We start from the raw sequence: 113097 nt of genomic DNA, 5'->3' as shown, positions 1-113097 counted from the left end.
CCCTGATCGACTGCCAGCCGAGCTTCCGCCCCCTTGACGAGGGAATGATGCTTGCCGGAAGGAAATCCGGCCACGACGGCGGTCACCAAACCTTCAGCATGGATGGGCAGCATCGACGGCGAGACACAGACCGCGAGCACACCGAGAGCGCGGCCCTCGACGATCAGTGCCTCCACGTCTGCGCGGGTCGCTTCCGGTTTGAGCAGCGTGTGGTCGACCATGCGGGCCAGTTCGGCGCGGGTGAGAGACATGAAAGCAAGCCAACCACAGCCCGACGGCCGAGGAGGACTCGCTTGGGACGCAAGTTCCTGCCTGCGGCTTTCGTAAGGCACTGACCAGACTCGACATCGACTCGTGCGCTGCGAGCGCACTGGTGGACACTGCCGTCCGGACCACCTGAGACAATCGAGAAATGAGCTCCGTTGCTGTCGCCGACGACCGTCGCTACGTCCTGTCACTCGGATGCCCCGACCGCACGGGCATCGTCGCCAAGATCTCGACATTCCTCGCCGACGTCGGTGGCTGGATCGTCGAGGCCGCGTACCACGCTGATCCCGACACCGACTGGTTCTTCACTCGGCAAGCAGTCCGCGCGTCTTCGGTCGATATGAGCATCGACGAATTACGGGCTCGCTTCGAGGCCGTCGCCGCCGAGATCGGCCCGGAAACCGAATGGACGCTCCATGATTCGGGCGAACGCAAGCGTGTAGTCATTCTGGTCAGCAAGGAAGCGCACTGCTTGCACGACCTGCTGGGGCGCGCCGCCGGAGGCGAACTTCCCGCCGAGATCTCCGCAGTGATCGGCAATCACAAGTCTCTCGAGTCGGTGGCGACCGCGCACGGCGTTCGGTTCCACCACGTCGAATTCGCCAAGGACCCCGCTGAGCGCGGCCCTGCCTTCGACGAAGTCCGTGACCTCGTCGACTCCTACGAACCACATGCCGTCGTACTAGCCCGGTTCATGCAGGTACTACCCGAGGAACTGTGTGCTCATTGGTCGGGCCGTGCCCTCAACATCCATCACAGCTTCTTGCCGTCGTTCGTCGGTGCGCGTCCGTATCACCAGGCATTTGCGCGCGGCGTGAAGCTGATCGGGGCAACGTGCCATTATGTGACCGCCGAACTCGACGCAGGCCCGATCCTGGAGCAGGACGTCATCCGCGTCGACCACTCCGACGAGGTCGCGGACATGGTCCGACAGGGCCGCGACATCGAAAAACTGGTTCTGTCCCGCGGACTGCGCTGGCACCTCGAGGACCGAGTCCTCGTTCACGGCAAGAAGACCGTCGTCTTCAGTTGACGCCGGGGGGATCAGAGAAGCCGCAGGCGCAGTACTTCCTCGTTGAACTCGTCGATCGCCTCGACGGAACTCATATGACCGATCCGCGGTATCTCGATCAGCCTGCTGAGGTGATCGTGGCTCTCCAACGCCTGCGCCAGTTTGCGCGCTTGCACCGGTGGAGTCAGCCGATCCGCGCTACCGACCAGCACACTCGTCGGCACGCTCATGTTGGCCAAAGCTTCGTGAATATCGAGTTCGGTCAGCGCAGCTCCCCAGATCCCGCGCGTCCGAGGTTGGCACTCGAGCACGATCTTTTCGCAGAACGCGACCTCGGCAGGTGTCGCCCCGGGGGCCATCGAGACGTACTTGATGGCCTGGCGCATCACCGGTGACGGCCGAAGTGGCACCGCAGACCCGAGTACCGCGCGTGACAGTGGCAACGGGACTCGACGAAAACGCTCCGGAAGTGGGATTACCGTTGTTTCGCGAACGAGGCTGTCGGTGGCAGTGCTTGCGAGCAGTACCGCGCTGACAAGTCGGTCGACCTGTTTCGGGTAGCGGCCCGCCCACGCCATGATCGACATGCCGCCCATACTGTGCCCGACCAGAACGGCCTTGTTGTCCTCGGTGACAGTGGCGGCCAAGACGTCCGCGAGGTCGTCGGCCAGGACGTCGGGTCCGAGCAACCTGGTGCCGACGTCGCTGCGACCGTGGCCACGTTGGTCGTACACGATGACCGAGTAGTTTTCGGCGAACGCGTTGATCTGCGGGATCCAGTAGTCCGCCGAGCATGTCCATCCGTGACTGAACACGATCGGTGGGCCGTCCGGGTCGCCGTAGACGCGCACGTGGAGTTCTGCGCCGTCGTCGGTGACGACAGGGACGATGCGGGGGACGAATGTCGGCGTCCGCAGTAACGCGTCCGGGGCAGTGTCGGTGGTCCTTGTGATCGATGTGCGGACTCGCCTCCGCACGAGGTAGGCGCCGATTCCTGCCGCGGCAGCCAATCCTCCGATGCCGAGGACGACACCTTCTACAGCTTTACGTGAAACCACGAAGCAGACTCCTTCGATGTTCTGTGACAGGACTGATGGGTACGACGCGGCCGAGGGCTTCGCGTCGTATCGAATCTGTACGGGTCACACGCGTGCGCCGACGGCCCGAACCGCTGCAGCAACGCCAGTGGTGCAGCTACCAGCGCGGTCCGCGCTGAATGCTGTCTACCTTCGGCCGTACGTCGATCAGGTAGACGCACACTGCGACCACACCGATCAGGCCGATGAAGTTGATGGCTCCGAAAACGAAGATGACCAGCAACGCCACGATCAGAATGGCTAGCCACACGGGCTTGGTCAGCTTGTCCACCGCGGTGAAGGCGTCCGGCCGCTGCCTGACGGCGTGAAATACCGCGTAGGCAGCACCACCGAGCGCGATGAGGCGAAGGAGGAGAAGTATCCACGAAGTGAGACTGTCGACGGCTGGCACGAGACCCATACTACGCAAAACGCCCCCCACACCGCTCGATGCAGGGGGCGTTCAGGTTGAAAATCAGTTAGTGGACTTCTTTGCAGGCGCCTTCTTGGCGGGTGCAGCGGTCTGCTTGGCTGCGGTGGCAGGCGTAGGTGTCGAGGCAGACTCTGCCTTCTTCGCCGGAGCCGCCTTCTTCAAGGGAGCATCCACGTTGCCGCGAGTCTTGGACTCGACCTTCCCAGCGGTTCCACTGACCTTCTGCGAGGCGTCGGTGGCAGCTTCCTTGGCGTTGTCGCCGGCCTCGTCGATATCGTCGGCCAGTTCGTCGGCGGTGTCGCGGACCTTGTCCGAGGCAATGCCTGCGAGTGCAGCTGCACGTTCACCGACGGCGCGCGTCTGCGAGGCGACGGTTCCCAGAGCCTGCTCGGTGAGATCGACGACGTCGTTGGCTGCGGCGTTCGCACGATCGAGGCCGTCTTCGACAGCCGGTGTGCGACGGATGCGCTCGACGGCCTCTTCGCCGCGCTCGGCGAGAGAGGTGTAAAGATCCGATGCGACCTTCAGGTATGCCTCGGCCACCTTGCGCAGCTCGTCCTGGGTGAAACGCTCACGCAGGTCAGCGATTTCGTCGGGCAGTTCGGCGGGCAGCTTCGCGAGACGCTCACGAAGGCCCTCTACGCCCTCGGTCACATCTTCGGACAGGTCGGCAATCCGGGCCCGTGCGGTATCGACACGCTCGGTGACCTCGGTGCCGCGGGACTCGGCGCGCGAACGAACCTGCGCTACGACGTCCGCGACGGCCTGGACCACTGCGTCGCCTGCGCCTACTGCGGCGTACAGCGGGGTCTGGATATCGAAGTTCTTGGGATCAGTCATGAGAAGACTCCTGTGTGGGTGATTCTGGATCTGTTGACACATCTGGTTCGGTCGGCCACTCTGGTTCGGTCGGCGACGACGGTTCGATAGACGCTGCGTCGCTCGCCTTACGCGCTTGTTCGTTCTCACGACGAAACGAGTCGTAGATTTCGATCAGCACATGTTTTTGCCGTTCGGTGATCTCGGTGTCGCCGAGCAGCGTGTCTCGAACCGGACCGTGTGGACGTTCTTCCAAGAACCCGGCCCGTACGTACAGAGCTTCCGAGGACACGCGCAGACCCTTGGCTATCTGCGCGAGCACGTCGGCGGAGGGTTTACGAAGTCCGCGTTCGATCTGACTCAAATACGGATTACTCACCCCCGCCCTCGACGCGAGTTGCCGCATGGACACCTGTGCAGCCTCGCGTTGCGAACGGATATAACTGCCGATGTCCGATGCTGCTGTGGTCACGACACTGGCGACAAGATCACTCGCCTCCGCCACGACCTCCGTAGCTTCGGAGACCTTGGCGACTATCCCCTGATTGTCGGTCTGATCATCATTGCTGGGGGTCATGTTCAATACTCGTTCCTGCATCGAAACTTGTGGTCTCGGCGTCAGGAACGACCATACCCAAGGGTGCTTGCTATTGCAAGCACTCTGCTAGCACTGGTGCTCAGGAGCCCAATTTGCAGATTCACCGCATCAGAAAATCAGATTCGACACCGAGTAGATGGCCAAACCTGCCAACGCCCCGACAACGGTTCCGTTGATCCGGATGAACTGGAGATCCCGACCCACCTGCAACTCGATCTTCGAACTGGCTTCCTCCGCATCCCAGCGAGCGACGGTATCGGTAATGATCGTGGTGATCTCGTCTGCGTAGTTCGCGGCAAGGTAGCGCGCTCCGCCGAGCAGCCAGCCATCGACCTTGCCGCGAAGTTCGTCATCGTCACGTAGACGCACACCCCAGCCGGCCGCGTTCTCGCTGATCTTGCGTCGCAATGTGCTCGACGGGTCGTCCACCGACTCCATGATCAGCCGCTTGGCGACCTTCCAGGTGGCGGATGCGAGCCCCGTGACCTCCGCGCGACCCATGATCTGCGACTTGAGCGATTCGGCCTTTTTTATCGTCGCCGGATCATGCTGGAGATCGTGCGCATAGTCGACGAGGAACTTGTTGGCTGCCAGCCTCAGTTCGTGCTCCGGCGTCGACCTCACTTTCCAGGTGAACTCGACGAGTTCCTTGTAAATCTTCTCCCCCAGCAGGGTGTCGACGAACTTCGGCGACCAGGTCGGAGAATCACGACTTACGACGCGTTCGATCGTCTCCTGACTTCCCAGCGCCCAATGGTGAGCACGCTCGGCGAGCATGTCGATCAAAGGCAGTTGACGATTCTCCTTGATGAGTTCGCCCAACACCCGACCGATCGGCGGACCCCATTCCGGGTCGGCGAGCCTTCGCACGATGGTGTTGTCGATCACCTGCGTGATGTCGTCGTCGTTCAGCACTTCGACGACCCCGCGCAGCACCGTCGCCGATTCGGCCGCAACCCTGTCCGCGTTCGCCGGCTGCGCCAACCAGGTCCCGAGGCGGAGCGGAATATGTGCCGACCCGATCTTTTCCGACACGACATCGGGCGCCAGGAAATTACTTCCGACGAACGAGCCGAGGCTTGCACCGAGCTGGTCTTTCTTCTTCTTGATGATGGCCGTGTGTGGGATCGGAATACCCAACGGGTGCTTGAAGAGTGCGGTCACCGCGAACCAGTCCGCCAGCGCACCGACCATTCCTGCCTCGGCCGCCGCTCGGACGTAGCCGACCCACTCGCCTGCTCCTCGCGACTCCTGCCATCTGCAGAACATGTAGACCACGGTGGCGAATACGAGGAACCCAGTTGCGAGGCCCTTCATCTTGCGAAGGTCGCGACGCTTGGTCGCATCGTCGAAGTTCATCAGCTGCACCTCGCCATTGTGCCTGCGTTCGGGGAGAGCGGTCGTCTCGGATGCACAGATCCGCACACACAACTCGGTGCGGCAGTCATCGATACAACAGGACGCCTAAGCTGAGGTGGGAAAGAAAACGACGGGATACGGCGGATACACGTGGCGAGAAATGCGACGACAGCGGCAAAAGTGAGCAGACCGAAAGCGACGGAAGACGACACACTCGAAGCAGAAGTCGACACCGAGACAACAGAGACCGAGGCGGCGACGAAGCCAGCGAAGCCCGACGGCAGAAAACGTCGGTGGCGAGATCACAAGATCGCCCGACGTGAAGAACTCGTAGACGGCACGTTGGCCGCAATTCGCTTGCGTGGCCGCGAGATCGGCATGGACGAGATCGCGTCGGAGATCGGGATCTCGAAGACGGTTCTCTATCGCTACTTCACCGACAAGAACGATCTGACCAACGCGACGATGACTCGTTACGTCGAGACGACACTGGCCCCGCGGATCTACACGGCCATCTCGGAAGAACTCGACGAATATCAACTCACCCGGGCTGTCATCGCCGCATACGTCGAGACTGTCGCCACCGACCCAGAGGTCTACCTCTATGTGATGGCCAACAATGCCGGCACCAATCGTGACGTTGTCGCCGAGTCGGAGCGCATGATCGCCGAGTTGCTGGCCACCGTCCTCGGTGAACGACTGAGTACTCGCGAAATGGACTCCGGCGGGTCGGTACCCTGGGCGTTTGCAATCGTCGGCGCCGTCCAACTGGCTACACACTGGTGGATCTCCAACAAGTCGATGTCAGCCGAGGACCTCATCGACTACCTCTGCATGATGACGTGGGGTGGAATCCACGGTGTCGCGCAGGCCGACGGATCGCCGGCCAAGTTCAAATCGCAGCCGCACCCCCTCGTCGACGAGGATCGTCCCTGAGCAGAATGCGTAGGGGGCAGGTACTCGAACCAAGCAACATAGGTTAGCGTTGCCTATGCGCTTACGGAGACTCTCGACATTCGCACCGGTGATCGCGGCCCTCGCGGTTGTGACCATGACAGCCTGTGGCACCGACTCGGGCAGCGAAGCTGCGGTCGACGGCCCCACCGTCGATACGATGTTCGGCGAGGTCACCGTACCGGCCGCTCCACAACGCGTCGTCGCACTCGGATGGTCGGACGCCGAGACAGCGCTCGCACTCGGGGTACAGCCCATCGGTGCAAGCGACTGGCTCGCGGTCGGTGGTGACGGACTCGGACCATGGGTCGAGGAAAGCTACGACACCGCGCCGACGATCCTCGGTACCTACGAGATCGACGTCGAATCGGTGGCCGCACTCGAGCCCGACTTGATTCTGTGGACTCGCAGTACCAACGACCAGGCCGTCTACGAGGATCTTTCCGACATCGCCCCGACCGTCGGTGCACCCGTTGGCACCGACATCGCCTACGGAACAACGTGGGACGGACAAACCCAACTGATCGCAGATGCGCTCGGCAAATCCGAGGACGGTCGCCAACTCGTCGACGAGACCAACACGAAGTTCGACGCAGCCGTCGCGGCGAATCCGCAGTTCGCCGAGAAGACCGTTGCCGTCGGTACGCTCTACAGCGGCCAACTCGGCGCGTACGTCGACGGGGACGTTCGCGTGGACTTCATGAAAAGGCTCGGTTTCGTCAACAAGCCCGAAATTCAGGCCCTCGCCGAGCCGAACAAGTTCGCAATCACGCTCTCCGCCGAGAACACAGCTGCCCTCGACGCCGATCTGACCGTCATGTTCCCGATCGGGACCGGCGCTGAGTCGATCATCAACGACGCTGCCATCCAAGCTCTGCCCTCAGCTCGCGACGGCCGACTCGTCGTCCTCGAGGACCAGAACCTGAACAATGCCTTCTCTTCAGCCTCAGCGGCAGGCACCCAGTACGCCCTCGACAACGCGGTACCGCTCTTCCATAAGGGCTGATCAGACTCTCCCCGGGGGGCTGATCACACTCTCCCCGGGGGGAAGCCACCTTCGGCGATCGGCCCCCAGTTCTCGATCGTGATGCGTATCAACGATTTTCCCTGCTTCCGCATCGCATCGCGATACTCGTCCCAGTCGGAATGTTCACCGGCGACGCTACGGAAGTACTCGACGAGCGGTTCCACCGAATCCGGGAGATCGATGATCTCGGCTGTGCCGTCGATTTGAACGTACGCATCGTTCCACTCGTCCGAGTGCATCAGCGCGGTCACCGACGGGTTGCGACGAATATTGTAGACCTTCGCGCGCTCCGGGTACGTCGCTATGACGATGCGGCCTTCGGAATCGAGTCCGGACGTCACCGGGGAGACCTGCACTCCGCCATCGCGTTTGTGGGTGATGAGGGTCAGGTGGTGTCGAGGAGAAACGAAGTCCAGCATCTTGGAACGGTCGACGGATTGTGCTGACGCAAGTTTCGGAGCCATGAATACCAGGGTAGATCTCCACCGCGGACTAGGGTCGGTTCATGGCCAAGTCATCCGAGAAGTCGGCGTCACCGGAAAACGTGGAATCGAAGGACGAGAAGCTCTCGTTGTGGTCTACCCCGCCCAGCAAGATCCTCCGCGCAACCGATTCGACACGTATCGAGGACATCGACTTCGATGAGACGCCCGGATTCGAGGGCACGAAAGCCGAAGGCCAGGCTCTCCTCCTCGAGCGCGGTAAACATCTCTCCGCCCTTCAAGAAAAGTTGTACGCCAACGGACGTGCCGGAGATCTGCGCTCGATTCTTCTGGTACTGCAGGGAATGGACACTGCGGGCAAAGGCGGGATGGTCCGCAATGTCATCGGGATGGTCGATCCACAGGGCGTCGATCTCGCCTCTTTCGGGGTTCCCACCAAGGAAGAGAAGCAGCACCATTACTTGTGGCGAATTCGTAAGGCCCTACCCCGCGGCGGGAAGATTGGGGTCTTCGATCGGTCGCACTACGAGGATGTGTTGGTCGTAGCGGTCCACGACCTGGTTCCGCGCCAGGTGTGGGAACCACGATTCGACGAGATCAACGCCTTCGAGAAGGACCTCGCCGAACAGGGCACGCTCATCATCAAGGTCGCCTTGTTCGTCTCGCCGGAAGAGCAGCGAGCTCGGCTCCAAGAGCGGCTGGACCGACCCGACAAGCACTGGAAGTACAACCCCGGCGACGTGACCGAACGCGGATTCCTACCGCAATATCGCATCGCCTACCAACGCGCCATAGATCGAACGAATACCGATTACGCACCGTGGTTCGTCATCCCGGCCGACCGGAAGTGGTACAGCCGACTCGCCGTTACGGAGTTGCTGATCGATGCACTCGAACAGCTCGAACTCGACTGGCCCGCTGCCGATTTCGACGTCGAGCTGGAGAAGAGGCGGCTGGCTGAAAGCTAGCGCCGAACCGTCAGAGCAGTCTTGGGGTAGTGCGGTGGAGTCGGTGGTCGTGCTTGACCACTCCTCCCACCAGGCCCATGGCCCCTGCAATTGCCACCACGCAGACACTGCCTGCCAACACTGCCAGAGCGTCGTAGCCAGAACCCACTGCGACCAGGAACAGGCCCATCGCGGTAACGGCAAGCAATGCCAGTCCGTAACCAACCCAGCCTGTGAACGTATTTAGTTTCATCTCGGGTCCCTTCGTCGAAGAGAACTGTCCGACCCGACTTCGACGCTACGCCCGCGTGGTACGCCTTTCGCATACATTTACGGATACGAAAGGCGCACGAGAACTCAGAATGTTTTGGCGTCGATCACGAACCGGTAGCGGACGTCGCTCTTCAACACACGCTCGTACGCCTCGTTGATCTTGTCCGCGGCGATGGTCTCGATTTCGGCACCGATGTGGTGTTCAGCGCAGAAATTCAACATTTCCTGCGTCTGCGCAATGCCACCGACCATCGAACCCGCGAGGCTACGACGGTTGGCCGCAAGGGTGAATCCGCGCACCTTGATGGGCTCGGACGGAAGCCCCAGGATGACGAGCGAGCCGTTCATCGCGAGCAGTGACATGTGCTTGTCCATGTCGATCTCTGCCGACACGGTATTGATGATCAGGTCGAATTCACCACGAAGCTTCTTGAACGTCGCTGAGTCGGAAGTGGCGTAGTAGTGGTGCGCACCGAGTCGCTTGCCGTCCTCTTCCTTGCTGAGCGACTGACTGAGCACGGTTACCTCGGCGCCGAGTGCATTGGCGATCTTGACACCGACATGTCCCAGTCCGCCCATACCGATGATGGCGACCTTCGTGCCGGGCCCGGCTCCCCAATGCTTGAGCGGGGAGTACAGCGTGATGCCTGCGCACAGGAGAGGCGCCGCGACGTCGAGCTCGATTCCCTCCGGAATGGAAAGAACGAACCCTTCGGTGACGACGATGTGCGTGGAGTATCCGCCCTGGGTGATGGTGCCGTCGGCCTGCTTGGAGTTGTAGGTCGCCGTCACACCCTTGCTGCAGTACTGCTCTTCGTCGGCAAGGCAGGCCTCGCACTCGCCGCAGGAATCCACGAAGCACCCGACGCCGACGCGGTCGCCGACCTTGTGCTTACTGACGTCGGAACCCACCTCGGAGACGATGCCCGCGATTTCGTGTCCCGGAACGACGGGGTAGGTGGTACCGCCCCACTCGTTCCGGGCGGTGTGGATATCGGAATGGCAGATACCGGCGAACTTGACCTCGATGAGGACATCGTTGGGTCCGAGCTCACGACGCTCGATGGTGACCTTCTCGAGCGGAGCATCAGGGGCCGTCGCGGTATATGCAGTAGCTGAAGTCATAGCTACATTGCTACCTACCCTTCGGTAGGCATGCAAAGCGGACACTCCCGCCAGCAGGGTATTCCCAGCAGGCGGGAGTGATTCACAACAATTCGGACCGGGTGCTCTAACCGTTGCGGGCGATATTGAGACCCAACCAGCCGACATACGTGCCAAGTCCGACCAGGCCGATCTTACGAGTCTTGGGATACGCAATTGCAGCACCGACAGCTAGTTCGGTAGCTCCGTTGCGGCTGATCCAGGTCCTGGTGTCCCGAGGGAAAGGACGCTTGGTGATTCCTTCGAACGCCTCGGGAACGACGAAATGCGCGGCACCCGTCGCTGCCAATACAATTCCGAACACCTTCGGAACGAGTCCGCCGGACTTCTTCGACTTGCTCACTCTGCTGTCCCCTGTTCTGCGCGTCGGCGCACCCGTCGCGCCGCTGCCACCAAGTTACGCAACGACGGTTCCAGTTGCCAATACTGGCGTGTCTTGAGGCCACCGTCGGGATTGGCCCACAACCGATCGATGTCGATCGTCGCGGCTGCCTGTGTCAGTAGCTCGTCGAGTTCGTCGATGTCGGGGATACGCGCCGAACGACTTTCGTACACGCCGGGACCGACTCCATGGCTGAGGACGTTCTCCTGCACAGCACCGAGAACCCAGTCGATGGATCGGGTTGCCACGATCGCAGTGACATCGGCATCGAGGTTCTCGATCGCGTCGACCACCGACGCACGAGTCGAGTACCCAAGATGAGTATGAATCTGGGTCTCGGGCTGTGCACCCGACGTCGCCAGCCGAAACGCCTCGACCGACCAACGGAGGTATTCTTTTCGGCCCTTCTCACGCGAGGGCAGCAGTTCACGCAACGCCGGCTCGTCGACCTGGATGATCCCGATCCCAGCTTTCTCGAGATCGGCGATCTCGTCGCGAACGGTGAGGGCAACTTGGTCGGCCACCTCGTGCAGTGGGAGGTCCCTCCGCACGTACGAACGGGCGAGCATCGTGACGGGGCCGGTCAGGATTGCTTTGACCGGCTTGTGCGTCAACGACTGCGCGAACGCTGTCCACTCGACACTCATCGGTTTCGGCCGGGCCACGTCTCCGTACAGGATGGGCGGACGCACGCATCGTGATCCGTACGTCTGGACCCACCCATTGGTCGTCGTGGCAAACCCTTCGAGCGCTTCGGCGAAGAACTGAATCATGTCGTTGCGTTCCACCTCGCCGTTCACCAGAACGTCGAGCCCGATGTCCTCCTGCAACCGGATTACCTGCTCGATCTCTTCTTCGACGCGTGCGCGATAGTCGACGGTTTCGATACGGCCTTGTCCCAGTTCGTATCTCGCCTGTCTCATTGCCGAAGTTTGCGGGAACGAACCGAGGGTGGTGGCGGGCACGAGTGGAAGGTTCAGCTTCTCGCGCTGCGCGATCTTCCGCTCGGAGTACGGCTGCCGAACCCGCATGTCGGGCGTGACGTTGTAAACACGGTGCCGCACCGCGTGCTTCTGCTTGAAGTGCACCTCGGTCGGCTTCTTGCGCCATTTGTCCGACGGCCCGTCGGTGAGCGCCTTTGCCAAGGCAACGACCTCGCCGACTTTTTGCTTCGCGAACGCGAGTCGGTCGGCGACGTTGCCGTCGATGTCGTACTCGCTCAGCACGTCGTACGGAACGTGCAGAAGAGTCGACGACGTCGAGACGACGAGTTCTTGACACACCTCTTTCAGCCGCTCGAGGTAGTCGAGTACGACGATGCGGTCGGCACGCCACACGCTGCGGCCGTCGATGACTCCCGCGTAGAGGCGTTTGCGTTTCATTCCTGCAATGGCGGCGAGCTCTTCCGGCTCGAGTCTGCCGGCGACGAGGTCAAGCCCGATTGCCTCCACCTTGGTGGCTGCGAGAATCGGCAGCGCAGATCCGAGAGACCCGTACTGACCTGTCACGAGAAGTCGGGGACGCAACGCCGTCGTCGACAGAGCGGTGTACGCGCGGTCGAGTGCTGCCAGTTCCCCGGCTGTCCGCTCGGCTGTGAATGCGGGCTCGTCGAGTTGGATGCAGGTGGCACCTCGCAGGGCAAGCAACTCGAAGAGGGCACTGTACTGCGCAAGCAGGTCCCCCAGCCGATCGAGCGGGGAGAATCCTTCCGCTGCTGAAGATCCGGCCTTGGACAACAAGAGCAGCGATACCGGGCCGAGCACAACGGGGCGCAGTTCGATACCACGAGCCTTCGCCCGGTCGAACTCGTCGAGCAGGCTCTCCGCGTGCAGCGAAAACGGCGTCGACTCGTCGATCTCGGGTTGGCGGTAGAAGTAATTGGAGTCGAAATACCGCACCAGCTCAAGCGGCGGGAGGTCCGGCTTGCCGCGAGCAACGGTGAAGTAGAAATCGAGCGGATGCATCTCCCCTTCGAGCGGGGCGAAGCGCGTCGGAACCGCCCCGAAAAGCAATGCATCGTCGAGGACGTGATCGTAGAAGGAGAAGGTGTTTCCGGGGACTTGCGTCAACCCGGTTGCATGGAGTTCGTCCCAGGTGTCTTCCTGAAGGGAACGACCGACGGACTGGAGTGCGGCGCGGGCGGAAGGCGTCGACTTGCCGTTCCAGTAGGTCTCGAGTGCGCGCTTCAATTCTCGCCGCGGGCCGATTCTCGGGTACCCCAGGATGCTCGAACCGAATTCGGCTGCGCTACTCGCCACGAAAGGGTTCCTTTCAGTGAGGGTGCAACGGCAGATACGAGTGGTAATACGTTGCCGAGGACGTATTACCACTCGTCTGCGAAGCGCCTACCTATTTTGCGAAACGACCGTTCTCGTACTGGTAGAAACCTGCTCCGGTCTTCTTGCCGACCAGCCCTGCCTCGACCATACGTAGCAGAAGCGGCGGGGCGGAGAACAACGGTTCCTTGAACTCTTCGTACATCGAGTCGGCAATCGACTTGACGGTGTCGAGTCCGACGAGGTCGGCCAATGCCAAGGGCCCCATGGGATGTGCGAGGCCGAGCACTGTCGCTTTGTCCACGTCTTCTTTGGTGGCGAACCCGGACTCGACCATTCGAATGGCCGAGAGCAGGTATGGCACCAGCAGAGCGTTGACCACGAAACCCGAACGGTCCGCAGACCGGACGACCTGTTTGCCGAGTACTTCACTGGCGAATTTCTCCGCACGCTCGGCGACAGCCTGGCTTGTCTTGAGAGTGGTGACGAGCTCGACGAGCGGGAGCACCGGCACCGGGTTGAAGAAATGCATGCCGACGACACGATCCGGTGATGTGGTCGCGATCCCCAGCTTCATGATGGGGATCGACGACGTGTTGGACGCGAGTACTGCATTCGGGTCCGTCACCACCGAATCGAGCTCGGCGAAAATGTCGGCTTTGATCTTCTCGTCCTCGAGAACTGCTTCGACAACGAGCTGACGGTCGGCGAAGTCACTGAAGTCGGACGTGAACCGCAACCGCCAGGCTGCCTGCTCACGTTCTCGCTCGGTGATTTTGCCGCTGCTGACACCGCGGTCCAACGACCGCAGGATGCGTGCGCGTCCTGCGGCCGTCAGCTCACGTGTCTGTTCGTAGACCAGCACATCGACGTGTGCGCGTGCGCACACCTCGGCGATTCCGGCGCCCATCTGTCCGATGCCGATAACGCCGACTCGCTGAATTTTCTCGCTGGTCACGTCAGCTCCTTGGCCTCACTGGTCGTTCGAGTCGGACGTGGCGATCAGTGGAACTGGCCCTCTTCGGTGGAGCCCTTCAGCGCTGCGGTGGAGGTGTTCGGGTCGACCGTGGTGGCGATGGTGTCGAAGTAGCCTGCGCCGACCTCACGCTGATGCTTGACGGCGGTGAAGCCGCGCTCTTCGGCAGCCTTGAACTCGCGCTCCTGCAGGTCGACGAACGCCGTCATGCCCTCGCGGGCGTAGCCGTGCGCCAGGTCGAACATGCCGTAGTTGAGCGAGTGGAATCCGGCAAGGGTGATGAACTGGAACTTGAAGCCCATCGCGCCGAGTTCCTTCTGGAACTTGGCGATGGTCGCGTCGTCCAGGTGCGCCTTCCAGTTGAACGAAGGCGAGCAGTTGTAGGCCAGCATCTGGTCCGGGAATTCGCTGCGAACCGACTCGGAGAAGCGCTTGGCAACTTCGAGATCCGGAACGCCGGTCTCCATCCAAATGAGGTCTGCGTACGGTGCGTAAGCCTTCGCACGAGCGATGCACGGCTCGATACCGTTCTTGACGCCGTAGAAGCCTTCTGCGGTGCGGGTTCCGTCGAGGAACTCCACGTCGCGCTCGTCCACATCGGACGTGATGAGGGTTGCGGCCTCGGCGTCGGTGCGGGCGATGATGACCGAGGGGACATCGGCGACGTCGGACGCGAGGCGAGCCGAGGTCAGGGTGCGGATGTGCTGCTGGGTCGGGATGAGCACCTTGCCACCGAGGTGGCCGCACTTCTTCTCCGATGCGAGCTGATCCTCCCAGTGCACACCTGCGGCACCGGCAGCGATCATGGCCTTCTGCAGCTCGTAAGCGTTCAGCGCGCCACCGAATCCGGCTTCGGCGTCGGCGACCACTGGCGCGAGCCAGTTGCTGACCGAGGTGTCACCTTCGACCTTGGCGATCTCGTCGGCGCGCAGCAGGGCGTTGTTGATGCGACGAACGACGGTCGGCACCGAGTTGGCCGGGTAGAGGCTCTGGTCCGGGTACGTGTGGCCAGAGAGGTTGGCGTCGCCGGCAACCTGCCAGCCGGAGAGGTAGATGGCTTTCAGGCCGGCGCGAACCTGCTGCACGGCCTGGTTGCCGGTGAGTGCACCGAGCGAGTTGATGTAGTCCTCGTTGGTGACGAGGTCCCACAGGATCTCGGAACCGCGGCGGGCAAGTGTTGCTTCCTCTACCACGGTGCCCTGCAGCTTGGAAACCTGTTCTGCGGTGAAATTACGCGTCACGCCCTTCCAGCGAGGGTTGGTGTCCCAATCCTGCTGGATCTCGGCGGTGGTCTTCGGGGTGCCGGTGGTCGACATCGGAGCTCCAGTCTCTTCTCATCTTCTCGGCCTGCGTCGAAAGGAATTCTTCACATCGTTGCCAGGCCCTTCGGGTGTACTCCAAAACAATGGCACACCCAAAAATGCCCGTCCACCTGTTGCTAGTGCCAATCTTGGCTAGCTTTTCAACACTCGTTGCTAAGTTTGCGAAGTTCCAGCCAACGCGAACCCTCACCGAAAGGACAGGTTGGTTACCGGCCAGTAGACCGAAACCGCAGGCTACGAACGCAATTTAAGAAACTACCTAGGAGCGCCTTACCGGACGTTCGTACTGTTTGACTGAAGGCGTCTGAATCGAAACAGTGACGAAGCCGAGCTGTTACGAATGTGATTGTAATCACAGTGAGCGCAAAGGCGGGTTCGAGCTTTCCCCACCTGAAATCAGCTTCGCACGCGATCCCGAGCAGCCGGCTGTGAGAAAGAGGATGCGATCACTCTGCTCGACTCGGGGGCTCGACGCGTGCTGGACACCACACCCAGTACACCTAGTAACGCAATGAGGACGCCACCGACGATGGCGAACATGTCGGTCACCAACAGATCAGCGGGGAACGCGAGAATCAGCGGCGAGAACGCGAGCGCCACTCCCAGAACTACGTGCGCCCAGTGGCTGGATCTCGACGCACTGGACATCGCCCAGAGAGCCGTGCCCGCCGACAGCATGCCGAGAATGAGGATGGCACCGGACACCCCTGTGTTTCCGTCGACGGGAAGCCAAATGGTCGACGTCACGAGTACCACTCCGGCGATCAGGACGATGGTGTCGCGTACAACTTCGTTCGATTGGTCCGACATCTGGAGACTCCCTCTTGTTCGCGGCTGAATCCTTGTTCGAAGGCTGAAATCAACTCTCATTCCGGTATACGCCGTCATGAACGCTTCGGCGTCGTAGCATCACCGAATTGTGACCCTCGCGCGAGAAAGGTGAACGCTGTTAAGTGCTGTCTTCGCAGGCGTAACCTGGGCGCATGTCCAAAACGTTCGTCGGCGTGCGGCTGCGGCAGCTTCGGTCCGAGCGCAAGATGAGCCAGGTCGCGCTGGCCGGTCAGCTCGAGATCTCGGCGAGCTACCTCAACCAGATCGAACACGACGTCCGCCCACTGACAGTGCCCGTACTGCTTCGCATTTCCGAGGTTTTCGGTGTCGATACCTCCTTCTTCTCCTCGGAGGACGACACCAGACTCGTCGCCGAGCTTCGAGAGGTTGCACTGGATCAGGACATGGGCATCGCTGCCGACGCTCACGAGATCGCGCAGATGGTCTCATCTCATCCGCAGTTGGCCCGGGCGATGGTGAACATGCACCGCCGGTACCGCAATACGACGGCTCAGCTCGCGGCCGCTACCGACGAGCGATTCAGCGACGGCAGTGGCAGCGGTTCGATCAGTAAACCGTACGAGGAAGTCCGCGACTACTTCTACCAACGGCAGAACTATTTGCACGAGTTGGATACCGCCGCAGAGGAGTTGACGTCACGGATCCGATTCCACCGCGCCGACGTCGGCGGAGAGATCGCCCGCCGTCTCGAGACTGTTCACGAAGTTCAGATCGTCCATCGAATCGATCTCGGCGAGAATGTCCTGCACCGGTTCGATCCGCGTACTCGGGTCCTGGAAATTTCCACGCACCTCTCGGGTGGGCAGAAGGTCTTCAAGTACGCCGCAGAATTGGCCTACCTCGAATGCGCCGATCTTTTGGACAAAATGGTCGAGGAGGGCGGTTTCACGAGCGATCAATCGAAGAAGCTCGCGATCCTCGGGTTCGCCAATTATTTCGCTGCTGCCACAGTTCTTCCATATCGCCAGTTCCATGATGTGGCAGAGGATTTTCGCTACGACATCGAGCGATTGTCGGCCTTCTTCTCGGTCAGCTACGAAACTGTCTGCCACCGCCTTTCGACGCTTCAACGGCCCAAGCTTCGTGGCGTTCCTTTATCTTTCGTCCGTGTCGACCGTGCCGGAAATATGTCCAAGAGACAGTCGGCGACCGGCTTTCACTTTTCTTCCAGCGGCGGTACCTGCCCGCTGTGGAATGTGTACGAGACCTTCGCCTACCCGGGCAAGATCATGACGCAGATCGCCGAGATGCCGGACGGGCGTAGCTACCTGTGGATTGCCCGCACGGTCGAGCGACGGGCTGCGCGCTACGGCCAGCCGACCAAGACGTTCGCCATCGGTTTGGGGTGCGAGCTTCGGCATGCAACTCGGTTGGTCTACGCCGATGGGCTCGATCTACATGGTTCGGCTGTGGCCACCCCGATCGGCGCGGGTTGCCGAGTGTGCGAGCGGTCGAACTGCCCGCAACGTGCGTTCCCTCCGCTCGGTAAGGACCTCGAAGTCGATGAGCATCAGAGCTCGGTTTCGCCGTATCGCGTTCGATGACGATCACCGGTTGGGTCCTTTCTCGGGGCTCACTTCCCCCTGCGCAGCATCGCCCCCGCCGCAGCGAAAGCCGCGACCCGGCGGACGAGAGTCGGCGGAGCCGCAGGTTTGCCGTCCCACAGTCGGTACAGCGTGGACATGCTCAGGACCAGCCTTTCCGGTGAGCACCACTTCGCGAAGGGCACGAATTCCGGGGAAGCCATCATGTTGCGGGCAGCATGCACCGATTCGACTCCCGCATCGAAATGTTGGCGTCCGGCCGCGTCCACCCACGCCCAATAGGCGCGGAGCTTACGCACCTCGTCGAGGCCGCAGATCGGTCCGTGACCCGGAACGTAGACCGCCGCATCGAGCGCAATCAGATGATCGAGTGCATCCATCCAGTTCGTGAGCGGGCCGTGCCAGAGTATCGGGGTCGAACCGATGAACAGCAGATCGCCTGCGAACACCACACCTGCGTCCGGTACGTGGGCAATCAGATCTCCCGCTGTGTGTGCCGGACCGAGGTATCTCAGCTGCACCTGACGTGCCCCGACGTCGATCCGTTCGGTCACTTCGAACGTGTGATCCGGCAGCCTCGGCAGCTTTCGTGGGAACCGCGCTCCTCCACGAACTGTGTTCATGTAAGTTCCGACGTCGCCGATCGGTCCGAGGACCGGACCGGCCAACCTACCGAGCCTCGCGAACGCCGTCACGGCTGCGGGCGGCAATTCCTCCTTCATTGCTTCGAAGGAGGCAACGCTGGTGGTTATTCGTGCCTCGGCGGGCACCGTGTCGTTTCCCCACCAGTGGTCGCCGTCAGAATGTGTGTTGAGTACCTCGGTGATCGGCGCATCGGTCACCAACAGTGTCGTCGCCGATGCAACACGCTTCGCCCATCCGGTGTCCCACACAGTGTCGACCACCATCGACGCCGCACCCCGGTCGACGATCAGCCCGGTGTTCGTCTGACCCCAACTGCCCGGCGGACGCAGGAACGCCCACACCCCGTCAGCGATCTGTTCCAGTCCTTCACCGGCGCTCATGGGTCCGCACGTTACCTTCGGTGAGCTGCCGTAGTCGAGCATTTCCGCGGCCGGTCAACTGCCGTCGATCTCTTCGTTTTCGAAGCGGGCATTACGTTTGCGCATGTACCAGATCACTGCTCCCACAGCGCCGCCGCCGACAATCGCGCCGACGAGCCCACCCGCCCATGAACTGGCCTGCGAGTACACGCCCGGCTGCAAGGTCATCAGCACGCTGACGTATCCGACTGCGAAGAGCACTCCCACCACGATCGCGCGAACACGAACCAGCTTCGACGCCGTGTAGAGATTGACTCCGCGCGCGGCCGAGTAGCCCGCGGTGGCGAAGTTGATCAGTGTCGAGACGACGAGGATGCCCAGACCGATCCAGGCTCCGGTTGTGCCCGCCACCCACGGCAGCACCGCGGCGCTGATCAGCGACGTCCACGCGAAGAGCTGAAAGCCGATGGCAGAGGCCTCGTTCCACACATCGCGCTGGCGTTCGTCGTGGTAGAACTCATCGTCGAGATCGCCGACGAACCGCATCGCCTTGATGAACGGACCTGCCGTGATGGATGTACTCATGGTCATCGCTCCTCATGTATCCGGTTGTGCTTCAAGCTTTTCGCCTGTCGCGAAAAGGGTTTCGACGGTGGTGTTCAATGCTGCGGCCAGCTCGAGCGCCAAATAGACGCTTGGGGCATAGTCGCCTCCTTCGACGGAGACGATGCTCTGTCTACTGACTCCGCATGCTCTACCCAGCTCTGCCTGAGTGAGCCGGGCCGCTTTTCGGTGTTCACGCACCGCATTGGTCCTGAGTGCGTCGGCCATAACGAAAGTCAAGCGGACTTGTCATCCGATGTCAACCCTACTTGTCATTCTGGTCGGCAAGCCACATCCGGGTCCACGGGGTCGGACATCGCCGAACCCCTCCACTCGGACGAATCAATAGGGGCCGAGAAGTTAACAACGGCGTAATGGACGAAATAATGCCGTCATCGGGCAACATATTCGCGCAATACTTCCCCTTTACTGTCTGCAATCGCGAATACAACTCCGTATACAAGCGAAAGGGCGTCAAAGATGCCTGCAGTTTCCTCGAGCACAATGGCCACACGTGTACTGGTCGCTCCGGTCGCTCTGGCCATGGTCGGTTTGGCGCTCACCGCCTGCGGGAGCAAAGCCAGTGATACCACCTCAGCGGACGGCGCAGCAGCAGCCGAATCCTGCGTGGACACATCCGGCGACACCATCAAGGTCGGCTCGCTCAACTCGCTCTCCGGAACAATGGCGATCAGTGAAGTGACGGTGCGTGATTCGATCGCCATGGCCGTCGAAGAGATCAACGCAGCAGGCGGAGTCGACGGCAAGCAGATACAGGTCGTCGCCGAGGACGGCGCGTCCGAGCCCACAGTATTTGCCGAAAAAGCCGAGAAGTTGATCAGCAGTGACTGTGTCGCAGCTGTTTTCGGTGGTTGGACATCGTCGAGCCGCAAGGCGATGTTGCCGGTGTTCGAGGACAACGACGCGCTGCTCTACTATCCCGTCCAGTACGAGGGCCTCGAATCCTCGGACAACATCTTCTACACCGGTGCAACCACGAATCAGCAGATCGTCCCCGCACTCGACTATCTCAAGGAAAAGGGCGTCAAGTCTCTGTATCTGGTCGGTAGTGACTATGTATTCCCGCAGACCGCCAACCGTGAGATCAAGGCTTACGCGGTGGCCAACGGCATCGAGATCAAGGGTGAGGACTACACCCCGCTCGGTTCGACGGACTTCTCCACGATCGTGAACAAGGTCCGCTCCGCCGACGCAGATGCCGTGTTCAACACCCTCAACGGCGATTCCAATGTCGCCTTCTTCCGCGAGTACACCAACGCGGGCCTCAAAGCTGCTGACATGCCGGTCCTCTCGGTATCCATCGCCGAGGAAGAAGTTGCCGGTATCGGCGCACAGAACATCGAGGGCCAATTGACGGCGTGGAACTACTACCAGACTGTCGACAGCCAGGAGAACAAGAAGTTCGTCGCCGACTACAAGGCGAAATACGGCGCGGACAAGCCCACCTCCGACCCGATGGAAGCCGCCTACACCTCGGTGTATCTGTGGAAGAACACCGTGGAGAAGGCAAACTCCTTCGCCGTCGCTGACATTCAAGCCGCAGCGGACGGCGTCAGCTTTGCCGCCCCCGAGGGCGAGGTCGTCATCGACGGCGCCAACCACCACATCTCGAAGACTGCACGTATCGGCGAAGTTCGCCCCGACGGCCTGATCTACACCGTCTGGGAATCCCCGGCGCCGATCGCACCCGATCCGTTCCTCGAGACCTACGAGTGGGCGTCCGACCTCAACTAATTCCCGGGCACTTCGCGCAGATGAGTGGAAATGCAGCTAGCGAAAGCATGTCCACTCATCTGTGCGGAGCTGCACTGAAAAGGAGCGCTCATGGATGTCGTAGTCGGGCAGCTTTTCACCGGCTTGAGTATCGGTTCGATTCTTCTGCTTGCCGCATTGGGACTCTCGCTGACCTTCGGTCAGATGGGTGTCATCAACATGGCCCATGGTGAGTTCATCATGGCCGGTTCGTACACCGCGTACGTCGTACAGCAACTCGTCTCCACCGGTGGTGCATCGCTGTTCATCTCGCTGATCGTCGGGTTCTTCGTCGGCGGCGCCATGGGCGTCCTGCTCGAGGTGACTCTGATCCGCCGCATGTACCACCGCCCGCTCGACACGCTGCTGGTGACATTCGGTGTCGGCCTCATCCTGCAGCAATGTGCGCGCGATATTTTCGGCGCCCCCGCCGTCAACGTAGTCTCACCGAGCTGGTTGTCCGGTGGCATCGACATCCTCGGCGCTGTCGTTCCCAAGACCCGCATCTTCATCCTGGTTCTCGCCGTGATCTGTGTTCTCACTTTGTCGTTCGCGCTCGCGAAGACACCGATGGGTCGACGCATCCGCGCGGTCGTGCAGAACCGGGACCTTGCCGAGACGTCGGGCATCTCGAGCCGTCGGACCGACATTTCGACGTTCTTCATCGGGTCCGGCCTGGCCGGTGTCGCCGGTGTGGCGTTGACGCTCATCGGTTCGACGAGCTCCACTGTCGGGCAGAGCTACCTGATCGACGCATTCCTGGTGGTGGTCGTCGGCGGACTCGGGCAGATCAAGGGAGCGGTGATCGCAGCGTTCGCGCTCGGCATCCTCAATTCGTTCATCGAGTACAACACGACTGCCTCGATCGCCAAGGTCATCGTGTTCGTGCTGATCGTGTTCTTCCTTCAGGCCCGCCCACAGGGTCTGTTCGCGGTCAAGACAAGGAGTTTGGTATGAGCACCTTCGTCCAGAAGCGCGGCGCGTGGCTGGGATTCGCCCTCGCCGCCGTCCTCCTGTTCGCGGTCGCACCGGCCGTGCTCAGCGAGTTCCGACTCAACCTTCTCGGCAAGTTCATCTGCTACGCCATCGTTGCGGTCGGTATCGGATTGGCCTGGGGCCGTGGCGGAATGCTCACACTCGGGCAGGGCGTGTTCTTCGGGCTCGGCGCTTACATCATGGCCATGCATCTGAAGATCTCCGACGCCGAACTCCGCGGCGACGCGGTGCCGGATTTCATGTCGATCGCCGGGATTCGCGAACTGCCGTCGTATTGGGTTCCGTTCACTTCGCCGTTGGTGACGATTCTCGGAATTCTGTTCATCCCGGCTCTCGTCGCGCTCGTTCTCGGCCTCGGTGTCTTCAAACGACGTGTCAAGGGTGCGTACTTCGCGATCCTCAGCCAGGCGCTCGCAGCTGCATTCGCAATTCTGCTGGTGGGTCAGCAGACCACGGGCGGGTCGAACGGGCTCAACAGATTCCGGACGTTCTTCGGGTTCAATCTCAATGATCCGGCCAACAAGCAGATGCTGTTCTTCATCGCGGCGGGTGTACTGCTGGCGGTCGTCGCCATCACTCGACAGCTCATGTATTCCCGCTATGGGGAACTGCTCGTCGCGGTCCGCGATCAGGAAGAACGAGTGCGCTTCCTGGGATACGACCCCGCCAATGTGAAGATCGTCGCCTATGTGAGTGCCGCATTCTTCGCCGGCCTCGCTGGGGCGCTCTTCGTGCCGATCGTCGGCATCGTCTCCCCCAATGATGTCGGCATCGTTCCTTCCATTGCGTTCCTCATCGGAGTGGCGATCGGCGGACGCAGCACGCTGCTGGGACCGGTCCTCGGCGCACTCGGTGTGGCCTGGGCGCAGACAACTCTGTCGGAACAATTTCCGTCGGGTTGGACCTACGCCCAAGGACTGCTGTTCATCGTCGTGGTCGGGTTCTTCCCTGCAGGCGTCGCAGGCCTGTTCGCTCTTCGGCGTCGTAAGAAAACTGCAGACGACCCCGGTGCCGTGGTCGATGTCGAAGAGAAGGAGCTCGTCACATGATTCGCCTCGACGAACATCAGCCGACGTTCGGTGGCAACGCCGGAATGTCGAGCCAGTACCTCGAAGTACGCGGTCTCACCGTGAGCTTCGACGGATTCAAGGCCAACACCAACGTCGACCTGACGCTCATGCAGGGCGATCTGCGATTCCTCATCGGACCCAACGGTGCAGGCAAGACCACCCTGATCGACGCCATCACCGGACTCGTACCCGCAACCGGGTCGATCACCAAGTCCGGCGTCGAACTGCTCGGCAAGAAGGTGCACCAGATAGCCAGACTCGGCGTCGGGCGAACGTTCCAGACTGCCAGTATCTTCGAACAGCTCACCGTTTCGCAGAACCTCGACATCGCAGCCGGGGCGGGACGTTCGATCGTGACTATGCTGCGCCGCCGCAATGCCGTCTCACCCGAGATCGAGGAGGCGCTCGAGACCATCGGTCTGACCGAGGAGCGAAACAAGCCGGCGGGCATCCTTGCCCACGGTCAGAAGCAGTGGTTGGAAATCGGAATGCTGTTGGTACAGAACGCCGATGTGCTGCTTCTCGACGAGCCGGTTGCCGGGATGAGCCATGACGAACGCGAGCAGACCGGCGAATTGCTTCGCCGGATCGGCGGCGAACGGACCGTCGTCGTCGTCGAGCACGACATGGACTTCATGCGAGCCTTCGCGACGTCGGTGACAGTTCTTGCCGCTGGGCGCATCCTGTCCGAAGGCACCGTCGCCGAGGTGCAGGCCGACCCCAAGGTTCAAGAGGTCTACCTCGGTACCGCTGCCGCGGGCGGCGAACTCGATCTCATTGCACAGGACAGCGCCGACGCCGCACCAGGAGGCAAGCATGCTTGAACTCATCGATGTGCGCACCGGTTACGGCCGCAGCGAGGTCGTCCATGGAGTCTCACTCACCGTCCCCGCCGACGGCGTCGCCGCGGTCATGGGCCACAACGGTGCAGGCAAGACGACGCTGCTCCGAGCCGCCGTCGGCCTGCTCGCAGTCAACTCGGGCAAGGTCCTCTTCGATGGTGAGGACGTCAGCTCGCTACGCCCCAGCGCTCGCGTCGCACGCGGTCTTGCCTATGTCCCGCAGGGCCAGCAATCGTTCGGCCAGTTGACCACGGCCGAGAACCTACAGGTCGTCGCCGACGGACGCACGCGGGGTAAGGCTTTGATCGGTGAGGCCCTCGACCTGTTCCCCGCGTTGAAGGAACTGCTCACCAGGCGCGCGGGTCTTCTGTCCGGCGGTCAACGTCAGCAGTTGGCGATAGCCCGTGCACTCATCACCGAGCCGAAGATGCTCATCCTCGACGAACCGACCGAGGGCATTCAGCCATCCGTCGTCGCCGAGATCGAACGAACGATTCTCGATCTCACCCGCCGCGGCGGGCTCGGAGTGTTGCTGGTGGAACAACACATCGGCTTTGCGCTCGAATCTGCCCAGAACTACTACATTCTCGAGGCGGGGCGCATCACGTCCACCGGTGCGGGCGGTAGCGATTCCGAAGCCGATGTCCGCGCAGCCATGGCGATCTGACCGGTACTTCCATGCCGCGCAGGGACCTTCGCGAGAAGGTGTATCTGTCGCTGCGTCGTGACCTCATGTCGGGAGCGATTCCGGCGACCGAAAGACTCGGCGAGGAACGCCTGGCCGAGCTGTACGGCGTCTCGCGCACACCTGTGCGTGAGGCGCTCGCACGGCTGCTCGCGGACGGCCTGGTCCTCCGCGGTCACGACGGGTTGCACGCGTATCGACCACACGTGGACGATCTCGCCGGGCTCTACGAGCTCCGACAGACGCTGGAAATTCGCGGCATCGTCCGCGCCATCGACGACGTGACGCTTCATCACGACGCACCGGCGATCGTCACCGAGCTCGAGCTCTGGAGACAGGCACGAGAGGCCCCTCCCACAGACATCACCGACGTCGTGTCGATGGACGAGCAATTTCACACGACCCTGTTGAGCGCGTCCGGAAATCCTGCCTTGACCGTGGCTCTGCGCGCCGTCAACGCGAAGGTTCGGCCCGTACGGATGGTGGGGTCGGTGAGCCTGCAGGACATCCGAGCTCAGGTCGACGAGCACATCACGATCGCCGAAGCGGTCCTCGAAGGAAAGCTCGACGAGGCGAGGACCTCGTTACTCGCGCACCTTGGCTCCCATGAGAAGGCGGTCATCGTCCGTGCCGAGCAAGCGGCATCCATGGCGGGGGCGCTGCGGATCTGATGCAGCGCGTTCAGGTACGAATCAAACATTGCGAGCGTTCACTCTCTAAGTTATGGTTACAGCAACCATAGTGATGGAGGTCACATGAACGAGAGCTTGCCTTACGACACAGTGCTGGCCGGGGGGACGGTCTACGACGGCAGCGGCACGCCGGGGGTAGTTCGCAACGTAGGCATCTCGGACGGCGTCGTGCGCGCGATCACGATCGAGCCTCTCGCCGTCGGTCCGAGCACCGAGGTCGTCGACGCGACCGGCCAGTGGGTCATGCCTGGATTCGTCGACGTACACACCCACTACGACGCGGAGGTCCTGGTGGGACCAGGACTCACCGAGTCGGTTCGACACGGGGTCACCACGGTCCTGCTGGGAAACTGCTCGTTGTCGACGTTGTACTCGACTCCCGTCGACATCGCCGACCTCTTCAGTCGCGTCGAGGCGTTGCCGCGCGAGCACGTACTGAAGGCCGTCGATGCACACAAGACGTGGACGAACCCGAACGAGTACATCGACGCGCTCGAGAGACTCCCCCTCGGGCCCAACATCGCGTCGCTGGTGGGACATTCCGACCTGCGTGCCCACGTGATGGGGTTGGATCGAGCGACCGACCGCAGCCAGAAACCGACACGCGAAGAATTCTCGGCAATGGCCGTTGCGCTGAATACCGCCCTGGACGCCGGGCTTCTCGGCATGTCCACCATGACCAACCCCTGGGACAAGCTCGACGGCGATCGATACCGCTCGCGTTCACTGCCGTCTTCGTACGCGCGTTGGAAGGAATTCCGCGCACTGCACAAGATTCTGCGCCGACGCGGCCGCCTGCTTCAGAGCATCCCCAACCTCAACACCAAATACGACATGCTCTTCTTCCTCGGCAGTGCAACGGGACTGGGCCGAACTCCACTCAAAATCTCGCTTCTTGCTGCCGCCGACGCCAAAGCATCCCCCTGGATTCACCACATCTTCGGGCCGCTCGCACAACTGGTGAACGGGCCCGGGCGCGGACAGTTCCGCTGGCAACACCTGCCCACCACGTTCGACGTCTACTCCGATGGGATCGACCTCGTCGTCTTCGAGGAGTTCGGATCCGGCCGTGCAGCTCTACATCTGCGAGAGGAGTTGGGCCGCAACGACTTATTGTCCGATGAGGCCTACCGTCGCTGGTTCCGCGCCGACTTCGAGAAGAAGTTCAGCTCACGGGTATGGCACCGAGACTTCGCCGATGCCCAGATCACCGAATGCCCGGATGCCTCGGTCGTCGGTAAGAACATCGCCGAGGTCGCGGCCGAACGTGGTATCCACGTTGTCGATGCATTCCTCGATCTCGTCGTCGAGCATGGCCGCAAACTGCGCTGGCACACCACGATCGCCAATCACCGACGCAAGCAGATGGACAAGCTCATCACGAGGCCGGGCGTCACCGTCGGGTTCTCCGACGCCGGGGCGCACCTACGGAACATGGCCTTCTACAACTTCGGGATCCGGTTGCTGCATCGCGTGCACGGCGCCCGCGAAGATCGTCGGCCGTTCATGTCCGTGGAAAATGCAGTCCACAAGCTCAGTGGCGAGCTCGCCGACTTCTACGGCGTCGACGCAGGACATCTGCGAGTGGGCGACCGCGCCGATGTGGTCGTCATCGATCCGGCTGGTCTCGACGACGAGGTCCTCGCCTATCGCGAGGAGACGATGCCCGAGTTCGGTGGGTTGAGCCGGATGGTCAACCGAAACGATCACGCCGTCACCGCGACGCTGATCGCCGGACGGATCGTCTATCGTGAGGGTGAATTCGCGCCATGGTTCGGCGTATCCGAACGCGCTGGTAGTTTCTTGCGCGCCGGCACCACCACCGCCCCGCATCCACGAGAGCGAGTATGAGCAGAACCCAGCAGGAACGACGTACCGAAACGATCGGGAAGCTACTCGATGCGACGATCGGGTCACTGTGTGAAAACGGTTACGCTGCAACGACGGTGAGCGAGATCACCTCCCGCGCAGGGGTGTCCTCGGGCGCGTTGTTTCGGCATTTCCCTACACGCCTCGACATTGTCGTCGCTGCTGCGGACGAAGTGCGGCGACGACAGTTCGACGAGTTTCGAATCGGTCTCGCGGGCTTCGGCACGGCGTCCGTCGAGCACTGTCTGATTCTGCTCCGTGCGGCATGCCGAGCCCCGATAAACGGCGCCTGGTACGAGCTTCTCATTGCGGCACGGAGCGATGACGAGTTGCGAGAACGATTGATTTCCTTCACTGTTCGCTACCACGAGCAGATTTCCGCGCTTGCTCGCACGCTTCCGATCGCAGGCACCATCCCACCCGCGCAACTCGACACGGTCATTTTCACCGTGGTGCATCTACTCGACGGCGAAGCGCTCTCGGCGATCGTGCATCCGCAGCCCGATCAAGAGGAGTTGCGATTGCAGCTCATCGCCGGGCTACTTCGAGGCGAGTCCATCTACAACCGGATCGAGGCCGTGTGAGGACCTGGACAGTCGATTCTCTCGGAGCTCGTATCGCGGTGTACGAGTATGGAGATCCGCTGGCGGCCTCGACCGTGCTTCTCGTTCACGGCTATCCCGACGATCATCGCATCTTCGAGCCGATGATCGGTGTGCTCGGGCAGCGCGTGCGGATCGTTGCCTACGACACCCGCGGCGGCGGGGACACCACCGTCGACGATCCGGACTCTGTCGGGAACTACGCCCTGGCTCGCTTGACCGAGGATACGTTCGCCGTGGTGGATTCGATCCCCCACCGGAGTGGACCCCTGCACGTGTTCGCACACGACTGGGGTTCGGTCCAGATGTGGGAAACAATGGCCACACCTCGTGCTGCTTCGACTTTCGCATCGTTCGTATCGGTGTCCGGGCCGAGCCTGGACCACCTCCGCGAGGTATCTCGCGCCCGCGCAGTTTCGCTCCCACAGTGGGCATCGATGGCGACGCAACTCGTGCGGTCCTGGTACATCTGGAGTTTCCACATCCCGGTTCTTCGCAGGTTCGTACCATCGATGATGGTCTCGCTGGGCAGCGAGGACGCCCCGGAACCGAAGCGCCGGAACCAACAACGCGGAATTGCGCTGTATCGCGCGAACATTCTCCGCCGTCTACTCTCCGGGCCCGACCCGAAATGCGAGGTGCCCACCACTGTCGTCGTTCCACTCCACGACCGGTTTCTCTCCGCCGACCTTGCCGACGGACTCGAGCGCTGGATACCCGACCTACAGGTCATTGAAGTCGACGCCGAGCATTGGTGGCCGTACACCCACCCGGAAGAGGCGGCCAGGCTGTTGCTTTCGCAGGATGGAGAGCGGCCCGCCGAGAAGTGATACCGACCGACGTGTCCGTTTTGCTGATACGTTGAAATCGGACATGCACCGAACGCTGGGAGAGCTATCTTGACCGCCGCACCGGACCGCACGCGAATTCAATTTCCCGACATCAGCTCCCGCGCGTGGGAGCACCCGTCCGACCGGGCGGCACTGGTCACCCTGCGAACGCTCAAGGGATTCGATACTGTCCTACGCACTCTGTCGGGCCTGTTGCAGGAGCGGCAACATCGATTGATGTATCTGGCGACGTCGGTGCGCGTCGACTCTCGGCAATTCACCGATCTCGACGATCTCCGCGCTGATTGCGTGCAGATTCTCGGGGCCGACGAGACCCCGGAGCTGTATGTTCTGCAGTCACCGATGGTCAACGCGTTCACCATCGGCATGGATCGCCCGTTCATCGTGCTCACGACCGGCCTGCTCGACATCACGACCTACGAGGAGCAGCGTTTCATCGTCGGCCACGAGCTCGGCCACGCACTGTCCGGTCATGCCGTGTATCGCACCATCCTGATGCACCTCATGCGACTGGCGGGCACAATCGGATGGATTCCGGTCGGCGGGTGGGCTCTGCGTGCCATCATCGCCGGTTTGATGGAATGGCAACGCAAGTCCGAGCTGTCCGGGGATCGCGCCGGATTGCTGTGTGGCCAGGACGTTCACAGCGCGCTGCGCGTTCAACTGAAACTTGCAGGCGGAGCCAGGATCTCCGAGATCGACATCGATGCATTTCTGGCACAGGCCGCCGAGTACGAGGCCAGCGGGGATTTGCGCGACGGCGTGCTGAAACTACTCAACATCGAACTACTCTCGCACCCGTTCTCGGTACTGCGCGCGGCCGAATTGAAGAAGTGGGTGGACAGCGGCGAATACGCGGCGGTGCTCCGCGGTGATTACCCTCGAAGGTCGCAGGATGACGGCGCCAAGGTCGGCGACGAGTTCCGGAGTGCAGCCAAAACCTACAAGCAGAATTTCGACACTTCGGAGGATCCACTGATCCGTACGATCCGCGATCTCGGCAGCGGGTTGACCGGTGCCGTAGACGCTGTGGGCAACGGAATCGGCGACGTCGCATCCGACATCAAGAACCGGTTCGATCACTGGCGACAGTCCTGAAACGGTTTCACGCCTGGTACACGGAAAGATCCGCAGGTAGCGTCGACGGCGTGAGCTCACCGCGTATCGCCTCCGGAACGTTCAAGGATCTCGGCCCGCTCAACTGGGTGTTGTGGCGCGTCCTGTCGAAGGCTGCGGGCGCGCCCAACGCACATCTCTTCAGTACCTTGGGACGCACCCGCGGCCTCTTCCGGGGCTGGTTGTTCTACAGCGGGAAGCTGATGCCCGGCGGCCGGATCTCACGCAAGGAAACGGAAGTGGTGATCAACCGCGTCGCACACGTACGTGACTGCGGGTACGAGATGGACCATCACCGCCGAATCGGCCGGCGCGTCGGAGTGACCGAAACTCTTCTTGCACAAGTGAAAGAAGGGCCGGCAGCGGTCGGTCTCGGCGATCGCTATCGAGCGATACTCACCGCGACCGACGAACTACTGGCCACCAAGAACCTGTCGAACGAAACATGGTCAGCCTTGGCACGCGAGTTCGACGAACGCCAGCTGATCGAATTTCTGTTGTTGGTCGGGCAGTACGACAGCTTGGCGACGACTATCGAAACTCTACGAATAGAACGCGACTTCTGAAAAGAGATTTCGCTGTAGCTAGCTCTTGTTCGACCCGAACCTGTCGCCGGCGGCTCGCCCAATCCTGTTGAGCGGCGCCAAAATATCTTGATACCGTGGCCCCACCACGCGAGGGATCAGATCGAACAGACGCGCATCCGGGCCGATGAGGATCCGCGGCTTGTTGCGTTCGACTCCGCCGAGGATCACCTTGGCGGCACGTGTGGGCGAGGTAACGGCGATCTGCTCGAAGCGTCGCACGACGTCCTCGCGGTCTCCCAGATCTGCCATTCCTCGCGCGTTGGCAACGATGTTCGTCTTGATTCCGCCGGGATGGACACAGCTGACACCGACGGGATGGCGGGCGACTTTCATTTCCTGGCGCAGCGCCTCGGTGAATCCGCGCACCGCGAACTTTGCCGAGTTGTATGCGCTCTGACCGGGGATGCCCATCAATCCGAACACGCTCGACACGTTCACCAGGTGACCGTCGCCGGACTCGATGAGTGCCGGCAGAAATGCTTTGGAGCCGTTGACAACTCCCCAGAAATCGATGTTCATGACCCACTCGAAATCGTCCCAGGTCATATCCAGAACATCCGCGCCGAGCGCGACACCTGCGTTGTTGACCACGAGGTTGACGCGTCCGAATTCGCTGACGACCGCATCGGCATGAAAATACATTGCCGCGCGGTCGGAGACGTCCAACTGGTAGGACACTGTTCGTGCACCGATCTTCTCGCACAACACGACCGTATCCGTCAACGCTTCGCCGTCGATGTCCGAGAGCGCCAGCCTGGCTCCGCGGTGCGCGAGGTCGAGGGCGAGCGCGCGGCCGATCCCCGATCCGGCCCCGGTAACGACGGCAACCTTGTTGTCGAAACTCCTCATCGATGCACTTCTTTCGCCTCGGTCGTATCGTCCTGGCCGCGAGAAACACCGGTCGGCAACAGGAACCCCCATGCAACCGGCGCGAATCGCCCGATCCGCAGCCCATCCTGCCACGCGATGACGAGTCCGGACAGGGCATGAAAAAGCTCGTTCGTCTTATGCGCACACAAGACGAACGAGCTTCGAACTGCTTCGAGGGTCAGAAGTTGATCATGTGTCCTGCGAGGCCGTGAATGGCCTCCTGGAGTGCCTCGGACAACGTCGGATGTGTATGGACGTTGCGAGCGAGTTCGTGGACGGTCAGATCCCACTTCTGGGCAAGGGTCAGTTCCGGCAGTAGCTCGGACACGTCGGGGCCGATGAGGTGTCCACCGAGAAGTTCGCCGTGCTCGGTGTCCGCGATCAGCTTGACGAAACCGGTAGCGTCGCCCAGCCCGTGTGCTTTGCCGTTGGCGGCGAACGGGAAGTTCGCGACCTTGATGCCGGAGCCACGTGCCTGTGCTTCTTCACGTGCCTGCTCTTCGGTGAGTCCGAAGCTGGCGACCTGAGGCTGGCAGAACGTCGCACGCGGCATCATGCGGTAGTCCTCGATCGGCAGCGTCTCCGCGCCGGCGATGGTCTCCGCCGCCACGACGGCCTGAGCCTCGGCCACGTGAGCGAGCTGCAGCTTGGCGGTGACGTCCCCGATTGCGTAGATGTGCGGGACGTTGGTCTTCATCGTGCTGGTGATGCCGATGGCACCGCGATCAGTGAGCTCGACACCGGTCTTCTCGAGACCGAACCCTTCGACGCGAGGGGCGAAGCCTACGGACTGCATCACCTTGTCGACGGTGACGGTTTCGACGTCGCCGGACTTGTTGTTCTTGAACTTGACGGTCACCTTGGAGCCGTTGTCGTCGATGCTCTGTACAGCGGCACCGGTGACGATGCGGACGCCGAGCTTCTTGTACTGCTTCTCGATTTCCTTGGAGATGTCGGCGTCCTCGTTGGGGAGCGCGCGATCGAGGTACTCGACGATGGTGACGTCGACACCGTAGTTCTTCATGATGTAGCCGAACTCCATGCCGATGGCGCCTGCACCGACGATGAGCATCGAACCCGGGAGCTCACGGGTCATGATCTGCTCTTCGTAGGTGACGACGTTCTCGCTCAGCGCTGTTCCCGGCAGCAGTTTGGTGGTGCTGCCGGTGGAGATGATGGCGTTGTCGAACGTGATCGTCTCGGTGCCGCCCTTGGTCAACTCCACCTCGATGGTGTTCGCATCGGTGAAGGTGCCCTGGCCGTCGAACTCGGGGATCTTGTTCTTCTTCATCAAGAAGTGAATTCCCTTGACGCGCCCTTCCGCGACCTTGCGGCTGCGGTCGAAGGCTGCGCCGAAGTCGAAGCTGGCTTCGCCCGAGATGCCGAACAGTTTGGCCTCTTTTGTGAAGAGGTGCGCAAGTTCGGCATTGCGGAGAAGCGCCTTCGAGGGGATGCAGCCCACGTTGAGGCAGACACCGCCCCAGTACTTCTTCTCGATGATGGCAGTGCTCAGTCCGAGTTGTGCCGCGCGGATAGCAGCGACGTACCCACCGGGACCGGCTCCGAGGACAACGACGTCATAGTGTGAGGTCACGATTCCCCAGCTTAGTCGCGTACGGATTCCCTGTCTCGAGACGGTCCGGTTACCTGCCGGTAGCCGCGTGTGTGGCCTGTGCGACCCGCCGGAAGTTTCCACCGAACACGGCGTCGACGGCCTTGTCGTCGAAACCACGACTACGCAGCACCGTGGGCAGGGTGAGCGTTCCTTCCGGCGGAACCCACTGCAGCGGCCCCCAGCGCGTGTACATCTCCGAGAACGCCTCGGGGTGAATTCTGAGCTCGTGATTGAAATCTTCGTGGTCGAACGAATAGTCCGAGCCGATACCCACGTGCTCGATGCCGAGCAACTCCACGCCGTATTCGATGTGGTCCGCCATCGCCTGCACCCGTTTGTCGTCGTCCTCGGGCGCATTGACGCCGAGGAAGATGCCGACACCGTTGATCCCCACAACCCCTGAAGTGCGTGCGCATTCGAGCGCCTGCTCATCGGTAATGTTCCGCGGATGCTGCCACAAAGCGGCGAAATTGGAGTGACTGTAGATCATCGGGTGCTCGGTGCAACGTGCCACGTCGAGCCCGGTCGCAGTGCGAGCCGTCGACGAGCATCCCCACACGATTCATCTCGCGAACCACATCCCTCCCGTACGCCGTCAGACCCGTGTCTTCGACGTCGAGGCATCCCCCTCCGGCCGCATTGGCGTGGTTGTAGGTCGGAAGCATGGAACGCACACCGAGGCTGTGGAAGTAGCGGACATTGTCGAGATCGCCCTCGAGTGGAACGGAATCCTCCAGGTCGAACGCCAGGGTGATCAGCTCGGCGTCTTCGGGTTCGTCCACCGCATCGACCATGCGAAAACGTCCGTCGGCGAGTGCTTTACGACGGAAATCCTGCGCCAGCGCAGTCACGACAGCTTTGGAATGCGGCGAGAAGCCGACGTTGACGGACACGTACGACCCGAGCGGGTACCGAGCCAACTCCGTGATGTCCGCAGTGGGCACAAGCGGCAGACAGCAGTGCTGTTCCCACAGATTCATCTCCGGCGATCCTTCCTCGAACACCACCACCCGACACGAAAGTGAGCACCGGCACGTGACCGGTCACCTTCGGAGCGACAGTACCTACGAGGGTACAAATAGGGCATGAGCAACACCTCTGATCCGTACCTGTGGCTCGAAGAGGTCACCGACGGGCGCGCATTGGACTGGGTACGCACCCGCAACGCCGCCACCACCGCCGCGTTGGCCGGCCCCGAATTCGACGACATCGAAGCACGCGTGCGCGAGGTCCTCGACACCGACGCACGAATTCCGTATGCGCGTCGGCGCGGTGAGTACCTGTACAACTTCTGGCGCGACGCCGAGCACATCAGAGGACTGTGGCGTCGGACCACGATGACGGAATACCGCAAGGCCTCTCCCGAGTGGGACATCCTGCTCGACCTGGACGCCGTTGCCGAGGCCGAAGGCGAGAACTGGGTGTGGAGCGGTGCGCAGGTGCTGCGTCCCGATCAGCACCTCGCGTTGGTCACGATGTCCCGCGGCGGCGCCGACGCGTCGATCGTCCGTGAATTCGACTTGCGGACGCGCACGTTCCGCGACCATTCGGAAGGCGGATTCTTCGTTGCCGAGGCCAAGACCGACATCGGGTACATCGACGCCGACACCGTCTATGTAGGAACCGACTTCGGTGCCGGTTCGCTCACCGACTCTGGATATCCGCGTATCGCCAAGCGGTGGACCCGCGGTACCCCGCTGGCCGAGGCCGAAACCGTGTACGAGGGAACGACGACCGACATCTCGATTTCGGCGTGGCACGACCGGACTCCCGACTTCGAACGTGACTTCGTGCAACGCGCGACGGACTTCTTCAACGCCGAGTTGTATCTGCTGGACGGCACAACCCTGACGCTGATCGATACGCCGACCGATGCAACGACTTCGGTCCACAAGCAGTGGCTACTGGTCCGCACGATGACCGAGTGGACGATCGGCGACAAGACGTATCCGTCGGGCGCGCTACTGGCCGCGAACTTCGAGAGCTTCCTCGCCGGGGACCGCGAGATGACCGTACTGTTCTCGCCCGACGCACACCGCTCCCTGCATCAGTTCGCCTGGACCGAGAATCACTTGCTCGTCGTCACGCTCGTAGACGTGCGCAGCGAGTTCCGAGTGCTCACTCCGGGGCCCGGTGCCTGGGATGATCAGCCGTTGCTCGGCCTACCGGATTCGACCTCCACCGAGATCGTCGGCACCGATGCGGAGGAGAACGGTGACGAGTTCTTTCTATCGTCGAGTGGTTATCTGACACCTGCCACGCTGCTGTTCGGCACGATCGGCGGCGACCTCGAGGTCCTCAAACAGGCGCCGTCCTTCTTCGACACCGATTCGATGGCCGTCACTCAGTATTTCGCGACCTCGCTCGACGGCACTGCCGTGCCCTACTTCGTCGTCCGCAAGGAAGGCATCGGCCCCGGTCCGACGATGCTCTACGGCTACGGAGGTTTCGAGATCTCGATGACGCCGTCGTACAGCGGTGCAACCGGTCTGGCTTGGCTCGAGCAGGGCGGCACCTACGTAGTGGCCAACATTCGAGGCGGCGGCGAATACGGCCCAGAATGGCATACCCAGGTGCTGCGCGCCGGCCGGCACAAGGTCCACGAGGATTTTGCGGCTGTGGCACAGGATCTGGTGCAGCGCGAGATCACCACACCCAGCCAGCTCGGCGCTCAGGGCGGAAGCAACGGCGGACTCCTGATCGGAATCATGCTGACCAAGTACCCCGAATTGTTCGGCGCGCTGGTCTGCCAGGTACCGCTGCTGGACATGAAGCGATATCACCTACTGCTGGCGGGGGCATCGTGGGTGGCGGAATACGGCGACCCGGACGACCCCGACGAGTGGTCATTCATCTCCGAATACTCGCCGTACCAGAACATCGTGGCCCCGAACGAGAAACGCTATCCGTCGATCCTCATTGCGACCTCGACACGCGACGACCGGGTGCATCCCGGTCATGCCCGCAAAATGGCCGCGCGGCTCGAAGAACTGGACCAGCCCGTCACCTACTTCGAGAACATCGAAGGCGGGCACGGCGGCGCTGCGGACAACGCTCAGCTGGCCTTCAAGACGGCGCTGTCCTTCCGATTCCTGTGGAAGGCACTGCAGCCGTAGCGTCGAGAATTCGACAAGAACTTGTCAGCGATGAATCCACGAGCTCACGAGGTCCGCGACGGCCGTCGGATTTCGAATCCAGCCGTTGTGGCCGAGTGACTGGGCGACGTGCTCGGCGGTGACGTCGGCGTTGCCGAGCTTGTCGACCAGATTCTTCATCGACCCCGGCGGTGCCACCTCGTCCCCTTCGATCGTGATCGTCAGGACCGGTAGCTTCAGTCGGCCCATCCGCTCCTCGTAGTTCATGTCGGCGCCGGCCGGCTCGATCAGTCCGGTCCGGGCGAATCTGGACCAGTCGTCGATCAGCACACGCGACTGCCGCCCGAAACCACCGACACCGACGCGATCCCCTGGCCAGAAGCCCGCAATGCTGCTCGTCAATGCCATGGCTGCGGCGCCGAACAACAGTGGGACACCGCGCACGGTTCCGAAGCCACGGTGGTACGGCGACCCCGAGGCAACCAAGATCAGCCCGGCCAGTCGACCACGGATTCGAGCCGCATACATCGACCCGAGTTGGCCGCCCATGCTGTGCCCCAAAAGATAGGGAGTGGCGGCCGGAAACTCCTCGCGCACCACCTCGAAGATGGCAGGAAAGTCCACCGATACCAGTTCCTGATAACCGTATTTGCTGGCGGAACTGGGTTTGGGCACGCTGTCGCCTTGTCCGCGGAGATCACCGACAGCGGCATGGAAACCGCGGGCGACGAGGGCTTCGGCGAATAGGCGGTAGTAGCCGCCCGGAATTCCGAGCCCCGGCATGATCACTATTACCGGGGCATCGTCTGGCCCGTCGGCCGGAAACAGCGATACCGGCACTGTCGAGCCGTCGGGCATTTGAATAGGAACGGTGTGCACCGACCCAGACTAGGGCGTGCGTCCCTGGACAGACCGATGGCCGGCACCCATCAGTTGAGGGTGCCGGCCATCGGTCTAAGGAATTTAAGCGGGAGGAGTTGCTGAGCTACCTGATGCTGCTCCGAGAAGCTTGGCCAGCAAACCGAAAATTCCAGCAAGTTCGGCGGATCCCATATGAAACTCCTTCGGTCGAGGACAAAAACCCAGAGGTTCCGTGACGGTCGTCACAAAATGATCTCTGTGCGGATAGTTGTACCGCACTAGGTCACGTTTCGCACACGAACGAACAAACGTTTCTCCATCACGCTCGCGCAGGTCACAAAACGACTGCTGCACGCGTGCCACCGCAGCCGCCCCCGACTGCGACCACGGCATACACCGTTGAGAAAATCAGGCAGCGCTACCGGATGTCAGTACGCCCACGATCTGGTCCACGATCGACTCGACGAGCCCGTCGAGTACGCCCGAGAAGATGTCGGTGATGAACCCTGCTGCTGAACCCATGGAAACTCCTGTACTTGTCATTCGGAACAGCCGTAGAAAGTACGACCTGATTACGTTCATACCGCACTCGGCAAGGTGGCGCAGCATTCAGGCGTGAAGTCGAATTCTCACGCCCTCATCGGTACCCATGCAACGTTTCTTTTACTCGAGACAGCGCGAAAACCATTCGAAAGAAACGGCTTTGGACGTCGATTCGGTGAGGGGTTTGTTATCGCGCGGTGTCGCACATTCGCATAGCAGACGTCCGAATATCGTAAAAATGCGGCGCACGCGAGAGACTCCCGATCCGCACAATTGCATCCGACTTCAGGGTGAAGATGGGTGGACTTCCCGATGTACGAGTGGGCCACCACCCCGCAGACTTGTCGGTATGACTTCCACCAACCCACCCAAAGAATTCGTCCGCTCCGACTCTCAGAAGATGGTCGCAGGTGTATGCGGCGGCATCGGAGAGTACTTCGGCATCGACGCCAACCTCGTCCGAGTCCTGACGGTGCTCGGCACCGTCGTCTCGGGCGGAACCGTCGCGCTGATCTACCTCGCCGCGTGGATGCTCATGCCGGGCAGATGATCAGTCCTGACTGCCTGCGGGCAGCTCAGGTAACCGCAACCACCTGAAACGCCTCCGCGAGCCGACCTTCGGGCAGCCCTGCCTGAGAAGCGGCGGCGCCCGCAAACCCACGCAGCAGTGCGTCGAGCTCGTAGATATGCTCGGTTTGACTGCGATGTGCCCGCAACGCAGCGACCTTACGATCGAACGTTGCTGTGATGTCTACGGCCGTGTTGTTATGTGGACCGCCCATGATCCACAGCTGGTGCGCCGACCATGCCTGCAGACCTTCGTCTGCGAGCAGCTCCGGGTGCGCGTACGGGTTTCTGGCATCGGGGTACACGGCGGCGAAGGCGGCCTCGCCTGCCGCCCGGTGATCCGGGTGCGAGGCACCCACTCTTCCCCAATCGAACTCCGGTGATTGGATCAGCACCCGCTGGGGGCGGACCCTCCGGATAGCCCGGCTGAACCCCTTGCGCAGCTCCATCGTCGGGTACAACGCGCCGTCGGCGAACCGGAGGAACTCCACGTCGTGCACACCGAGCGCAGCCGCGGCGGCCTGCTGCTCGGCCTCGCGCATCGCCGCCATCGCCCCGCGCGGGATGTCCTCGAATCCGCCGGCGTCACCCGAGGTGGCCAGACAGTAACCAACCGCGATTCCGCGCTCGGTCCAGCGGGCGATCGTGCCGGCCGCACCGAAGTCGACATCGTCGGGATGGGCGGCCAGCACCAGGACTCGCTCGATGTCACTGTCGGAGACGGTGTCTGTGCTGACGGAAAGGGAATCGGGTGTCATCAGTTGGCCAGCATACGGCGCAGGACGTACGGCAGATCCCTGTGTGCTGCAAGTACGCCGCTTCTGCGGATTCGCTTATCTACGGGTTCGCTTATCTACGTCGAGGAATGGTGTCGACCTTGTCCCAGCCACGACGGCGTTCACGGGAACCTTCGTGCGCATCGCGGCTGCGGTAGATGATGTACGGCCGAAAGATGTATCCCAACGGGGCGGTGAATACGTGCACCAACCGGGTGAAAGGCCATACCGCGAAAAGACTGATGGCGGCGAGCGCATGGAATTGGAAACTGAACGGGGCATGCGCCATCAATTCGGGCTGCGGGTCGAAGAAGAAGATGCCACGGAACCAGACGGACACACCTTCGCGGTAGTTGTAGTCCCCGACGACGCCGGTCCCGGTGTTGACCAGGCCTCCCAGTATCACCAGGGTGAGCATGAGATACATCAGCTTGTCCATCCTGGTCGTCGCCCCCATAACGGCCTTGGTGAAGCGGCGACGATAGAGCAGACCTGCCAAGCCGACGAGGGTGAAGACACCGGCCACGATGCCCACCGTGACCGCCATGAAGTGGTAGACGTTCTCCGAGATTCCGACGGCCTCGGTCCAGCTTTCGGGAATTCCGAGGCCCATCACATGTCCGAGGAATACGGCCAGAATGCCGAAATGGAACATCGGATTCGCCCAGCGCAGAATGCGGCTTTCGTACATCTGACTCGATCTGGAAGTCCAGCCGAATTTGTCGTAGCGATAGCGCCAGATGTGGCCGAGAACAAAAATGGTCAGGCAGACGTAAGGGAAGATCAACCACAGGAACACATCCCGGACATTGTCCATCATGCACCTCCAGGCATCGGTAACAAATCGGGCGAACCATAGGGATCGAGACCCACCTGCTCGTCTTCCGGACCTTCGGCGATCAAACGCTCGACAGCTTCGTGATCCTTTCCTTTGAGCGGGGGCAGCGTGGCGCATACTGCTTCCATCGCCCCGCTCCACGGCGAGTCGATGTCGCGTAGATGCAGGCGGAGCAACTCGAGGCCGGCGCGGTTGTCCAATATCATCTTCAGGCCGGCGCGCTGATCGGTCGTAGCGGCGAATTCCAATACGACACAGAGATGATCAGGTAGTTGATCATCGGCGAGCATCAGCCCCGCCTTGGTGTACACCTGCTTGATACGCAGCAACGCGAGCCCACGTTTTCGAGTCTCTCCGTTCGAGAAGTAGGTCAAGAACAGGCAGCCGCGCCTGCGATTGTCGAAGGTGTCGACGTAACCGGCTTCGGACTCAGGTAGCGGCCGAGTGCGGAGGTGATCGATCGTTTCCTGCAGTCCCTTACCGAGTTTCGCGGGCAGGGTGGCAGCGACTCGGCCGAGGAGGTCGAGATTAGACATCAAGTGCGCGTCCGGGTAGTCCATCAGCATCGAGGCGGACTGCCACGTGCGGGTGAGTTCGTCGGTCGAGTATCTGAGCTTGGGGACACGTGGGGTCATGACCGGTGCTCCGTATCGGCCGAGTCGGATGACCCGGCAGCCTCGGGGAAAAGCCCATCGGGGGTGCCCAGTCCATTCCAATCCATCAGGTTGATCCGCACACCCGCCGGGCGTCCCGGCCCGGTCGGTGTACCGACGCCTGGATCGGCACCCATGCCGAGGTCTCCACCGAAAGAACCGTCCATCCCGCCCATCCCGGGCCCACCCTCGACGTCGAGGGAACACTCGGTGGCGATGTTCTCGAGTTTGTGGGCGTCTTCGTAGTGGGCCGCCGGTACGACGTAGCGCTCGTCGTACTTTGCGATGGCGAGCAGACGGTACATGTCCATCATTTCTTGCCCGGTCATTCCGACGGACTCCGGGATGGATTCGTCTACCTCCCAACCCATATTGATATCGCGCATGAACGAACGCATCGCGGCAAGCTTGCGGAGCACCTTGTCCACCGGAGCGGTATCCCCTGCCGTGAACAACCCGGCGAGATACTCGATAGGGATCCGCAGTGAGTCGATGGCAGCGAACAGGTTTCCCTTGCGTTCGGCGTCTTCACCGGTCTCGCGGACTGCGTCCACAACGGGAGACAACGGGGGTATGTACCAGACCATCGGCATCGTTCGAAATTCCGGATGCAACGGAAGTGCGACCTCGTATTCGTTGATCAACGCCCAGATAGGTGACCGTTGCGCACTTTCGATCCAGTCGTCCGGGATGTCGGCACGCTGCGCCTGCCGAACAACTTCCGGATCGTTCGGATCGAGAAAGACGTTGCGTTGAGCTTGCAACAAATCGTGTTCATCCGTCACCGAGGCCGCGTCGAGTACCCGGTCGGCGTCGTACAACATCAGTCCGAGGTACCGCAGCCGTCCCACACACGTTTCGGAACAGATTGTGGGCTGACCGATCTCGATACGTGGATAACAGAACGTACACTTTTCGACTTTGCCGGTCTTGTGGTTGAAGTACATCTTCTTGTACGGGCAGCCACTGACGCATTGCCGCCAGCCACGGCAGCGATCCTGATCGACGAGGACGATGCCGTCCTCTACTCGCTTGTATATCGCCCCGGTGGGACACGACGCCACACAGGACGGATTCAGGCAGTGTTCACAAATACGTGGCAGGTAGAACATGAATGCCTGCTCGTACTCGAATTTGATCTTGTTGCCGATCTTCTCCAGTATCGGATCGTTGTGCCCGTGCTCGACCGACCCGGCAAGGTCGTCGTCCCAGTTCGAGGACCAGGTGACTTTCGTATTCTCGCCGGTGAGCAAGGATTTCGGTCTTGCCACAGGCATATGGTCCTGAGCCGGAGCGGTGGTGAGGTTCTCGTAGTCGTAGGTCCACGGCTCGTAATAGTCGTTGATGCCGGGCAGGTTGGGGTTGGCGAAGATGGTGGCGAGGTTCTTCAGGCGACCGCCCGCCTTGAACTTCAGCCGGCCACGCTTGTCGAGCGTCCAGCCACCTTTCCACTTCTCCTGATCTTCGTAGGTCCGCGGATATCCTTGACCGGGCCGCGTCTCCACATTGTTGAACCAGACGTGTTCTGCGCCGGAACGATTGGTCCACACCTGCTTGCACGTGACCGAGCACGTGTGGCACCCGATGCACTTGTCCAGATTCATGACCATCGCCATCTGAGCCATTACTCGCATCAGTACTTCACCTCCTGATTACGACGGCGGATCACGGTGACTTCGTCGCGTTGATTGCCGGTAGGTCCCATGTAGTTGAAGGCGTATGTCTGTTGGGCGTATCCGCCGATCATGTGCGTGGGTTTGATCATGAGCCTGGTGAGCGAGTTGTGATTGCCGCCGCGCTGGCCGGTCGTCTCGGAAATCGGTGTGTCGATGAGGCGGTCCTGCGAGTGATACATGAAGACAGTGCCTTCGGGCATCCGATGCGAGATGATGGCACGTGCGTCGACCACGCCGTTGCGGTTGACGGCTTCGATCCACTCGTTGTCTCGCACACCGATCTTCTCCGCATCTTGCGGGCTCATCCAGATTCCAGGCCCGCCGCGGAACAGCGAGAGCATGAGCAAATTGTCTTGATATTCGGAGTGAATCGACCACTTGTTGTGCGGCGTCAAGTAGCGAACCGAGACCCCGTGATCAGGAGTTGCTCCGATCTCCGGTTCGTCGAAGAGCGCGGTCATGTTCAGCGGTGGCCGGAAGGTGGGCAGCCCTTCTCCCAACTCGGTCATCCAGTCGTGATCGAGGTAGAAGTGCTGACGACCGGTCAGCGTGTGCCACGGCTTTTCCCGTTCGACATTGATCGTGAACGGCGAGTATCTACGGCCGCCGGTCTCGGATCCGGACCATTCGGGTGAGGTGATCACCGGAACCGGGCCGTGTTGGGTATCGGAGAACGTGATGCGCTTGCCCTCGTTTTCGGAGGCCAGGTCGTGCAGCATTCTGCCGGTACGCTTTTCGAGTGTCTTGAAGCCCTGAGTGGCGAGCCTTCCATTGGTGGTGCCGGACAGGGCCAGGATCATCTCGCAGGCCTGGATGTCACGGAGAATATCGGGACGGCCGTCGGCCGGACCACCGCGCACGACACCGTTCTTTTCTTTGAGATCAGCGATTTCTCGGCTCAGATCGAAGGTGACTCCCTTGGTGGTCGCGCCCAGGGTGTCCAGCAACGGCCCGACGGCGCGCATCTTGTCACCGATCGCCGTGTAGTCCCGCTCGACTTCGATAATCTTGGGCATCGTGACGCCGGGCTCCGGTTCGCATTCTCCATACTTCCAGTCCCGAACCCTGCCGTGTGGTGCTGCCATCGCATCAGGCGTGTCGTGGGTCAGGGGTGCAGCAACCACATCGGTCTGCGTTCCGAGGTGATTCACCGCTAGCTTGCTGAATACCTGAGAAATCTGTTGCCACGCATCCCAATCCGTACGTGACTGCCATGGTGGCGAAATTGCGGGATTGAACGAGTTGACGAACGGATGCATATCCGTCGTCGACAGGTCGTGTTTTTCGTACCAGGTGGCGGCCGGCAGCACGATGTCCGACAAAAGCGTCGAACTCGTCATCCGGAAATCGAGGGTCGTCAGAAGATCGAGCTTGCCGATGGGTGCCTCATCGTGCCAGCGAACGTCCTGCGGTCGGAAGCGCTGCGCAGTCTCCTGGGCGCTGACGGTGTGTGACGTGCCGAGGAGGTGATTGAGAAAGTACTCGTTTCCTTTGGCCGAGGAACCGAACAGGTTCGACCGCCACAACGACAGAACCCGCGGAAAGTTCTCCGGCGCATCAGGATCCTCGGCTGCGAACTTCAGCCGTCCGGCCTTCAGCTCCTCGACGACATAGTCCTTGGCCGACTGCCCCTTCTGCTTGGCCTGCGCTCCGATCACCAAGGGATTTCGATCGAACGTGGGGTAGGACGGCATCCAGCCCAGACGCGCGGACTGTGCGATCACGTCGGCAGTTGTCTTGCCTGCCAGTTGGCCTTTGCCGGTCTGCGCCGTCAGCGTGTCGGCACCGAACTGGTCGTAGCGGAACTGGTCGGTATGCAGATACCAGTAGGCGGTCTGCACCATGTTTCGAGGCGGTCGTACCCAGTCCAGGGCATTGGCCAACTGGTTGTACCCGGTCAGCGGACGGACCTTTTCCTGGCCGACGTAATGCGCCCAGCCGCCACCGTTCACGCCCTGGCATCCCGTGATCGTCGTCATCGTCAGAAAGGTCCGATAGATGGTGTCGGAATGGAACCAATGATTGGTGCCCGCACCCATCAGAATCATCGATCGGCCCTTGGAGTCCTCGGCATTCTGGGCGAACTCGCGGCCGATCCGTTCGGCAGCGTCCGCAGAGACTCCGGTGATCGCGGCCTGCCACGCGGGTGTGTAGGGGGATTCTGCGTCGTCGTAGCCGCTGGGCCAGCTCCCTGGTAGTCCGGGTCTACCGACGCCGTACTGGGCGAGCATCAGGTCGAAAACCGTGGTGACGAGCCTCCCTGCAACGCGGCGTACTGGTACGCCGCGTCGAATCACGCCGACCTTGCCCTGGCCGGCATCGAAGCGCGGCATATCGATCGGGACGTACTGATCAGCACCGTCGATCAGCGACAGTGTCGGATCGATGTCGCCGAGATCGAGGTTCCACTTGCCCTCACCGGTTTCACCGTAGCGATGGCCCAGCGTGCCAGGAGGCACGACGAGTTGGTTGGTCCTGGCGTCGACCATGACCGTTTTGAACTCGGAGTTCTCCTGCTCACTCGCTATCTCGTCGGTGAGGTCCGATGCGGTCAAGAACTTTCCGGCGGTGTAGGTGACCTCGCCGTCCGGATCGTGTGTTTCGTCGAGAGTGACGAGAAACGGCAGATCCGTGAATTTCTTGACGTAACCGGTGAAATAGGGAGTCTGCCGGTCGACGTAGAACTCCTTGAGGATCACGTGACCCATGGCCATCGCCAGAGCGCCATCGGTACCAGGCTCGGCAGGGAGCCACTCGTCGGCGAACTTGGTGCTGTCGGCGAAGTCCGGTGAGACGACGATGACTTTCTGTCCGCGGTAGCGGGCTTCGATCATCCAGTGCGCGTCCGGTGTCCGGGTGACCGGCACATTGGTACCCCAGATGATCAGGTAGCTCGAATCCCACCAGTCCCCGGATTCGGGGACGTCCGTTTGATCCCCGAACATCTGCGGGGAAGCGACCGGCATGTCCGCGTACCAGTCGTAGAAGCTCAGCATCGATCCCCCGATGAGGTTCACGAAGCGGGCACCGGAAGCGTGCGAGACCATCGACATCGCGGGAATGGGAGAAAACCCGGCGACACGGTCGGGACCCCATTTTCGGATCGTATGCACGTGCGCCGCCGCCACTATCTCGATTGCCTCGTCCCAGGTGGCACGCACCAAGCCACCCTTGCCTCGTGCGCGCTTGTAGCGTGCGGCGCGCTCAGGATCCTCGGTCACGTCGGCCCAGGCAAGTACTGGATCCTCCAACCGGGACTTCGCTTCCCGGTACATCTCGAGCAGTACCCCACGAATGTAGGGGTACCGGGTTCGCGTCGGCGAGTAGGTGTACCAGGAGAAGGAGGCACCGCGAGGACACCCGCGCGGCTCGTATTCGGGCTTGTCCGGCCCGGCAGTGGGATAGTCGACGGCCTGGGTCTCCCACGTGATGATGCCGTCCTTGACGTAGACGTTCCAGGAGCACGATCCGGTGCAATTCACCCCGTGGGTCGACCGGACAACTTTGTCGTGACTCCAACGATCCCGGTAGAAGGAATCGCCCGAACGTCCGCCGATCGCGAGCAGCGTCCGCCCATCGGCAGACACAGGCTGGTTGCTCCGAAAGAATCGACGAGTCTTGATCAAAGCATCTGTCAATCCACTGTTCATGGTGGCACTCATAAAAAGTCCTCCCGAGATTGGAGTAGCTACGCAAGATGAGCCGAAATCGTCAGGGGTGAACCACCAATCGGTCGACGAGATGCCAGATCATCGCCACGAAGACGATCGTCCACGCACCCAACGCAACCCAGGACACGACGTCGCCGATAACTTCCATCATGGGTAAGTCATCCGCCTGACCCAGGTAGTGCGAGGCGACGCCGTACATCCCGAGTGGGAAGATGATGCTCCACAGAGTCGCGTCGTAGACCAGCGGAACTCGATTCTTGACATGCCGCCACCACGCCGCGGCGAACAAAACTGGGATGAGCCAAGTTCCGAAGGACCAGAACATCACCGCAGTGCCACCGATTAGGCCGCGGGTGGCGTCGACCATCGGGGCATCGGCCATTTGCACGATGCGGGCGCCTGCGAGGACGGTGATCGCGGTTGCGCCCATCGCAACCCAGTAGACGGGGGTGAGGTCGACCGGGTTCAAGGGATAGAGCAGCAGCCTCGCCGCGACCAGAATCGCTACGCCCGCATAGAGGAAAGCGCCGACAGACCAGGAGAACACGGCCATCAGTGCGAGTTCGTCCCTGCCGGTTGTGACCACTGGCTCGAGGGCAGCAGCGAGCACGGCAACGGATTGGCAGGCGACCACCCAGATGAACCAGGTGCCGTTCGCGCCCGCGAGAGCCGGGCGACTCGACGGATTCAGTATCGCCGTCGAGGGCACCACGTATCCGAGCACGAACCAACTCAGCGCCCCGAGGGCCAGGATCCCCAGAGCCACGGTGTGCGCTCCCCCGGCCGCGAAGCGGGTGCCCAGGACGTCGGTGGCGGCGACGAAGGTGAAGAATCCGAATCCGCGCCGCGGGTCGGTGAAATCCGCGCGCAGCAGTGGCCCGAAGCGCAGCAACCGCCAGCAAGTCAGCACCACCAGGACGACCCAGGCAAGAACTCCGATCACGAACAGGGCCGCAGAGATGAGCGGCTGGTCGTTGTTCTTCATCGCGACGGAGATGATTCCGGTGGCCATGACCAACGCGAAATAACCCGGGTTGAGAGTCGAGACAGCGCCTCGAACGGCGGTTACAGTCCTCCCGCCGCCACTCCTCACCGTCACGACGTGTTACCGATTCGCCGGTCTATGACGCCACGAGCTACACAGGCTCTCCGCACGCGGGCGGAGTGACGTGGCGATCGCCTCGCCACGTCGAAGACGTGCTCGCTGTGTCATTCGGAACCCTCACCTATGACATGCCAGCCAGTTCGCTGGCGTTGCACCGTGCACGCTACGCCGGATACACCCACATTCGGTGTGCTATGCCGACCGACCATGCAGGACTACACATCTGAAGCAAAGTTTTGTCAACCGCTAGCCCGCTCGGATGCGTCGAAGTCACGAACGTCGGCATCGACGATCGCGTCCTGCTGTTCAGAATCAGGACCGGATCGACGGAAGGCATGCAGCTGCGCTTCACTGGTCCATCGCTCGTAGACGTTGACCCTCCGTGCGTCGAGCAGGTCCGCACCGATCGCGAAGTCCTCGCATCCTTCGGACTCTCGTGCGAGCCGAACCACCTCGACACAACTCTGCAGATACCGATCTCGTTCGTTCGGATCCACCGTCAGATACCCAGCAACAATGATCATGAGCCTGAGACCTCGACGCGGAGCAAAACTCATCGCCCGGCGAACCCGCTACGCCCCCTACTGCGTCAGTGCACCAACCACCCGCACGGCGCCGCGAGATCCGCAGATCCCTCAGGACCCATCGACCCGTCCGCGTATGGCTTCACCTCGGGTGGATCGTTCAACAGCGGTGCCGCCACCTCCCAGACGTGCGCGAGCCCGTCGGGTCGGGTGAACAACGAACGATCACCGTTGAGCACGTCGAGAATCAGACGTGAGTACGGCGACAGCGGGTCGGCGTTGGGAACGGACGGCAGAGGCAGAGACAGATGCCCGGTGGACAGATCGAAGTCCGGTCCCGGCTCCTTCACCGTCATCGCCATGTCGATCGAGCCGCTGCCGGACAAGTCGAAGGACAGCACTGCCCCGTCGTCCGGGAGATCGGTCAGCGGGCTGTTCTCCGGCTTCCGGAACACCAGCGACACGCGCTGAGCACTGACCCCCAACATCTTTCCGGTTCGAAGCAAGAACGGCACGCCGCGCCATCGATCGGTGTCGACCCACAGCTTGGCGGCGACGAACGTGTCCACAGTCGAGTCGTCGGCCACCCCCTCGACGTCGCGATAGCCGTCGTACTGACCGAGTACGACCTCGGCCGTGTCGATCGGCCGGAAGCACCCGATGACCGTTTCCCGTGCGGATTGCAGATCGTCGGCAGCCAACGACGCAGGTGGCTCCATCGCGATCTCGGCAGCGACCTGAAAGAGGTGAGTCACCAACATGTCGAGCACGGCCCCGGTGCTGTCGTAAAATTCGGCTCGGTCATCGATGTTCAGTGTCTCGGGGACGTCGATCTGCACCTGAGCCACGTGTTCGGCGTTCCAGATGCCGTCGATCATTCCGTTCGCGAACCGCAGGACGTGCAGGTTCTGGGTCGCCTCCTTGCCGAGAAAATGGTCGATTCGGTAGACCTGCTTTTCGTCGAGAACCTCGTGCACGACCTTGTCGAGTTCCTCGAAAGCGTGCTGAGACGTGCCGAACGGCTTCTCGTACACCACCCGTGCACCATCGGCGAGATCGTGCGCACCAAGGGCCTTGGTGTAATCCTGAAACGTGCTCGGCGGCAGTGCAATGTAGTGCACCAACTGCGCGTCCTCGCCCATCTCTTCTTTGGCCGACGCCACCACCTCCGGTAGCGCACCCGGGTCTTCGACGGTGAATCCGTTACCTGCGAATCGGACCCGTTTGGCGAACCCGTCCCAGTCCTTGCTGCCGAGTTCGGAGCCGTATTCCTTCAACGCACCGTGGACGTGGTCGCGGAACTCGTCGTCGGAGGTGTCGTGACGACCGTTGCCGATGAGCAGCCACTCCTCCGGCAGCAGTCCCTCGACGTGGAGTTGATAGAACGAGGGCAGGACCATGCGCTTCGCGAGGTCACCGGTCGCACCGAACAGGACGAATATCGTAGGTTGCAGAGACGCCATGGATTCCATCATGCCCGCACCGATCGTGTGGTGTGGTCGAAGCCGCTAACCTCTGGACCGAGCCGACAGTGCGGTGTGCGACCCGGCACGAGGCGAGCTTGTCGGCGATCAGCACCCGTGGCGGGTGAGCATACTGCGTCAGAAGTCTAGAGTGACCTGGTCTCGACGAATACTTCTGCACGCCAGGTCGAGGAAGAACGACCGTGTCATTGCGCGCATGTCAGATTCGCCAATATCCGGTGCACTGGACGTGGTCCTTCGCGAAATCGCGCGCGCTCAGAAGGTGCGAGCGAAGTGATGTCACAAGTCCGGACTCGCCGGCGAGCCAGGCGTAGGTTCGGTCTGGATCCAGATCCATGCCTGCAAGCAAGCTGTGCGCAGCGGCAGCGTTGCGCGCTCGGACAATATTGAGCCGGGTTGGCGCGGACAGTGGCATCTCGAGGTCCGGCCCGCCGTCGACGATAATTACGTCGCCCTCCACATCGTCTCCGAGAGATTCGGAAAGTCGCGACAGTGATGGCAGGGCAGTCGCGTCCCCGATCGCGAGAATCTTCGGTAAACGTGGCAACGCGCGACTGACTCTCGGCCCCACTACGCCGATCGACATGCCCGACTCTGCTTGTCGCGCCCAGTCGCTCGCGATTCCCGAGTCGTGGAGGACGACATCGACAACGAGTCCGGCTTCGTCCAGGTGTCGCACGGTGTATTCCCGGAAGATCACGTTCGGATCGAGCGGACGCGCAAAGCCTCCGTCGCCGGACGTCTTGGGTACGGTTATCCGCTCGCTTCCAGGTTGCGGAAAGAACAGGATTACAACGTCGTCGAATCCGGTGCTCGTTACCGCCGGATGTCGGTCTTCTGCGTCGGCGAACGCACCCAGCTGAGGACCTGCCAACACCAGCCGGACCAGCCGGTGAGAAATGAGGGCACAGTGTGCGACCTGCAACATTCGGACGATCGTCGGATGCTGCGTCTCGGTGCGAAATCGAGAGATTGCTCGACGATTACGCACCGTCATGGCGTGGTTCATCCGAGCGAACGGTAATGGCGGCGAGGCTATCCGATGGTGATCGTGGGGCTGCGGAGGCTTCGGGCACATCGCCACGCTAGCCTACAAAGATAAGATTGCCTAACCTAAGTACGGTGGTCTAGTGTTGCGCAATGCTCAGAGTCAACAGATCCTCGACCCGCGTCGTCTTGGGTGTAGTCGCGACAGTTTCAGCGCTCTTACTCACGGCCTGCGGTGGAAACACCTCCTCCGGTGACGCTGCTGGATCGGACGAGGCCTTCACAGTCCAACAGGCCATGGGTGAAACCCTCCTGCCCGGTGTGCCCGATCGCATCGTTGTCATCGACTCGCCTCATCTCGATGCTCTCGTCGCCCTTGGTCTCACCCCGGTCGGAGCCACGGAATCTGCTGCTGGAGGGGGCTTCCCGACATATCTCGCTGACGGTCTCGAAGCTACGAAGGGCGTCGGCTCCACTGCCGAGCCCGACATCGAGGCCATTGCCGCTCTCGCGCCTGACCTCATCATCGGCTCGAAGGTTCGGCACGAGACGATCTACAACCAGCTTTCGGCGATTGCCCCGACCGTTTACTCGGTGAACTCCGGCACCGACTGGCAGGAACAGGCTCGTGTCACGGCTGCTTCGGTGAACAAGAGCAAGGAGATGGATGACCTCCTATCCGGGCTCGCTGCGCGCGCAGTCGCTGTCGGCAAGGACGTGGGAGCCGAAGGACAAACCGTCTCAATGGCACGGTTCCGGCCCGCGAACTTCCGCCTGTACGGGCCGAACACGTTTTCTGGCTCGATTCTGACGCAGGTGGGTTTCAAGCTGGGTGAGCGTGACTGGAACGAATACTCGATGCTCGAGCTCAGCACCGAGTACTACGACCAGATCGACGGCGAGATCATTTTCTACACAAACCCGGGCGGCGACCCGAAGGCAACCACGATGAACACCGTGACCGGCCTCTGGGGTTCGCTCTCCGCCGTCCAGAGTGGCAAGACATTCGAGGTCGAAGACGAAACGTGGATGGTCGGCATAGGTGTAAACGGTGCGAATATCATCCTCGATCAGGTCAGTGAAGCACTCACCTGACGTTCCACTCCGTCTGAACTCATGGCTGATGCGGGTGGGATGGAGAGACGCCACGGTCCATCCTGCCCGCACCGATCCTGTGGTGTGGTTAGAGTCGATCTGGTGACACGATCGAGATTCCACGGCGAGATCTACGGGATGGGCACATCCTCGGGCACACGCATCGTCGTCGGCAACTGGACGCGGTCCCCGCTCGGCACCTTCGCCGACGTCATGGTCGAGTTCGAGAACGGCCACCGCCTACTCTTGGCCCCTGATGACGAGGTGCGTGAATTCGTCTCGACCACATACACATTCGACGAGACAGTTCTCACGCCGGTGACCTTCGAGCGCCTGCCGGACGGATCGAGGAAAGTGCAGGCAGGTCAATTGGACCTGCGAATCCACACCGGCCGAATCACACCGCTCGGCGTGCTGCTGAAGCTCGTTCCCACGGCCATCGCGACCGCCCCGTGGTTCTGCACTCTGACCGACCCCATCGCCCGAGTGGTGCTCCGCGGCGTACGGACCCGCGGCAGCGCCGGCGGCGGGCGACGCGAGTATTACGGGGCTCGCACCCAATACCGTGTCACCGCAGTCGAAGCGTCTTGGGAAGGAAAGAAACTCGGCTCACTGACCCGCGTCACGCCGCCGGTCCGATTCGGATTCGGTTCCACACCCCAGGCCCCGAGCGTCACTTACATCACCACCACTATCGACGACTGACTCGTTCGAATCAGACCAGGACCGCACCCGCGGCGACGAGTTCTGCCAGCGCCTTTTCCGAAGACTTGGGAGCGACACCAGCGATCAGATCGGTGAGAATACGTACCTTCAGCCCGAGCGCGATCGCGTCGAGAGCCGAAGCTCGCACGCAGTAGTCGGTAGCCAGTCCGACGACATCGAGGTCGGTCACCTCGTTGGTTCGCAACACTTCGGGCAACGTGACACCCTCGTCGGTGATGCCTTGAAACGCCGAGTACGACGGCTTTCCCTGACCCTTGTAGACGTGCACATCCACCGATCCGGTTGCGAACTCCCCGTGGTACTCCGATCCGACTGTCTCCGCGACACAGTGCATCGGCCAGGTGTCGACGAAGTTGGGCGCCCCATCGGTCGCGAAGTGACCGCCGTTGTCCCCGACAGCGTCGTGCCAGTCACGCGAGGACACGATGACGTCGTACTCGTCGCCCTTCTTCGCCAGCAACGCACTGACTTTGCGCGCTACTTCGCCGCCGCCCTCGATGCCCAGGGCGCCGCCTTCGGTGAAATCGTTCTGTACATCCACTACCAACAAGGCACGAGTCATGAGGACCAGTATCCTCTGAACGTGAGATTTACATGAACGCGACAGTGACCGAACTGATGTGCTATCCGGTGAAAGGATGCGCGGGTGTGTCTCTCCGCACCGCGTCGATGACGTTCCGGGGACTCGAACACGATCGCGAGTTCATGATCGTGGGCGCGAACGGATCGTTCCGCAGTCAACGCAGCGACCCTGTCCTCGCCGTCGTCCACCCCTCGATCGTCGACGACGTCCTCACCCTGTCGCACGCCTCTTTCGGATCGATCGCCGTCGAGGTGAATCAGCATGCCCAGCTACGAGATGTCACGAAGTTCGACGAACCGTTCCAGGGCATCGACCAAGGCGACGACGTCGCACGTTGGCTCGGTGAGATCCTCGGCGAAGAGTGTCGACTGGTCGGAATCACCTCGACTGCCCCGAGCTTCGCAGACAGCACCGCAGTCCACATCCTGTCCGATGCGTCGATGCGCGGCCTGAACGACCGGCTCGACGCACCGATTCCGTTCGGTCGGTTCCGGCCCAACATCGTCGTCACCGGTTGGGCGGATGCGCACCGGGAAGACCTGGTACGCCTAGCCTCCGTCGGCACCTGCGAACTTGCGTTCGACAAGATTGCCATCCGGTGCGCCGTCACGACCGTCGAGCAAACAACCGGCATTCGAACAGGCCCCGAACCACTGCGTACCCTCGCCACCTACCGCCGCGGCCCCACCAAAGGCGTCGTCTTCGGCGCGAAGTTCTCGGTGAACACCGTCGGGCGGGTGTCGGTCGGCGACGAGTTCACCGTTCTCGCGGAAGAATCTCCGGGTCTCGACCACTAGTCACGGGCCGCTCCGCTGCCTCGACTTCACGAGCCCATTCCGGATGCTCGTTCTCGGCCCACGCACGCAGAACCGACCCGCCGCGCATACCGCGCATCGCTTCGGAATCCTTGAACGCGTAGAAGATGTGACCTACGACGAGAAGCCCGAAGGCGAGAGCGAACCAATCGTGTACGAACGTCGCTCCTGTCCGCCAGTTCGGCGGACTCCACTCCGGAAAGAACATCACCGTCCCCGTGAGCAGCAGTACCGCGATCGATCCACCACTCAACGCACCGTTGAGCTTCTGGCCGGCATTGAACTTTCCGACGCCCACTGCCCGGAGCCGACGAGCCTTGGACCGCAACCACTTCCAGTCCTCGTCGACGAACCGGTCGAGGCGCTGCAGATCCAGCCGATAGGCCCGCGAGAGAAGACCGAGAATCAGCGGTATCGGGATACCGAAACCTGAATAGACGTGCACCAATTCGACCAAGTGCCGATTGCCGACGAGGACTGCCAACGAACCGTTGTACAGAATCGCCGCCGTCGCAATGCATACGAGGGTCAGCACGCCGACGGACCAGTGCACCCAACGTTCGATTCGGTGGAAGCGCAGCAGTTCAGCTCGTGGCGTCATCGTCACGTCCGTTCGACGCGCCGACCCAGCCGTCGATCGAGTATCCCCGCGGCTCCCAGTAACCTGGCACCACATCGGAAGTCAACTCGATTCCGCCGAGCCATTTCAGACTCTTGTAGCCGTACATCGGTGCAACGTAGAGCCGAACTGGACCGCCATGATCATGAGTGACCGGGCCGCCGAGCATGGTGAGGGCGACGATGACGTCGTCGCGACGTGCTTGCTCCAGCGTCAGGCTCTCTGTGTACGTGCCGTCGAACGAGGTAAAACGTACTGCGGTCGCATCGGCAGTCGGCGAGGCTGCATCGAGGATCTCCGACAGGCGCACGCCGCTCCACGGAACCTGCGGAACACGCCATCCGGTCACGCATTGGAAGTCTCGTACCAGAGATGTCTGCGGCATCGCCCGCAAATCCTGTAGTCCGAGAGTGCGCGGCGTTGCGACCAACCCACCGACGGTCAATTCGTAACTGCTCTCGTCCCTGCGCGGTGCACCCGTGGTCACCGAATAGAATCGAAAGTTGTTGCCCAGCGGGATCAGGCCGACCAGTCCGGTGGGATCGTGGTTGCCGATCGGGCCCATCACGGTCGCGATCCCATTTTGAATGGCGGCGCCGCCCAGAATTCCTGCCGCACCGGCGACGACCAGTCCGAGAAAGATGCGTCGACCTACCGGTGCACCGGGAATGTCGGGCTCGTTGCGACGCATCACTCCACTGTCCACGAATTACCGATCGCGTGTCGCTATCTGCACGGCGAGCAGAATTCGCGCCTGACCAGCTCGCAGTGGTGAGAACACTGCGCCCGCGTCGACGAGGTCCGCACCGCCACCACCGCCGCCGTAGCTGGGTTCGACAGAACCGAGCGGAACCCGCGTCGTAACGACGACAGGGATCCCTGCGGCCGTGGCACGCTTCACCGCCGCCACGACCATGCTGTTCGTGTTCCCCGAACCGAGTGCCTGCAGCACGAGCCCCTGACTTCCGCCGCCGAGGTACGCATCGATGGCGACCGCATCCACACCTGGGTACAGCGCAACGATGTCGACTCTGGTGTCCGAAATTTTCCGACGGTCGAAGCCGGAGCGTTCCTGCGCCGATCCGAAAAATGCGTCCAGGTCGGATGTATGCCATTTCATCAAGCCGCGCGCAGGCAACGTTCTGCCACCGAAGGAAACGAGGACTCCCCTTCCCCGACTACTCGGGTTCCGCACTGCTTCGATCGCTGCCGTGACGTTGTAGGGCCCATCGGGCTCTCTGTGATCCGATGTCCGCTGCGCACCGGTGAACACCACCGGCCTCGGATCATCGTGGAACAGGTCTACGAGAAGTGCCGTCTCCTCCATGGTGTCCGTACCGTGCAGAACCACGGCGCCGACGCAGTCCGGATCGGTCAGCGCATTCGCGACAGCGTCGGCAACGGCGTCCATGTCGGCGAAGTCGAACGCCGAGCTGTCCTTGGACATGACCTCACGAACCTCGACGTCGGCGGCCAAGGGGAACCCGAGCGGATCACTGCCCGGACGGCTGATGCCGTTCTCGTCACGGCTACTGGCAATGGTTCCGCCAGTGGTCAGCAGGGCGATGTGAGACACAGAAGTCATACCTCTCGTTCGACTGAAGGCGTGTGAATCTTGGGTCGATTCCGGGCTATTCCTCCGGTTCCTTCAATCCCTGCCGCTCGTCGCGTTCGGCCCATTCCAAGAGCGGGTCGATGGAGAACACGGCGTCGTCGATACCCTCGTGCAGGTCGCCCAGTTCGGCGAACCTAGCCGGGACGGTGAACATCGTGAATGCGTGTGGATCGACATCGACCACCTCGTCCCAGGAAATCGGTGTCGAGACAGTTGCTTCGGGGTTTCCTCGGACCGAGTAAGCACTCGCGATCGTGTGGTCGCGGGCATTCTGGTTGTAATCGACGAAAAGTTTCTTCGGGTCACGGTCCTTGCGCCACCAGGTGGTCGTAACCTCGTCAGGTGCCCGACGCTCCACTTCACGCGCGAAAGCCAATGCGGCCCTTCGCACATCCTTGAAACCCCAGTCCGGCTGAATCCGTACGTAGATGTGAAGGCCATGTCCACCAGAGGTTTTCGGCCAGCCGACGGCTCCGAGGTCTTCCAAAACCTCGCGCACGACGCCTGCCACGCGTCGAACTCGATCGAACGGGCAGTCCGGCATCGGGTCGAGGTCGATGCGCCATTCGTCGGGCTTCTCGACGTCGGCCCGACGGCTGTTCCATGGATGAAACTCGACCGTCGACATCTGCACGGCCCAGGCCACATGAGCCAATTCCGTTACGCACAGTTCGTCGGCCGTCCGGTTGTAGCGCGGAAACTTCACCTGCACCGTTTCGATCCAGGGTGGTGCTCCGTTCGGCACACGCTTCTGGTGAACTTTGTCGCCGGAGAGACCGGACGGAAATCTGTGCATCATGCAGGGACGTTCCCGCAGCGCGCGGACGATCCCGTCGCCGACGCTCAGGTAATAGTTCACCAAGTCGATCTTGGTCGCCCCGCTCTCGGGAAAGTACACCCGATCGGGGTTCGAGATGCGCACCGTGCGCTCGCCCACTTCGAGTTCGATCGACGGTGATGCTGCGCGGGCCATGCTCGAAAGCCTAGGTGCCGCTCGGCCGCATCGCTGCAGTTTCTCCGCGCACACGAAAAAGCCCGACTCCACGAGGGAGTCGGGCTTTTTCAGCGGTAAAGCGGGAGGAACGGACTCAGAAGTCCATGCCGCCCATGCCACCGGTCGGATCGCCGGCAGGCGCTCCGGCCTTTTCGGGCTTGTCGGCTACGACGGCCTCGGTGGTGAGGAACAGAGCCGCGATGGACGCTGCGTTCTGCAGTGCCGAGCGGGTGACCTTGACCGGGTCGTTGATGCCTGCAGCGAGCAGGTCCTCGTACTCGTTGGTCGCGGCGTTGAGGCCGTGACCTGCGGGCAAGTTGCGGACCTTCTCAGCGACGACGCCAGGCTCGAGGCCTGCGTTGAACGCGATCTGCTTCAGCGGTGCTTCGAGGGCGACGCGAACGATGTTCACGCCGGTTGCCTCGTCGCCGTCCAGCTTGAGGGAGTCGAGTGCCGGGGACGCCTGCAGCAGCGCGACGCCACCGCCGGCAACGATGCCCTCTTCGACAGCAGCCTTGGCGTTACGCACAGCATCTTCGATGCGGTGCTTGCGCTCCTTGAGCTCGACCTCGGTCGCTGCTCCGGCCTTGATGACTGCAACGCCGCCGGCCAGCTTGGCCAGACGTTCCTGCAGCTTCTCGCGGTCGTAGTCGGAATCGGAGTTCTCGATCTCGGCACGGATCTGGCTGACGCGACCGGCGATAGCGTCGGAATCGCCCGAGCCCTCGACGATGGTGGTCTCATCCTTGGTGATGACGACCTTGCGTGCCTGGCCGAGCAGTTCGAGTCCAGCGGTCTCCAAGGAGAGGCCGACCTCTTCGCTGATGACCTCGCCACCGGTGAGGATGGCGATGTCGGCGAGCTGCGCCTTACGACGGTCACCGAATCCGGGAGCCTTGACGGCCACGGACTTGAAGGTGCCACGGATCTTGTTCACCACGAGAGTGGAGAGAGCTTCGCCCTCGACGTCCTCGGCGATGATGACGAGCGGCTTGCCGGACTGGATAACCTTCTCCAGCAGGGGCAGCAGGTCCTTGACGGTGCTGATCTTGGAGCTGACGAGCAAGATGTACGCGTCTTCGAGGACGGCTTCCTGACGCTCTGCATCAGTGGCGAAGTACGCCGAGATGTAGCCCTTGTCGAAGCGCATGCCCTCGGTGAGCTCGAGCTGCAGGCCGAAGGTGTTGGACTCCTCGACCGTGATGACGCCTTCTTTGCCGACCTTGTCCATTGCCTCGGCGATGAGCTCGCCGATGGCTGGGTCGCCCGCGGAGATACCAGCGGTAGCAGCGATCTGCTCCTTGGTGTCGATCTCCTTGGCGGAAGCGAGCAGCGACTCGGTGACGGCTGCAACAGCCTTCTCGATGCCGCGCTTCAGGCCGAGCGGGTTTGCGCCGGCTGCGACGTTACGCAGGCCTTCGCGGACCAGAGCCTGGGCGAGAACGGTGGCGGTGGTGGTGCCGTCGCCTGCGACGTCGTCAGTCTTCTTGGCGACCTCCTTGACGAGCTCGGCACCGATCTTCTCGTAGGGATCTTCGAGCTCGATCTCCTTGGCGATGGAGACACCATCGTTGGTGATCGTGGGAGCTCCCCACTTCTTTTCGAGCACGACGTTGCGACCCTTGGGTCCCAACGTCACCTTAACTGTGTCAGCGAGGGCGTTGAGGCCTCGCTCGAGGCCACGGCGTGCCTCTTCGTCGAACGCGATGATCTTGGCCATTACGAAGTGATCCTCCGGATTGGGGGTGACACATTTCTGGCCGAGTTGGGTGCCCGCGACGGACGACCAGGGGTGTCCTTGATCCCCAGCCTCACCGTGTCCCGACCTGGCACTCACGTATCGAGAGTGCCAACTGCATTTCTAGCACTCGACCATGGCGAGTGCAAGGTCGACGGGCACGACCGGCTCGATCAGCTGGCCCGACTTGCCCCGCGTTCGCTCAGGGCGCAGCCGACGCGCACCCGCCCAGCGCCGACGCGAGACGGAATTTCATGCTCATAACTGTCCCCCGAACGCCGCCGTCGACCCTATTCTTGTTCTCGACAACGGACGCCCGGTGAGACTCGGGCGACACAATAGATTGGGCACCGATGTTCATCGCAACAGTCGCAGTATCGATTTTCCTCGCTGTATCGCTGACCTTCTCGGCAGTCGGAAAGTTGACCAAGAGCCCAAAGGTCATCCCCATCATGGAACAGGTCGGTGTGCCTGCCGACAAGATCCCCTGGCTTGCCTACATCGAAATCCTCGGCGCGATCGGCCTGATCGTCGGACTGTTCGTCTGGCCCATCGGGGTCGCCGCTGCAGTCGGAGTGATCCTGTACTTCGTGGGCGCGGTCATCGCTCACCTCCGAGTGAAGGACAACGGTTTCGGTCCCGCTGCATTCCTCGCCGCTGTCGCCATTGCTGCGCTGGTTTTACGCCTGCTGTCCGTGTGAGCAGTCGGTGGCCGGCAGGTCCGTTACGAGCCGGACGAAACGATGATGGGAACCATGACGGCGGCCATGACCGCGACATTGACATCCTCCACGGCCTTTCGGACCGCTGAACTGGCCCAATCGCCCTCGGCAATCTCCTTGGCGCGCTTTTTTGCTGCCTTCCTGTCCACTCCTGGCAACACCTTGGGTATGGCATCAATGGCCGAAACCAGCGAAATCAACGCCGAAATCTCAGTGCCGGGTGTCGTGCCATCGACGATCGCGCTACCGATCCCCTGACGCGCCCAGTTCTTGCGAGCAAGCTCGCTCGCCGGCCAGGACACCGTAGGGAAGAGTCCGAGTACCTTGTCGTGACGTTCGAGAACCAAGCCCTGCTGGGCGAGCCGGGACCCCACTTCCTTGATCAAGTTCCTCTGAAGTTTCTCGATCACCCGCTGCGGCTTCAACCGTCCGTTTCGCTCGCCGATCAAGGCATACGCACGTGCGAGGAGTGGATCGGACGGCGCTGGGCCCGTCACCTCGAGCCGCCCCACCTTGAAGGACTCGTCCTTCGACGTGACGCGAATGCAATCCTCGACAGCCAATTCCAGAATGACGGCGCCGGCCAGCACGCGAGGAAACTTGGTGCTGTCGACGATCGGCTTACCGGTGACATCGTCTACCAGCAACAGGAACAGATCCTCGGCGATCACCGTCATACGGCGAGATTACCGACCACGTACGGATACGACACTTCAATCATCGCCTGCAGCACCGTGACGTCGACGTCGGACAGCTTGTTTATGTAGAGGCAACCCGCGCCCGTCTTGTGTTTTCCGAGCTTGTCCAACAGCGCTTTCGACTTCGGCGCATACGTCAGTCCGTAGAGTGCCAACGACGCTTTCCGCGGCGAAAACCCGACCGCAAGTGCGTCGCCTTCCCGCCCACTGTCGTACCGATAGTGATATTGACCGAAACCGACCATCGTCGGGCCCCACATCACCGCCGGCACTCCGGTGGCAAGCGACATCATCTCGTGCAGTGCAAGTCCGTCCGCACGCCGCACCGGATGCTCGACGGCTCGTAGCCAATCGAGGACGTCGACACCTGTGGGTCCCGTCTTGTTCTCTGCCATTTCTCCGCCTCGGAATCGGTCTGCGGGCCTTTCGGCAAAGGTCAGATCTGGCCGCGTCTTATCAAGTCGATTTCTCGTGGCGTCAGCAGCCGTTCCAACTGCTCACTCGGCCACTTACGGGGCCGCCCACTCATCCGGGCAGACTCGAGCAGTGGCACATCCGCTCTGGTACGTCTCAACATCGAATGAAGGTTCACGATCGATCACTCCGTCGAACTGATTTGGCTGATTCCTCGTTTGTTCTATCGCCAGTGTTCGCCCCTTGTTACCTGTTGTGCGTGAGGCGCGCTGAGGCGTTTCGGATCCGTCGCCCATGGGTAAGGTCCAGCGGAACGGGAAGCCACAAATTGATCGGGGCCATAAGTTGAGTAAGTCCGGAGATTCATCTGCATCCGACGTCATCGAGTCGGTACAGAACAATGGCGCATTCGAGAAGGCCGCACGCGCCGGCCATTTCGTCAGCGGCCTGCTCCACATTCTCATCGGCTACATCGCCATCAGGTTGGCGTTCGGGCAAGGCGGAAACGCAGACCAATCCGGCGCGCTCGCCGAGCTCGGCGACAAGCCCGGCGGATCCATCGCTCTGTGGGTTGCCTTCGTCGCCTTCGTGGCACTGGCTCTGTGGCGGGTCGTCGAAGCCATCGTCGGTAAGAAGTCCGACGACGATTCCGGCAGTGTGATGGACCGGCTGAAGGCCGGAGCGCTCGCTGTCGTCTACATCGTCTTCGCGTGGACGACCTTCGGGTTCGCCAGTGGATCCGGAAAGTCGAGTGGCAAGCAGAACGCATCCATGACGTCGGAATTGATGGGTAACGGCTTCGGCAAGTTCGTTCTCGTCGTCGTCGGACTCGTCATCATCGGCGTCGGCGGCTACCACGTCTACAAGGGCGTATCCAAGAATTTCCTCGACGACCTCGAGGGCTACACCGGCAAGACCGTCGCGCGCCTCGGGATCGTGGGTTACTGCGCCAAGGGCATCGCTCTGATCGGCGTAGGAGCACTCGTCATAGCTGCGGTCTTCACCTCGGACCCGAGCAAAGCGACGGGTATGGACGGCGCGCTGAAGACCCTCGGCCAACAGCCGTTCGGTCAGGTGTTGTTGATCGTGGCGGGCGTGGGCATCGCGCTGTACGGGCTGTACTCCTTCGTGCTCGCACGGTACGCACGGATGTAAAAACTCGGCTGTCGATATGGGCATGGTTGTCCAGTTGCACCTCTACCAGGCGGGATGCCGTCTCGTTCGAGCGCGACCGGAACACCATGCCCACGGTTGTCCACAATCCTGACCTTCATCCACAGGGTTTCTGTCGCCCCAGCTCGCATCGATCGAAGGCGTCCAGGCGTCGACGATGCTCATCGCCGTGCATCCCCACGGAATCGCCACCCGTAGCCAACTTCTCGCCGCGGGCATACCCAACAGCACTATCACCCGCAGATACGAACGTGTGCTGCCAGGGATCTACAGCGCCGACCAGCCGACCACCATCGCGCGCTGCTACGCCGTCACACTGTGGCAGCCGAACGCACTGCTCAGTCACCGAACGGCAGCATGGCTCTACGGGTGGATGGACGAGCATTCGATGATCGAAGCGACGCTGCCCGCGGCATCCAAGGCTCGAACTCCATGCTGGCTCAGGATGTATCGCCGAGACCTGCCCGCATCCGATACCACCGAGGTCGTGCGACTCCCAGTGGTCGCCCGCGAACGAACTCTGATCGATTGCATCGCCGTGATGACACCGGAAGCTGTCGCTCGAATCGTCGACGAACGCCTCGCGACAGACATCGATGCGCAAGATATAGCCTCGAAAATCCGAAGTACCCCCAGACGCCGAGGCAACTCCCGCGCATCCGTTCAGCTTCGCAGTGCCGCGTCGGGATTCGCCTCGGAGCCCGAGCGTGTATTGAATCGCGCGCTCATCGCGTGCGGTCTCCGCCTCGCGACCAACCATTGGGTTGGCAACTACGTGTGCGACTTCGTCGACGAACTCGCACGGGTCGTTGTCGAGGTGGACGGCCGTGAGTTCCACAGCGCGCCCGAGGTGTTCAGCAAGGATCGGCGTCGGCAGAACGATCTGGTCCTCGACGGTTGGCTCGTGCTGAGATTTTCGGCGTTCGATGTGATGGCGAACCCGGAAAAGACTGCGCGACAGATTGCCGGGGTGGTGCGCCGGCGCCGGCGTTCACGGAATTGATGGGAATGGTGTTCCAGTTCTGCCCTCCCGGAACGAAATCCCGCCTGGTGTATGCAGAATCGGAACAGCATGCCCACACCCCGGTATACGATCCTGCCCAACTGCGTGTAACGCCCGGTTGCACTCATCATCACGGAGGTACATGTGAGCAAGACTCTCGAAGCCCAGATCGACGTCGACGCCAACCCTGAGCAGGTATGGAAAATAGTCTCCGACCTCCAGCGGATGGGCGAGTGGAGTCCGCAGTGCAAGCTCATGAAGGTCTTCGGCGGCAATGTTCGACGCGGCACCACCACACTCAACATCAACCGCAAAGGACTTCTCGTCTGGCCGACCAGGTCCAAGGTGATCGAGTTCGAACCGAACAAGAAGATCGCCTTCCGCGTCCTGGACAACAAGACGATCTGGTCGTATTCCCTGACCCCGAACGGGACCGGCACCTCTGTCGTCGAAAAGCGCGAGGCACCGAGCGGCACCACCGCGATTTCGTCGTTCCTGGTCAAGCACGTGCTCGGCGGTAGCGATCAATTCGACATCGAATTGGTCGACGGCATGAACAAGACCCTCCAGCGCATCAAAGCGGAAACCGAAAATGGCTGACATGTTTGATTGGTGATTCGCCTGGGAATGCTGGATGAGCACTATCCACGGCTAATTATCAAGAGGGGGCACCAAATGTTGGGCCTAGGAATAATCGGCTGGATCATCATCGGCGGTCTTGCTGGATGGATCGGCAGCAAGCTTATGAAGACCGACGCCTCGATGGGCATCATTCTCAACATCGTCGTCGGAATCATCGGCGGACTTCTCGGTGGCTGGCTGCTGAAGGTCTTCGGAGTCGACGTCGAAGGCGGCGGACTCATCTTCAGCTTCATCACCTGCCTGCTCGGCGCGGTGATTCTCCTGTTCCTCGTCAAGTTGGTCATGGGCCGTAGCAAGGTCTGATCGACTCACGCTTACCGACTGCCGGGGCTTCCACGTACTGTGTGAGGCCCCGGCAGTCCTCGTGCCGAGGTCTTGTATATCAACAGTCATAAGGAGCGAAGTGGCACGCCGTCCAACCCCGATCGGTCAACCGCCCCGAACTGGGATCGCGCACGTCGTCGACCTGGTCCGAGAGACAGTTCCGCCCCTGCACCCGGCAGGGCTTCCGTTCGTCGCAGGCCCCCTGGCAGTGGCCGTCATCGGCCGTAGGTACAAGTGGGTGCGGCTGGCCGGCCTCACCGCAGCAGGAGCATGCGCCACGTTCTTCCGGCATCCGAGCCGCGTTCCACCGAACCGCCCCGGCGTGGTAGTCGCTCCGGCGGACGGGTTGGTGACTCTTGTCGATACGGCAGTGCCGCCGACCGAGCTCAGCCTCGGTAGCGATCCGGTGCCGCGCGTCAGCATCTTCCTGTCCGTCCTGGACGTGCACGTGCAGCGGGTTCCTGTCGGTGGCGAGGTGCTCGAGGTCGTGCACCGCAGCGGTCAGTTCAAGTCCGCCGATTTGGCCGAAGCAAGCGAGGTCAACGAGCGAAACAGCATGCACATCCGCACCCCTGCAGGTCAGGACATCGGCGTCGTGCAAATCGCCGGACTCATCGCAAGACGCATCATCAACAACGCCAAGATCGGCGACAATCTCACCATCGGCGACACCTACGGTTTGATCCGATTCGGCTCGCGCGTGGACACCTATTTCCCACTGGGTACCAAGCTGCTCGTCGAGCGTGGCCAACGCGCAGTCGGCGCCGAAACTGTGCTCGCCGAGCTTTCCCAGTAAGGGTCCGGGCGATGATCACCAGACGTTCACGACCACCTGCGGCAGTCCGACTTCTGCCGTCGGTCGTGACCATTCTCGCGCTGTGTGCAGGTCTGTCCGCAGTCAAATTCGCGCTGAGCGATCAGCTGGGCGTTGCCTTGGCGATGATCGGAGCGGCAGCGGTCCTCGATGCGCTGGACGGACGCATCGCGCGTCTCCTCGACGCGACGAGCAAGATCGGTGCCGAACTGGACTCGCTGGCCGACGCGATCTCGTTCGGTGTTGCACCCGCGCTCGTGTTGTACGTGACACTGCTCGACGGCAGTAGCTTCGGCTGGATCGTGGCACTGACCTATGCAGTGGCCATGGTTCTGCGGCTCGCACGTTTCAATACCCTGCTGGACAACGACACCCCGACCTACGCCGCGGAGTACTTCACCGGTGTCCCGGCTCCGGCGGGGGCGCTCATCGTGCTGGTGCCGATTGCGGCATTCGAAGAGTGGGGTGACGGCTGGTGGGCGTCGTTCTACGTAGTCATCGGATGGACACTGTTCACTGCGACGCTGGCTGTGAGCCGGATTCCCACGCTCGCGCTCAAGACCGTGTCGGCGCCTCCGCGGATGGCCGCGGCACTCCTGATCTTGGTGGCGCTGACCGCTGCTGCACTGATCACCTATCCATTGATCCTGCTGATGGTGCTCGTGTTGGTCTACCTCGCGCACATCCCGTTCGCCATTCGCTCCCAGAGATGGGTTGCCGCGCGGCCGTACACGTGGGACGCCAAGCCGTCCGAGCGCCGGGCAGAGCGCCGGGCGATTCGTCGCGCTCCGAACACCGCGCGTAGGTCCTCCGCCCGCCTGGGCCTTCGGCGTCCGCGTAGCCCCAGGTGAGCACCCCCGAACTCGTCCTGACCGCTCGCCTGAACACTTCGGCAGCCGATGCACGCCGCGGCGTGGTGCGACTGCACCCCGAGGTACTCGCGGCACTCGGCATTCGGGAGTGGGACGCAGTAGCACTCATCGGTTCTCGTCGGACCGCAGCGGTTGCCGGACGGGCACCGGAGGGCACCCCGCAGGGCACGGCACTACTCGACGACGTCACGCTGTCCAACACCGGAATCAAAGAAGACGGTTCGGTAGCAATTGCCCCGGTGACCGTCTACGGGGCGAAGTCCGTTCGACTCTCCGGGTCGGTACTCGCGACGGGGTCGATCTCCGACACGACCCTCCGCCAGGCGCTGCTGGGCAAGATAGTGACCGTCGGCGACACGGTGTCACTGCTCCCCCGCGATCTAGGACCGGGAACCAGTTCCAGTGCTGCCACGCAAGCACTCTCGCGCACTTTCGGTGTTGCATGGACTACCGAACTGCTGACGGTCTCCGCCGTCGAACCATCAGGAGGGCCGGTGAGCGTTCAACCCAACTCCGCCGTCGGATGGGGGCAGGGCCGACCACCGACGGTCTCCGACGTGATCCCGGCGATTCCGCCCGCCGAACTCGTGGGCGTGTCGGTCCAACAGGCGAAGTTGCTCGAATGGCTTCGCCTCGCTCTCGACGAGTCCGAATTGCTCGCCAAGCTGGGTGCGTCGCCGCACCTCGGCGTTCTCGTGACCGGTCCGGCAGGAGTCGGGAAGGCGACGCTGGCGCGCGCCGTACTTTCCGGACGTACTGTCGCCGAACTCGACGGCCCTTCGATCGGTGCACTGGAAGCATCCGACCGAGCGGATGCGGTCGCTGCTGCCATCGACAGCCTGGCAGGCAACGGGGTACTGCTGGTCACCGATATAGACGCTCTCCTGCCCTCGCTCGCCGAGCCTGCGTCGACGCTGATCCTCGACCATCTGCGACGGGCCGTCGCCACCGAGGGGATCGCGTTCGTCGCCACTTCTGCTCATCCCGAGAGCACGGACAGTCGAGTGCGCGCCCAGGATGTGTGCGATCGCCAGTTGACTCTGACCCTTCCCGACAGCGCGGGCCGCAAGGCGCTGCTGGAGCATCTACTCCGCAAAGTCCCGACAGACACCCTCGAACTGAATGAAATAGCGTCAAGGACACCAGGTTTCGTCGTCGGCGATCTAGCAGCACTGGTTCGCGAAGCTGCGCTGCGTGCAGCATCTCGGGCCAGCGACAACAAGACCGATCCCGTCATCATGCAATCCGACCTGCTCGCCGCACTCGAGGTGATCAGACCGCTGTCACGCTCGGGCACAGAGGAACTGGCAATCGGCACCATCACCCTGGAAGACGTCGGGGACATGGTGGAGACCAAACAGGCGCTGACCGAAGCGGTGCTGTGGCCATTGCAGCATCCCGATTCTTTTGCGCGGCTGGGCATCGATCCCCCACGTGGAGTATTGCTCTACGGGCCACCCGGATGCGGCAAGACTTTCCTCGTACGCGCACTGGCCAGCTCCGGTCAACTCAGCGTCCACGCAGTCAAGGGCGCCGAGCTGATGGACAAGTGGGTCGGATCCTCGGAAAAGGCTGTGCGCGAGCTGTTTCAGCGCGCCCGAGACTCCGCCCCTTCGCTGATCTTCTTGGACGAGGTGGACGCGTTGGCGCCTCGACGCGGTCAGGGTTCGGACTCGGGCGTCGGCGATCGCGTCGTGGCGGCATTGCTGACCGAACTGGACGGTGTGGAGCCGCTGCGAGATGTGGTCGTGCTGGGTGCAACAAACCGGCCCGATCTGATCGATCCGGCGCTGCTTCGTCCAGGACGCCTCGAGCGCCTGGTCTTCGTGCCGCCGCCGGATGCCGATGCCCGCAAGGACATCCTGAAGGCGTCGGGAAAGTCGGTTCCGCTGGCTGCCGACGTCGATCTCGACGCGCTGGCGGAGGGGCTCGACGGTTATTCCGCTGCCGACTGCGCGGCACTCCTCCGCGAAGCAGCGCTGACCGCGATGCGTCGGTCGATGGATGCCGCCGACGTCACTGCCGCCGACGTCGAGGCTGCCCGAAAGACGGTGCGCCCCTCACTCGATGCAGCACAAGTTGCGCATTTGAAGGCCTACAGTGCTACGCGCTAGCGGGATGGCCTGTCCATCCCGCCGGCGAGGAGCCTTACTTCCAGCGCGCGAGGATGCCTTCTGCATGCTTGCCGAGCGAGGCTTGGAACAGTGGCCCGAAGCTGATGCGGCCGACGCCTAGTTCGGCGAAGTGCGCCAGGTCGCCGTCAACCGGGTGTGCGATCGCATTGATCGGGAGCGGCAGTTCGGATGCGAGACGCTTGTAATCGGCGTCGTTGTGGAATCCGACGGGGTAGAGCGAGTCGGCCCCTGCGGCTGCAGCGAGCTCGAGGCGTGCGATGGCCCGGTCGACGCGGTCGTTTTCGTCACCGACCTGTTTGACGAACAGGTCGGTGCGGGCATTGATCACCACGTGCACTTCGGTTGCGTCCGATGCCGCTCGTAGCGCGCCGACGAAATCGGCATGCTCCTGTGCTTCACGGAGTCGCCCACCTTCACTGTGGACGGTGTCTTCGACGTTGAGGCCGACGGCGCCTGCCGAGATGAGACCGTCGATGAGCCGCTTGGGCTCCTGCCCATAGCCCGCTTCGATGTCGACGGACAGCGGCGCGTCCACTGCAGAGGTGATCTGCGAGACACGGGTGAGGAGTTCTTCGAAGGTTATTCCTTCGTTGTCGGGCTTGCCGAGCGAGTCGGACACGGGATGACTACCGACGGTGAGCGCGGTGAACCCGGCCGAGACGGCAAGGTTCGCAGACCACGCATCCCACACGGTCGGGAGTACGACGGGACTGCCTGGCTTGTGGAGCTCGAGGAGTGTGGTGGCCTTCTGAGACAGGTTCGTCATGGGTGTGGCTCCTATACCGATCGGGAGAACGTACGTTCTCACCCCAACGTACCCGAAGGGTACACTCCGCTCAGTCGATCAGATCGAGTTCACGCATCCGGTCGAAGACCAGCATCGACCCGGGTGCGACATCGGGCATCGCCGCATACTCGTCGCGGGTAAAGTACCGGATCTCCGCAATCTCGCTGGTCGCGACCGGTTCCGATGCCAACTCGGCCAGAAAGCAATTCATCCGCAAGCCGGTGCCCTGTGGGTGCCCCCAGGCGGCACACTCGAAGACTCCGAGCAACTCCAGCGAACCGTCGAGGACGGCTGCATCGAGTTCCTCGCGAACTTCCCGATGCAGCGCGTCCTCGGCGCTCTCACCCGGATCGATCTTTCCGCCGGCCATATAGAACACCGACTTTCCTGCCGACCTGGCCTGAATCATCCGACGATCCCGCACGAACGCCAGCGCAGCAGTCCTGATCACATTTCCACTCACGCGTTGCCCATACCATTACCAGCCAAAATCTTGTCGAGACGTTCGTAACCCTCTTCGACGCCTTGTGCCATCCCGCTCTCGACCATTCCGTCGCGCCCTTCCTGCGACGGATACACACTGTGCACTTCGATGCGCGTTCGACCGTTTCCGAGATCGACGAAGGTGATCGATTCGATGCTCACGACGTCGGGGTAGCCCTCGAATTCGAAGGTCTGGATGGCGAACTCGTTCTCCCGCACCACATGAAAGACACCGTTGAAGGTGTACTTCTCACCTGCCGGGTTGGTGTGCACATATCGGTAACTGCCGCCCGACTCGAATTCGTACTTCTCAATCTGCATGTCGTAGCCGTGCGGTCCGAGCCACTGCCTGATCAGCGCCGGTTCCTTGTGGGCACGAAAGACCGATGCGACGGGCGCGTCGAACTCGCGGGTGATGTCGATGAACGGGACGCCCTCGGGGACGGAGATGGTGACGGGATTACTCATCGGGTTCCTCCTTCATGTTTGCCAGCAGCGAATCCAGCCGCCGGAATTGTTGTTCATGAATGGTTCGGTACCGGTCGATCCACGCGGTCATTTCCTCCAGATGCGCAGCATCGAGATGGACCGGCCTGCGCTGGGCATCTCGGGAACGAGTGACCAACCCGGCTGACTCCAGTACCGCGATGTGCTTCGAGACGGCTTGCTTACTGATGTCGAACGGCTCGGCAAGATCGTTGACGGTTCGCGGGCCGCCACTGAGCCGAGCGACGATTGCGCGCCGAACTGGATCGGCAAGGGCCATGAAAGCTTTGTCCAACCGATCGTCGTCACCGTCCGTGATAATCAACCATCTCCTTTATCAATGAATCTGTTGATTACAGTACCCGGATTGTTCGAACCGTCAAGACCCCTTCCGCACCGGGTAACGGCGTTGCGCCCGTGCAAAGTAAGATCGAGCCAATCCATCTCGTCGGCCGCGAACACGGCTCACGAGTGTTCTCGATAATTGCTCGACTACTCGACGCCGCCCCACGACCACCGTGTCTCCCTCTCAGGCGACACGACCCGAGACGACGGAGTAATTTTTTGCTCGCTATCTTGTTGGCGCACACGGTCGCTGCCGTGTTTGCGCCCCTTGCGGTCCGGAATTGGGGCCGCAACGCTTTCTTCCCGCTCGCACTGGTTCCATTGGCGAGCCTCATCTGGGTCTTCGCGAATTGGAATACCGAGCAGACGCTGAGCATCCAATGGGTTCCCGGACTGTCGATGAACTTCGACATGCGGTTCGACTCCCTTGCCGCGATCATGTCGCTATTGGTCCTCGGCATCGGGGCGCTGATTCTGCTCTACTGTGCACGCTACTTCGAGGACGACGAACCTCGCCTCGGAATCTTCGCTGCGGAGATGGTCGCCTTCTCCGGCGCGATGTTCGGACTCATCACCAGCGACAACATGTTGGTGCTGTACGTCTTTTGGGAAATCACGACAGTTCTGTCGTTCTTGCTCGTCGGCCACTATGCCGAGCGGGCCTCGTCTCGACGTGCGGCGACTCAGGCTTTGCTCGTCACCACCGCAGGCGGCCTTGCGATGCTCGTCGGCATCATCATCCTGGGTCAGGTCGCCGGAAGCTACAGCCTCTCCACCATCATCGCCGACGCGCCCGGCGGGTGGCTTGCGGGTGTGGCCGTCGTACTGATTCTCATTGGCGCGCTCAGCAAATCGGCCATCGTTCCGATGCACTTCTGGCTGCCAGGGGCAATGGCAGCACCGACTCCGGTCAGTGGATATCTGCACGCCGCGGCCATGGTGAAGGCCGGTATCTATCTCGTAGCTCGCATGGCACCGGGTTTCGCAGACTCAGGGCCCTGGCGGGCGACGGTCATCTCACTCGGTCTGGTGTCGATGATCCTGGCGGGCTGGCGTGCGCTACGTGCCTTCGACCTCAAGCTCATCCTCGCATTCGGTACGGTCAGTCAACTCGGATTCCTGATGGTCCTCGTCGGGATCGGCACCGAACAAGCGATGCTCGCAGGCCTGGCCATGGTCCTGGCTCACGCCATGTTCAAAGCGACGCTCTTCATGGTCGTCGGCGTCATCGACCACACCACCGGAACACGCGATATCCGCAAGCTCGCGCACCTCGGTAAGAAGGTGCCGATACTGGCAGGCATCGCGGCACTCGCCGCGGCCAGCATGGCCGGACTGCCGCCGTTCCTGGGCTTCGTCGGCAAAGAAGCGGCCCTGTCGGCAGTGATCGGCACCCCTGTTCTCGATCCGACCGTCAGCATTCTCGTCGTCACCGCAATGGTGATCGGGTCGATGCTGACGGTGACGTACAGCATCCGCTTCGTGTGGGGCGCGTTCGGCCGCAAGCAGCTCAAGCGTCCGAGCCCGGCGGTGAAGAAGATGCATCAACCAGCCGCTCTCTTCCTGGCCGCTCCCGCATTCCTAGCGGTTCTCGGACTCCTCGCAGGCATCTTCTCCCCGGTCGTCGACGCCATTGTGAGCCCCTACGCTCGTACGACGCCGTCCTACGGGCAGGCGTCGTACCACCTTTCTCTGTGGCACGGATTCAATCTGCCGCTCGGACTGACGGTGATCGTCGTGAGCGGAGGCGTGGCCCTGTTCATCGCCCATCGAGTTCTGAACCGGCTCAAGTTCGAGCATCCACCGCTCGGCAACGCCGACCGCGTCTACGACGCCGTACTCAAGGGGATGGACACTCTGTCTATCCGATTGACCGGTTCCACCCAGCGCGGGTCCCTGCCGGTCACACAGGCAACCATCCTTCTCACCCTCGTTCTGCTGCCGATGATCGTGCTGGCCGTCGGCGACGTGCCGGGCCTGAACTTCAAGCTTTTCGACACCCCGCTGCAGATGGTGGTGGCACTGATCATGATCGCCGGGGCACTCGGCGCGACGGTCATGCGTAACCGTCTCGCCAGCGTGCTCCTCGTCGGAGTCACCGGATACGGGTGCGGCATCATCTTCGCCATCCACGGCGCTCCCGATCTGGCCCTGACACAGTTCCTCGTCGAGACACTGACCCTCGTCGTCTTCGTTCTGGTACTACGCAAACTGCCTGCCGAGGTCGACGACCGCGGATCTGCCGGTTGGCGTATCCCACGTGCGCTGCTGGCAATTGCCGTCGGCGCCACGGTGACGATCCTGGGCGCGTTCGCGATGAACGCCCGCAACAGCGAGCCGCTGTACCTGCAACTCCCCGACGCCGCCTACCTACTCGGCGACGGTAAGAACATCGTCAATGTTCTCCTGGTCGATATTCGCGCCTGGGACACCCTCGGCGAGATTTCGGTATTGCTGGTCGCAGCCACCGGCGTCGCGAGTCTGGTGTTCCGAAACCGGCGGTTCGGCACCGCTCCACGCGTGTCCGACGCCCCTGCCAGCAGTTCCGAAAGCGGAGTGGGCTCGGATACGACCTGGTTGCTCGGGGGCGATCTGATCGACCCGCGGCATCGTTCACTGATTCTCGAAGTCACCACTCGCCTGGTCTTCCCGACGATCATGGTGATGTCGGTGTACTTCTTCTTCGCCGGCCACAACGCGCCGGGTGGAGGTTTCGCGGGCGGTCTGACGGCCGGTCTGGCGCTCGTACTCAGATACCTTGCCGGTGGGCGATACGAACTGGGTGAAGCGGTGCCGATCGACGCAGGCAAGATCCTCGGTCTCGGGCTCATCTTCGCCGCGGGCACTGCCGTGACGTCGTTGTTCCTCGGTGCCCCCGCATTGTCCTCCGCCACCTTGGAATTGACCCTGCCGATCCTCGGTGACATCAAAATTGTCACTGCCTTGTTCTTCGATCTCGGTGTCTACCTCATTGTCGTCGGTCTCGTACTAGACATACTGCGCAGTCTCGGCGCTCGTCTCGACGCTCAGGTGGAAACCAAGAAGCAGGTGAACGCGCGATGACCGCAAATCTCGGAATGCTGATCATCGTCGGAGTACTCGTCTCGTGCGGGGTGTATCTACTCCTCGAGCGTTCGATCACCAAGATGCTACTCGGGCTGCTTCTGTTCGGCAACGGAGTCAACATCCTGATCCTCACCGTCGGCGGCCCCCCAGGCAATCCACCGATCGTGGGGCGCGGCACGGCCATTCACGAGCAGATGGCAGATCCGTTGGCACAGGCGATGATTCTGACGGCGATCGTCATCACGATGGGCATTGCCGCGTTCGTGTTGGCGTTGGCGTACCGCTCGTTCACGCTCAATACCAAGGACGACGTCGAGAACGACCCAGAGGACACCAAGGTCTCCAAGCGTCGATCGGTCGCCGACGCACCGGACCGCGACCGCTCCGACGACCCCGTCACCGGCGAGCCGAGTTTCAGCGGCGACGCCTTCGACTCACAGGGAAACCCGATACCCATCGACGAATTGAAGAATATCGAAGATCTGGAATGTTACGAGGACCTGCACGAAGGCGATTTCGACGATGATGACGACGAACCCGAGGTGCAAGGTCTGGACGGGATCGACAGTGCCGTCAAAGATACGACCCCAGTAGAGAAAAGGACGAAGAAGAAGGGGAATGCAACATGACCCTTCCCGCGGGCACAACCGATGTTCTCACCCCTCTCCCCGTCCTCATCCCCATGATTGCTGCGGCCTTGACGCTCGTGCTCGGCCGTCGTCCACGGGCCCAGCGTTTCATTACCGTCGTCGCATTGACCGCGGTCGTCCTGGTTTCCGGTGCACTTCTCTATCTAGCCGATCGAGACGGAGCCACCGCGCTGCAGGTCGGTGGCTGGGATTCGCCCATCGGAATATCGCTGGTGGTCGATCGATTGGCCGCGATGATGCTGGTGGTCAGCTCGATCGTGTTGCTCGCCGTGATGGTGTACTCGATCGGTCAGGGTATTCGTGACGGCAGCGACAACCAGCCGGTGTCGATCTTTCTGCCCACCTACCTGGCGTTGACAGCAGGAATCTGCAACGCTTTCCTCGCGGGCGACCTGTTCAATCTGTATGTCGGATTCGAGGTTCTGCTCGCCGCCTCGTTCGTGCTGTTGACCCTCGGTGCCAGCGCGGACCGCGTCCGCGCCGGCGTCTCGTACGTCATGGTCTCGATGGTGTCTTCGTTGATCTTCCTGGTCGGAATCGGGCTCGTCTACGCCGCCACCGGCACGCTCAATCTTGCCCACATGGCGACTCGTCTCGAAGACATCCCCACCGGAACCAGAACTGCGATCTTCGCCGTCCTCCTCGTTGCCTTCGGGATCAAGGCCGCGGTATTCCCACTCTCGACATGGCTTCCCGATTCGTACCCGACCGCTCCGGCCCCGGTCACCGCGGTCTTCGCCGGATTGCTTACCAAAGTCGGTGTGTACGCGATCATCCGCGCGCATACTCTGCTGTTTCCCGACGGCAGTCTCGACAATGTGCTCATGGTGTGTGGTCTGCTCACGATGCTGGTCGGCATTTTGGGCTCGATTGCCCAAAGCGACATCAAACGTCTGCTCTCGTTCACGCTCGTCAGCCACATCGGATACATGATCTTCGGTGTCGCACTGTCGACTCAGTCAGGCCTGTCCGGCTCGATCTACTATGTAGCGCACCACATTATCGTGCAGACGACGCTGTTCCTCGTAGTCGGGCTCATCGAGCGTCAGGCCGGATCCTCGTCGCTACGACGGCTCGGCGGACTGGCTGCGGCGAGCCCCGTGCTGGCCATCGTCTTCCTGGTCCCGGCATTGAATCTTGGTGGCATTCCACCGTTCTCGGGCTTCATCGGCAAGGTCGCATTGCTGCAGGCGGGTAGCGCAGACGGCAGTGTTCTCGCCTGGATACTTGTCGCGGGTGGCACGGTCACCAGTTTGCTGACGCTTTACGTCATCGCTCGTGTCTGGACGAAAGCATTCTGGCGAGCGCGGGCCGACGCACCCGAAGGTGACCTGGCCGATCACAGCCCTTCGGCGCTACTGGACGACTCGACGGATATCGCTTTCGGTGACCGCGAGGATGTCGGACGCATGCCGGCGTTCATGCTCATCCCGACGATCGGTTTGGTCATCGTCGGTTTGGCACTGACAGTGTTCGCCGGTCGGATCATCGACATCAGCGATCGTGCGGCAGCGGATCTACGAGACAGGTCGGTGTACATCGACGCGGTACTCGAAGCAGAATTCGTGGGCGATCGCGCTGCCGAAGCAGCGGAGGGCAAATGAAGTACATGAATCGCTTTCTGCTCCTGCGACTCTGGACACTCGCCTGGCTGACCTCGGTGTGGGTCCTGCTGTGGGGCAGCCTCTCTCCAGCAAATGTGCTCGGAGGAATCGTCGTCGGACTCGGCATCATGCTGCTCTTGCCGCTCCCCAAGGTTCCCGTCGAGGGCCGCGTTCACGTCCTGTCGGTGTTCAAGCTCATTTGCGTATTCTTCTATTACGCAATCGCATCGAGCTTCAGTGTCGCGTGGCTGGCAATTCGACCGCAGGCCCCGCCCATCACCGGCGTCCTACGGGTCCGCATCGCGATCAAGTCGGATCTGGTGCTGACACTGTGTGTGGACGCACTCAATCTCATTCCCGGAACGATGGTTCTCGAGATCGATCAGACGCGCAGGCTCGTCTACGTCCACGTCCTCGACATGGGTAGCCAAAAGGCAATCGACGCCTTCTACCGGTCCGTTCGACTACTCGAAAAGTTGTTTATCGCTGCATTCGAGCGCGACTCCGATTGGAAGCCGAGCCCCTTGCATTTTCAGGAGTACCAGCGGTATCACGGTGTTCTCGGCGATGACATCGCTACGCCGGTGGAAGTTCGGGACGACAAGCGGATCGATGACGAGAGAAAGGGCGACTGGTCATGAACGTGGTTCTCGTGATCGCGGGCGTGCTGCTGATCTCTGCAGCCGTCATCACCACCTATCGACTTCTCGACGGCCCCGGCACTCTTGATCGCCTCGTAGCGATGGACTCGATTCTGGCGGTGTCGATGTGTGGGCTGGCCCTGTGGTCGGTCCACAGCCTCGACACCACGATCGTGCCGGCCATCGTCGCGCTGTCTCTGGTGAGTTTCATCGGGTCGGTCAGCGTCGCGCGATTCCGAGTGAGGGACGAATGAACGCATTCTTCGAAGTAATTTCGGCTGTTCTGATCTTGATCGGGTCCACGCTGGCGTTCACCGCAGCGATTGGGATCGTTCGGTTTCCGGATACTCTCTCGCGCATGCATGCTGCGACCAAGCCGCAAGTCGTCGGACTGATTCTCGTACTGACCGGCGCTGTCATCCAACTGCGCGGCAATGTCGACATCTGGATGCTCGTTCTGGTCGGCGTGTTCACCTTGGCGACCGCTCCGGTCATTGCACACATCGTCGGTCGTGTTGCCTATCGCGAGCAGCGTGGCCGCGACGGTCTGCTGGTCGTCAACGAGATGGAGCCCGACGAATCGGATCCTCGCTAAGGCTGCGTCCACCCCAGTTGGCCATCGCGGTACCGGGCGCGGCAAAGAAGGTCGCGTAGAACATCACGACAACCGAGCCCATCAGCAGCAGGATCAGCGGACCGAACAACTCCGGATACGTCGCGAAGGGGACGGCCAGATAGCGGTAGCTCGACAAGAGCACCAGCAAGGTCACCGTCCCGTACGAGACCAGCCGGGTACGGCCCCGGTCCCAGCCTCGTTCGGGGTCACGCAGGATCGTTTCGAGAATCAGACACAGAACGACGCCTGCGACGAGGTCGACTCCGTAGTGATAACCGAAGCCGAGCGTCGCGGCCAGAGTGCCCACCAACCACGTCGTGCCGCCGAGCCGAAGCCACCACGGGCCTCCGCGTGAATGAATGAACAAGCTCAATGCCCAGGCCGTGTGGAGGCTCGGCATGCAGTTGCGCGGTGTCGAGGAGTCGAACGGAATGTCGGACGGTGAGGTGTCCATTGGAACTATCGTCGGCCAGAAGTCCCCGATTTCGAAGCCTTGCCCGGCCGAACCGTAGGCGAACATCGGACCCACCACAGGGAACACGATGTAGATGATCGGCCCGACAAGGCCGATCAGCAGAAACGTGCGAACCAGATTGTGCCTCGGCCATGGGCGTCCCGTCGCAACACCACGTAGTTGATAGATCGCGATGGCGATCGCGGCGACCGGGAGTTGGATATAGATCCAATGGAGGACCGCATACGCGGGTGGGCCGAGTGCTGTGAGGGCAGTACCGACGACCCACGACGGGTTTCCGAGCGCGTGATCTGCCAGCTGGGCGTACTCGTCGAGTACGTTCGGCCGGACGAGAGTGGTGATCTGTAGCCAAGCGTCTCCGGCCTTCGAGGCGAGGATCAGCAAGCCGCCGAGGCACACGGATTTGATTCCGTGACTGTCCCGGGTCCACACCGTGTAGACCGCGAGGCCGACCAGGATTATCACCGCGCCGTTGCCGACGGAGAATGGAAGCCCGGATTCGGCCCTGCCGACAGCGAAGACGATGTCGATAGCGACCGCGAGCGCCAACGACCATAATCGGACCCGATTGTTCACACCGACGAGTCCGAGGATCAGACCGGCCCACGGTAGTGACATCGATTTGGGCGTACCGGCGACATCGTTCCAGATACTCGCGAACGGGCCGGGGAATCCGTTGTGGGTTGCAGCGAGCTGCAGAAATCCGAGGAACGCAGCTACCGCCGCCGCACCGACACCATAGAACCGTAAGGAATTCGGTACCGCCCCGTGGGCGGAGCCGTCCCCCTCTTCACCCGCACGCACGCCGCTAATAGTAAACGGTGAATGAACAACTATTTACAGTGAGCTGTCACGCTCGGAGATCGGCGACCAACGACGCCACGACGGCTCTGAGATCTCCACCGGATTCTGCGGCGATCCGGCGTTGCCGTTGATACGACGCTCCCAGACGTGGAATGTCGGCGACAGCGGCCAATTCGTCGGCGCATCCGAGACGCACCGCGGTCGGGGTCAACTTCTCGAGCAAATCGTGCAGATCGTCGGTGACCAGTCGCTCGTTGCTGTCCGCATCGAGAATGATTTCGGCGTCGAGGCCGTACCTCGCTGCCCGCCACTTGTTCTCCTGTACGTGCCACGGCGGCATCGTCGGGAGCGTCTCGCCGGCTTCGAGACGTTCGTCGAGGTTCACGATCAGACAGTGCGTCAGCGCTACCAGTGCCGCGAGTTCACGTTTGGTGGCCGTCCCGTCGCACACCCGTACCTCGATGGTTCCCCACTTGGGGGCCGGTCGGATGTCCCAGTGCATTCCACCGAGCTGCTCGATGACACCGGTTTTCATCTGGTCACGGACGAAGCCCTCGAATTGCCCCCAGTCCTCGAACTGGAATGGCAGTCCTGCCGTCGGAAGCTGTTGGAACATCAGTGCCCTGTTGCTTGCATAACCGGTATCCGAACCGGCCCAGATCGGTGACGACGCCGATAGTGCCAACAAATGTGGATATTGCAGGAGCAGCGAGTTCAGGATCGGAAACACTTTGTCGGGCGAGGACACTCCGACGTGAACGTGCACTCCCCAGATCAACATCTGACGGCCCCACCACTGGGTCCGCGCGATCAGTTCGTCGTAGCTGGGTGAGCGAGTGAGCACCTGTGTCGACCACTCTGCGAACGGGTGCGTCCCTGCGGAGAACAGATCTATGCCGAGTGGGTCCGCCGCCCGGCGAACGAGATCGAGGGATTCGCCGAGATCGTCCATGGCCTCACCGACGTTCTCGCACACTCCGGTGACGAGCTCGACGGTATTGCGCAGCAACTCCTTGGTGACGCGTGGCGTCCGATCACCCGACAGCTCCGTGACACCGTCCATAACCTCCTCGGCCGAGTTGACCAGGTCGAGAGACTCCTTGTCCACGAGCGCGATTTCCCATTCGACGCCGAGCGTGGGTCGTGGGGAACTCTCGAAGTGGATGGCAGGAGCGGAGCCTGCGGAGCGACCGGATACTGCAGGAGCGGAGCCTGCGGAGCGACCGGAGACTGCAGGAGCGGAGCCTGCGGAGCGACCAGAGAGGTTGGGTGTCTTCGGAGAAGTCACCTAGTCGATGACCGCGCAGGCCACACGACCGCCGGCGTCACCGGTCATCAGTGTGTTGGTATCGGGCACCGCAGCGCCGTCGGGCAGGGTGTATCGCGATGGAATGTTGGCGAAGTTGTCTGCCCCGGCGTGGATGACGACTGCGCGGCCGCCCTCTGCCTGCAGATCTTCGAGTGTGACTGAGTCCGTCGTGGTGACCAATTCGGCGGTGCCGTCTTCGCGGACCTGCAGTGAGGTCAAGTCGCCGCTGGAAGGGTGCTCGGTGCGGCCGTCGACCTGGAGGTGTCCACCTGCGGAGAGGAAGTTACCGGGTTCGCCGCCGGTAGGCGCCACGGAGTTCGCCTCGCATTTGCCGACGGTGTGAATGTGCAGACCGTGAAATCCTGGTGTCAGGCCTTCTGCGTCGACGGTGATGCGGAGGTGGCTTCCCTCTTCGACGATCGAGACGGTGCCGACATCTGCGCCGGACGCGTCCTTCAGCGATGCCTCGATATCCCCCGACCCGACGGGCGCATCTGCTGGGACGGCCTTGGCGTTCGGATCCTCTTTGCCGGTCCACACGGCGGGCGTCGTGCCGGGGACGTCGGAGGCAGTCTCGGGAGCACCGCATGCAACCAAGCCGAAAGCCGCGAGGGCTACAACTGGGGTCGCGAGGCGCCAGGTTCGGCTCACTGGCCGAGCGATACGAATCGGTGCCATGAAATTGCTCCTTCGAAGGGCAGGCTGGGCGGTTGTGTCGATCATAACTATGGCCGGTAGTACTACCGGCCCAAGGGTTGACACTTACTCGGTCACGACGACGATGACACCTTCACCGAAACTCGACAAAGTCGTCGGTCGGGGGAATGCAGCGACGCCGAGTTCAGTCGATATCTGTTGGGCAGCGGCCTGCGCACCCGGCGACTTGTCGTAGTAGACCGTGGTTTGTGCAATCTGCGACTCTGAGAAATTGCCGGTCTCCGCGATATTCCAGCCTTCAGCGGTGAGTGTGGCAGCTGTTCCGGCGGCGAGACCGGATACGTTGCTGTTGTTGAGAACGCGAACTTCGACGTCGGTCGGTTCGCCGGTGGGAGTCGGCGCGGAGGAAGCTGGGGCCTGTGCTGCGGCGGGAGGCTGCGCTGCGGCGGGAGGCTGCGCTGCGGCGGAGCTGGCCGGAGCCTGCTGCGCGGCGCTGCTCGTCGCCTGTGCCGCTGGTTCCTCGGTCTCGTCCGAACCGGTCAACGACAGTGCCCCGATTGCTGCGAAGAGAATCGCCAGCGAAATCAACACCATTGCCAGAGCGCGGAGCGGAGGGCCGGACGATTCCGGATTGGGACTGCTCACACTCGAAGACACTAGTTGATCGCGGCTCTACCTCTAGACTTCGAAGCCCAGTCTGCGTGCCGCGCGAGCCTTCTGCCTGCTCGCGCGCAGGCGCCGCAGCCTCTTGACCAGCATGGGGTCGGCTGCGAGGGATTCAGGACGGTCTACAAGTGCGTTGAGGACTTGGTAGTACCGGGTGGCGGACATGGAGAAGAGTTCCTTGATCGCCTCTTCTTTGGCGCCGGCGTACTTCCACCACTGGCGTTCGAAGGACAATATGTCGTGCTCGCGACGAGTCAGCCCGTCTGCTCCGACCTCGTTCAGATCTTCGGAGCTTTCGGATTGCGGAGCCTGGTCCGAGTCACGCGCTGCTGCGCCGTCCATCTCACTCCTCGACTTCATCTTTTACCCGCATCGGCTGCGGATCCACGTTCGGTGCCGCATTGCCTGCCAAGATTCAACGGGCTCGCCCGACTTAGCGTCACCCATCTGGCCTGACAGACGGAGGCCCAGCGAATTACACACGTGTAGTTCGGTACTGATTCAACCATGGTAGGCGTGCCACACGCCGTGTACGGTGTCTGCGGCGAGTCGCGTGGGTGGCGGCTCCGGCTCACCGTGTGTCGGCGACTCTGCACGGGGACACTATTCTTCTCGACCATGGCAATTCTTCCCATCCGGATCGTCGGAGATCCGGTTCTACACACCCCGACGGACGCTGTCACGCAGACACCTGCCGAGCTCGCAGACCTTATCGCGGATATGTACGAAACGCTCGACATCGCAAACGGTGTCGGCCTAGCTGCCAATCAGGTCGGCATCCCGCTACGCCTATTCGTCTACGACTGCCCTGACGAGGGGGCCGACGGCAAGCTCGTCCGCCGAAAGGGCGAGGTGATCAACCCCGTGCTCGAGACTTCGGCCATCCCCGAGACCATGCCCGATCCCGAGGACGACGACGAAGGCTGCCTGTCGGTACCCGGCGAGCAGTACCCAACCGGGCGTGCCGACTGGGCTCGGGTCACCGGCACCGACGCGAACGGCGAACCAGTCGACATCGAAGGAACCGGTTTCTTCGCGCGCATGCTTCAGCACGAGGTCGGTCATCTGGATGGGTTCCTCTACGTCGACGTTCTGGTGGGCCGCAACGCCCGCGCAGCCAAGAAGGCCATCAAACGTGCAGGCTGGGGCAAACCGGGCCTGAGTTGGATACCGGGAACCGTCGAGGACCCGTTCGGCCACGAGGACGATTGAGCTCGTGACCGTCACGCCCGGCACCCGCATCATGTTGCGGTATCGGCTTCCACCGGGTTACAGCCATCCGATGACCGACGTCATCGGTGAACTGGTCGAGGCAGACGACGCCGTCGTAGCCGTTCGGGCCGGGGACGGTCGCGTCATACGGGTGGCCCGTGATCGCGTCGTGGCGATGAAGGCCCTCGGTCCGCGACCGATCAGAACCTCGGAGATCAGAGCACTCGAACGTGCTGCTGCCGATGGGTGGCCGGGCCTGGCGCAGGCATGGATCGGCGGATGGCTGCTGCGGTACGGCCGCGGGTTCACTGGCCGAGCAAACTCTGCCGTTCCGGCCGAACCGCACGCCGACGAGTCCTCACTCGGTGAGATCGCCGCATGGTTCCGCGACCGCGGACAGTGGCCGAAGTTGTTGTTGCCCGATCGTCTCGGCGCAGTGCCCGCAGGTTGGACAACGGGCTACGAGGTCATGGTGATGGCCGCGGACATCACCACCCTCGTGGTGCCGTCCGACTCGTCAACAGTCATCACCGCCGCTCCCGACGAGGACTGGCGGAAGTTTTATCACTACCGCGGACGTCCCGTCCCCGAGGATGCAATGGACGTCGTGTCGGCCGTCCGCGACGGGGTTGTCGGTTTTGCGCGGATCGGCAGTTCCGCGACGGAAATGCTGGCCATCGGACGTGCAGCCGTCACCACGGCCCCCGATCTGCGACGCTGGGTCGGATTGACGGCGATCGAGGTCTCCGAGGCTCATCGACGACACGGGGTCGGGACGCGCATCTGCGGTGAACTCCTCGCATGGGGAGTGGGTCAGCGAGCAACTCACGCCTACCTGCAGGTGGCGACCGACAACCTCGGGGCCCTAGCGATGTCTCGGGAGCTCGGATTCGTCGAGCATCACCGGTATCGATACGCCGAGCCACCTCGATGACCCACACACACACACACACACACCGCACACCGCTGGGCCGACGGTCGGCGCTCGGTTAGGGTGTGTGCCGTGCGACTGGCTACTTGGAATGTGAACTCTGTCCGCTCTCGGCAGGACCGAATCGTCGATTGGCTGCAAAGATCCGATATCGATGTCCTGGCTATGCAGGAAACCAAATGCAAGGACGAGCAGTTTCCGTACGAACGATTTCGCGAAATCGGGTACGAGGTCGCTCACGACGGCCTGAGCCAGTGGAACGGCGTCGCGTTGCTCTCCCGCGTCGGCCTGGAAGATGTGCAGATCGGTTTCGAGGATCAGCCCGGTTTCAGCAAGGATCCGGAGATCGAAGCGGTGCGAGAAGCTCGCGCAATCGGGGCAACGTGCGACGGCGTCCAGGTGTGGAGCCTCTACGTTCCCAATGGCCGGGATCTTGCCGATCCGCATTACACGTACAAGCTGGAGTGGCTGGCCAAGCTACAGGCCGATGCGCAGGCATGGTTGTCTGTGGATCCGGAGGCTCAGATCGCGTTGGTCGGAGACTGGAACATCGCCCCCACCGACGCAGACGTGTGGGATCCGGAATTGTTCGAGGGCAAGACTCACACGTCGCAGCCCGAGCGCGATGCATTCGAGGCGTTCGTCCAAGCCGGATTCGCCGAGGTCACACGGCAATTCACATCAGAGCCGCGAACCTTCACCTACTGGGATTACACGCAGCTGAGGTTCCCGAAAAAGCAGGGACTGCGAATCGACATGGCGCTGACCTCCCCCGCGCTCGCATCTCGCGTCTCCGGCGCATCCATCGATCGCGAAGAGCGCAAGGGCAAGGGCGCCAGCGATCACGCGCCCGTCATCCTCGACATCTCCTGACCCAGGGCTAGTCGACCAGCCTGACTCAGGACTAGTCGACCCGGCCTGACTCAGCGCTAGGCGACCAGGTCGAGAAACTCGGGATTTCGCGCGAGGTATCGCCTCACGTACGTGCAGATCGGGACTATCCGCCATTGGCGGTCGCGTGCGGTGTTGAGAGCCCCACGAACAAGCACAGCTGCCCACCCTCGATCACTGAAGTCTTCTTTGACCACAGTGTGCATGAAGGCGACGGCGCCTTCGTTCGCGTCTCGATACCCGAGGATTCCGACGAGTTCTTCGCCGACGAACAGGTCGAACCGATTGTGCGCTGTGTTGTCTTCGATGCGCACCGCCGCGGTGACGGCGGCCGCAGAAGTCAGGTCGATGCGACTGTGATTCATATCACCATGAGACCAGTAGTCGGGCCGATTGGGGACGGAACAGAGTAATTCGACTCAGGCAAGGTGAAACCGTTACCGCTACAGCGGAACGACGACGTCGGAGTAGTCGGGGTTGGCGGTGACGAATCTTTGTACATAAGTACAGACCGGCTTGACCTTCCAGCCGTAAGACCGAGCGCTGTCGAGCGCCCTGCGAACGAGAACCGCTGCGAGGCCCTGATGTCCGAAGTCTTCAGTGACCACGGTGTGCATGAACGATACGACGCGAGTGCGAGAACCACGTTTGAACGATCCCTCGACTTCGTAGTAGCCGATAATCCCCACCAAGTCGCCATTCAGCCTCAATTCGAATCGATTCTGGTCCGTATTGATGGACACCTCTGCACTGGGTGAGCTGGCGAGCATAGGTCACCTCCTTTGCTGTGTAAGACGTGAATGAAAAGTTCGAGTTGTTACTAAGATGTGACCTGCACCACTATTAAACAGGTCCACACGAGGCTTGTCATCCTTTTGCGCGAACAGACCTTCGGTTACGTAGGTATGCAACGCCGTCACAACACCCCGGCTGGTAGCCGTCATATAGGCAGCCACTATCTCATTGTGAATCAACAACATTCATGCCCATGGGCACATCTACGACGACCGCGTGGGCCGTTGCCGGTACTGTCACCTCTCGTGAAGCTCCTACCGCTGACGCCCGACGGATCCACCCCCGTCCGAGCGCTGACGATCGCCGGCACCGATTCAGGCGGCGGGGCGGGTATCCAAGCCGACAGTCGGACGATGGCACTGTGCGGCGTCCACGCCTGTGTTGCCGTGGCCGCGGTCACCGTCCAGAACACCGTCGGTGTTTCCGGTTTTCACGAGATCCCACCGAGTGTCGTCGCGGATCAAGTTCGCGTCGTGGTCGGTGATATCGGAGTCAGCGCGGCAAAGACAGGGATGCTCGCCTCCACGGCCATCATCGAGGCCGTCACCGCTGTCTGCACAGAGGTAGGAATCGGCCGCGATCGGCCGGTGCCATTGCTGGTCGACCCGGTCTGCGCGTCGATGCACGGTGATCCGTTGCTGCACGAGGAAGCCCTCGACGCAATCCGCACGACGCTCTTCCCCATTGCCACGATCGTCACTCCCAATCTCGATGAAATCAGGTTGATCACCGGGATTGTCGTGGTCGACGACGACTCCGCACGTCGCGCAGCCGAGGCTCTGCACCAACTGGGCGCCCAGTGGGCCCTCGTCAAGGGTGGCCATCTCCGCACTTCGGACAAGAGCACGGACATCTTGTACGACGGCGACACATTTCTCGAGTTTTCCGGCCCTCGCATCGACACCGGAAACGACCACGGTGGGGGCGACACACTAGGAGCGGCCATCACCTGCGCGTTGGCGCACGGGTACTCCGTGCCCGATGCCGTCGCGTTCGGCAAGGAATGGGTCACTCGGTGCCTCGAGGCGGCCTACCACCTCGGCGCGGGTCACGGCCCGGTGTCACCGCTGTGGCGACTGCACCACACGGAGAATGCGTAGATCTTCGGGGACACCGCTGAGCTTGGGTGCGAAGAAGCCGCGGCGATAAGGCCGAGTAGCCAGTCCCAGTCGCTCCAGCGTCTCGGGGGGCATCGCATCGACCGACGGTTGCGAGATCATCAGATTCCCGTCTCCGCCGGTTTGCATCACGCGAGCGGCAACTGTGACGTCGACACCGAGCCAGTCGGATCCGATCTGCCGCGGGCTACCGGTATGAATACCGACGCGCATCGTCGGGGTGTATCCGTCTACGTCCACCTCGGCGAGGGCTGCACGTGCCGCTATCGCAGCTTCCAGCGCCCTCTCGGGCCGTGAGAACACGGCCATGACTCCGTCGCCCAACCGCTTGACGACGTGCCCACCGGCGACCTCGATGGCGGGTTCGATTGCCTTGGACACCTTGCGCAGTAGCGTCAGAGTGCCGGTATCGCCCGCCACCAGCGACCACGTCGAAAACCGGACGAGGTCGGTGAAGAGGATGGTCATCTCGCGCTCGCCACGGCCGTGGCCGGTTCGTTCGAGCACTGCCTGCCACAGTTGAAGTGCACCCAAGCCGACCTCGCGGGATGCTCCAGGTTCGTCGTCGAGAAATTTGTCTGCGACGCGTGCCACCGCCAGCGCAGATCCGGGCCCCGTGATCGACAGCGGATCGCCGAAGGACGGATCACCGGGAAGTAATCGCCGTACTCTGCGCACCACGTCGACCACAGCGGGGCGTCGGTTGACGCCCCGGATCCACTCGGCGGTCGACGCCACGTACGGATTCACGAAATCAACTGTAAACGATAGTTATACATACTTCATTCGCCCGACCGCGCCTCGGTACGTGCCGCACCGGATGGAACACCGTTCGGGCCGTCGATCTCCTGCGCGAAAGTTCCGATACCGAACGCGACCGCCGATGCATTCGAACCCAAAGCAGCTCGGTCGATATTGGCGAGGGTGTCTTCGGCGGTGTGGTAATTCTGGTCGAACGTTTCCTCGGCCGTCCCACCCCACTTGGCCGCCTGCTCGGCAGACTTCGTCTCGTCCGCACCGCTGAACACTCCCCCGGACGGAATGCCGACGTCGATGAACGGGCCGTAATCGGAGCGGCCGTCGAAGTCGGTCCCGTCGGCGGCGATGCCCTCTTGCTGCAGACGCTCGAGGAATACCCGCTCGATCCCTTCCGATCCCGGCGGTCCCGCCGGAGCGCCGACCTTGTCCGAGTCGTCGCCGTCGTAGGCGAGGTAGCCGGCGTTGTGCGAGGCGATCATGTCGAAATTGAGATACAGCGCAATTGCCGCTTCTTCCTCCTCGTTCAGCCCCTCGACGTATTTGGTCGACCCCACGAGCCCCGGCTCCTCGGCCCCCCAGAACGTGAAACGCACGGCGTTGGTGATGTCCGGTTCGCTTCCCATCTTCAGGGCCGTCTCGAGAACCGCAGCTGTGCCACTTCCGTTGTCGTTGATGCCCGGCCCCTCGGTAACACTGTCGAGGTGAGCGCCCGCGACGACGACGTTCTCGGTGCTGCCCGTCTTGGTTTGCGCAATGATGTTGCGACTCTTGGTGGTTGTAGTTTCGGTGTCGAGAGTGAGCGTCAATTCCGGCGCCGACGCCACGATCGGTCCGTCTTCGGCGCTGACGCCACCGGCAGGAATCTTCGCGATGTCGGCGCTACCGAGCGTGCCGCCGTCGAGCGGTCCTGGCTCGTTGTTCACCACGATGATCGCGACAGCACCCAGCTCTGCTGCGACGGTCTGTTTCGCGCCGAACGGACACACGCCCCGGTCGACGACGACGATGGCACCGGACACCTCGAGACCGTCGTAATCTGTTGCTTCGCAACCAGGTGAACCGTCGGCCGGGGCGAGAACCACCCGTGCGGTGATGCCGTCGGATGGAGACGACGGTGAATAGGTCAGAGCGCTGACCGAGAGCTGCTGATCGCCTGCAGAGAGCCGTTGGGTGTCGGCGGTGAATTGATCGAACTCGAATTCGGGTGTCTCCACCGCGAATCCGGCGGACTCGAGCTGATCGACGACGTAGTCGACACTTGCGTCGTATCCAGGAGTACCCGCTGCGCGATTCCCGTTGTTGTCGGTGGCAATTCGCTCGAGTTGTTCCAGGTGAGCGATGACGCCCTCCTCGGTGACTGCGTCGGCAAGCCCCCGGCCGTCTGCTGTCGCAACCGGGGTAGGAGCAGCCATGGCCGGTTGATCCTCATCCGAAGACGAGGAACAACCGGCCACCACGAGCATGCCTGCTGCGAAACCTGCCAGAAGGGTTGTCCGTCGCATGCATGCACCTTAACTGCACAAAGGTCAGGCGTCTCGGCGATTCGTCACCAACACTGCAGCACCGAAGATGACCGCGGTGAACACGATGAAGTAGATCAGACTACCGATGGGCCCCCAGTGGAAGTCGATGCCACCGTCCTGACCGAGGAAGTTGCTGGTGTTCGCCCACGGCAGGAACGGTTGAACCGCACGACCGAACGAGCCGAACAATCCGAACAGATTCTCGATGACCAACGGCCACAGCAGCAGTAGTGCGATAGCGCCCGCCGACTGTCGAAGCAGCGCACCGACGCCGACCGCGATGATGACCTGAAGGAACGCCAGAATGGCCGTGCCGTAGATGACGCGCCAGGTGCCGTCGGTGTCGAAGCTCAGCAGTCGCCCGGCGTCGGAACCTGCGGTCGCCTTGGCCAGATAGAACGCGCCGAGGCCGAGGACCAAGCTGAGCAAGAAGCCGAACACCCCGATCAGCAGGGCCTTCGAGGTCAGTACTGCGGCTCGGTTCGGGATGGCCTGAAAGGTAGTCCTGATGACACCGAAGCGGTATTCGCTGGTGACTGTCAGTGCCGCCAGAATCATGAGCACCAATGCTCCGAATCCACCGACACCGCTGCCTACTGCCTCGAACGCGGACGGAAAGAAAGGTTCGAAGTCGGGCTGATCACCCTGTGCGAGTTGATTGTTGTAAGAATTGACACCCAACTTGGACGTGATGCCGACGATCGCCGCCAAGCCGAGTCCGAGCACGATGATGGCTATCGTGCACCACCACGGTGACTTGGTCGAGGTGATTTTGATTCGTTCCGCTGCCAGGACACCCATCAGAGTGAACCACCCATCGCTTGCTGAATGTTCGGATCTTCGGCACCTTCGCCGTGGAATTGCACATCGTGTCCGGTGAGCTTCATGAACGCTTCCTCCAACGAGCCACGCTGCGAGGACAACTCGTGCAGCACGATGCCGGCCCGGCCTGCGATGTCACCGATAGCATCGGTGGACGAGTCTACGACGACGAGCGAGGGCTGCAGCTCCTCTGCCGAATCCGGTTCGCGCACGGTCAATCCGGCGGAAGTCAGCGCACTGCGAAGGGCGTCGAGCTGTGGGCTTCGAACTCGGACCGAGGCCTCGGACGCGTGGTCGATGAAATCCTGGACCGACGAGTCGAAGATCAGCTTTCCGCGACCGATCACCACGAGATTCTCTGCTGTCTGTGCCATTTCGGACAGCAGATGACTCGAGACGAGGACCGTTCTGCCTTCGGCTGCGAGGCGCTGCATGAATTTGCGAATCCAGACGATGCCTTCGGGGTCGAGCCCGTTGACCGGCTCGTCGAACAGAAGGACTTTCGGGTCACCCAGAAGCGCACCGGCAAGGCCGAGTCGCTGTGACATACCGAGCGAGAACCCGCCCGCGTTCTTCTTCGCGACGTCGGTGAGGCCGACGAGCCGAAGCACCTCGTCCACTCGAGACTTCGCGATGTCGTTGGACGCGGCCATCCACTCGAGATGTGCCCGCGCAGACCGGTTGGGATGCACCCACTTCGCATCCAGCAAAGCACCGACCGTCCGGAGCGGTTGCTTGATCCTGTTGTAGGGCTTGCCCTCGATCAGCGCCACCCCACTGGTGGGGCGGTCCAATCCGAGGATCATGCGCATGGTCGTCGACTTGCCCGCACCGTTTGGTCCGAGGAAGCCCGTGACGATGCCGGGCTTCACCGTGAAGGTCAGGTCTTCGACCGCCTTGGTGTTTCCGAACTGTTTGGTCAGTCCTTTGACTTCGATCATGGGACTCACTGTCCACTACCGAACTGCCCCGGCACATCACCCCTGAGTCGCGACCTGAGGTCATCCTTTGGGATGACGTGCAGCTACATCGGTGAACTCGCCTGAGCCCAGAAACGTTTCGGTATCCGGCCGGCCCGGCGGGCCTGGTAACCGGCCACGACGGCATACTTCATCGCCGATGCCATGAGCGCAGGGTCTTGTGCCCTGGTGACCGCCGTTGCCAGTAGGACGGCGTCGCAGCCGAGTTCCATCGCCAGCGCCGCGTCGCTTGCCGTGCCGATGCCCGCATCGAGGATGACGGGCACGGTCGCTGCGTCGACGATCATCTCGATGTTGTGCGGATTCGAGATGCCGAGGCCGGTTCCGATAGGTGCACCGAGGGGCATGACGGCGACGCAACCGATGTCTTCGAGTCGCTTGGCCAGGACGGGGTCGTCCGTGGTGTAGGGCAGCACGTTGAATCCGTCGTCGACCAGTTGTTCTGCGGCCTTGACCAATTCGATGGCGTCGGGCAGCAGGGTTCGCTCGTCGGCGATGACCTCGAGTTTCACCCAGTCGGTCTCGAGCGCCTCGCGTCCGAGTTGCGCGGTCAGTACTGCCTCGGCGGCACCGCGACATCCGGCGGTGTTGGGCAACGGTGCGATGTTCAGCCGTCGCAACAGGTCGAGGACACCGGTGCCACCCGCGGCGTCGACGCGACGCATCGCCACGGTGGTCAATTCGGTACCGGAGGCCACGAGGGCTTCTTCGAGAACCGCGAGATTGGCCGCTCCACCGGTGCCCATGACGAGCCGCGAGTCGAACGTCCTGTCCGCGATCTTCAGAGAATCAACCACCCTGCACCGCCGTCAGTACGTCGATGGTCCAGCCTTTGCTCACCGTGGTCGAATCCCAACGGCTCTTCGGTAGCACCACGCCGTCGACGGCGACGGCGATTCCCTTCGGTGGCATCGAAAGATGTTCGAGCAGTTGACGCATTGTCATCTCTTCGGTCAGGAGGTGGTCCTCACCGTTGACGGTGACACCTATTGCCAGGGCAGTCATTGTTTCCTATCTTTGGTGAATCGGGCCGGGTCTGCGGCCTTCGCTTCGATGAGTGCGTCGTCTTCCAGTAGTGCAGCGACGGCGTCTGCGGTGATGGGCATCAACAGGATTCCATTGCGGCCGTGGCCCGACGCGACGATGACGCGGTCGGAGATCTTGCCGATGAGTGGCAACCCATCGGGGCTCATCGGGCGCAGGCCTGCTGCGCATTCGTGAAGTTCGTATTCGCCGAGGCCCGGCATCAACCGCTCTGCGTCGGCGATGAGGTCTCGGACGCCTGCCACGGTGACCTGGGTGTCCTGACCCGATTCGTATTGTGTGGCCCCGAGAACCAGTCCGTCTCCGCGCGGCACCAGGTAGATCGCGCGTCCGTGGACGCTGCCGCGGATCGTTCGGGTCGGGGCGGGTGTGGCACTGGGTCTGCGTCGTAGACGAAGTATTTCGCCTTTGACTGCCCGGACCGGTACATCGGCGAGGAGCGCGGAGGTCTGGGCGCCTGCTGCCAGCACGATGCGGTCGGTAGTCAGTGCGTCGAGATCGGTGACGGTGTCGGTAGAGAATTCGACGCCTGCGTTCGCCGCTGCGGTGTGCAGTGCCTCGAGCAGCATACGGTTGTCGATGGCCAGTTCGGTGGGTGCCAACAGCCCGAGGCGAATGTTCTGGGCAAGGGAAGGCTCGAGCTCCCGGATCTGTGCCCGACCGAGGATCTCGAGCTCGTGCCCCTGCTTCCCGACCCAATCGGCAATGGTTCGCAGATCGGTTGCGTCGGCTGCATCGAGGGCCACTGTCAGTGATCCGGTGGCGGAGAACACCGACGGGCCAGGGAGCGCTCGTGCAAATTCGGGCCATCTGGCGAGGGAATGAGCGCCGAGTTCGAGCAATTCGTGTTCGCCAGGCCACCCCTCGGACAGCGGCGCGAGCATTCCCCCGGCCACCCACGATGCACCGGTACCGACCGACGGATCGTGGAGCCGCACGGACCAGCCGTCGCGCGCCGATCGTGCGGCCACTGCCAGGCCGATCACTCCGCCGCCGACCACGGAAAGACTCTTGGGCACTTCTCTCACCACCTCACTCCCTGCGCCGGCATGATCCGGGTCAGGTATTGACGGTAAGGACGGCGTGTCCACTCTCAGCCCCACGTACCTGGGACTCCCGTGTATCGACTCTCGCCAACAGACTACCGTTGCCGGTGTGCAAAGCGATCGGATCATCCGCAACCCGGAAGCGCGTGAGCGTTTGACATCAGCTCGGCTGTATCTGTGCACCGATGCTCGACGCGAACTCGGCGATCTCGCCCAGTTCGCCGAGGCCGCACTGTCCGGTGGCGTCGACGTCATTCAACTTCGCGACAAGAACTCCGAAGGCGAGCGCACGTTCGGCCCGCTCGAAGCCAAGGACGAGTTGGCTGCGCTGGCAATTCTGTCGGCCGCCACCAAACGTCACGGTGCTCTCCTCGCAGTCAACGACCGCGCGGATCTTGCCCTCGCATCGGGCGCCGACGTGCTGCATCTCGGCCAGGGCGATCTTCCGGTCCACTATGCACGCCAGATCCTCGGCCCCGACGTCGTCATCGGGCGGTCGACACAGAATCGAAGCCAGGCCGCTCTCGCTGCCATCGAGGACGGCGTCGACTATTTCGCTACCGGGCCGATCTGGGCCACACCGACCAAACCGAACCGGAAAGCAGCCGGTCTGGACCTGTTGCGCAGCACCGCGGAATCCGCTCCGACGCGGCCGTGGTTCGCCATCGGCGGCATCGACGCCGAGAACGTCCACGAAGTTCTCGCCGCGGGCGCGAATCGCATCGTCGTCGTACGGGCCATCACCAAAGCTCGAGATCCACAGGCAGCTGCACGGGAGCTCAAGCTCGCGTTGCAGGGCTGACCCGGTAGATCCGAAATGCACGGCTGGCTAGCCGAGCCATCCCAGCACGGTCGACGGCGATAGCACCTGCACCGACGTCGGGATCCGTTGCTGCAGTCCGCGGTCCGCGGTGACCACAGCAGTGAGTGTCGTCGACGCCTGTGCCTGTGATGCGAGCTCGTCGTCCCCGCTGCCGGCGGCGTGGATCACGGGGACTCTGATGTCCTCGAACTGCGCTGCTCGTGCTTCACCTTCGAGTACGGCCTCGATCCGGGTGAGCCAGCCGAAGCCGACACCCGGCAGCTCGACGGTTCGCGGAAGGGTGCCCGCCAGCGAGCTCAGCAACTTGCCTGTTGCGCCGCTGCGATCACGCCACCAACCGTCGGGCCTCGAGCCGAGTACGTTCGCGGTGTCCAGCAGAACCCGTAGCGGGCTGATGCGCAGGGAGGCCCAGCTGGCGGCGAATCCAGGATGTAGGGGCAGTTGATCGACCAGGCTCTCCGGAACCCACCGAAGTTCGGTGCTCTCACCGTTCATTGTGGTGTCGAGTTGGGTGGCCGCGTCGGCGACGACGGTCGTGTAGGACCATCCGCTCGCCATCCGTGCCGTCTCGACTTCGCCGCGTACGAAAACGTTGTCGGCACCGATTCCGGCTTCCTCGTCTGCTTCGCGAACAGCGGCGTGCACGTTGGTTTCGTGCGAGTCCTTTGCGCCACCCGGCAACGCCCACGTCCCGCCTTGATGGCTCCAGAGCGCCCGGTGCTGCAGAAGGACCGTCGGCTTACCGTGCGGCGAAGGCGCCCGCAGTAGTAGCCCCGCCGCGCCGTGCTTGCCCCAGTGCCGCGTGCCGTCCTCACCTACAACCCACCCGTCACCGTCGCCACGCATACCGACACCCTAGGTGAACCTTCCGGTAGGCGTACGGACGGTGGCTCCGGCTTATATGCTCGGTACTGTGATTGTGGTCGGCACTACGCCCTCGGCTGCCGTACCTCCTACGACGGCTGCCGTGACGTCGGAGGCCGATTCTCGACGCGAACTGCAGCGTCTGATTCGGTCGACACCGGCGCGCATGATCGCTCTGGGACTGATACTCATCATCGCGTTCGTGGTCACGGGCACCGTTACTTCCATCTCGGTATCCGAGAGAGCTCGGACTCTGGACACTCTTCTCGTTCGGACCGAGCCACTCGCCAACTCGGCACAGAACCTCTACGGCGCACTGTCCGTTGCCGACGCGGCTGCCTCGACTGCCTTCATCGCCGGCGGGTTGGAGCCCAAGGACGTTCGCGATCGATACACCCAGGCGATCGGAAATGCCGGCACCGAATTGATCCGGGCATCCGACGGGCTCGCGGTTTCGGACGACGAAGCGCGAAGGGTTCTCATGGAGATCGGCGCGGGCCTGCCGGTGTATACCGGACTGGTGGAAACCGCTCGTGCCAACAATCGCAGTGGCAATCCCGTCGGTGCGGCGTACCTGGGTGAGGCGTCGACGCAGATGCAGTCCTCGCTGCTGCCCCGTGCCGAACGCCTCTACGCCGAGCAGGCAGCTCGAGTGGCCAACGACCAGGAACGTTTCGTCAATCCACCGTTCGTGTCGATCGGTCTCATCGTGGTGTGCCTGATACTGCTGGTGCTCGCACAGATATACCTCTCTACCCGCACCCGCCGGAAGCTCAACGCGGGATTTCTCGGAGCGTCCCTGGCGATCGCGATCCTGCTCGGGTGGATGTTGGTGGCGGGGCTGATTTCTTCGATAGCCACCGACCGCGCACTGGACCGCGGTGTTGCTCCGTTGCAGAAACTGACCTCAGGTTTCATCCTGGCGCAGCAGGCCCGCGCCGATGAAACACTCAACCTGATCCGACGCGGAAGTACCAGAGAGTTCGACGCGGAGTTCGCGCAGAACACCGACCGCTTGACCGAACTGTTTGCAGACAATGCCGAGATGACCGGCTCGGTCGCCGCGTGGAAGGCCTCGCATGAGCGGATCGACCAGGCACTCGCTGTCGGCGACTTCACTACTGCGGTCACCGTGGCCACCGGTAACGGTGTTCAGGATTCCTCGACCCAATTCCGCTTGCTCGACACGATGCTCGACGACGGAATCGACGATGCACGTGCTGAACTGCGCGGCAACGTTGTTCGCGCCAAGTCTGTCCTGACCGGACTGGCCTCCGGTGCGATCGTCCTCGCCGTCGCCGCTGCCGCAGCAGTCGGAGCGGGGCTCATTCCGAGGTTGCGTGAGTACCTGTGAAAAGTTCGGTGTCCCTTCGTTTCTCGTTCGCAATCCTCGCTGTCGTCGGTGCACTGATCGCGGGATGCGCAACCGAAGATGCGGTACCGGATGTTCCGGCCGTCAGCTACACCGAACCACCGCTGCCCGACGGCGCAGGCCCCGCTCCCACCGCTTCCGAGCCGTCGATTCCGGATCCCCAGTGCGATCGCCCCACCTCCAGCCTGCGGCCGATACCGCCCGGAGCAGCCGGTGAGAACGCCCCGCCGATGCCGACCGTCGACGCGATCAAAGAACGTGGCCGGTTGATCGTCGGGCTCGATGCCGGTAGCAATCTCTTCAGCTTTCGCGACCCGATGACCGGCAAACTCGTCGGATTCGACGTCGACATCGCGAGGGAGATCTCGCGCGACCTGTTCGGCGATCCGGATCGGGTGGATTTTCGGATAATGTCCTCCGCCGAACGTATCGAGGGACTGCAGGATTCGACGGTCGACATCGTGGTGAAAACCATGACGGTCACCTGTGCCCGCAAAGAGGACGTGTCGTTCTCCACCGTGTACTTCCAAGCGCAGCAACGTGTTCTGGCAGTCAAAGGATCGGGGATCAACGGAGTCGCCGATCTTGCCGACAAGCGAGTATGCGCGGTGGACGGCACGACGTCACTGCGCAGACTGCAGCGCATCGTGCCGACGGCGCAGATCGTCACTGCCTCGATGTGGTCGGATTGCCTTGTCGTGCTGCAGCAACGCCAGGTCGACGCGATCAGCACCGACGACGCAATTCTTGCCGGTCTCGCCTCGCAGGATCCATATCTCGAGATCGTAGGCGCCAGTTTGAGCCCTGAGCCTTATGGTGTCGGAATCAAGAAGGAGAGCGAAGACTTGGTCAGATTCGTCAACGGTACCCTCGAACGGGTTCGCTCGGACGGCACGTGGAATCGGTTGTACAACAAGTGGCTCACGGTGATGGGTACTTCGCCGGGTCCTCCCGCACCTACGTACGTCGACTGATCATGGGCGATCCCGACACACCTACCGGCCCGGCGACGGCTCCGACCGCGGAACCCGATTTCACGGACCGCACCCAGGCCGTCGAGAGACCGTCCGCAGCGGACCGGACCCAGGCAGTGGAGCGAACCCCTGCCTCCGTCCGGCGGTCCGATCGGACGTCGGGGCGTGTGCGATCCGGTCGCACGCGCGGTACCGGGATCAGGCGGCGACTCGGCGCCGGGTTGGTCGAAGTCCCTCGGGTGGATCCGGTGGATCCCGCTACGGCCGTCATGCAAGATCCCACGGTTCCGCAGCGAAAAAGATTCTGCTGGAAATGCAATGCACCAGTCGGCCGAAACGCTGAGGGAGAACCGGACAAGCCGGCCGGAACGTGCAATCGCTGTGGTTCCCACTACGACTTCTCACCACTACTCGAGCCCGGTGATTTGGTGGTCGGGCAGTACGAAGTACAGGGATGTATCGCGCACGGAGGGCTGGGGTGGGTCTATCTGGCGATCGATCGCAATGTCAGCGATCGATGGGTGGTGCTGAAAGGTTTGCTCCATTCCGGCGACGACGAGGCGCATGCCGTTGCGGTGGCCGAGCGTCAGTTCCTCGCCGAAGTCGCGCATCCGGGCGTGGTGAAGATCTACAACTTCGTCGAGCAACCGCGCGCCGACGGCACGAATATAGGTTTCATCGTCATGGAATACGTCGGTGGACGCTCGCTCCGAGACATCCTGCCGACGCAGGACGAGCACAAACGCATGCCGGTAGAGCAAGCGATCGCCTACATCCTCGAGGTGCTGCCGGCGATGGCGTATCTGCACTCCATCGGCTTGGTCTACAACGATCTCAAACCCGAGAACATCATGGTGACCGACGATCAGATCAAACTCATCGATCTCGGTGCCGTCTCGGGAATCGAAGACTTCGGATACCTGTACGGCACAGCCGGGTATCAAGCTCCCGAGATCGCCAAGACCGGGCCGACCATCAGCTCGGATATTTACACCGTCGGCCGCACTCTTGCGGTCCTCACGCTGGAGATGCCCTCGAGCGGGGGCAGGTACGAAGCCGGCATTCCTTCCGCCGACGATCACGAGTTGTTGCGCACCTATCCGTCGTTCCATCGATTACTGCAACGTTCCACCAATCCCGATCCTTCACAACGCTTTTCGACGGCAGAGGTGCTGGCAAGCCAGGCCACCGGGGTGTTGCGTGAAATTTTGGCGTTGAAGACGGGAACCGAACGACCCGGGCTGTCGACGGCGTTCAGTCCGCCGCGTACTACGTTCGGCACCGAGGAATCGGTGGGCCGAACCGACACGTACGTCGACGGGAAGCTCCGTGGCGAGAAGATCAACGGCCGCGAGATCGTCACCGCGCTGCCTGTACCGCTGGTCGATCCCGCCGACCCGAGCGCACCTCTGCTCGCCGCGTCCGTACACAGCGAACCCCAGCAGACACTCGATTCGCTGGCGCATGCACGTCGCAACGGCATCGAGCGCTTCGCCGACGGCTCGTCCGGCGGTCTGGAGATCACGCTCGCCGAGGTCAAAGCACACCTCGACCTAGGTGATGTCGGAGTTGCGAGTTCGGTTCTCAAACAGGTCCGCACCGACGGGAACGATCCCTGGCGGGTCGAGTGGTACGCAGGCCTCATCGGACTGCTTCGTGGCGAATTCGGTTACGCCTCGATGCATTTCGAGAAGGTTCTCGACGCACTTCCCGGGGAGCTCGCGCCGAAGATAGCCCTCGCTGCCACTGCCGAACTCATCAGGGAAGGTACCGAGAAGTTCGACACCGACGAGCGTGAGAAGTGGCGAGCGTATGCCGAGTCGTACTACCGGACAGTGTGGCGAACCAACCGCGCAATCGTCAGCTCGGCATTCGGTCTGGCGCGGCAGATGATGTACCGCGGAGATTTCGAAGGCGCGGTAGCCGCTCTCGACCAGGTACCGATCAGCTCACGCCACTACGCCGTCGCGCGGATGACCAGCGTCCTGGTGATTTTAATGGATCGATCATCGAAAGACCTGGAGGAGAAAGACTTTCGCGAGGCAGCGCGTCGCGTTGCCATGTTGCCGCGTGGGGAGAGCCGTACCCTGCAAATGCGTACGTTGGTGTTGGCGATGGCCGTGGACTGGGTGCGATCCGGGCACGCCGTCGCTGAGGAACGCGAGCCCATCCTCGGCTCTCCGTTCACCGAGTCAGGCCTGCGTACCGGTACCGAAGCGGGTCTACGCGCGCTTGCCCGCAATGCGACCGACCGAGCCCACCGCTACACCCTGGTGGATCTGGCGAACGCCATCAGGCCGCGATCACTATTCTGACTGCACCAGCTGAGCTGCCGCCCGCGCGATAGCCAGTTCCTCGTTCGTCGGCACCACCAGCACCTTCACCGCCGACGCATCGGTCGAGATAACCCGAGCCACCTTGCTGCGCAGCATATTTCGCTCGGCGTCCACTTCGATCCCGAACCCACCGAGGCCGGCCAGTGCGGACGCACGGACCGCTGCGGCATTCTCACCCACCCCGGCAGTGAAGGTGATGGCGTCGAGTCGGCCGAGGTCGAGCATGTAGGCACCGATGTACTTGCGCAAGCGATGGATGTAGACGTCGAATGCCAGGGTGGCGTCGGCATCACCGTCGTCGATGTGTTGCTGCAGTTGCCGGAAGTCGTTGACACCTGCCAAACCCTTCAGCCCCGACCGTCGGTTGAGCAGCTCGTCGATGGCGTCGACCTCCATGTTCGCGCTGCGCCGCAGATGCATGACGACGCCTGGGTCGATATCGCCACTTCGCGTGCCCATCACCAGGCCTTCGAGTGGCGTCAGCCCCATCGAAGTGTCGATCGGCGAACCGCCCCGGATCGCCGAAGCGGATGCCCCGTTGCCGAGGTGCAGAACTATCTGATTCAGATCCTCGCGCCCCAAGAACTCCGCCACCTGTTGCGACACGTATTCGTGAGAGGTGCCGTGGAATCCGTATCGGCGAATGTCGTGCGCTTTCGCGACGTCACGGTCGATCGCATAGGTCGATGCGGCCGCGGGAAGTCCGTGAAAGAACGCGGTGTCGAACACTGCGACGTGCGGCACGTCGGGCAACTGCTGCCGCGCAACCTCGATACCGAGCACGTTCGGTGGGTTGTGCAATGGCGCAAGATTGGAAAGATCCGATATCTGCTTCAGCACACAGTCGTCGATGAGGGTTGGCCGGTAGAACACCTCACCGCCGTGCACCACCCGGTGCCCGACGGCCATGACATCGGACCCCAGTTCCACACCCGCGGCGGCGAGCATGTCGAAAGCGATCGCGAGACCGACCCCGTGATCGGCGATCTCCTGCGTCTTCTTCGTTTCCTCATCGAGGTAGTCGAGGGTCACGTGCCCCTCTGGTTCACCGATCTGCTCCACGAGCCCCGACGCGATGGAGACACCGCTCACCGGGTCGAGAAGTTGGAACTTCACCGAGGACGAGCCCGAGTTGACGACGAGCACACTCATTGTTCGATCTCCTGGGCTTGGATGGCCGTAATGGCAACGGTATTGACGATATCTTCCACCAGCGCACCACGAGAAAGATCGTTCACCGGCTTGCGCAGACCCTGCAGTACCGGCCCGACAGCGATGGCACCCGCACTCCGCTGCACAGCCTTGTACGTGTTGTTCCCGGTATTGAGATCGGGGAAGATGAACACCGTTGCGCGTCCGGCCACCTCGGAATTGGGAAGCTTCGACTTGGCGACCGAGGGTTCGATCGCAGCATCGTATTGAATCGGCCCCTCCACCAGCAGTTCCGGGCTCCGTTCGCGGACAAGAGCAGTGGCTGCGCGCACCTTGTCGACTCCCGCGCCGGTGCCGGAATCACCGGTCGAATACGACAGCATCGCCACCCGCGGTTCGATACCGAATTGTGCGGACGTCTGCGCCGAGGAAATGGCGATGTCGGCCAACTGCTCGGCCGTCGGGTCGGGAACGATGGCGCAATCACCGTATGCGAGAACTCGATCCGACAAACACATCAGAAAGATCGACGACACCGTGTTCACCCCTTCGGCCGTCCTGATGATCTCGAACGACGGCCTGATCGTATGCGCTGTGGTGTGCGCGGCACCGGACACCATGCCGTCGGCGATTCCCTTGTGCACCATCATCGTTCCGAAGTACGAGATATCGGTCATCACTTCGCGGGCACGCTCGATGGTCATGCCCTTGTGCTTGCGCAACTCGGTGTACTCCGCGGCGAATACTTCCGCGTAGTCGGAAGTTGCCGGATCGAGCACCTGCGCGTCGTCGAGTTGGACGCCCAGTTCCGCGGCCCGACGACGGATCGGCCCCTCTTCACCGAGGAGCGTCAACTGCGCCACCCGCCGCTGCAACAAGCGACCGGCCGCACGCAGAATCCGATCGTCGTTGCCCTCCGGCAACACGATGTGTTTGCGATCGGTACGGGCGCGGTGAATGAGCTGGTACTCGAACATTTGCGGGGTCGTGACCGCAGGGATGGTGAGTTCGAGGCGGTCGATGAGTACCTTGGCATCGACCCGCTGTTCCATGAGGGAGATCGCCGTATCGACCTTGCCCTGCGAACCCACCGCCATACGACCACGGGTGTTCGCCGCGGCCGACGCTGTGTCGAACGTTCCCAGTCCGGTCGTCAGAATCGGAAGCCGCGGGCCCAGTCCGGCGACAAGACGCGCGATAGCCGGATGCGGGGAAATCCCGCCATTCATGATGATGCCCGCGAGCGATGGAAAACCCTCTGCCTCGTGCGCATTGACCATGGCCAGAAGAACATCGGACCGATCTGCGGGCGCGATCACGACCACACCTTCGCTCAACCGCTCGAGGATGTGTTCGGCCGTCATGCCGCCGACCATGACCCTCAACGCTTCACGGCGCAACAGCTCGGGGTCGCCGCTGTACATTTCGCCGTCGATCGCCGTCAGCAATTCCGCCATCGTCGGCGCAACGAGCAATGGAACTTCCGGCAAAGTCCACGCAGGCACACCGAGCGGCTCCAGTGCTGCCGCGATCTCGTCGAGCTTGCCGGGATCACACCGGTTGGCCACAATTGCTGCCAGATGCGCATGGTGCGCGCGGAGTTCGGCCTTGCACAGCTCGGCGTACTGCGCGACTTCCGTGACAGTTCTTCCCGAGCCTCGCAACGCCAACAGCACCGGGGCACCCAGATTGGCGGCGATGCGCGCGTTGAATCCCAGCTCACTCGGGCTACCGACATCGGTGTAGTCGCTGCCGACGATCACCACGGCATCGCACTGTTCGGATACCTCGTGGAACCGCGAAACTATCTCACCGAGCGCCATATCCGGATCGGCATGTACTTCCTCGTATGTGACCCCCAACGACTGCTCATACGTCAGATCCGCAGTGGTGTGATCGATGAGCAGTTCGAGGATGTAGTCGGTCTCGGTGGTGGAACGCGCAATCGGCCGGAACACACCGACCCGCGCCGCCGAAGCACACAACATCTGCAGCACCCCGAGCGCAATCGTCGACTTACCGGTGTCGCCCTCGGGTGAGGCGATATAGATGGAGGAAGCAGACTCGGCCATGCCAGCCAGACTAGTCGGTGCTGTATTGACACACTGTTACCCGCAACGGGCATCATGGGTTATGACCCAATCACCATTCCCAGACGTCCGCTGGGGCAGCGAGAGCAGTATGATCCGCAAGCCCGCCATTGCATTCGCGGCAACGAAACCGGGATCGTGGGTCATCCGACACCTCGCCGGGGTGGACCGTCGGCTCCTCGAACGCACCGACGGCAGGTTCACGATCCTCGGGCCCATCGCCGCACCCGTCGTATTACTGTCCACGACCGGCTGCAAGTCCGGCAAGATTCGAAGCAGCCCACTGCTGTACTACCGGGAAGACGATCGACTCTTCGTTGTCGGCAGCAACTTCGGCCAAGAACATCACCCGGCCTGGACGTCGAACCTTCTGAAAGAACCTCGCGCCACCGTTGCTATCGGCGGCCAGCGGATCCCGGTGACAGCAACACCGGTCACCGGCACCGAGAAAGTTCGGATCTACGCCGCGTTCGCCGACATGGTCCGGGCCTACGGTGAATACCAGACCCGGACCGACCGCGATATGCGGATGTTTGCACTGTCGGCTGACGCTGCTTCCTGACCGCTTCAGCCCCACCCACCGCTTCAACGGTCCATTCATACGATCAGATAGCTTGAAGCGCACATTCAAGCAGCCCACATTCAAGCGGCGGACGGTCAGCCCAACTTGCGAAGCCTCGGCGCCAAATCCTTTTCGAACAGTTCGAGGAACCGCTTCTGATCGTGTCCGGGCGCATGGAAGACCAAGTGATTCAGGCCTGCGTCGGTGTACTGCTTGACCTGTTCGACGGCGTCGTCCGGGTCGGAGGCGACGATCCAGCGCTTCGCGACCTGCTCGATCGGCAGTTCGTCGGCTGCCTTCTCCATCTCGATCGGATCTTCGATCGAGTGCTTCTGCTCCGGGGTCAGTGACAGCGGCGCCCAGAACCGGCAGTTCTCCAACGCCAACTCGTGATCGGTGTCGTAGGAAATCTTGATCTCGATCATCTTGTCGATCTCGCCTGCGTCGCGCTCCGCTTTGCCTGCGCCTTCCTCGACGGCCGGGAGCAGCTTGTCGGTGTAGAGCTCCATGCCCTTACCCGAGGTACAGATGAAGCCGTCGCCCGCTCGTCCTGCATATCGCGCTACGACGGGTCCGCCTGCCGCGATGTAGACCGGGATTCCGCCGTCGGGGACGTCGTAGATCGATGCACCCTTGGTGGAGTAGTAGTCGCCTTCGAAGTCGACGCGGTCGCCGAGCCACAGTTCACGCATCAGGCGCACCGATTCACGCAGCCGCGCGAACCGTTCTTTGAAGTCCGGCCACTCGCCCTTGTATCCGGTTGCGATCTCGTTGAGCGCTTCGCCGGTACCGACACCGAGCATGATGCGTCCCGGGTAGAGGCAGCCCATGGTCGCGAAGGCCTGTGCGATGACCGACGGGTTGTAGCGGAATGTCGGCGTCAGCACCGAGGTGCCGAGCTGGATGGTCTTGGTTCGTTCGCCGACCGCGGTCATCCATGCCAACGAGAACGGTGCGTGTCCGCCTTCGTGGCGCCACGGCTGGAAGTGGTCGCTGACTGTCGCCGAGTCCATGCCGTGTGCCTCGGCGAGAACACCGAGTTCGACGAGATCTCGTGGGCCGAACTGCTCGGCCGACGCCTTGTATCCGAGCTTCAGAGCCTGTGCCACGCGCTACTCCTTCGTTAAATGTCACTAATGCCTCGATTGTGCCCTTCCCGCCGTGGCGACGACCACACCGGTCCTTCTCCTACGTGATACCGAGCACGGTGACGACCGCGGCGAGGATTGCGATGGCTCCGATTCCGACGGAGAAAATCCACAACTCTGTCGCCTCGGGCATCGGCGCTCCTCGCTCGAGGGCATGCTTGACCTGCATCCAGCGTCGCAAGCCGACGAAGGCTGCGGCTCCGCCCATCAGGATCAGCGTCAAGCCGAGACCGGTCCGCACCCATCCGGTACTGAAATCGGGAACCAGATGTACGACGGCGATGCCGCCTGCGAGCAAGCCGAGAGCTGTGCGCATCCACGCGAGGAACGTGCGTTCGCTGGCCAGGGTGAAGCGCTCGTCCGGGCGGTCGGGTTGGGTCATGCCCCCCATCGTGCCCCAGTCACCTTGTATTCGAACTCTAGGCAGGCGTGCGCGCCAAGGTCAGCAGAGATTCCTCTCGGAGGACGAACCCGATCGACAGATACAGCCTGATTGCGCCGACGTTCGCCGCCGACGCGTGCAGAAACGGTGTCTCGCCGCGCTCGCGGATACCGTGCCCGACTGCGCGGACGAGCTGGGTAGCAAGCCCTCGTCCGCGATATGCCGGATCCGTACAGACCGCGCTTATTTCGGTCCATCCCGGTGGATGCATCCGTTCGCCTGCCATGGCGACCAGCGCGCCGTCTTCGCGGATGCCCAGGTAGGTGCCTAGCTCGTACGTCCGCGGCAGAAACGGGCCGGGCTGCGTACGAGCGATGAGGTCTTCCATGTCGGCGACGTCGCCGACACCGAGCCGGACAGCCCCCGGCAACGGACGGGTCTCGAGACCACTGCCGTCGAGCTGCACGATCCCGAACTTGTCGATCAGCTCCCAGCCGTCGGGAAGGGTGTGCCCGGTACCTCGAAGCGATACGACGGCGTGAGGCCCGAACAGCGTCCGGATGTCCTTCCAGTCCTGCTCCTCCATCGGCAACGGGTGTCCGAGGAACGGCGCGACCTCGGGGTCGAATCGCGAGACGCGTCCCAGCGTGCGGGCGAACCGCCGGTGCTTTCCGCGCAGCGACGCGACTACCGGATCGTCGAGAGGGTGCACGCTCTGCGTCTCCTCTACTTCCTGTGAACTCACTCGTTCGCCCTTTCTCCTGGTGCTACGACGGTGCAACGTTTCGACGGGCAGTCTCCATCCCGAAAGCCGAGAAACTCCCGATCGCGCCGGAACGGAATCGGCGGTTTTGGTTTGGAACCGTCGGGCATCGGAGAACATGGGTTCAGGACGTGTTGCCTAGCGAAACGAGAGAACATGAGCGACAACATCTACCGCATGACCGAGATCGTCGGAACCTCGACGGAAAGTTCCGACGACGCCATTCGCAAGGCCATCTCCCGCGCTAACTCCACGTTGAACAACCTCGATTGGTTCGAGGTCGTGGAGACGCGTGGACATATCGAGGACGGCGTAGTCGCTCACTTCCAGGTCCTGATCAAGGTCGGCTTCAAGCTCGAATGATCTGACTTGGGCCTGGATATCCCCGAGGACGCACACCCAGTGATGCGTCCTCGGGGACTTTCCGGCTTCGGCCATCGACAGCGGTCACGACTTCCATCGCTTTGCGTGTTCGGCATGCGTCCGCAGATACGCCCCAGGGACGAAATGTGTGTCGTAGAAGTCCAAGTCGATGTTCTGAGCCTGCAGATACATCAGTACATGCACGGTGGGAACCGTGCCGGGCAGCTTCCCGAACGTATCGTAGATGTACGACGCTTCCGCCGTCACGAGTTCCTGCACGGCATCGGCGGGCAGCGCTGCCGACCGCACTGTCGGGGTGTCGGCCCACGGCCCGGGGGTGTCCGGATGGAAGGGACCACCGGGGCCGTACTTGCGGTCGATGTACCGCGCGACGCCGTCGGCGACGGTCGATACGTGCGGCGGGGACAGCGTCTCGAAGTAGCCGGCCAGGCCCGTGGCGTTCGGGAATGCCCAACGCGGATCGGAATCGGATCGAAAGCCCAGGCCAGGAGCGCGCGGATCGCCGGATCCGCCCAGTACCGACAGCCGGTCGAGCCCGTCGAACATCCATCCACCCAGGCCGAGTGCTTGGAGCAGCAGTACGCCGTTGTGTGTGGCCGTCGCCAGCTCCGCGCTCGCCTCGGTGAGCGTGTACTGCTCGACGAACGACAGCGGAACCGGATCTTCGTAATGAGCGAGGTGCGAGAACGACTCGAGTCCTGGGATCGGGCGGTCGTTGACGTCGTCGAATACGACGTATCCGTTGGCTGCGAAGAACGACAGGTTCGCGATCAAGTGTTCCGACAGGTCCGCGACCGGAAAGGCGAGAAGGCTGCCTGGATGGTTCGCGATCCAGGTGTTGTGGCCTTCCATGTACGGCTCCTCGCGGGGAATCTCGAGCCTGGTGTCGGAGAGCCGGACGTAATGATCGACGGTGTGGTTCAGCCAGTTCTCCAGATCGAATTCGCCTTCCAACGGCGGAAGGTCTCGAGTGGGCAGAATGTACGTTCCGGAATCGTCGGTGAAGAACAATTGGCTCGTGTGGAAGCCTGCTGCCGACGGAAACGTCCGTCCGACAGCAGAACCCGAATAGTTGGGAAACTTCGGCGCATATCCCCCGTGCCGGGTGATCCCGTAGTGCCATCCCGTCACCCCGCCGACCACCGAGAGCACCAGCGCCCGCTCGACCTCGGACAGAGGTGTCACGGGATGAGAACTCTTGTACGCCAACGGGCCGTCGGGAATCTCCCCACCGAGGGGAAATCTGCGGGAGCGGCGCCCGGCTATGGCGTCGAGCAGCGGGAAAGAGGCTGCGTCGGCCAGTGCGGCGCGTTGGGAGTCGGTGATGGTCAACCGAGCCATGCCCGGTCCTCCTCTTCGGTCGGTTCCGTTTGTTCGAGTACGAAATTCGCGATCGACGCTGCGGTCCGCCGATGCCCGGTCTCGTTGAGAACGTCGTGGCGAGCACCGGCGATCTCCCGCAGTGTCAGGATCGGGCAAGCGAAGTCAGTGCCGTTGCGTCGTCGCCCATTTCACGAAGTGAGCCGAAATTTCCGCGATCACCGGGCGAGAGTCCGTGACCGAGATGATCGAGCGCCCAGAACTCGACTCCGTCCGAACTCGATGAGTCCGCGAGACGGTGGTACAGGCCGGAATGCTCGCCGTACCCGTGCAAAAACACCACCGACACCCGTGGGACCTCCGCAGCCCACTGTCGGTAGTAAATCGGACCCGATACCCCGTCGAAGAATGGCACGTCCACAACTTCATCACTGCCTCATGCGCGCGTCAACGGTTCGGATCAGTGTGCAGCCGATCCGACTTCGATCAGTAGGACGCCGCCGATGATGAGCGCAATTCCAGCCGTCATGATCCAGGTGAGAGGCTCCTTGAACAACAGCCGGCCGGCAATGGCCGTCAACGCGACCCCGCATGCGGCCCAGACTCCATATGCGACGCCGATGGCCATTCCCGCGGAGAGAGTCAGTGACAGCAGCACGAATGCGGCGACGTATCCCAGCACAACCGGGATCAGCCATAGTTTCACTCGCCCGCCCTCCGACGCTCGTAGTGACAGCGTCGCGGCCACTTCGGTGGCAATCGCACCTGCCAACAACCACCACATCAGAGGTCGACCTTGCGTGCTGCACGTCCTGAGCCGACTTCGACGAGAACCACTCCCCCGATGACGAGGACGATGCCGGCGACCATGGTGACGGTCAAGGGTTCACTGAATACTGCAGTGCCGAGTATCGCGGTCAACGCGATTCCAGCTGCCGCCCAGATGCCGTAGGTCTTGCCGATCGGCGCTCCGGTCCGGAGGATCATCGACAGCAGTACGAACGATGCGCCGTATCCGGCCACCACCACCGCGTACCAGGCTGGGGCATCGAGTGCTGCCTTCAACGACAGGGACGCCGCGACCTCGGTGGTGATGGCAGCCGCCAACAGCGCCCATACCCGTGTACTCACTTCGTTGCCTGCATACCGATGATGGTCCCACCCCGCCGAACCAGCGCCCGCAAGGTGACCTTCGACGACAGTCTCGACCTACCCTGATCGCCGTCTGTGCACATCGGACTTGCTACCGGGTTCGATGTCCCGGATTGACGGATTGAGTCATGTGAATTAACTTCGGTCAGTCACCTGATTTAGAAATTTTTGTTCTATTACCTATATGCCGCGGAGGCACGATGTCCCCACGCTCGGCCGGCACCGCGCCCGCGGTCTCTGATTCCGCGAAAGGCGCCGGCACGGGTCCGATAGTCGCGGTCCTGGCATTCGCGGGCGTCGTCGTCGCACTCATGCAGACCTTGGTCATTCCACTGATTCCCCAACTCCCGACGCTGCTGGACACCTCTGCGACGAACACTGCATGGGTGATCACCGCGACGTTGCTCGCGGGAGCTGTAGCGGTCCCCATGATGGGCCGACTCGGCGACATGTACGGCAAGCGCAGGATACTTCTCCTCGGCCTGGCTCTGCTCGTCGTCGGATCGGTCATCGGTGCGCTGAGCGCGACCGTGGTGCCACTCGTCGTCGGCCGGGCTTTGCAGGGTTTCGCAGCCGGCGTGATCCCACTCGGAATCAGCGTCATGCGCGATGTCCTCCCTGCCAAGAAGCTCGCAAGTTCGGTGGCTCTGATGAGCGCCTCGCTCGGCGTCGGCGGTGCCCTCGGGATTCCTGCGGCCTCACTGATCGCCGAGTACGCCAGCTGGCACTACTTGTTTTGGGCGGCCGCCGCTCTAGGGGTCTTCGTCACCGGCCTGGTCATCGCAGTCGTCCCCGAATCCAAAGTTCGTTCCGGTGGACGCTTCGACTTTGCCGGAGCGGCGTCCCTGTCGGCCGCACTCATCACTTTGCTCCTGGCGATATCCAAAGGTTCGAGTTGGGGATGGACCAGCGCTCTGACGCTGGGAATGCTGATGGTCTCGCTTGCCGCATTCGCATTCTGGGGATGGTGGGAGCTCCGCACCGCAGAGCCGCTGGTCGATCTCCGCGTCGCCGTCGGTCGGCAGGTGCTCTTCACCAACCTCGCGTCGATTTTCGTCGGATTCGCGTTCTTCGCGATGAGCTTGGTCTTTCCCCAGGTTCTTCAGTTGCCGACTGAGACGGGGTACGGGTTGGGACAGTCGATACTCGCTGCCGGCCTTGTGATGGCTCCTTCCGGTCTGGTCATGATGCTCGTCGCACCGATCTCCGCTCACATCACCACAACGAGAGGCCCGAAAGTCACCCTGATGTTGGGGGCGCTCGTCATTGCCGTCGGTTACCTGGTAGGCGCCGTCACACTCGGCTCGGTGTGGCTTCTGGTTCTCATTTCGATCATCATCGGCGCCGGAATCGGTCTCGCGTACGGAGCTATGCCCGCGCTCATCATGGGCGTCGTTCCCGCCTCGGAAACCGGTGCAGCCAACAGCTTCAACACGCTGATGCGCTCTCTCGGAACATCTTTCGCCAGTGCAGTGGCAGGCGTCATCCTTGCGCAGATGACCATCAGCACCGGAACGGTCAGTGTCCCCTCCGAAGCAGCCTTCCATGTGACGATGGCAGTTGCAGCAGGAGCTTCCGTTCTGGCCTTCGTACTCTGCATCTTCATCCCGCGATTCCAGAGTCCGACTACTTCGACAACGGTCGAGTCGGCTGCTGAGGCATTCGAGCCCGCCACCGCGGGGAACTGACGCTCAGCAGGTCCTCCAACAGCCGGGTAGAGCACAATGGTGATGTGAGCTCACCTGAGGAACCGCAGCGTTGGACCTATCTGATGGACATGGACGGCGTCCTCGTGCACGAGGACCACCTCATTCCTGGTGCCGACGTGTTCGTTGCCGAATTGCAGTCGAACGAGATCCCGTTCGTCGTGCTGACGAACAATTCGATCCGAACTCCCCGGGATCTGCGGGCCCGTCTGGAAAGAACCGGACTGGACATTCCGGAGAAATCGATCTGGACTTCCGCGCTTGCCACCGCGAATTTTCTAGGAAATCAGCGACCGGGTGGAAGTGCGTACGTCGTCGGTGAATCGGGCCTGACGACGGCACTGCACGACATCGGTTACGTCCTCACCGACTCCAATCCCGATTATGTGGTGCTCGGTGAAACCCGGACCTACTCCTTCGAAGCGATCACTACGGCAATCCGCCTGGTCGAGAAGGGCGCACGCTTCATCGCGACCAATCCCGACGCCACGGGCCCCTCTCGCGACGGTTCGCTGCCCGCCACCGGATCCGTCGCCGCACTCATCACCAAGGCAACCGGGAAAGAGCCCTATTACGTGGGTAAGCCGAATGCGCTGATGATGAGGTCCGCGCTCCGAAAGATCGGCGGCCATTCCGAGAGCACCCTCATGATCGGCGACCGCATGGACACCGACATCGTGTCCGGACTCGAAGCGGGGCTGCAGACCATCCTGGTGTTGACCGGTATTTCGACCGCAGCGTCGGTGGAGCAGTACCCGTTCCGCCCGACCAAAGTCATCAACTCGGTGGCAGATCTGGTCGGTCGCACCCAGACTCCCTTCTGATGAACCGAGCTACCCCGGACCATTCAGCCGACCTGAACAGTGGCAGGTTCGTGTTGTCCCGCAGCGACTACAGCGTCGAAGCCAGGGGAACCGATCGTTGTTATCCGTCAATCCAGGACGCTGTCGACGCTGTGCGCGCCGGGTACTCCGTCGTCGGGGCGCTACCGTTCGATGTCGCCGACCCAGCGGCACTGGTCGAGCCGCTCGAACTGACCCGGCGGCAGGGTCCGTGGCAGCCATCGGGGACCGTCGTTCCACTGCCGAGCGTGCACATCGGTGGGCAGATCCCTTCCTCGGCGGTGCACGTCGAGCGGGTACGGGCGCTCGTGGAAACGTTGCGAGCGGGCGCCGCACAGAAAGTGGTGCTGGCTCGGTCACTGCAGCTGCACGCGGACGGACCGATCCCCCCACTCTCGCTTCTCGACGCGTTGGTGCGTGCGGACCGACTCGGCAACGGTTTCGCCGTCGACCTGTCCGCGGCCGGCGGTGACTACTCGGGAAAATATTTGGTCGGTTCCAGCCCAGAACTGCTGGTACGACGCCACGGCACCACGGTCACCTGTCACCCGTTCGCCGGCACCGCAGCGCGTAGCGAAGATCCCCGGTTGGACGCGGAGATCGCAGCACAATTGCAGGCGAGTACGAAAGACCACGCCGAACACCGTTTCGTAGTCGAGGAGATTCGAGCGGCGTTGGAGCCGCTCTGCTCAGACCTCGATATCCCAGAACTGCCGCAGCTCAGCAGCACTCCGCAGCTATGGCATCTCAGTACGCCGATCACCGGAGTTCTCCGAGAAGAAACAACAACGGCACTCGAGGTGGCACTCGCCCTGCATCCGACTGCCGCCGTCGCCGGTGTTCCCCGCGGAGCGGCCATGGAGGCGATCGCACGTATAGAAGGTAAGCGCGGCTTCTACGCCGGCACGGTCGGCTGGACGGACGGCACCGGAAACGGCGAATGGATGGTCGCGATCAGAGGGCTCGAGCTTGCAGCAGGCGGACTCTCGGCCGTCGCAACAGCCGGCGGCGGGATCGTCGAAGCATCCGATCCCGACGCCGAACTTGCCGAAACGACTGCAAAGTTCCGGACGATTCTCGCTGCCCTGGGCCTCTAGCCGAACCGACAGTGACGTGCCGAAGAGCAGCTAGCGCAGCGCCTGTTCCAGATCTGCGATCAGGTCCACGGTGTCTTCCAGCCCGATCGAGATACGCACCACGCCGTCGGTAATACCAACTGAGGCACGACCTTCCGGGCCCATAGCGCGGTGAGTGGTCGTCGCCGGATGAGTGATGAGCGATTTCGCGTCGCCTAGATTGTTCGAGATATCGACGATTCGTAACGCGTCGAGGAATTCGAATGCTCGTTTTTTCCCCTCGCCCTCTGCCGCGTCGAGCTCGAACGTGATGACGGTGCCGCCACCGCTCATCTGGGACTTCGCCAGTTCGTACTGAGGGTGCGATTCGAGGTAGGGGTACTTGACCCACGACACCGCCGAATGCCCTTCGAGGAACCGCGCGATCTCCAGCGCAGCCTGCGTCGAGTGCCGCACTCGCACCGGCATCGTCTCGAGCCCCTTGAGCAGAGTCCATGCATTGAACGGACTCAGTGCAGGGCCGGTGTGGCGCATCAGCGTCTTCACCGGTCCGTCTATGTACTCGGCAGACCCGAGGATCGCGCCGCCGAGAACTCGGCCCTGGCCGTCGATGTGTTTTGTGCCCGAGTAGACCACGACGTCGGCACCCAGATCAAGGCTCTTCTGCAACAGCGGAGTCGCAAAGACGTTGTCCAACACCACAGTTGCGCCTGCGGCGTGCGCAAGCTCGGACACTCGCACGACATCGACGAGCGACTGCATCGGGTTCGACGGCGTCTCGAAGAACACGGCAGTGGTCGGAACCGACAGCGCCTCTGCCCACTGATCGTTGTCCTCGCCGTCGACGAAGACGGTCTCCACGCCCCATCGCGGCAGAATTTCGTTGCACACCACGAAGCACGATCCGAACAGACTGCGCGCCGCTACCAGTCGGTCGCCTGCTTTCAACAATGCTCCGAGCGCGGTGAACACTGCCGACATCCCGCTCGAAGTACCGAAGCACGCCTGCGCGCCCTCGATCAGCCGCAGTCGCTCCTCGAACATCTTCACGGTCGGGTTGCCGTAGCGCGAGTAGACGAAATGATCGATCTCGCCCGTGAATGCCTGCTCGGCTGCACCGGCACTTTCATAGACGAATCCGGAGGACAGGTACAGCGCCTCGGAGTTCTCGTCGAAGCCCGAGCGCATCAAACCACCGCGGACCCCCAAAGTTCCCTGACCGACACCCGTGGGCAACGGCTTCTCGAAGCCGCCCCCCTTCGGGATACTCGAGCCCTGCCCGCCACTCATCCGATTCCCCGTCTCGCTCACGACTGCCTCCAAGGCAAGCCTGCCGCACGCCACCCGGTCGCGCCGCGATGGCCTTCGGCGTCGGTTGCGCCCTCGAACCCGTCGAGAACGTTGTACGACGGGCCGATACCGGCAGCGGTTGCGGCGATGGCAGCCCCGATGGATCGCTGCCCGGATCGACACAGGAACACCACCGGACGGGAGCCGTCGACACCGGATTCCTTCAATTGTTCGAGGAAGCGCTCGTTGCGCGCACCATCCGGGTAACCGACCCACTCGATGAGATGCGTCGGCCGCTCGATCGTCGAGGTGTCCGGCACGCCGACATATTGCCATTCCGCGTGGGTACGCACATCCACCAACACTGCATCGGGATCGCTGCGAAGCAGCTCCCAGGCGGCTCGAGGGGTTATGTCACCTGCATAAGTCACGGGTCAAGCCTTCCATATTCGATGGATTCGACATCTCTCATACGTTGCACACCAGCCATTGATCGCCGGAGCGAACGAACTTCCACTGATCGTCGGCCGTGGCTCCGGACTTCGCTTCCTTCGTCGGCACCGTCGCGACGCCTCGGTCACCGTTGACCTGGTAGTCGGTAGGTACGCCGTCGACGGTGGTCTTGCCGTTCTCCTGAACGTATTCGGCCCGGTCGGATCGGTACTGGTCGTCAGTGCCGTTGATGAGCTTCGCAACCTGGTCCGAACACGTCGCCGATCGCAGCAGCTCGGCATCGCCGGTGTTCTGCGCGTCGACGAAATCGGTGATGCTGTCCGTCATCAACTGGGCCTGGGTGATGTTCTCCTCGGCAGGCGCAAACTTGGCGGATAGAAAAATAGCAGCAAGAATCGCAACCACTATCCCGGTTGCCAGCAGGAACGGCCACGCCGACGCCGGACGGCGCCCGTCTGCCTCGCTTGCCGCCTCGGAGGCGTTGTTCTGCGCTTCCTCACGAGAATCGGCCCACTGTTGTCTTCGTTCACGCCACGACGCCATACGAACAATCTTCCTTGTCTTTACGCGCCGAGGTTCGGCCGGGGTTGTCCTGTTGCGGGGCCGATCGGAATGTCACCGCGCAGGGTGATTCGGTGCATCACTCGACGCTCGGTGCCGTAGTCGCGATTTGCATAGTGCGAGGTGCTGCGGTTGTCCCACAACACGACGTCGCCGAGACGCCAGCGGTGGCGGACCACATGCTCGGGCTTGGTGAGGTGCGCATAGAGAAAGTCGAGAATTCCGCGACTCTCGGCCTCGGACACACCGACGATGTGGGAGGTGAATCCCGGATTGACGAAGATGCCTTTACGGCCGGTCTCGGGATGGACCCGTACTACCGGATGCTCGACGGGTACCAGCGCCGTCACCTCCTCGCCGTCCCAGATATTGCCCTTGCCGCCGCGGTTCTGCGCGAGGTAGTAACCGAACTCGCGGTTACCGTCGTGGACCGCAGTCAACTGATCGATCATCTGCCGCACCGGCGCCGAGAGCGATTCGTAGGCAAGCTGACTGTCGGCCCAATTGGTGTCACCGCCGTGCGGAGGTAGTACGACGGATCGCAGAATCGAACCCATCGGCGGACGAGCCATGAACGTCACGTCCGTATGCCAGACGTCGGAGAACCCGTTGTCCTGACTGTCGAGGGCATAGACCTCTTCTGCGACGTCACCGCTGTGGTGGACCGGGTGCCCAGCGGTCAACTCGCCGAGCCTACGACCGAAGTCGATCTGAGCCGAGTCGTCGAGCGATTGTCCGCGCACTACCAGAACTTTGTGCTCGACGAGTGCCTGCCGGACCGCCAGCACCTCGGTGTCGGAAGCCGAGACGATATCGAGTCCGATTATTTCGGCGCCGAAACGCGGACCGAGTTTGTCGAGGGTGAGAGAGACGGCCGTACCGATGGTGGTCATGACTTCCTTGTCTTCTGCGCTGCGGAGTCTTCTACGCTGCGGACCGCGTCATCGGCGGGCTCAGCGAGGCTCTGACCTGGCGGATGTCTACCTGCAGTCTCTCACGCATCAGCGAGTGTGGGAGAGCAGCGAAGGATCCTGGGCGGAGCCGACATGGGTGCTGGATATTCGAACGAAAGGAGAATGGCCGAAAAGGCTCACGAGTCGGGTGTGGTCACCGACAGCACATATTGGTGCAGACACGACAGAAGTCGACGGCTATCCGCCGGACCAAAAATGTCGTGTGCACAGTGCAATTCCTACCTGGAACTGGGCAATAGCGCAATTTCGAAGATTACATGCCGCTGACAGCACAGTGATGAGTACCACCGACCGAGCGAAGTCATGCCTAATTTATGCTGGGGTATCCGTACTTCCCTCGACGAAGGTAGTTCGCTGCACATGACTGATCAGACCCGTCCACTTCGCGTCGCTATCGTCGGCGCCGGACCGGCAGGCATCTACGCCGCCGACGCACTCATGAAGTCCGACTACAACCTCGCCGGCCGCGGCGTCAGCGTCGATCTGTTCGAACGCATGCCCG

General features: G+C 62.1%; 118 protein-coding genes, 1 pseudogene and 1 riboswitch (1 of these 120 only partly in view). Of the genes and pseudogenes, 49 read left to right on the top strand and 70 right to left on the bottom strand.

The features are described 5' to 3' along the window. Window positions 1-251 carry the start of a deoxyribose-phosphate aldolase gene (gene deoC / locus O1W68_RS14830; RefSeq protein WP_269304755.1) on the bottom strand. 400 nt of this gene lie to the left of the window's left edge, so the window shows 251 of its 651 coding nt (coding positions 1-251); the start codon lies at window positions 249-251; its stop codon lies beyond the left edge, outside the window. A gap of 161 nt (window positions 252-412) precedes the next feature. On the opposite strand from deoC, the gene purU reads away from it, so the two are divergent. Continuing rightward, complete coding sequence (purU, locus tag O1W68_RS14825; RefSeq protein ID WP_269304753.1) at window positions 413-1300, top strand: formyltetrahydrofolate deformylase; 888 nt, start codon at window positions 413-415, stop codon at window positions 1298-1300. Window positions 1301-1311: 11 nt separating this feature from the next. On the opposite strand, the gene O1W68_RS14820 is transcribed toward purU, so the two are convergent. The 5 genes from O1W68_RS14820 to O1W68_RS14800 all read right to left on the bottom strand — a co-directional run bounded on the left by O1W68_RS14820 (window position 1312) and on the right by O1W68_RS14800 (window position 5564). Beyond that, on the bottom strand, window positions 1312-2337 hold the full coding sequence (locus O1W68_RS14820; protein WP_269304751.1) for an alpha/beta fold hydrolase: 1026 nt from the start codon (window positions 2335-2337) through the stop codon (window positions 1312-1314). Between the two features lie 136 nt (window positions 2338-2473). Beyond that, window positions 2474-2776 (bottom strand): DUF2516 family protein, encoded by a 303-nt coding sequence (locus O1W68_RS14815; RefSeq protein ID WP_136171095.1) that lies wholly within the window; start codon window positions 2774-2776, stop codon window positions 2474-2476. A 54-nt stretch (window positions 2777-2830) separates the two neighbouring features. After that, window positions 2831-3628 carry a heparin-binding hemagglutinin gene (locus O1W68_RS14810; RefSeq protein WP_269304748.1) on the bottom strand — a complete coding sequence of 266 codons (798 nt, stop codon included), beginning with the start codon at window positions 3626-3628 and terminating at the stop codon, window positions 2831-2833. Continuing rightward, the gene (locus tag O1W68_RS14805; protein ID WP_269304747.1) at window positions 3621-4184 is read right to left on the bottom strand and encodes a helix-turn-helix domain-containing protein; all 564 of its coding nucleotides are present in this window, start codon (window positions 4182-4184) and stop codon (window positions 3621-3623) included. Before O1W68_RS14805 ends, O1W68_RS14810 begins: the two co-directional genes overlap by 8 nt. 129 nt (window positions 4185-4313) lie before the next feature. Then, window positions 4314-5564, bottom strand: coding sequence for a DUF445 domain-containing protein (locus O1W68_RS14800; protein WP_269304745.1), 1251 nt, complete (start codon window positions 5562-5564; stop codon window positions 4314-4316). A gap of 150 nt (window positions 5565-5714) precedes the next feature. On the opposite strand from O1W68_RS14800, the gene O1W68_RS14795 reads away from it, so the two are divergent. Continuing rightward, the gene (locus O1W68_RS14795; RefSeq protein ID WP_442972373.1) at window positions 5715-6500 is read left to right on the top strand and encodes a TetR/AcrR family transcriptional regulator; all 786 of its coding nucleotides are present in this window, start codon (window positions 5715-5717) and stop codon (window positions 6498-6500) included. 55 nt (window positions 6501-6555) lie between these two features. After that, complete coding sequence (locus O1W68_RS14790; protein ID WP_269304741.1) at window positions 6556-7524, top strand: iron-siderophore ABC transporter substrate-binding protein; 969 nt, start codon at window positions 6556-6558, stop codon at window positions 7522-7524. Between the two features lie 23 nt (window positions 7525-7547). Here O1W68_RS14790 and O1W68_RS14785 read toward each other — a convergent pair whose 3' ends face one another. Then, a complete protein-coding gene (locus O1W68_RS14785; protein ID WP_269304739.1) occupies window positions 7548-8009 on the bottom strand; it encodes a PPOX class F420-dependent oxidoreductase in 462 nt (153 codons plus the stop codon). Window positions 8010-8050: 41 nt separating this feature from the next. Here O1W68_RS14785 and O1W68_RS14780 point away from each other — a divergent pair, with 41 nt between their 5' ends. Beyond that, window positions 8051-8956, top strand: coding sequence for a PPK2 family polyphosphate kinase (locus O1W68_RS14780; RefSeq protein ID WP_269304737.1), 906 nt, complete (start codon window positions 8051-8053; stop codon window positions 8954-8956). 10 nt (window positions 8957-8966) lie between these two features. On the opposite strand, the gene O1W68_RS14775 is transcribed toward O1W68_RS14780, so the two are convergent. From O1W68_RS14775 to O1W68_RS14745, 7 genes are all read right to left on the bottom strand, one after another. Then, window positions 8967-9188, bottom strand: coding sequence for a hypothetical protein (locus O1W68_RS14775; protein WP_269304736.1), 222 nt, complete (start codon window positions 9186-9188; stop codon window positions 8967-8969). Between the two features lie 104 nt (window positions 9189-9292). Next, window positions 9293-10333, bottom strand: coding sequence for an NAD(P)-dependent alcohol dehydrogenase (locus O1W68_RS14770; RefSeq protein WP_269304733.1), 1041 nt, complete (start codon window positions 10331-10333; stop codon window positions 9293-9295). 106 nt (window positions 10334-10439) lie between these two features. After that, window positions 10440-10715: a hypothetical protein gene (locus O1W68_RS14765; protein ID WP_269304731.1), complete on the bottom strand. Its 276-nt coding sequence runs from the start codon at window positions 10713-10715 to the stop codon at window positions 10440-10442. Next, window positions 10712-13012, bottom strand: coding sequence for a 5-methyltetrahydropteroyltriglutamate--homocysteine S-methyltransferase (metE, locus tag O1W68_RS14760; protein WP_269304729.1), 2301 nt, complete (start codon window positions 13010-13012; stop codon window positions 10712-10714). Before metE ends, O1W68_RS14765 begins: the two co-directional genes overlap by 4 nt. A gap of 91 nt (window positions 13013-13103) precedes the next feature. Beyond that, window positions 13104-13988 carry a 3-hydroxybutyryl-CoA dehydrogenase gene (locus O1W68_RS14755; RefSeq protein ID WP_269304727.1) on the bottom strand — a complete coding sequence of 295 codons (885 nt, stop codon included), beginning with the start codon at window positions 13986-13988 and terminating at the stop codon, window positions 13104-13106. Between the two features lie 44 nt (window positions 13989-14032). Further along, window positions 14033-15322: an isocitrate lyase gene (gene aceA, locus O1W68_RS14750; RefSeq protein ID WP_084346246.1), complete on the bottom strand. Its 1290-nt coding sequence runs from the start codon at window positions 15320-15322 to the stop codon at window positions 14033-14035. Window positions 15323-15724: 402 nt separating this feature from the next. Next, a complete protein-coding gene (locus tag O1W68_RS14745; RefSeq protein WP_269304722.1) occupies window positions 15725-16138 on the bottom strand; it encodes an SPW repeat domain-containing protein in 414 nt (137 codons plus the stop codon). 173 nt (window positions 16139-16311) lie between these two features. Between O1W68_RS14745 and ramB the strand changes: the two genes are divergently transcribed. Next, entirely contained in the window at window positions 16312-17724 is a 1413-nt protein-coding gene (ramB, locus tag O1W68_RS14740; RefSeq protein WP_269304721.1) for an acetate metabolism transcriptional regulator RamB, read from the top strand. A gap of 29 nt (window positions 17725-17753) precedes the next feature. Here the strand turns inward: ramB and O1W68_RS14735 are convergent, their stop codons facing one another. The 3 genes from O1W68_RS14735 to O1W68_RS14725 are packed head-to-tail and all read right to left on the bottom strand — an operon-like array spanning window position 17754 to window position 19559. Further along, window positions 17754-18749, bottom strand: a complete 996-nt coding sequence (locus O1W68_RS14735; protein ID WP_269304719.1) for an MBL fold metallo-hydrolase — start codon at window positions 18747-18749, stop codon at window positions 17754-17756. A 54-nt stretch (window positions 18750-18803) separates the two neighbouring features. Beyond that, window positions 18804-19313 (bottom strand): DUF2029 domain-containing protein, encoded by a 510-nt coding sequence (locus O1W68_RS14730; RefSeq protein WP_269304716.1) that lies wholly within the window; start codon window positions 19311-19313, stop codon window positions 18804-18806. 12 nt (window positions 19314-19325) lie between these two features. Continuing rightward, window positions 19326-19559: a helix-turn-helix transcriptional regulator gene (locus O1W68_RS14725; protein WP_269304714.1), complete on the bottom strand. Its 234-nt coding sequence runs from the start codon at window positions 19557-19559 to the stop codon at window positions 19326-19328. A 252-nt stretch (window positions 19560-19811) separates the two neighbouring features. Here O1W68_RS14725 and urtA point away from each other — a divergent pair, with 252 nt between their 5' ends. The 11 genes from urtA (at window position 19812) to O1W68_RS14670 (ending at window position 30393) form a co-directional block, all read left to right on the top strand. Beyond that, window positions 19812-21086 (top strand): urea ABC transporter substrate-binding protein, encoded by a 1275-nt coding sequence (urtA, locus tag O1W68_RS14720; protein WP_269304712.1) that lies wholly within the window; start codon window positions 19812-19814, stop codon window positions 21084-21086. Window positions 21087-21176: 90 nt separating this feature from the next. Then, entirely contained in the window at window positions 21177-22061 is an 885-nt protein-coding gene (gene urtB, locus O1W68_RS14715; protein ID WP_269304710.1) for an urea ABC transporter permease subunit UrtB, read from the top strand. Continuing rightward, window positions 22058-23149 carry an urea ABC transporter permease subunit UrtC gene (gene urtC / locus O1W68_RS14710; RefSeq protein ID WP_269304708.1) on the top strand — a complete coding sequence of 364 codons (1092 nt, stop codon included), beginning with the start codon at window positions 22058-22060 and terminating at the stop codon, window positions 23147-23149. Before urtB ends, urtC begins: the two co-directional genes overlap by 4 nt. Next, complete coding sequence (gene urtD, locus O1W68_RS14705; RefSeq protein WP_269304706.1) at window positions 23146-23994, top strand: urea ABC transporter ATP-binding protein UrtD; 849 nt, start codon at window positions 23146-23148, stop codon at window positions 23992-23994. Before urtC ends, urtD begins: the two co-directional genes overlap by 4 nt. Then, on the top strand, window positions 23987-24679 hold the full coding sequence (urtE, locus tag O1W68_RS14700; protein WP_269304704.1) for an urea ABC transporter ATP-binding subunit UrtE: 693 nt from the start codon (window positions 23987-23989) through the stop codon (window positions 24677-24679). Before urtD ends, urtE begins: the two co-directional genes overlap by 8 nt. 11 nt (window positions 24680-24690) lie before the next feature. Further along, window positions 24691-25368 (top strand): GntR family transcriptional regulator, encoded by a 678-nt coding sequence (locus O1W68_RS14695; protein WP_269304702.1) that lies wholly within the window; start codon window positions 24691-24693, stop codon window positions 25366-25368. 84 nt (window positions 25369-25452) lie between these two features. After that, window positions 25453-27240, top strand: a complete 1788-nt coding sequence (locus O1W68_RS14690; protein WP_269304700.1) for an N-acyl-D-amino-acid deacylase family protein — start codon at window positions 25453-25455, stop codon at window positions 27238-27240. Beyond that, the gene (locus O1W68_RS14685; RefSeq protein WP_269304699.1) at window positions 27237-27842 is read left to right on the top strand and encodes a TetR/AcrR family transcriptional regulator; all 606 of its coding nucleotides are present in this window, start codon (window positions 27237-27239) and stop codon (window positions 27840-27842) included. The genes O1W68_RS14690 and O1W68_RS14685 overlap by 4 nt, the downstream gene beginning before the upstream one ends. Further along, on the top strand, window positions 27839-28690 hold the full coding sequence (locus tag O1W68_RS14680; RefSeq protein WP_269304697.1) for an alpha/beta fold hydrolase: 852 nt from the start codon (window positions 27839-27841) through the stop codon (window positions 28688-28690). Before O1W68_RS14685 ends, O1W68_RS14680 begins: the two co-directional genes overlap by 4 nt. 69 nt (window positions 28691-28759) lie before the next feature. Further along, complete coding sequence (locus tag O1W68_RS14675) at window positions 28760-29809, top strand: M48 family metallopeptidase (RefSeq protein WP_269304695.1); 1050 nt, start codon at window positions 28760-28762, stop codon at window positions 29807-29809. Window positions 29810-29859: 50 nt separating this feature from the next. Next, window positions 29860-30393, top strand: a complete 534-nt coding sequence (locus O1W68_RS14670; RefSeq protein WP_269304693.1) for a carboxymuconolactone decarboxylase family protein — start codon at window positions 29860-29862, stop codon at window positions 30391-30393. 18 nt (window positions 30394-30411) lie between these two features. Here O1W68_RS14670 and O1W68_RS14665 read toward each other — a convergent pair whose 3' ends face one another. From O1W68_RS14665 to O1W68_RS14655, 3 genes and pseudogenes are all read right to left on the bottom strand, one after another. Next, window positions 30412-31263, bottom strand: coding sequence for an SDR family NAD(P)-dependent oxidoreductase (locus O1W68_RS14665; RefSeq protein ID WP_269304692.1), 852 nt, complete (start codon window positions 31261-31263; stop codon window positions 30412-30414). Window positions 31264-31462: 199 nt separating this feature from the next. Then, window positions 31463-32878, bottom strand: a complete 1416-nt coding sequence (gene lpdA / locus O1W68_RS14660) for a dihydrolipoyl dehydrogenase (protein WP_269304690.1) — start codon at window positions 32876-32878, stop codon at window positions 31463-31465. Window positions 32879-32927: 49 nt separating this feature from the next. Next, window positions 32928-33693, bottom strand: a pseudogene (locus O1W68_RS14655) (dipeptidase). 291 nt (window positions 33694-33984) lie between these two features. Here O1W68_RS14655 and O1W68_RS14650 point away from each other — a divergent pair. Next, a complete protein-coding gene (locus O1W68_RS14650) occupies window positions 33985-36015 on the top strand; it encodes a prolyl oligopeptidase family serine peptidase (protein ID WP_269304687.1) in 2031 nt (676 codons plus the stop codon). Window positions 36016-36039: 24 nt separating this feature from the next. On the opposite strand, the gene O1W68_RS14645 is transcribed toward O1W68_RS14650, so the two are convergent. Then, the gene (locus tag O1W68_RS14645) at window positions 36040-36873 is read right to left on the bottom strand and encodes an alpha/beta hydrolase family protein (protein WP_269304686.1); all 834 of its coding nucleotides are present in this window, start codon (window positions 36871-36873) and stop codon (window positions 36040-36042) included. A gap of 874 nt (window positions 36874-37747) precedes the next feature. Here O1W68_RS14645 and O1W68_RS14640 point away from each other — a divergent pair. Next, complete coding sequence (locus O1W68_RS14640; protein ID WP_269304684.1) at window positions 37748-37948, top strand: PspC domain-containing protein; 201 nt, start codon at window positions 37748-37750, stop codon at window positions 37946-37948. A gap of 25 nt (window positions 37949-37973) precedes the next feature. Here the strand turns inward: O1W68_RS14640 and O1W68_RS14635 are convergent, their stop codons facing one another. The 9 genes from O1W68_RS14635 to O1W68_RS14595 form a co-directional block, all read right to left on the bottom strand. Next, window positions 37974-38723 (bottom strand): PIG-L deacetylase family protein, encoded by a 750-nt coding sequence (locus O1W68_RS14635; RefSeq protein WP_269304683.1) that lies wholly within the window; start codon window positions 38721-38723, stop codon window positions 37974-37976. Window positions 38724-38814: 91 nt separating this feature from the next. Further along, window positions 38815-39561: a respiratory nitrate reductase subunit gamma gene (gene narI / locus O1W68_RS14630; RefSeq protein ID WP_269304681.1), complete on the bottom strand. Its 747-nt coding sequence runs from the start codon at window positions 39559-39561 to the stop codon at window positions 38815-38817. Further along, a complete protein-coding gene (gene narJ, locus O1W68_RS14625) occupies window positions 39558-40214 on the bottom strand; it encodes a nitrate reductase molybdenum cofactor assembly chaperone (RefSeq protein WP_269304679.1) in 657 nt (218 codons plus the stop codon). Before narJ ends, narI begins: the two co-directional genes overlap by 4 nt. Next, window positions 40211-41866 (bottom strand): nitrate reductase subunit beta, encoded by a 1656-nt coding sequence (narH, locus tag O1W68_RS14620; RefSeq protein ID WP_269304677.1) that lies wholly within the window; start codon window positions 41864-41866, stop codon window positions 40211-40213. Before narH ends, narJ begins: the two co-directional genes overlap by 4 nt. Then, a complete protein-coding gene (locus O1W68_RS14615) occupies window positions 41866-45570 on the bottom strand; it encodes a nitrate reductase subunit alpha (protein ID WP_269304675.1) in 3705 nt (1234 codons plus the stop codon). Before O1W68_RS14615 ends, narH begins: the two co-directional genes overlap by 1 nt. Window positions 45571-45619: 49 nt before the next feature. Then, window positions 45620-46678: a tellurite resistance/C4-dicarboxylate transporter family protein gene (locus O1W68_RS14610; RefSeq protein ID WP_269304673.1), complete on the bottom strand. Its 1059-nt coding sequence runs from the start codon at window positions 46676-46678 to the stop codon at window positions 45620-45622. Between the two features lie 245 nt (window positions 46679-46923). Continuing rightward, entirely contained in the window at window positions 46924-47208 is a 285-nt protein-coding gene (locus O1W68_RS14605; protein ID WP_269304671.1) for a putative quinol monooxygenase, read from the bottom strand. A gap of 65 nt (window positions 47209-47273) precedes the next feature. Continuing rightward, window positions 47274-48671, bottom strand: coding sequence for a glucose-6-phosphate dehydrogenase (locus O1W68_RS14600; protein ID WP_269304669.1), 1398 nt, complete (start codon window positions 48669-48671; stop codon window positions 47274-47276). Window positions 48672-48891: 220 nt separating this feature from the next. Then, the gene (locus tag O1W68_RS14595; protein ID WP_269304668.1) at window positions 48892-49701 is read right to left on the bottom strand and encodes a siderophore-interacting protein; all 810 of its coding nucleotides are present in this window, start codon (window positions 49699-49701) and stop codon (window positions 48892-48894) included. Between the two features lie 131 nt (window positions 49702-49832). Here O1W68_RS14595 and O1W68_RS14590 point away from each other — a divergent pair, with 131 nt between their 5' ends. After that, the gene (locus O1W68_RS14590) at window positions 49833-50774 is read left to right on the top strand and encodes an ABC transporter substrate-binding protein (protein WP_269304666.1); all 942 of its coding nucleotides are present in this window, start codon (window positions 49833-49835) and stop codon (window positions 50772-50774) included. A 102-nt stretch (window positions 50775-50876) separates the two neighbouring features. Then, the gene (locus O1W68_RS14585) at window positions 50877-51479 is read left to right on the top strand and encodes a hypothetical protein (RefSeq protein ID WP_269304664.1); all 603 of its coding nucleotides are present in this window, start codon (window positions 50877-50879) and stop codon (window positions 51477-51479) included. A gap of 10 nt (window positions 51480-51489) precedes the next feature. Here O1W68_RS14585 and O1W68_RS14580 read toward each other — a convergent pair whose 3' ends face one another. Next, window positions 51490-52062 carry an isochorismatase family protein gene (locus O1W68_RS14580; protein ID WP_269304663.1) on the bottom strand — a complete coding sequence of 191 codons (573 nt, stop codon included), beginning with the start codon at window positions 52060-52062 and terminating at the stop codon, window positions 51490-51492. Window positions 52063-52094: 32 nt separating this feature from the next. Here O1W68_RS14580 and O1W68_RS14575 point away from each other — a divergent pair, with 32 nt between their 5' ends. Further along, window positions 52095-52880, top strand: coding sequence for an MOSC domain-containing protein (locus tag O1W68_RS14575; protein ID WP_269304661.1), 786 nt, complete (start codon window positions 52095-52097; stop codon window positions 52878-52880). Here O1W68_RS14575 and O1W68_RS14570 read toward each other — a convergent pair. The 5 genes from O1W68_RS14570 to groL form a co-directional block, all read right to left on the bottom strand. Next, on the bottom strand, window positions 52840-53499 hold the full coding sequence (locus tag O1W68_RS14570) for a cytochrome b/b6 domain-containing protein (protein WP_269304660.1): 660 nt from the start codon (window positions 53497-53499) through the stop codon (window positions 52840-52842). The two genes, O1W68_RS14575 and O1W68_RS14570, sit on opposite strands and share 41 nt — an antisense overlap. Beyond that, on the bottom strand, window positions 53483-54208 hold the full coding sequence (locus O1W68_RS14565) for a molybdopterin-dependent oxidoreductase (protein WP_269304658.1): 726 nt from the start codon (window positions 54206-54208) through the stop codon (window positions 53483-53485). Before O1W68_RS14565 ends, O1W68_RS14570 begins: the two co-directional genes overlap by 17 nt. A gap of 18 nt (window positions 54209-54226) precedes the next feature. Further along, complete coding sequence (locus tag O1W68_RS14560; RefSeq protein ID WP_442972372.1) at window positions 54227-55102, bottom strand: asparaginase; 876 nt, start codon at window positions 55100-55102, stop codon at window positions 54227-54229. A gap of 46 nt (window positions 55103-55148) precedes the next feature. Continuing rightward, the gene (gene ligD / locus O1W68_RS14555) at window positions 55149-56105 is read right to left on the bottom strand and encodes a non-homologous end-joining DNA ligase (protein ID WP_269304657.1); all 957 of its coding nucleotides are present in this window, start codon (window positions 56103-56105) and stop codon (window positions 55149-55151) included. Between the two features lie 115 nt (window positions 56106-56220). Continuing rightward, window positions 56221-57846, bottom strand: coding sequence for a chaperonin GroEL (gene groL / locus O1W68_RS14550; protein WP_084346279.1), 1626 nt, complete (start codon window positions 57844-57846; stop codon window positions 56221-56223). A 371-nt stretch (window positions 57847-58217) separates the two neighbouring features. On the opposite strand from groL, the gene O1W68_RS14545 reads away from it, so the two are divergent. Further along, window positions 58218-58565 (top strand): DoxX family protein, encoded by a 348-nt coding sequence (locus O1W68_RS14545; RefSeq protein WP_269304656.1) that lies wholly within the window; start codon window positions 58218-58220, stop codon window positions 58563-58565. Between the two features lie 23 nt (window positions 58566-58588). Here the strand turns inward: O1W68_RS14545 and O1W68_RS14540 are convergent, their stop codons facing one another. Further along, window positions 58589-59263, bottom strand: a complete 675-nt coding sequence (locus O1W68_RS14540; protein WP_269304655.1) for a GOLPH3/VPS74 family protein — start codon at window positions 59261-59263, stop codon at window positions 58589-58591. Then, window positions 59260-59679, bottom strand: coding sequence for a DUF1801 domain-containing protein (locus tag O1W68_RS14535; protein WP_269304653.1), 420 nt, complete (start codon window positions 59677-59679; stop codon window positions 59260-59262). Before O1W68_RS14535 ends, O1W68_RS14540 begins: the two co-directional genes overlap by 4 nt. Before the next feature lie 364 nt (window positions 59680-60043). Between O1W68_RS14535 and O1W68_RS14530 the strand changes: the two genes are divergently transcribed. The 7 genes from O1W68_RS14530 to O1W68_RS14500 all read left to right on the top strand — a co-directional run bounded on the left by O1W68_RS14530 (window position 60044) and on the right by O1W68_RS14500 (window position 66640). Continuing rightward, window positions 60044-60853, top strand: a complete 810-nt coding sequence (locus O1W68_RS14530; protein WP_269304651.1) for a DUF1206 domain-containing protein — start codon at window positions 60044-60046, stop codon at window positions 60851-60853. A gap of 175 nt (window positions 60854-61028) precedes the next feature. Then, window positions 61029-61874 carry a DUF559 domain-containing protein gene (locus O1W68_RS14525; protein WP_269304650.1) on the top strand — a complete coding sequence of 282 codons (846 nt, stop codon included), beginning with the start codon at window positions 61029-61031 and terminating at the stop codon, window positions 61872-61874. Window positions 61875-62018: 144 nt separating this feature from the next. Next, a complete protein-coding gene (locus O1W68_RS14520) occupies window positions 62019-62474 on the top strand; it encodes an SRPBCC family protein (RefSeq protein WP_269304648.1) in 456 nt (151 codons plus the stop codon). A gap of 75 nt (window positions 62475-62549) precedes the next feature. Next, window positions 62550-62819, top strand: coding sequence for a GlsB/YeaQ/YmgE family stress response membrane protein (locus O1W68_RS14515; protein WP_136171049.1), 270 nt, complete (start codon window positions 62550-62552; stop codon window positions 62817-62819). A 100-nt stretch (window positions 62820-62919) separates the two neighbouring features. Then, on the top strand, window positions 62920-63636 hold the full coding sequence (locus O1W68_RS14510) for a phosphatidylserine decarboxylase (RefSeq protein WP_269304646.1): 717 nt from the start codon (window positions 62920-62922) through the stop codon (window positions 63634-63636). An 11-nt stretch (window positions 63637-63647) separates the two neighbouring features. After that, on the top strand, window positions 63648-64505 hold the full coding sequence (gene pssA / locus O1W68_RS14505; protein WP_269304644.1) for a CDP-diacylglycerol--serine O-phosphatidyltransferase: 858 nt from the start codon (window positions 63648-63650) through the stop codon (window positions 64503-64505). Continuing rightward, window positions 64502-66640, top strand: coding sequence for an AAA family ATPase (locus tag O1W68_RS14500; protein ID WP_269304642.1), 2139 nt, complete (start codon window positions 64502-64504; stop codon window positions 66638-66640). Before pssA ends, O1W68_RS14500 begins: the two co-directional genes overlap by 4 nt. Before the next feature lie 34 nt (window positions 66641-66674). Here O1W68_RS14500 and O1W68_RS14495 read toward each other — a convergent pair whose 3' ends face one another. The 4 genes from O1W68_RS14495 to O1W68_RS14480 form a co-directional block, all read right to left on the bottom strand. Then, window positions 66675-67427: an isocitrate lyase/PEP mutase family protein gene (locus O1W68_RS14495; RefSeq protein WP_269304641.1), complete on the bottom strand. Its 753-nt coding sequence runs from the start codon at window positions 67425-67427 to the stop codon at window positions 66675-66677. Window positions 67428-67497: 70 nt separating this feature from the next. Beyond that, complete coding sequence (locus O1W68_RS14490) at window positions 67498-67911, bottom strand: NUDIX hydrolase (RefSeq protein WP_256895551.1); 414 nt, start codon at window positions 67909-67911, stop codon at window positions 67498-67500. Then, window positions 67908-68399, bottom strand: a complete 492-nt coding sequence (locus O1W68_RS14485; protein ID WP_269304640.1) for an SRPBCC family protein — start codon at window positions 68397-68399, stop codon at window positions 67908-67910. The genes O1W68_RS14490 and O1W68_RS14485 overlap by 4 nt, the downstream gene beginning before the upstream one ends. Further along, complete coding sequence (locus tag O1W68_RS14480) at window positions 68392-68697, bottom strand: ArsR/SmtB family transcription factor (RefSeq protein WP_084346409.1); 306 nt, start codon at window positions 68695-68697, stop codon at window positions 68392-68394. Before O1W68_RS14480 ends, O1W68_RS14485 begins: the two co-directional genes overlap by 8 nt. Window positions 68698-68981: 284 nt before the next feature. Here O1W68_RS14480 and O1W68_RS14475 point away from each other — a divergent pair, with 284 nt between their 5' ends. From O1W68_RS14475 to mnhG, 6 genes are read left to right on the top strand one after another with little or no spacing between them, the layout of a single operon-like run. Further along, entirely contained in the window at window positions 68982-71825 is a 2844-nt protein-coding gene (locus O1W68_RS14475) for a Na+/H+ antiporter subunit A (protein WP_269304636.1), read from the top strand. Continuing rightward, window positions 71822-72457, top strand: coding sequence for a Na(+)/H(+) antiporter subunit C (locus O1W68_RS14470; protein WP_269304635.1), 636 nt, complete (start codon window positions 71822-71824; stop codon window positions 72455-72457). Before O1W68_RS14475 ends, O1W68_RS14470 begins: the two co-directional genes overlap by 4 nt. Further along, the gene (locus tag O1W68_RS14465; protein ID WP_269304633.1) at window positions 72454-74082 is read left to right on the top strand and encodes a Na+/H+ antiporter subunit D; all 1629 of its coding nucleotides are present in this window, start codon (window positions 72454-72456) and stop codon (window positions 74080-74082) included. Before O1W68_RS14470 ends, O1W68_RS14465 begins: the two co-directional genes overlap by 4 nt. A 5-nt stretch (window positions 74083-74087) precedes the next feature. Next, entirely contained in the window at window positions 74088-74723 is a 636-nt protein-coding gene (locus O1W68_RS14460) for a Na+/H+ antiporter subunit E (RefSeq protein WP_269305352.1), read from the top strand. Further along, a complete protein-coding gene (locus O1W68_RS14455; RefSeq protein WP_269304631.1) occupies window positions 74720-74977 on the top strand; it encodes a monovalent cation/H+ antiporter complex subunit F in 258 nt (85 codons plus the stop codon). Before O1W68_RS14460 ends, O1W68_RS14455 begins: the two co-directional genes overlap by 4 nt. After that, the gene (mnhG, locus tag O1W68_RS14450) at window positions 74974-75318 is read left to right on the top strand and encodes a monovalent cation/H(+) antiporter subunit G (RefSeq protein WP_186627709.1); all 345 of its coding nucleotides are present in this window, start codon (window positions 74974-74976) and stop codon (window positions 75316-75318) included. Before O1W68_RS14455 ends, mnhG begins: the two co-directional genes overlap by 4 nt. Here the strand turns inward: mnhG and O1W68_RS14445 are convergent. The 5 genes from O1W68_RS14445 to O1W68_RS14425 all read right to left on the bottom strand — a co-directional run bounded on the left by O1W68_RS14445 (window position 75281) and on the right by O1W68_RS14425 (window position 79592). Beyond that, window positions 75281-76618 carry a phosphatase PAP2 family protein gene (locus tag O1W68_RS14445; RefSeq protein ID WP_269304628.1) on the bottom strand — a complete coding sequence of 446 codons (1338 nt, stop codon included), beginning with the start codon at window positions 76616-76618 and terminating at the stop codon, window positions 75281-75283. The genes mnhG and O1W68_RS14445 overlap by 38 nt on opposite strands. A gap of 46 nt (window positions 76619-76664) precedes the next feature. Continuing rightward, a complete protein-coding gene (locus tag O1W68_RS14440) occupies window positions 76665-77783 on the bottom strand; it encodes a glutamate--cysteine ligase (RefSeq protein WP_269305349.1) in 1119 nt (372 codons plus the stop codon). Window positions 77784-77906: 123 nt separating this feature from the next. Next, complete coding sequence (gene sodC, locus O1W68_RS14435; RefSeq protein ID WP_269304626.1) at window positions 77907-78605, bottom strand: superoxide dismutase[Cu-Zn]; 699 nt, start codon at window positions 78603-78605, stop codon at window positions 77907-77909. Between the two features lie 84 nt (window positions 78606-78689). Next, on the bottom strand, window positions 78690-79229 hold the full coding sequence (locus tag O1W68_RS14430) for a LytR C-terminal domain-containing protein (RefSeq protein ID WP_269304625.1): 540 nt from the start codon (window positions 79227-79229) through the stop codon (window positions 78690-78692). 33 nt (window positions 79230-79262) lie between these two features. Beyond that, entirely contained in the window at window positions 79263-79592 is a 330-nt protein-coding gene (locus O1W68_RS14425; protein ID WP_269305347.1) for a DUF3263 domain-containing protein, read from the bottom strand. A 276-nt stretch (window positions 79593-79868) separates the two neighbouring features. On the opposite strand from O1W68_RS14425, the gene O1W68_RS14420 reads away from it, so the two are divergent. The 3 genes from O1W68_RS14420 to O1W68_RS14410 all read left to right on the top strand — a co-directional run bounded on the left by O1W68_RS14420 (window position 79869) and on the right by O1W68_RS14410 (window position 82266). Continuing rightward, window positions 79869-80462, top strand: a complete 594-nt coding sequence (locus O1W68_RS14420; protein ID WP_269304623.1) for a peptide deformylase — start codon at window positions 79869-79871, stop codon at window positions 80460-80462. Window positions 80463-80466: 4 nt separating this feature from the next. Beyond that, window positions 80467-81396: an N-acetylglutamate synthase, CG3035 family gene (locus O1W68_RS14415; protein ID WP_442972371.1), complete on the top strand. Its 930-nt coding sequence runs from the start codon at window positions 80467-80469 to the stop codon at window positions 81394-81396. 69 nt (window positions 81397-81465) lie between these two features. Continuing rightward, entirely contained in the window at window positions 81466-82266 is an 801-nt protein-coding gene (locus O1W68_RS14410) for an exodeoxyribonuclease III (RefSeq protein WP_269304621.1), read from the top strand. 56 nt (window positions 82267-82322) lie between these two features. On the opposite strand, the gene O1W68_RS14405 is transcribed toward O1W68_RS14410, so the two are convergent. Beyond that, window positions 82323-82649 carry a GNAT family N-acetyltransferase gene (locus tag O1W68_RS14405; protein ID WP_269304619.1) on the bottom strand — a complete coding sequence of 109 codons (327 nt, stop codon included), beginning with the start codon at window positions 82647-82649 and terminating at the stop codon, window positions 82323-82325. A 78-nt stretch (window positions 82650-82727) separates the two neighbouring features. Next, on the bottom strand, window positions 82728-83054 hold the full coding sequence (locus O1W68_RS14400; protein WP_269304617.1) for a GNAT family N-acetyltransferase: 327 nt from the start codon (window positions 83052-83054) through the stop codon (window positions 82728-82730). 270 nt (window positions 83055-83324) lie between these two features. On the opposite strand from O1W68_RS14400, the gene thiD reads away from it, so the two are divergent. Further along, window positions 83325-84179, top strand: a complete 855-nt coding sequence (gene thiD, locus O1W68_RS14395; RefSeq protein WP_269304615.1) for a bifunctional hydroxymethylpyrimidine kinase/phosphomethylpyrimidine kinase — start codon at window positions 83325-83327, stop codon at window positions 84177-84179. Here thiD and O1W68_RS14390 read toward each other — a convergent pair. The 7 genes from O1W68_RS14390 to thiO form a co-directional block, all read right to left on the bottom strand. Continuing rightward, a complete protein-coding gene (locus O1W68_RS14390) occupies window positions 84141-84947 on the bottom strand; it encodes an adenylate/guanylate cyclase domain-containing protein (protein WP_269304612.1) in 807 nt (268 codons plus the stop codon). The genes thiD and O1W68_RS14390 overlap by 39 nt on opposite strands. 32 nt (window positions 84948-84979) lie before the next feature. Beyond that, complete coding sequence (locus O1W68_RS14385; protein ID WP_269304611.1) at window positions 84980-86458, bottom strand: M28 family peptidase; 1479 nt, start codon at window positions 86456-86458, stop codon at window positions 84980-84982. Window positions 86459-86482: 24 nt separating this feature from the next. Then, window positions 86483-87280 carry an ABC transporter permease gene (locus tag O1W68_RS14380; RefSeq protein WP_269304609.1) on the bottom strand — a complete coding sequence of 266 codons (798 nt, stop codon included), beginning with the start codon at window positions 87278-87280 and terminating at the stop codon, window positions 86483-86485. Beyond that, window positions 87280-88242, bottom strand: a complete 963-nt coding sequence (locus O1W68_RS14375; RefSeq protein WP_269304607.1) for an ABC transporter ATP-binding protein — start codon at window positions 88240-88242, stop codon at window positions 87280-87282. The genes O1W68_RS14380 and O1W68_RS14375 overlap by 1 nt, the downstream gene beginning before the upstream one ends. 83 nt (window positions 88243-88325) lie before the next feature. Continuing rightward, complete coding sequence (locus O1W68_RS14370) at window positions 88326-89078, bottom strand: thiazole synthase (RefSeq protein ID WP_269304605.1); 753 nt, start codon at window positions 89076-89078, stop codon at window positions 88326-88328. Then, on the bottom strand, window positions 89071-89286 hold the full coding sequence (thiS, locus tag O1W68_RS14365) for a sulfur carrier protein ThiS (RefSeq protein ID WP_269304603.1): 216 nt from the start codon (window positions 89284-89286) through the stop codon (window positions 89071-89073). Before thiS ends, O1W68_RS14370 begins: the two co-directional genes overlap by 8 nt. Next, complete coding sequence (gene thiO / locus O1W68_RS14360; RefSeq protein WP_269305344.1) at window positions 89283-90344, bottom strand: glycine oxidase ThiO; 1062 nt, start codon at window positions 90342-90344, stop codon at window positions 89283-89285. Before thiO ends, thiS begins: the two co-directional genes overlap by 4 nt. Further along, window positions 90345-90455, bottom strand: a riboswitch (TPP riboswitch). Window positions 90456-90480: 25 nt separating this feature from the next. On the opposite strand from thiO, the gene thiE reads away from it, so the two are divergent. Then, window positions 90481-91173, top strand: a complete 693-nt coding sequence (gene thiE / locus O1W68_RS14355) for a thiamine phosphate synthase (RefSeq protein ID WP_269304601.1) — start codon at window positions 90481-90483, stop codon at window positions 91171-91173. A 27-nt stretch (window positions 91174-91200) separates the two neighbouring features. Here thiE and O1W68_RS14350 read toward each other — a convergent pair whose 3' ends face one another. Further along, the gene (locus tag O1W68_RS14350; RefSeq protein ID WP_269304600.1) at window positions 91201-92040 is read right to left on the bottom strand and encodes an NUDIX hydrolase; all 840 of its coding nucleotides are present in this window, start codon (window positions 92038-92040) and stop codon (window positions 91201-91203) included. Between the two features lie 67 nt (window positions 92041-92107). On the opposite strand from O1W68_RS14350, the gene O1W68_RS14345 reads away from it, so the two are divergent. The 3 genes from O1W68_RS14345 to O1W68_RS14335 are packed head-to-tail and all read left to right on the top strand — an operon-like array spanning window position 92108 to window position 96719. Beyond that, window positions 92108-93412 (top strand): hypothetical protein, encoded by a 1305-nt coding sequence (locus tag O1W68_RS14345; RefSeq protein WP_269304598.1) that lies wholly within the window; start codon window positions 92108-92110, stop codon window positions 93410-93412. 8 nt (window positions 93413-93420) lie between these two features. After that, complete coding sequence (locus O1W68_RS14340; protein ID WP_442972386.1) at window positions 93421-94404, top strand: glutamate ABC transporter substrate-binding protein; 984 nt, start codon at window positions 93421-93423, stop codon at window positions 94402-94404. 2 nt (window positions 94405-94406) lie between these two features. Next, window positions 94407-96719: a serine/threonine-protein kinase gene (locus O1W68_RS14335; RefSeq protein ID WP_269305341.1), complete on the top strand. Its 2313-nt coding sequence runs from the start codon at window positions 94407-94409 to the stop codon at window positions 96717-96719. On the opposite strand, the gene O1W68_RS14330 is transcribed toward O1W68_RS14335, so the two are convergent. Beyond that, entirely contained in the window at window positions 96711-97892 is a 1182-nt protein-coding gene (locus O1W68_RS14330; RefSeq protein WP_269304596.1) for an acetate kinase, read from the bottom strand. The two genes, O1W68_RS14335 and O1W68_RS14330, sit on opposite strands and share 9 nt — an antisense overlap. After that, window positions 97889-99964, bottom strand: a complete 2076-nt coding sequence (gene pta, locus O1W68_RS14325) for a phosphate acetyltransferase (protein WP_269304594.1) — start codon at window positions 99962-99964, stop codon at window positions 97889-97891. The genes O1W68_RS14330 and pta overlap by 4 nt, the downstream gene beginning before the upstream one ends. 61 nt (window positions 99965-100025) lie before the next feature. Between pta and O1W68_RS14320 the strand changes: the two genes are divergently transcribed. Then, window positions 100026-100544 (top strand): nitroreductase/quinone reductase family protein, encoded by a 519-nt coding sequence (locus tag O1W68_RS14320; RefSeq protein ID WP_269304593.1) that lies wholly within the window; start codon window positions 100026-100028, stop codon window positions 100542-100544. Between the two features lie 95 nt (window positions 100545-100639). On the opposite strand, the gene fgd is transcribed toward O1W68_RS14320, so the two are convergent. From fgd to O1W68_RS14305, 3 genes are all read right to left on the bottom strand, one after another. After that, window positions 100640-101653, bottom strand: a complete 1014-nt coding sequence (gene fgd / locus O1W68_RS14315; protein ID WP_269304591.1) for a glucose-6-phosphate dehydrogenase (coenzyme-F420) — start codon at window positions 101651-101653, stop codon at window positions 100640-100642. 79 nt (window positions 101654-101732) lie between these two features. Then, window positions 101733-102074 carry a YidH family protein gene (locus O1W68_RS14310; protein WP_269304590.1) on the bottom strand — a complete coding sequence of 114 codons (342 nt, stop codon included), beginning with the start codon at window positions 102072-102074 and terminating at the stop codon, window positions 101733-101735. 37 nt (window positions 102075-102111) lie between these two features. After that, entirely contained in the window at window positions 102112-102819 is a 708-nt protein-coding gene (locus O1W68_RS14305) for a GNAT family N-acetyltransferase (RefSeq protein ID WP_269304588.1), read from the bottom strand. Window positions 102820-102993: 174 nt separating this feature from the next. Between O1W68_RS14305 and O1W68_RS14300 the strand changes: the two genes are divergently transcribed. Then, window positions 102994-103200, top strand: coding sequence for a dodecin (locus tag O1W68_RS14300; RefSeq protein ID WP_269304587.1), 207 nt, complete (start codon window positions 102994-102996; stop codon window positions 103198-103200). Window positions 103201-103284: 84 nt separating this feature from the next. On the opposite strand, the gene O1W68_RS14295 is transcribed toward O1W68_RS14300, so the two are convergent. From O1W68_RS14295 to O1W68_RS14280, 4 genes are all read right to left on the bottom strand, one after another. Beyond that, complete coding sequence (locus O1W68_RS14295) at window positions 103285-104562, bottom strand: hypothetical protein (RefSeq protein WP_269304585.1); 1278 nt, start codon at window positions 104560-104562, stop codon at window positions 103285-103287. A 124-nt stretch (window positions 104563-104686) separates the two neighbouring features. Beyond that, window positions 104687-104956, bottom strand: coding sequence for an alpha/beta hydrolase (locus tag O1W68_RS14290; RefSeq protein ID WP_269304584.1), 270 nt, complete (start codon window positions 104954-104956; stop codon window positions 104687-104689). A 45-nt stretch (window positions 104957-105001) separates the two neighbouring features. Further along, window positions 105002-105325: a DMT family transporter gene (locus tag O1W68_RS14285; protein WP_269304582.1), complete on the bottom strand. Its 324-nt coding sequence runs from the start codon at window positions 105323-105325 to the stop codon at window positions 105002-105004. Next, window positions 105325-105672 (bottom strand): DMT family transporter, encoded by a 348-nt coding sequence (locus O1W68_RS14280; protein WP_269304580.1) that lies wholly within the window; start codon window positions 105670-105672, stop codon window positions 105325-105327. The genes O1W68_RS14285 and O1W68_RS14280 overlap by 1 nt, the downstream gene beginning before the upstream one ends. 221 nt (window positions 105673-105893) lie before the next feature. Between O1W68_RS14280 and O1W68_RS14275 the strand changes: the two genes are divergently transcribed. The 3 genes from O1W68_RS14275 to O1W68_RS14265 all read left to right on the top strand — a co-directional run bounded on the left by O1W68_RS14275 (window position 105894) and on the right by O1W68_RS14265 (window position 109338). Further along, on the top strand, window positions 105894-107381 hold the full coding sequence (locus O1W68_RS14275) for an MFS transporter (RefSeq protein ID WP_269304579.1): 1488 nt from the start codon (window positions 105894-105896) through the stop codon (window positions 107379-107381). Between the two features lie 83 nt (window positions 107382-107464). Then, on the top strand, window positions 107465-108223 hold the full coding sequence (locus tag O1W68_RS14270) for an HAD-IIA family hydrolase (RefSeq protein WP_442972385.1): 759 nt from the start codon (window positions 107465-107467) through the stop codon (window positions 108221-108223). After that, on the top strand, window positions 108223-109338 hold the full coding sequence (locus tag O1W68_RS14265) for an isochorismate synthase (protein ID WP_269304575.1): 1116 nt from the start codon (window positions 108223-108225) through the stop codon (window positions 109336-109338). The genes O1W68_RS14270 and O1W68_RS14265 overlap by 1 nt, the downstream gene beginning before the upstream one ends. Window positions 109339-109368: 30 nt before the next feature. Here the strand turns inward: O1W68_RS14265 and O1W68_RS14260 are convergent, their stop codons facing one another. The 4 genes from O1W68_RS14260 to O1W68_RS14245 are packed head-to-tail and all read right to left on the bottom strand — an operon-like array spanning window position 109369 to window position 112514. Next, window positions 109369-110607: an O-succinylhomoserine sulfhydrylase gene (locus tag O1W68_RS14260; protein ID WP_269305338.1), complete on the bottom strand. Its 1239-nt coding sequence runs from the start codon at window positions 110605-110607 to the stop codon at window positions 109369-109371. 17 nt (window positions 110608-110624) lie between these two features. Then, the gene (locus O1W68_RS14255; protein WP_269304573.1) at window positions 110625-111038 is read right to left on the bottom strand and encodes a rhodanese-like domain-containing protein; all 414 of its coding nucleotides are present in this window, start codon (window positions 111036-111038) and stop codon (window positions 110625-110627) included. Between the two features lie 37 nt (window positions 111039-111075). Continuing rightward, on the bottom strand, window positions 111076-111603 hold the full coding sequence (locus O1W68_RS14250) for an Rv0361 family membrane protein (protein WP_136171006.1): 528 nt from the start codon (window positions 111601-111603) through the stop codon (window positions 111076-111078). Between the two features lie 20 nt (window positions 111604-111623). After that, window positions 111624-112514, bottom strand: a complete 891-nt coding sequence (locus O1W68_RS14245) for a TauD/TfdA dioxygenase family protein (RefSeq protein WP_269304569.1) — start codon at window positions 112512-112514, stop codon at window positions 111624-111626. A 441-nt stretch (window positions 112515-112955) separates the two neighbouring features. Here O1W68_RS14245 and O1W68_RS14240 point away from each other — a divergent pair. Then, window positions 112956-113097: FAD/NAD(P)-binding protein (locus tag O1W68_RS14240; RefSeq protein WP_269305336.1), on the top strand; the 142-nt coding region annotated here is incomplete at its 3' end.

The sequence above is a fragment of the Rhodococcus sp. H36-A4 genome (genome assembly GCF_027158005.1).
Lineage (GTDB): Bacteria > Actinomycetota > Actinomycetes > Mycobacteriales > Mycobacteriaceae > Rhodococcoides.
The sequence above is the reverse complement of the archived record's forward strand: the minus strand, read 5'-3'. Positions and strand labels throughout refer to the sequence as shown.

Excerpts from the sequence above, each read along its gene's own strand:
- O1W68_RS14495 (WP_269304641.1), bottom strand. The coding sequence starts at position 67,427 with ATGACGAACCTGTCTCAGAAGGCCACCACACTCCTCGAGCTCCACAAG.
- O1W68_RS14330 (WP_269304596.1), bottom strand. The coding sequence starts at position 97,892 with ATGAGTGTGCTCGTCGTCAACTCGGGCTCGTCCTCGGTGAAGTTCCAA.
- O1W68_RS14265 (WP_269304575.1), top strand. The coding sequence starts at position 108,223 with ATGAACCGAGCTACCCCGGACCATTCAGCCGACCTGAACAGTGGCAGG.
- O1W68_RS14465 (WP_269304633.1), top strand. The coding sequence starts at position 72,454 with ATGACCCTTCCCGCGGGCACAACCGATGTTCTCACCCCTCTCCCCGTC.
- O1W68_RS14260 (WP_269305338.1), bottom strand. The coding sequence starts at position 110,607 with ATGAGTGGCGGGCAGGGCTCGAGTATCCCGAAGGGGGGCGGCTTCGAG.
- thiS (WP_269304603.1), bottom strand. The coding sequence starts at position 89,286 with ATGACTGCCCTGGCAATAGGTGTCACCGTCAACGGTGAGGACCACCTC.
- O1W68_RS14635 (WP_269304683.1), bottom strand. The coding sequence starts at position 38,723 with ATGACACCCGATTCCCTTTCCGTCAGCACAGACACCGTCTCCGACAGT.
- O1W68_RS14535 (WP_269304653.1), bottom strand. The coding sequence starts at position 59,679 with ATGGCAGAGAACAAGACGGGACCCACAGGTGTCGACGTCCTCGATTGG.
- mnhG (WP_186627709.1), top strand. The coding sequence starts at position 74,974 with ATGAACGCATTCTTCGAAGTAATTTCGGCTGTTCTGATCTTGATCGGG.
- O1W68_RS14515 (WP_136171049.1), top strand. The coding sequence starts at position 62,550 with ATGTTGGGCCTAGGAATAATCGGCTGGATCATCATCGGCGGTCTTGCT.
- O1W68_RS14595 (WP_269304668.1), bottom strand. The coding sequence starts at position 49,701 with ATGAACCACGCCATGACGGTGCGTAATCGTCGAGCAATCTCTCGATTT.
- urtD (WP_269304706.1), top strand. The coding sequence starts at position 23,146 with ATGATTCGCCTCGACGAACATCAGCCGACGTTCGGTGGCAACGCCGGA.
- O1W68_RS14690 (WP_269304700.1), top strand. The coding sequence starts at position 25,453 with ATGAACGAGAGCTTGCCTTACGACACAGTGCTGGCCGGGGGGACGGTC.
- O1W68_RS14685 (WP_269304699.1), top strand. The coding sequence starts at position 27,237 with ATGAGCAGAACCCAGCAGGAACGACGTACCGAAACGATCGGGAAGCTA.
- urtE (WP_269304704.1), top strand. The coding sequence starts at position 23,987 with ATGCTTGAACTCATCGATGTGCGCACCGGTTACGGCCGCAGCGAGGTC.
- O1W68_RS14810 (WP_269304748.1), bottom strand. The coding sequence starts at position 3,628 with ATGACTGATCCCAAGAACTTCGATATCCAGACCCCGCTGTACGCCGCA.
- narH (WP_269304677.1), bottom strand. The coding sequence starts at position 41,866 with ATGCGAGTAATGGCTCAGATGGCGATGGTCATGAATCTGGACAAGTGC.
- purU (WP_269304753.1), top strand. The coding sequence starts at position 413 with ATGAGCTCCGTTGCTGTCGCCGACGACCGTCGCTACGTCCTGTCACTC.
- urtA (WP_269304712.1), top strand. The coding sequence starts at position 19,812 with ATGCCTGCAGTTTCCTCGAGCACAATGGCCACACGTGTACTGGTCGCT.
- O1W68_RS14270 (WP_442972385.1), top strand. The coding sequence starts at position 107,465 with ATGGACATGGACGGCGTCCTCGTGCACGAGGACCACCTCATTCCTGGT.
- O1W68_RS14745 (WP_269304722.1), bottom strand. The coding sequence starts at position 16,138 with ATGTCGGACCAATCGAACGAAGTTGTACGCGACACCATCGTCCTGATC.
- O1W68_RS14285 (WP_269304582.1), bottom strand. The coding sequence starts at position 105,325 with ATGTGGTGGTTGTTGGCAGGTGCGATTGCCACCGAAGTGGCCGCGACG.
- O1W68_RS14640 (WP_269304684.1), top strand. The coding sequence starts at position 37,748 with ATGACTTCCACCAACCCACCCAAAGAATTCGTCCGCTCCGACTCTCAG.
- O1W68_RS14615 (WP_269304675.1), bottom strand. The coding sequence starts at position 45,570 with ATGAGTGCCACCATGAACAGTGGATTGACAGATGCTTTGATCAAGACT.
- O1W68_RS14790 (WP_269304741.1), top strand. The coding sequence starts at position 6,556 with ATGCGCTTACGGAGACTCTCGACATTCGCACCGGTGATCGCGGCCCTC.
- O1W68_RS14375 (WP_269304607.1), bottom strand. The coding sequence starts at position 88,242 with ATGATCGAAGTCAAAGGACTGACCAAACAGTTCGGAAACACCAAGGCG.
- O1W68_RS14405 (WP_269304619.1), bottom strand. The coding sequence starts at position 82,649 with ATGAATCACAGTCGCATCGACCTGACTTCTGCGGCCGCCGTCACCGCG.
- O1W68_RS14730 (WP_269304716.1), bottom strand. The coding sequence starts at position 19,313 with ATGAGTACATCCATCACGGCAGGTCCGTTCATCAAGGCGATGCGGTTC.
- O1W68_RS14250 (WP_136171006.1), bottom strand. The coding sequence starts at position 111,603 with ATGGCGTCGTGGCGTGAACGAAGACAACAGTGGGCCGATTCTCGTGAG.
- O1W68_RS14320 (WP_269304593.1), top strand. The coding sequence starts at position 100,026 with ATGACCCAATCACCATTCCCAGACGTCCGCTGGGGCAGCGAGAGCAGT.
- O1W68_RS14600 (WP_269304669.1), bottom strand. The coding sequence starts at position 48,671 with ATGGCGTCTCTGCAACCTACGATATTCGTCCTGTTCGGTGCGACCGGT.
- O1W68_RS14300 (WP_269304587.1), top strand. The coding sequence starts at position 102,994 with ATGAGCGACAACATCTACCGCATGACCGAGATCGTCGGAACCTCGACG.
- O1W68_RS14800 (WP_269304745.1), bottom strand. The coding sequence starts at position 5,564 with ATGAACTTCGACGATGCGACCAAGCGTCGCGACCTTCGCAAGATGAAG.
- O1W68_RS14735 (WP_269304719.1), bottom strand. The coding sequence starts at position 18,749 with ATGAGCGCCGGTGAAGGACTGGAACAGATCGCTGACGGGGTGTGGGCG.
- ramB (WP_269304721.1), top strand. The coding sequence starts at position 16,312 with ATGTCCAAAACGTTCGTCGGCGTGCGGCTGCGGCAGCTTCGGTCCGAG.
- groL (WP_084346279.1), bottom strand. The coding sequence starts at position 57,846 with ATGGCCAAGATCATCGCGTTCGACGAAGAGGCACGCCGTGGCCTCGAG.
- O1W68_RS14725 (WP_269304714.1), bottom strand. The coding sequence starts at position 19,559 with ATGGCCGACGCACTCAGGACCAATGCGGTGCGTGAACACCGAAAAGCG.
- ligD (WP_269304657.1), bottom strand. The coding sequence starts at position 56,105 with ATGGCCCGCGCAGCATCACCGTCGATCGAACTCGAAGTGGGCGAGCGC.
- O1W68_RS14815 (WP_136171095.1), bottom strand. The coding sequence starts at position 2,776 with ATGGGTCTCGTGCCAGCCGTCGACAGTCTCACTTCGTGGATACTTCTC.
- O1W68_RS14565 (WP_269304658.1), bottom strand. The coding sequence starts at position 54,208 with ATGCGTCGCAACGAGCCCGACATTCCCGGTGCACCGGTAGGTCGACGC.
- urtB (WP_269304710.1), top strand. The coding sequence starts at position 21,177 with ATGGATGTCGTAGTCGGGCAGCTTTTCACCGGCTTGAGTATCGGTTCG.
- pssA (WP_269304644.1), top strand. The coding sequence starts at position 63,648 with ATGATCACCAGACGTTCACGACCACCTGCGGCAGTCCGACTTCTGCCG.
- O1W68_RS14540 (WP_269304655.1), bottom strand. The coding sequence starts at position 59,263 with ATGACGGTGATCGCCGAGGATCTGTTCCTGTTGCTGGTAGACGATGTC.
- O1W68_RS14350 (WP_269304600.1), bottom strand. The coding sequence starts at position 92,040 with ATGCGTGGCGACGGTGACGGGTGGGTTGTAGGTGAGGACGGCACGCGG.
- O1W68_RS14470 (WP_269304635.1), top strand. The coding sequence starts at position 71,822 with ATGACCGCAAATCTCGGAATGCTGATCATCGTCGGAGTACTCGTCTCG.
- O1W68_RS14425 (WP_269305347.1), bottom strand. The coding sequence starts at position 79,592 with ATGGACGGCGCAGCAGCGCGTGACTCGGACCAGGCTCCGCAATCCGAA.
- O1W68_RS14455 (WP_269304631.1), top strand. The coding sequence starts at position 74,720 with ATGAACGTGGTTCTCGTGATCGCGGGCGTGCTGCTGATCTCTGCAGCC.
- O1W68_RS14310 (WP_269304590.1), bottom strand. The coding sequence starts at position 102,074 with ATGACCCAACCCGACCGCCCGGACGAGCGCTTCACCCTGGCCAGCGAA.
- aceA (WP_084346246.1), bottom strand. The coding sequence starts at position 15,322 with ATGTCGACCACCGGCACCCCGAAGACCACCGCCGAGATCCAGCAGGAT.
- O1W68_RS14695 (WP_269304702.1), top strand. The coding sequence starts at position 24,691 with ATGCCGCGCAGGGACCTTCGCGAGAAGGTGTATCTGTCGCTGCGTCGT.
- O1W68_RS14650 (WP_269304687.1), top strand. The coding sequence starts at position 33,985 with ATGAGCAACACCTCTGATCCGTACCTGTGGCTCGAAGAGGTCACCGAC.
- O1W68_RS14385 (WP_269304611.1), bottom strand. The coding sequence starts at position 86,458 with ATGCGACGGACAACCCTTCTGGCAGGTTTCGCAGCAGGCATGCTCGTG.
- O1W68_RS14485 (WP_269304640.1), bottom strand. The coding sequence starts at position 68,399 with ATGAGTAATCCCGTCACCATCTCCGTCCCCGAGGGCGTCCCGTTCATC.
- O1W68_RS14805 (WP_269304747.1), bottom strand. The coding sequence starts at position 4,184 with ATGACCCCCAGCAATGATGATCAGACCGACAATCAGGGGATAGTCGCC.
- O1W68_RS14245 (WP_269304569.1), bottom strand. The coding sequence starts at position 112,514 with ATGACCACCATCGGTACGGCCGTCTCTCTCACCCTCGACAAACTCGGT.
- O1W68_RS14575 (WP_269304661.1), top strand. The coding sequence starts at position 52,095 with ATGAACGCGACAGTGACCGAACTGATGTGCTATCCGGTGAAAGGATGC.
- O1W68_RS14295 (WP_269304585.1), bottom strand. The coding sequence starts at position 104,562 with ATGGCTCGGTTGACCATCACCGACTCCCAACGCGCCGCACTGGCCGAC.
- urtC (WP_269304708.1), top strand. The coding sequence starts at position 22,058 with ATGAGCACCTTCGTCCAGAAGCGCGGCGCGTGGCTGGGATTCGCCCTC.
- O1W68_RS14420 (WP_269304623.1), top strand. The coding sequence starts at position 79,869 with ATGGCAATTCTTCCCATCCGGATCGTCGGAGATCCGGTTCTACACACC.
- O1W68_RS14275 (WP_269304579.1), top strand. The coding sequence starts at position 105,894 with ATGTCCCCACGCTCGGCCGGCACCGCGCCCGCGGTCTCTGATTCCGCG.
- O1W68_RS14480 (WP_084346409.1), bottom strand. The coding sequence starts at position 68,697 with ATGGCCCTTGCCGATCCAGTTCGGCGCGCAATCGTCGCTCGGCTCAGT.
- pta (WP_269304594.1), bottom strand. The coding sequence starts at position 99,964 with ATGGCCGAGTCTGCTTCCTCCATCTATATCGCCTCACCCGAGGGCGAC.
- O1W68_RS14380 (WP_269304609.1), bottom strand. The coding sequence starts at position 87,280 with ATGGGTGTCCTGGCAGCGGAACGAATCAAAATCACCTCGACCAAGTCA.
- O1W68_RS14785 (WP_269304739.1), bottom strand. The coding sequence starts at position 8,009 with ATGGCTCCGAAACTTGCGTCAGCACAATCCGTCGACCGTTCCAAGATG.
- O1W68_RS14580 (WP_269304663.1), bottom strand. The coding sequence starts at position 52,062 with ATGACTCGTGCCTTGTTGGTAGTGGATGTACAGAACGATTTCACCGAA.
- O1W68_RS14560 (WP_442972372.1), bottom strand. The coding sequence starts at position 55,102 with ATGACTTCTGTGTCTCACATCGCCCTGCTGACCACTGGCGGAACCATT.
- O1W68_RS14605 (WP_269304671.1), bottom strand. The coding sequence starts at position 47,208 with ATGATCATTGTTGCTGGGTATCTGACGGTGGATCCGAACGAACGAGAT.
- O1W68_RS14590 (WP_269304666.1), top strand. The coding sequence starts at position 49,833 with ATGCTCAGAGTCAACAGATCCTCGACCCGCGTCGTCTTGGGTGTAGTC.
- O1W68_RS14570 (WP_269304660.1), bottom strand. The coding sequence starts at position 53,499 with ATGACGCCACGAGCTGAACTGCTGCGCTTCCACCGAATCGAACGTTGG.
- O1W68_RS14665 (WP_269304692.1), bottom strand. The coding sequence starts at position 31,263 with ATGAGGAGTTTCGACAACAAGGTTGCCGTCGTTACCGGGGCCGGATCG.
- O1W68_RS14775 (WP_269304736.1), bottom strand. The coding sequence starts at position 9,188 with ATGAAACTAAATACGTTCACAGGCTGGGTTGGTTACGGACTGGCATTG.
- sodC (WP_269304626.1), bottom strand. The coding sequence starts at position 78,605 with ATGGCACCGATTCGTATCGCTCGGCCAGTGAGCCGAACCTGGCGCCTC.
- O1W68_RS14400 (WP_269304617.1), bottom strand. The coding sequence starts at position 83,054 with ATGCTCGCCAGCTCACCCAGTGCAGAGGTGTCCATCAATACGGACCAG.
- O1W68_RS14545 (WP_269304656.1), top strand. The coding sequence starts at position 58,218 with ATGTTCATCGCAACAGTCGCAGTATCGATTTTCCTCGCTGTATCGCTG.
- O1W68_RS14525 (WP_269304650.1), top strand. The coding sequence starts at position 61,029 with ATGCTCATCGCCGTGCATCCCCACGGAATCGCCACCCGTAGCCAACTT.
- O1W68_RS14780 (WP_269304737.1), top strand. The coding sequence starts at position 8,051 with ATGGCCAAGTCATCCGAGAAGTCGGCGTCACCGGAAAACGTGGAATCG.
- narJ (WP_269304679.1), bottom strand. The coding sequence starts at position 40,214 with ATGACCCCACGTGTCCCCAAGCTCAGATACTCGACCGACGAACTCACC.
- O1W68_RS14335 (WP_269305341.1), top strand. The coding sequence starts at position 94,407 with ATGGGCGATCCCGACACACCTACCGGCCCGGCGACGGCTCCGACCGCG.
- narI (WP_269304681.1), bottom strand. The coding sequence starts at position 39,561 with ATGATGGACAATGTCCGGGATGTGTTCCTGTGGTTGATCTTCCCTTAC.
- O1W68_RS14770 (WP_269304733.1), bottom strand. The coding sequence starts at position 10,333 with ATGACTTCAGCTACTGCATATACCGCGACGGCCCCTGATGCTCCGCTC.
- O1W68_RS14460 (WP_269305352.1), top strand. The coding sequence starts at position 74,088 with ATGAATCGCTTTCTGCTCCTGCGACTCTGGACACTCGCCTGGCTGACC.